The sequence below is a fragment of the Plantactinospora veratri genome, from assembly GCF_036421995.1.
GTDB lineage: Bacteria > Actinomycetota > Actinomycetes > Mycobacteriales > Micromonosporaceae > Plantactinospora > Plantactinospora veratri.
Genome location: NZ_JAZGQL010000005.1, coordinates 515,406 through 630,748, shown reverse-complemented (window position 1 = coordinate 630,748; position 115,343 = coordinate 515,406). Strand labels below are relative to the sequence as shown.

85 protein-coding genes and 2 pseudogenes (2 of these 87 cut by a window edge) are annotated in these 115,343 nt (G+C 71.5%); 59 read left to right on the top strand and 28 right to left on the bottom strand.

Annotated features, from left to right (window positions below):
• The 5 genes from V1634_RS09000 to V1634_RS08980 form a co-directional block, all read right to left on the bottom strand.
• Positions 1-598: the 5' portion of a carbohydrate ABC transporter permease gene (locus tag V1634_RS09000; protein WP_331207272.1), read on the bottom strand. Its footprint begins 335 nt before the window's first position; the window shows 598 of its 933 coding nt (coding positions 1-598); it begins with the start codon at positions 596-598; the stop codon falls past the left edge of the window.
• Positions 595-1,557, bottom strand: a complete 963-nt coding sequence (locus V1634_RS08995) for a carbohydrate ABC transporter permease (RefSeq protein WP_331207271.1) — start codon at positions 1,555-1,557, stop codon at positions 595-597. The genes V1634_RS09000 and V1634_RS08995 overlap by 4 nt, the downstream gene beginning before the upstream one ends.
• Positions 1,558-1,570: 13 nt before the next feature.
• Entirely contained in the window at positions 1,571-2,908 is a 1,338-nt protein-coding gene (locus V1634_RS08990) for an ABC transporter substrate-binding protein (RefSeq protein WP_331207270.1), read from the bottom strand.
• 192 nt (positions 2,909-3,100) lie between these two features.
• Entirely contained in the window at positions 3,101-4,003 is a 903-nt protein-coding gene (locus tag V1634_RS08985; RefSeq protein ID WP_331207269.1) for a hypothetical protein, read from the bottom strand.
• Between the two features lie 61 nt (positions 4,004-4,064).
• Positions 4,065-4,544, bottom strand: a complete 480-nt coding sequence (locus V1634_RS08980; protein WP_331207268.1) for a DUF6232 family protein — start codon at positions 4,542-4,544, stop codon at positions 4,065-4,067.
• Between the two features lie 144 nt (positions 4,545-4,688).
• Here V1634_RS08980 and V1634_RS08975 point away from each other — a divergent pair, with 144 nt between their 5' ends.
• Complete coding sequence (locus V1634_RS08975; RefSeq protein WP_331207267.1) at positions 4,689-5,462, top strand: enoyl-CoA hydratase-related protein; 774 nt, start codon at positions 4,689-4,691, stop codon at positions 5,460-5,462.
• A gap of 112 nt (positions 5,463-5,574) precedes the next feature.
• Positions 5,575-7,197 (top strand): acetolactate synthase, encoded by a 1,623-nt coding sequence (locus V1634_RS08970; protein WP_331207266.1) that lies wholly within the window; start codon positions 5,575-5,577, stop codon positions 7,195-7,197.
• 63 nt (positions 7,198-7,260) lie between these two features.
• On the opposite strand, the gene V1634_RS08965 is transcribed toward V1634_RS08970, so the two are convergent.
• The 4 genes from V1634_RS08965 to V1634_RS08950 all read right to left on the bottom strand — a co-directional run bounded on the left by V1634_RS08965 (position 7,261) and on the right by V1634_RS08950 (position 10,443).
• Entirely contained in the window at positions 7,261-9,084 is a 1,824-nt protein-coding gene (locus V1634_RS08965; RefSeq protein WP_331207265.1) for a hypothetical protein, read from the bottom strand.
• 187 nt (positions 9,085-9,271) lie between these two features.
• Positions 9,272-9,697, bottom strand: coding sequence for a PLD nuclease N-terminal domain-containing protein (locus V1634_RS08960; RefSeq protein ID WP_331207264.1), 426 nt, complete (start codon positions 9,695-9,697; stop codon positions 9,272-9,274).
• A 27-nt stretch (positions 9,698-9,724) separates the two neighbouring features.
• Positions 9,725-10,054 (bottom strand): DUF202 domain-containing protein, encoded by a 330-nt coding sequence (locus tag V1634_RS08955; RefSeq protein ID WP_331207263.1) that lies wholly within the window; start codon positions 10,052-10,054, stop codon positions 9,725-9,727.
• On the bottom strand, positions 10,051-10,443 hold the full coding sequence (locus V1634_RS08950; protein WP_331207262.1) for a YidH family protein: 393 nt from the start codon (positions 10,441-10,443) through the stop codon (positions 10,051-10,053). Before V1634_RS08950 ends, V1634_RS08955 begins: the two co-directional genes overlap by 4 nt.
• Before the next feature lie 42 nt (positions 10,444-10,485).
• Between V1634_RS08950 and V1634_RS08945 the strand changes: the two genes are divergently transcribed.
• The 14 genes and pseudogenes from V1634_RS08945 (at position 10,486) to V1634_RS08880 (ending at position 27,424) form a co-directional block, all read left to right on the top strand.
• Complete coding sequence (locus V1634_RS08945) at positions 10,486-11,307, top strand: GNAT family N-acetyltransferase (protein WP_331207261.1); 822 nt, start codon at positions 10,486-10,488, stop codon at positions 11,305-11,307.
• Positions 11,304-11,714, top strand: a complete 411-nt coding sequence (locus V1634_RS08940) for a hypothetical protein (protein ID WP_331207260.1) — start codon at positions 11,304-11,306, stop codon at positions 11,712-11,714. The genes V1634_RS08945 and V1634_RS08940 overlap by 4 nt, the downstream gene beginning before the upstream one ends.
• Before the next feature lie 252 nt (positions 11,715-11,966).
• Positions 11,967-12,746 (top strand): electron transfer flavoprotein subunit beta/FixA family protein, encoded by a 780-nt coding sequence (locus tag V1634_RS08935; protein ID WP_331207259.1) that lies wholly within the window; start codon positions 11,967-11,969, stop codon positions 12,744-12,746.
• Between the two features lie 28 nt (positions 12,747-12,774).
• Entirely contained in the window at positions 12,775-13,734 is a 960-nt protein-coding gene (locus V1634_RS08930) for an electron transfer flavoprotein subunit alpha/FixB family protein (protein ID WP_331207258.1), read from the top strand.
• Positions 13,735-13,936: 202 nt separating this feature from the next.
• Positions 13,937-15,115 (top strand): cysteine desulfurase family protein, encoded by a 1,179-nt coding sequence (locus V1634_RS08925; protein WP_331207257.1) that lies wholly within the window; start codon positions 13,937-13,939, stop codon positions 15,113-15,115.
• An 83-nt stretch (positions 15,116-15,198) separates the two neighbouring features.
• Positions 15,199-16,278, top strand: coding sequence for a tRNA 2-thiouridine(34) synthase MnmA (gene mnmA, locus V1634_RS08920; protein WP_331207256.1), 1,080 nt, complete (start codon positions 15,199-15,201; stop codon positions 16,276-16,278).
• A gap of 193 nt (positions 16,279-16,471) precedes the next feature.
• Positions 16,472-17,419: a uroporphyrinogen decarboxylase/cobalamine-independent methonine synthase family protein gene (locus tag V1634_RS08915; RefSeq protein WP_331207368.1), complete on the top strand. Its 948-nt coding sequence runs from the start codon at positions 16,472-16,474 to the stop codon at positions 17,417-17,419.
• Between the two features lie 35 nt (positions 17,420-17,454).
• Complete coding sequence (locus V1634_RS08910; protein ID WP_331207255.1) at positions 17,455-17,829, top strand: VOC family protein; 375 nt, start codon at positions 17,455-17,457, stop codon at positions 17,827-17,829.
• A gap of 144 nt (positions 17,830-17,973) precedes the next feature.
• Positions 17,974-18,996 carry an ADP-ribosylglycohydrolase family protein gene (locus V1634_RS08905; protein ID WP_331207254.1) on the top strand — a complete coding sequence of 341 codons (1,023 nt, stop codon included), beginning with the start codon at positions 17,974-17,976 and terminating at the stop codon, positions 18,994-18,996.
• A 113-nt stretch (positions 18,997-19,109) separates the two neighbouring features.
• A complete protein-coding gene (gene ligA, locus V1634_RS08900) occupies positions 19,110-21,239 on the top strand; it encodes an NAD-dependent DNA ligase LigA (protein ID WP_331207253.1) in 2,130 nt (709 codons plus the stop codon).
• A gap of 181 nt (positions 21,240-21,420) precedes the next feature.
• Positions 21,421-23,515: pseudogene (locus tag V1634_RS08895) on the top strand (putative bifunctional diguanylate cyclase/phosphodiesterase); the annotation flags it as partial.
• 422 nt (positions 23,516-23,937) lie between these two features.
• Positions 23,938-24,279, top strand: a complete 342-nt coding sequence (gatC, locus tag V1634_RS08890; RefSeq protein WP_101371937.1) for an Asp-tRNA(Asn)/Glu-tRNA(Gln) amidotransferase subunit GatC — start codon at positions 23,938-23,940, stop codon at positions 24,277-24,279.
• A gap of 5 nt (positions 24,280-24,284) precedes the next feature.
• Positions 24,285-25,760, top strand: a complete 1,476-nt coding sequence (gene gatA, locus V1634_RS08885; RefSeq protein ID WP_331207367.1) for an Asp-tRNA(Asn)/Glu-tRNA(Gln) amidotransferase subunit GatA — start codon at positions 24,285-24,287, stop codon at positions 25,758-25,760.
• A gap of 584 nt (positions 25,761-26,344) precedes the next feature.
• A complete protein-coding gene (locus V1634_RS08880) occupies positions 26,345-27,424 on the top strand; it encodes a trypsin-like serine peptidase (RefSeq protein WP_331207252.1) in 1,080 nt (359 codons plus the stop codon).
• A 57-nt stretch (positions 27,425-27,481) separates the two neighbouring features.
• Here the strand turns inward: V1634_RS08880 and V1634_RS08875 are convergent, their stop codons facing one another.
• The gene (locus tag V1634_RS08875; protein ID WP_331207251.1) at positions 27,482-27,739 is read right to left on the bottom strand and encodes a hypothetical protein; all 258 of its coding nucleotides are present in this window, start codon (positions 27,737-27,739) and stop codon (positions 27,482-27,484) included.
• 506 nt (positions 27,740-28,245) lie between these two features.
• On the opposite strand from V1634_RS08875, the gene V1634_RS08870 reads away from it, so the two are divergent.
• The 9 genes from V1634_RS08870 (at position 28,246) to gatB (ending at position 37,203) form a co-directional block, all read left to right on the top strand.
• On the top strand, positions 28,246-28,563 hold the full coding sequence (locus V1634_RS08870) for a hypothetical protein (protein ID WP_331207250.1): 318 nt from the start codon (positions 28,246-28,248) through the stop codon (positions 28,561-28,563).
• Positions 28,564-28,629: 66 nt separating this feature from the next.
• Positions 28,630-29,556 carry a WXG100 family type VII secretion target gene (locus V1634_RS08865; RefSeq protein ID WP_107258329.1) on the top strand — a complete coding sequence of 309 codons (927 nt, stop codon included), beginning with the start codon at positions 28,630-28,632 and terminating at the stop codon, positions 29,554-29,556.
• Between the two features lie 61 nt (positions 29,557-29,617).
• Positions 29,618-29,947 (top strand): YbaB/EbfC family nucleoid-associated protein, encoded by a 330-nt coding sequence (locus V1634_RS08860; RefSeq protein ID WP_159079474.1) that lies wholly within the window; start codon positions 29,618-29,620, stop codon positions 29,945-29,947.
• 3 nt (positions 29,948-29,950) lie between these two features.
• Positions 29,951-30,568, top strand: coding sequence for a hypothetical protein (locus V1634_RS08855; RefSeq protein WP_331207249.1), 618 nt, complete (start codon positions 29,951-29,953; stop codon positions 30,566-30,568).
• 8 nt (positions 30,569-30,576) lie between these two features.
• Positions 30,577-31,335, top strand: coding sequence for a DUF1129 domain-containing protein (locus tag V1634_RS08850; protein WP_331207248.1), 759 nt, complete (start codon positions 30,577-30,579; stop codon positions 31,333-31,335).
• A 183-nt stretch (positions 31,336-31,518) separates the two neighbouring features.
• Positions 31,519-32,787 carry a sensor histidine kinase gene (locus tag V1634_RS08845; protein ID WP_331207247.1) on the top strand — a complete coding sequence of 423 codons (1,269 nt, stop codon included), beginning with the start codon at positions 31,519-31,521 and terminating at the stop codon, positions 32,785-32,787.
• The gene (locus V1634_RS08840; protein ID WP_331207246.1) at positions 32,784-33,467 is read left to right on the top strand and encodes a response regulator transcription factor; all 684 of its coding nucleotides are present in this window, start codon (positions 32,784-32,786) and stop codon (positions 33,465-33,467) included. Before V1634_RS08845 ends, V1634_RS08840 begins: the two co-directional genes overlap by 4 nt.
• Before the next feature lie 131 nt (positions 33,468-33,598).
• On the top strand, positions 33,599-35,548 hold the full coding sequence (locus V1634_RS08835; protein WP_331207245.1) for an arabinofuranosyltransferase: 1,950 nt from the start codon (positions 33,599-33,601) through the stop codon (positions 35,546-35,548).
• A gap of 152 nt (positions 35,549-35,700) precedes the next feature.
• Positions 35,701-37,203, top strand: coding sequence for an Asp-tRNA(Asn)/Glu-tRNA(Gln) amidotransferase subunit GatB (gene gatB / locus V1634_RS08830; protein ID WP_331207244.1), 1,503 nt, complete (start codon positions 35,701-35,703; stop codon positions 37,201-37,203).
• A gap of 88 nt (positions 37,204-37,291) precedes the next feature.
• On the opposite strand, the gene V1634_RS08825 is transcribed toward gatB, so the two are convergent.
• The gene (locus V1634_RS08825) at positions 37,292-38,944 is read right to left on the bottom strand and encodes a metallophosphoesterase family protein (RefSeq protein ID WP_331207243.1); all 1,653 of its coding nucleotides are present in this window, start codon (positions 38,942-38,944) and stop codon (positions 37,292-37,294) included.
• 122 nt (positions 38,945-39,066) lie between these two features.
• Entirely contained in the window at positions 39,067-40,248 is a 1,182-nt protein-coding gene (locus tag V1634_RS08820; protein WP_331207242.1) for a PQQ-dependent sugar dehydrogenase, read from the bottom strand.
• A 319-nt stretch (positions 40,249-40,567) separates the two neighbouring features.
• Here V1634_RS08820 and V1634_RS08815 point away from each other — a divergent pair, with 319 nt between their 5' ends.
• Both V1634_RS08815 and V1634_RS08810 read left to right on the top strand, forming a co-directional pair.
• On the top strand, positions 40,568-42,193 hold the full coding sequence (locus tag V1634_RS08815) for a hypothetical protein (protein WP_331207241.1): 1,626 nt from the start codon (positions 40,568-40,570) through the stop codon (positions 42,191-42,193).
• A gap of 94 nt (positions 42,194-42,287) precedes the next feature.
• Entirely contained in the window at positions 42,288-43,214 is a 927-nt protein-coding gene (locus tag V1634_RS08810; protein ID WP_331207240.1) for a 2-hydroxyacid dehydrogenase, read from the top strand.
• 39 nt (positions 43,215-43,253) lie between these two features.
• Here V1634_RS08810 and V1634_RS08805 read toward each other — a convergent pair whose 3' ends face one another.
• Complete coding sequence (locus V1634_RS08805; RefSeq protein WP_331207239.1) at positions 43,254-43,652, bottom strand: PH domain-containing protein; 399 nt, start codon at positions 43,650-43,652, stop codon at positions 43,254-43,256.
• A gap of 375 nt (positions 43,653-44,027) precedes the next feature.
• Here V1634_RS08805 and V1634_RS08800 point away from each other — a divergent pair, with 375 nt between their 5' ends.
• Positions 44,028-46,673 (top strand): putative bifunctional diguanylate cyclase/phosphodiesterase, encoded by a 2,646-nt coding sequence (locus V1634_RS08800; protein ID WP_331207238.1) that lies wholly within the window; start codon positions 44,028-44,030, stop codon positions 46,671-46,673.
• A gap of 30 nt (positions 46,674-46,703) precedes the next feature.
• Here the strand turns inward: V1634_RS08800 and V1634_RS08795 are convergent, their stop codons facing one another.
• A complete protein-coding gene (locus V1634_RS08795; protein ID WP_331207237.1) occupies positions 46,704-47,972 on the bottom strand; it encodes a serine hydroxymethyltransferase in 1,269 nt (422 codons plus the stop codon).
• Positions 47,973-48,084: 112 nt separating this feature from the next.
• Positions 48,085-49,104, bottom strand: coding sequence for a LacI family DNA-binding transcriptional regulator (locus tag V1634_RS08790; RefSeq protein WP_331207236.1), 1,020 nt, complete (start codon positions 49,102-49,104; stop codon positions 48,085-48,087).
• Between the two features lie 507 nt (positions 49,105-49,611).
• Here V1634_RS08790 and V1634_RS08785 point away from each other — a divergent pair.
• Together V1634_RS08785 and V1634_RS08780 are read left to right on the top strand one after the other, a co-directional pair.
• The gene (locus tag V1634_RS08785; RefSeq protein WP_407951740.1) at positions 49,612-52,083 is read left to right on the top strand and encodes a glycoside hydrolase family 2 protein; all 2,472 of its coding nucleotides are present in this window, start codon (positions 49,612-49,614) and stop codon (positions 52,081-52,083) included.
• An 87-nt stretch (positions 52,084-52,170) separates the two neighbouring features.
• Positions 52,171-54,192, top strand: coding sequence for a cellulase family glycosylhydrolase (locus tag V1634_RS08780; protein WP_331207234.1), 2,022 nt, complete (start codon positions 52,171-52,173; stop codon positions 54,190-54,192).
• A gap of 152 nt (positions 54,193-54,344) precedes the next feature.
• On the opposite strand, the gene V1634_RS08775 is transcribed toward V1634_RS08780, so the two are convergent.
• Positions 54,345-54,818 (bottom strand): SUKH-4 family immunity protein, encoded by a 474-nt coding sequence (locus tag V1634_RS08775; protein ID WP_331207233.1) that lies wholly within the window; start codon positions 54,816-54,818, stop codon positions 54,345-54,347.
• A 149-nt stretch (positions 54,819-54,967) separates the two neighbouring features.
• Between V1634_RS08775 and V1634_RS08770 the strand changes: the two genes are divergently transcribed.
• The 4 genes from V1634_RS08770 (at position 54,968) to V1634_RS08755 (ending at position 65,124) form a co-directional block, all read left to right on the top strand.
• Positions 54,968-56,137, top strand: coding sequence for a hypothetical protein (locus tag V1634_RS08770; protein ID WP_331207232.1), 1,170 nt, complete (start codon positions 54,968-54,970; stop codon positions 56,135-56,137).
• Positions 56,138-56,186: 49 nt separating this feature from the next.
• Complete coding sequence (locus V1634_RS08765) at positions 56,187-57,299, top strand: serine/threonine-protein kinase (protein WP_331207231.1); 1,113 nt, start codon at positions 56,187-56,189, stop codon at positions 57,297-57,299.
• 86 nt (positions 57,300-57,385) lie between these two features.
• Positions 57,386-60,199 (top strand): helicase-related protein, encoded by a 2,814-nt coding sequence (locus V1634_RS08760; RefSeq protein WP_331207230.1) that lies wholly within the window; start codon positions 57,386-57,388, stop codon positions 60,197-60,199.
• On the top strand, positions 60,196-65,124 hold the full coding sequence (locus V1634_RS08755) for a DNA methyltransferase family protein (RefSeq protein WP_331207229.1): 4,929 nt from the start codon (positions 60,196-60,198) through the stop codon (positions 65,122-65,124). The genes V1634_RS08760 and V1634_RS08755 overlap by 4 nt, the downstream gene beginning before the upstream one ends.
• Before the next feature lie 20 nt (positions 65,125-65,144).
• On the opposite strand, the gene V1634_RS08750 is transcribed toward V1634_RS08755, so the two are convergent.
• Complete coding sequence (locus V1634_RS08750; protein WP_331207228.1) at positions 65,145-66,527, bottom strand: toll/interleukin-1 receptor domain-containing protein; 1,383 nt, start codon at positions 66,525-66,527, stop codon at positions 65,145-65,147.
• Positions 66,528-66,856: 329 nt separating this feature from the next.
• Positions 66,857-67,078 (bottom strand): winged helix-turn-helix domain-containing protein, encoded by a 222-nt coding sequence (locus V1634_RS08745; RefSeq protein WP_331207227.1) that lies wholly within the window; start codon positions 67,076-67,078, stop codon positions 66,857-66,859.
• Positions 67,079-67,437: 359 nt separating this feature from the next.
• Between V1634_RS08745 and V1634_RS08740 the strand changes: the two genes are divergently transcribed.
• Together V1634_RS08740 and V1634_RS08735 are read left to right on the top strand one after the other, a co-directional pair.
• On the top strand, positions 67,438-67,776 hold the full coding sequence (locus tag V1634_RS08740; protein ID WP_331207226.1) for a DivIVA domain-containing protein: 339 nt from the start codon (positions 67,438-67,440) through the stop codon (positions 67,774-67,776).
• A 111-nt stretch (positions 67,777-67,887) separates the two neighbouring features.
• Positions 67,888-69,999: a hypothetical protein gene (locus V1634_RS08735; protein ID WP_331207225.1), complete on the top strand. Its 2,112-nt coding sequence runs from the start codon at positions 67,888-67,890 to the stop codon at positions 69,997-69,999.
• Between the two features lie 49 nt (positions 70,000-70,048).
• On the opposite strand, the gene V1634_RS08730 is transcribed toward V1634_RS08735, so the two are convergent.
• Both V1634_RS08730 and V1634_RS08725 read right to left on the bottom strand, forming a co-directional pair.
• Positions 70,049-70,456 (bottom strand): hypothetical protein, encoded by a 408-nt coding sequence (locus tag V1634_RS08730; protein ID WP_331207224.1) that lies wholly within the window; start codon positions 70,454-70,456, stop codon positions 70,049-70,051.
• A gap of 49 nt (positions 70,457-70,505) precedes the next feature.
• Positions 70,506-71,129: a hypothetical protein gene (locus V1634_RS08725; RefSeq protein WP_331207223.1), complete on the bottom strand. Its 624-nt coding sequence runs from the start codon at positions 71,127-71,129 to the stop codon at positions 70,506-70,508.
• A 65-nt stretch (positions 71,130-71,194) separates the two neighbouring features.
• On the opposite strand from V1634_RS08725, the gene V1634_RS08720 reads away from it, so the two are divergent.
• Genes V1634_RS08720 through V1634_RS08705 form a run of 4 tightly spaced genes read left to right on the top strand, consistent with a single transcriptional unit; the run spans position 71,195 to position 73,155 of the window.
• The gene (locus tag V1634_RS08720; protein WP_331207222.1) at positions 71,195-71,548 is read left to right on the top strand and encodes a hypothetical protein; all 354 of its coding nucleotides are present in this window, start codon (positions 71,195-71,197) and stop codon (positions 71,546-71,548) included.
• A complete protein-coding gene (locus V1634_RS08715; protein WP_331207221.1) occupies positions 71,545-72,204 on the top strand; it encodes a WXG100 family type VII secretion target in 660 nt (219 codons plus the stop codon). The genes V1634_RS08720 and V1634_RS08715 overlap by 4 nt, the downstream gene beginning before the upstream one ends.
• A gap of 8 nt (positions 72,205-72,212) precedes the next feature.
• Complete coding sequence (locus tag V1634_RS08710; protein WP_331207220.1) at positions 72,213-72,596, top strand: YbaB/EbfC family nucleoid-associated protein; 384 nt, start codon at positions 72,213-72,215, stop codon at positions 72,594-72,596.
• Complete coding sequence (locus V1634_RS08705) at positions 72,589-73,155, top strand: hypothetical protein (RefSeq protein WP_331207219.1); 567 nt, start codon at positions 72,589-72,591, stop codon at positions 73,153-73,155. The genes V1634_RS08710 and V1634_RS08705 overlap by 8 nt, the downstream gene beginning before the upstream one ends.
• A 21-nt stretch (positions 73,156-73,176) precedes the next feature.
• Here V1634_RS08705 and V1634_RS08700 read toward each other — a convergent pair whose 3' ends face one another.
• Positions 73,177-74,571, bottom strand: a complete 1,395-nt coding sequence (locus V1634_RS08700; protein WP_331207218.1) for a restriction system modified-DNA reader domain-containing protein — start codon at positions 74,569-74,571, stop codon at positions 73,177-73,179.
• A gap of 273 nt (positions 74,572-74,844) precedes the next feature.
• Between V1634_RS08700 and V1634_RS08695 the strand changes: the two genes are divergently transcribed.
• The gene (locus V1634_RS08695; protein WP_331207217.1) at positions 74,845-81,306 is read left to right on the top strand and encodes a DEAD/DEAH box helicase; all 6,462 of its coding nucleotides are present in this window, start codon (positions 74,845-74,847) and stop codon (positions 81,304-81,306) included.
• Positions 81,306-83,579, top strand: a complete 2,274-nt coding sequence (locus V1634_RS08690; protein ID WP_331207216.1) for a UvrD-helicase domain-containing protein — start codon at positions 81,306-81,308, stop codon at positions 83,577-83,579. The genes V1634_RS08695 and V1634_RS08690 overlap by 1 nt, the downstream gene beginning before the upstream one ends.
• Positions 83,580-83,683: 104 nt before the next feature.
• Here the strand turns inward: V1634_RS08690 and V1634_RS08685 are convergent, their stop codons facing one another.
• Positions 83,684-87,010 carry an endo-1,4-beta-xylanase gene (locus V1634_RS08685; protein ID WP_331207215.1) on the bottom strand — a complete coding sequence of 1,109 codons (3,327 nt, stop codon included), beginning with the start codon at positions 87,008-87,010 and terminating at the stop codon, positions 83,684-83,686.
• Between the two features lie 416 nt (positions 87,011-87,426).
• Here V1634_RS08685 and V1634_RS08680 point away from each other — a divergent pair, with 416 nt between their 5' ends.
• Positions 87,427-87,897, top strand: a complete 471-nt coding sequence (locus tag V1634_RS08680) for a hemerythrin domain-containing protein (RefSeq protein ID WP_331207214.1) — start codon at positions 87,427-87,429, stop codon at positions 87,895-87,897.
• Between the two features lie 31 nt (positions 87,898-87,928).
• Here V1634_RS08680 and V1634_RS08675 read toward each other — a convergent pair whose 3' ends face one another.
• Positions 87,929-88,354 carry a hypothetical protein gene (locus V1634_RS08675; RefSeq protein WP_331207213.1) on the bottom strand — a complete coding sequence of 142 codons (426 nt, stop codon included), beginning with the start codon at positions 88,352-88,354 and terminating at the stop codon, positions 87,929-87,931.
• Positions 88,355-88,457: 103 nt separating this feature from the next.
• On the opposite strand from V1634_RS08675, the gene V1634_RS08670 reads away from it, so the two are divergent.
• The 3 genes and pseudogenes from V1634_RS08670 (at position 88,458) to gdhA (ending at position 90,632) form a co-directional block, all read left to right on the top strand.
• Entirely contained in the window at positions 88,458-88,691 is a 234-nt protein-coding gene (locus V1634_RS08670) for a hypothetical protein (RefSeq protein WP_331207371.1), read from the top strand.
• Positions 88,628-88,924 (top strand): annotated as a pseudogene (locus tag V1634_RS08665) (RidA family protein); the annotation flags it as partial. The gene V1634_RS08670 and the pseudogene V1634_RS08665, both read left to right, overlap by 64 nt.
• Before the next feature lie 361 nt (positions 88,925-89,285).
• Positions 89,286-90,632: an NADP-specific glutamate dehydrogenase gene (gdhA, locus tag V1634_RS08660; protein ID WP_331207212.1), complete on the top strand. Its 1,347-nt coding sequence runs from the start codon at positions 89,286-89,288 to the stop codon at positions 90,630-90,632.
• Between the two features lie 47 nt (positions 90,633-90,679).
• Here gdhA and V1634_RS08655 read toward each other — a convergent pair whose 3' ends face one another.
• Both V1634_RS08655 and V1634_RS08650 read right to left on the bottom strand, forming a co-directional pair.
• Positions 90,680-91,705 carry a DMT family transporter gene (locus V1634_RS08655; protein ID WP_331207211.1) on the bottom strand — a complete coding sequence of 342 codons (1,026 nt, stop codon included), beginning with the start codon at positions 91,703-91,705 and terminating at the stop codon, positions 90,680-90,682.
• Positions 91,706-91,715: 10 nt separating this feature from the next.
• Positions 91,716-92,339, bottom strand: a complete 624-nt coding sequence (locus tag V1634_RS08650) for a mycothiol-dependent nitroreductase Rv2466c family protein (protein ID WP_331207210.1) — start codon at positions 92,337-92,339, stop codon at positions 91,716-91,718.
• 108 nt (positions 92,340-92,447) lie between these two features.
• Here V1634_RS08650 and pdxR point away from each other — a divergent pair, with 108 nt between their 5' ends.
• Complete coding sequence (pdxR, locus tag V1634_RS08645; protein WP_331207209.1) at positions 92,448-93,947, top strand: MocR-like pyridoxine biosynthesis transcription factor PdxR; 1,500 nt, start codon at positions 92,448-92,450, stop codon at positions 93,945-93,947.
• 182 nt (positions 93,948-94,129) lie between these two features.
• Positions 94,130-96,472, top strand: a complete 2,343-nt coding sequence (locus V1634_RS08640) for a SulP family inorganic anion transporter (protein ID WP_331207208.1) — start codon at positions 94,130-94,132, stop codon at positions 96,470-96,472.
• A 122-nt stretch (positions 96,473-96,594) separates the two neighbouring features.
• Here V1634_RS08640 and V1634_RS08635 read toward each other — a convergent pair whose 3' ends face one another.
• Positions 96,595-99,630 (bottom strand): hypothetical protein, encoded by a 3,036-nt coding sequence (locus tag V1634_RS08635; RefSeq protein ID WP_331207207.1) that lies wholly within the window; start codon positions 99,628-99,630, stop codon positions 96,595-96,597.
• A gap of 216 nt (positions 99,631-99,846) precedes the next feature.
• Between V1634_RS08635 and nudC the strand changes: the two genes are divergently transcribed.
• Positions 99,847-100,770, top strand: coding sequence for an NAD(+) diphosphatase (nudC, locus tag V1634_RS08630; protein ID WP_331207205.1), 924 nt, complete (start codon positions 99,847-99,849; stop codon positions 100,768-100,770).
• 109 nt (positions 100,771-100,879) lie between these two features.
• Here nudC and V1634_RS08625 read toward each other — a convergent pair whose 3' ends face one another.
• The gene (locus tag V1634_RS08625) at positions 100,880-102,874 is read right to left on the bottom strand and encodes a M14 family metallopeptidase (protein WP_331207204.1); all 1,995 of its coding nucleotides are present in this window, start codon (positions 102,872-102,874) and stop codon (positions 100,880-100,882) included.
• A gap of 266 nt (positions 102,875-103,140) precedes the next feature.
• Between V1634_RS08625 and V1634_RS08620 the strand changes: the two genes are divergently transcribed.
• The 6 genes from V1634_RS08620 to V1634_RS08595 all read left to right on the top strand — a co-directional run bounded on the left by V1634_RS08620 (position 103,141) and on the right by V1634_RS08595 (position 107,605).
• On the top strand, positions 103,141-103,617 hold the full coding sequence (locus tag V1634_RS08620; RefSeq protein WP_331207203.1) for a hypothetical protein: 477 nt from the start codon (positions 103,141-103,143) through the stop codon (positions 103,615-103,617).
• Positions 103,618-103,825: 208 nt separating this feature from the next.
• A complete protein-coding gene (locus tag V1634_RS08615) occupies positions 103,826-104,617 on the top strand; it encodes a maleylpyruvate isomerase family mycothiol-dependent enzyme (protein ID WP_331207202.1) in 792 nt (263 codons plus the stop codon).
• A 133-nt stretch (positions 104,618-104,750) separates the two neighbouring features.
• Positions 104,751-105,221, top strand: a complete 471-nt coding sequence (locus V1634_RS08610) for a hypothetical protein (RefSeq protein ID WP_331207201.1) — start codon at positions 104,751-104,753, stop codon at positions 105,219-105,221.
• On the top strand, positions 105,214-106,137 hold the full coding sequence (locus V1634_RS08605; protein ID WP_331207200.1) for an alpha/beta fold hydrolase: 924 nt from the start codon (positions 105,214-105,216) through the stop codon (positions 106,135-106,137). Before V1634_RS08610 ends, V1634_RS08605 begins: the two co-directional genes overlap by 8 nt.
• Before the next feature lie 74 nt (positions 106,138-106,211).
• On the top strand, positions 106,212-106,580 hold the full coding sequence (locus tag V1634_RS08600) for a GntR family transcriptional regulator (RefSeq protein ID WP_101370230.1): 369 nt from the start codon (positions 106,212-106,214) through the stop codon (positions 106,578-106,580).
• A complete protein-coding gene (locus V1634_RS08595; protein WP_331207199.1) occupies positions 106,577-107,605 on the top strand; it encodes a hypothetical protein in 1,029 nt (342 codons plus the stop codon). The genes V1634_RS08600 and V1634_RS08595 overlap by 4 nt, the downstream gene beginning before the upstream one ends.
• A 55-nt stretch (positions 107,606-107,660) precedes the next feature.
• Here the strand turns inward: V1634_RS08595 and ilvD are convergent, their stop codons facing one another.
• A complete protein-coding gene (gene ilvD / locus V1634_RS08590) occupies positions 107,661-109,508 on the bottom strand; it encodes a dihydroxy-acid dehydratase (protein ID WP_331207198.1) in 1,848 nt (615 codons plus the stop codon).
• Positions 109,509-109,798: 290 nt separating this feature from the next.
• On the opposite strand from ilvD, the gene V1634_RS08585 reads away from it, so the two are divergent.
• The 4 genes from V1634_RS08585 to ilvC all read left to right on the top strand — a co-directional run.
• Positions 109,799-112,117: a putative bifunctional diguanylate cyclase/phosphodiesterase gene (locus V1634_RS08585; RefSeq protein WP_331207366.1), complete on the top strand. Its 2,319-nt coding sequence runs from the start codon at positions 109,799-109,801 to the stop codon at positions 112,115-112,117.
• A gap of 251 nt (positions 112,118-112,368) precedes the next feature.
• Positions 112,369-114,303, top strand: coding sequence for an acetolactate synthase large subunit (locus V1634_RS08580; RefSeq protein WP_331207197.1), 1,935 nt, complete (start codon positions 112,369-112,371; stop codon positions 114,301-114,303).
• 10 nt (positions 114,304-114,313) lie between these two features.
• Positions 114,314-114,829 carry an acetolactate synthase small subunit gene (ilvN, locus tag V1634_RS08575; protein WP_101370234.1) on the top strand — a complete coding sequence of 172 codons (516 nt, stop codon included), beginning with the start codon at positions 114,314-114,316 and terminating at the stop codon, positions 114,827-114,829.
• Positions 114,830-114,898: 69 nt separating this feature from the next.
• Positions 114,899-115,343: the beginning of a ketol-acid reductoisomerase gene (ilvC, locus tag V1634_RS08570; protein WP_331207196.1), read on the top strand. It continues 569 nt past the right edge of the window; only the first 445 of its 1,014 coding nucleotides appear in the window; the start codon lies at positions 114,899-114,901; its stop codon lies beyond the right edge, outside the window.

Below are 115,343 nucleotides of genomic sequence, written 5' to 3'. Positions count from 1 at the left end.
GCGGGATGGTGTCCATGTAGTTGCTCAGCACGAAGACGCAGAACCCGGTCTGGAACGCGACGTGGATCGCGATGATCCCCCAGTACGAGTCGTAGACCAGCTCCGACGGCCAGCTCATCCACCACGGCAGCGGCAGCTTGGTGTACATCAGGTAGAGCGGGGTCAGCACCACCTGTTGCGGCAGCAGGTTGCCGGCGGTGAAGAGGATCAACAGCAGCCGCCCGCCGGGCAGCCGGCGCCGCGAGTTCAGGAACGCCACGAACGAGGCGAAGAAGAGCGTCAACACCACCGCCGGTACGGCCACCAGCAGCGTGTTCAGGAAGTGCCGGGGCAGGTTGCCGCCCTGCCACGCCTGCACGTAGTAGTCGAGGTTCAGCGTCTTCGGCAGCGAGAAGTACCCCTCGGCGGCGGTCTCGGCGTACGGGCGCAGCGAGGCGTAGAGCGGCAGCAGCAGCGGCACGAGCCAGCCGAGCGCCATCGCCCAGAGGAAGACCCGGACCACCACCCGCCACGGGCTCACCGGCCGTTTCCGGCGCGGGCCGCCAGTCGGCGTCGGCCGGCGCCCGGCAGCGGCCCGTTTCCCGACACCGACGCTCATGCCTCGTCCTCCCGCCGGAAGACCTGCACCAGGTAGACCGCGATGAAGCCGGTGGAGATCAGCAGCAGGATCACCGCGATCGCCGACCCGTACCCGATCCGGCTGGCCTCCCCGACGATGTTGTCGGTGACCAGCACCGAGAGCAGTTCCAGGCCGTTGCGTCCCCGGTTGATCGCGTAGACGATGTCGAACGCGCGCAGCGCCTCGATGACGGTGATGACCAGCACGATCACGTTGACCGGGCGGAGCGTCGGGAAGACCACCCGGAAGAAGGTCTGCGGCTCGTTCGCCCCGTCGATCGCCGCCGCCTCCTTCAGGGCGGGGTCGACGGCCTTCAGCCCGGCCAGGTAGAGCAGCATGACGTACCCGACGTGCCGCCAGCCGACCAGCAGTAGCACCGACCAGAGGTTGATCGACGGGTCGCCGAGCCAGTCGACCGGGTTGTCGGTGCGGCCCAGGATCGCGTTCGCCGCCCCGTAGTCGCGGGAGAAGATGAGCTGGGCCAGGAAGCCGACCACCGCCAGCGAGAGCACCACCGGCAGATAGAAGGCGGTCTGGTAGAAGCGGGTGAACCGCATCTCCCGGTCCAGCAACACGGCCAGGAAGAGCCCGAACGGGGTGGCGACCAGGCCGAGGAAGGCGAGCCAGAGCAGGTTGTGCCAGACCGCCGGCCAGAACGGCGGATAGTTGCTGACGATGTTGACGTAGTTGTCCAGCCCGACCGGCCGGATCTCGCCCAGCCCGTCCCAGGAGGTGAACGACAGCCCGATCGAGGCCAGTGCCGGCCCCCAGATCAGCACCAGGTCGAGCAGCAGCGGCAGGCCGAGCAGCAGCCCGATCACCGCGATGTCGCGCGGGCTGAACCGGCCGATCCGGCGCCGCCGACGCCGGGCCGGTTTTCCGGGTACGTCCGCCGCCCGCCCAGCCTCGACCGGCGGTGCCGTCGGAGTCGGTGTCACCGGCGACCGCCGCTCAGGAGGTGAAGATGCTCTTCTTCTGCGACTCGATCCGCCTACACAGCCCGTCGACGTCGTCCGGCTTGTTCAGGAAGCTCTGCAGGGACGGGATCATCACCGTGGAGGCGAAGTCCGGCCGGGTGTCCCGGTCGAGGAACTGGGAGATCTGTTTCGCCCCGCCGACCAGCTCGACGGCCTTGCGCTGCAACGCGCTGTACCCGCTGGTGTCGGCGCCGTTGTGCGTGGCGACGTTGTTCGGGTCGCTCTTCAGGTACGCGTTCTGCGCCTTGGTGCTGGCCAGATAGCGGAGCAGCTCCTTCGCCCCGTCGACGTTCTTCACCTTGCTGGAGATCATGAAGCCGTCGATCGGCGCCTCGACCGCGTCCTGGCCGTGCGCCTCGACGATCTGCGGGAACGGGAAGAAGTCCATGTCGGCGGCGACCTCACCCTGGAACTGCTGGCCGACGAACATGCCGAGCAGGTACATCCCGGTCTGCTTCTGGCCCAGCGACTGCGCCGCCTCCTGCCAGGTGCGCCCGTTCGCCCCCGGCTGGCAGTACGGCAGCAGCTCCCGCCAGAGCGTGAAGACCTGCTTGACCCGACCGTCCTCCCAGGACTCCTTGCCGGCCATCAGGCTGACGTGGAAGTCGTACCCGTTGGTGCGCATGTTGATGTAGTCGAAGGTGCCCATCGCCGGCCAGCCGTCCTTGTCGGCCATGGCGATCGGGATCAGCCCGTCCGAGCGCATCTTCGTGGCCAGCGCCTTGAGGTCGTCCCAGGTCTTCGGGACCTGGTACCCCCGCTCCTGGAAGACGCTCTTCCGGTAGAACATCGCCCACGGGTAGTAGTAGAACGGCACGAAGTACTGCTTGCCGTCGGTACCGGTGGAGGCCTGCTTCATCGCGGCCGAGAAGTCGCCGCCGATCGACTGCCAGATGTCGGAGATGTCGGTGGCCAGTCCCTGGGCGGCGAAGTACTGCATCCGGAACCCGGAGAACCAACTGAAGACGTCGTCCGGCGTCGCCTGGAGATAGCGGGTGATGTTCTCCTGGAAGGTGTTGTGGTCGACGGTATTGATCTTAACGTCGAGGCCGGAGCCGGCGAGTACCTCGGCGATCGCCTTCTTCGGTACCTCGTCGGAGTAGTTCGAGCCGAACGTCACCGTTCCGCCGCCGCTGCCGCCCTCGGTCGGCTTCTCGCAGCCGGCCAGCCCCGCCGGCAGGGCCAGCGCACCGGCCGCGACGGCGGCGCCGCCGAGCAGACGCCGCCGGTCGAGCATGCCGCCCGGTGCGGAGCCGGAGGCGGGACGGGGAGTCGCGGGCGGAACGGACGGGCCGGACGGGAAAATCGCCATCGTGTCTCCTCGCGCCGCTGCGGGTGGGGTCCGACCACCGATTCGCAGCAGCCGATCCGCGCACGAAACCTGCCGGCAACAGTAGGAGGGTTGGCGGAAGAGGGTCAAGGACTTAGATCAATTGATGCCCGATCGACCGGCGCGTGGAACCTGAGAGCGACCGGCGAGCTGTCGTCGCCGGTCGCCGCCGGCCTACCCGCCGAGGACGTCGGCGACCGCGGTGGCGTTGACGGCGCGGCGGAGCCAGGTGTCGAGCTGGGCCAGGTCGGTGCAGCCGAGGATCTGCTCGCGGGCCTCGTCGGGTACGTCGACGCCACGCCCTTCGAGCACCGTCAGGATTGCCCGGGCCTCCCCTCGGGCCTCTCCTCGGGCCTCGCCGCGGGCCTCGCCCTGCTTTTCGTATCGGGCGGCAAGCTCACGCAGCAGATCGCTGCGAAATTCGTAGTCCGCGGTGGTGGTCATGAAGGCCTCCCAACGAGTCCGGACCGCCGCCGGCAGTCCGGCGAGTACGACGTCATAATACAAGATTGCCGTTTTCGGGCCGACCGAGCGAAGCGCCTCCATCAGCGCCGGAAAGGTGGCTTCCACCTGGGCGTCCCGGCCGTGACAGATGGCCGAGAGGACGGCCAGCGCCGGGTTGGTCCGGGCCAGGTCCACGTCCACGACCAGCGGCACGTCGTTCGGGGTGAAGATGAGCGGTCGCAGCGACAGGCTCAACCCGTCGAACTCGAACAGCCCCCGGTAGCGGCGGGCGGTCCGGAGGTCCGGGCAGTAGACCAGCAACGCCGTATCGACGTCCAACTCGGCTTCGAGTTGGGCGACGTAGAGCTTCCAGGTGCGTCGCTTCGTGGCATCCCAGCGACGTTGGATCTCCAGTACGGCCGCCAGCAGTGGCCGGTCGGCCGGGTCGCAGAAGAGCAGCATGCCGTCGGCGTGGTACGTGCGCGGTACCAGCACCCGTACGTCCGTGGCGTGCGTCCGGGCGTGGTGGTAGTCGGGAACCTTCACGTTGAACACGTGCGTCAGCAACCAGGCCACCAGGCTCGGGTCGAGCTTGGCCAGGGCGACCGGAGACTCGTGCTCGGCAGTCGGCATGGCGGGTACGTTAGGAGAGCGGTACGACACTTGCGGTGACGGCGCCGTCGGTGTCTCCGGGTCAGCGGTTGCGGCTCGGAGTGGCGGCCGCGGCCTGCTCGACGGCCCGTTCCAGGGCCCGGTAGACCTGGCCGAACCGCAGCGCGTCGCCGGTGCTGAGCAACCGGACCGGCAGCCCGCGCCACTGTGCCCAGATCTCCAGCCGGTGCGCGCCCCGGGCGTAGCTGCGGTCGACGTGCTCCAGCAGATAGTCCGCGATCGGAGCGGCGGCCAGCCCGACCAGGACGGAGGCCCCGACGATCGCGACAGTGGCGGTGAGCGAGGTGTGCAGGCGTACCGCGATCACGATGCCGATGGCGGCGGCGACCAGCGGGCCGGCGAGCCCGGCCAGCAGCGCGCCCCGGCCGGCGAGGGTGCCCCAGGAGCGGGCGCCCCGGACGTGCCAGACCCGGGCGACCTCGGCCAGCGGATATGCCCGGCCGTCGACGCGGATCGCCTCCGAGGTGATCCGTATCGTGCGGTCGTCGTAGTAGGTGGTCATCGCCGTTCCGCTCGGTGAGTCCGACGTGCTCAGCGTATCCGGAAACGTTACCCAGCAGGTCCCGCCCCGAATCCACACCGACCTGCCGGGGCTGGCCGAACGCCCGTTAGGGTGAGCCTCGCGACTTCGACGTGGAGGTGGGCTGTGGGCGACTTGGTCCGGGTGGACATCAACGAGGGCATCGGCACGATCCGGCTGGACCGCCCGCCGATGAACGCGCTGAACACGCAGGTGCAGGAGGAGTTGCGCGCCGCCGCCGGCACGGTCTCCGCCGATCCGGACGTCCGCGCGGTCATCGTGTACGGCGGGGAGAAGGTCTTCGCGGCCGGCGCGGACATCAAGGAGATGGCCGACATGTCGTACGTCGACATGGCGGAGCGGGCCGCCGATCTCTCCAGCGCGCTCGGTGCACTGGCCCGGATCCCGAAGCCGGTGGTCGCGGCGATCACCGGGTACGCCCTCGGGGGCGGCTGCGAACTCGCGCTGGCCTGTGACTGGCGGGTGGTCGCCGAGGACGCGAAACTCGGTCAGCCGGAGATCAAGCTCGGCATCATCCCCGGTGCGGGTGGCACCCAGCGGCTGGCCCGGCTGGTCGGCCCGGCCCGGGCCAAGGACCTGATCATGTCCGGTCGGATGGTCGACGCCGCCGAGGCGCTCCGGATCGGCCTCGCCGACCGGGTGGCCCCGGCCGATCGGGTGTACGCCGAGGCGGTGGCGCTGGTCCGGCCGTACCTGACCGGCCCGGCCCAGGCGCTGCGGGCGGCCAAGCAGGCGGTGGACGGCGGACTGGAGATGGATCTCGGCTCCGGGCTGGCCTGGGAGAGCCAGCTCTTCGCCGCGCTCTTCGCCACCGACGACCGCCGGGAGGGGATGGCTGCCTTCGTCGAGAAGCGCCGCCCCAACTTCACCGGCCGCTGACCCGGGCCCGGACGGATAGGCGAGTGTCTTTCACGTTCTTTCCGACCGACCGGTAACCTCGCAGGAACCCCGGCGGGACGGGCGGCAGGCACGGCGGACGACAGGAGCGGCGATGACGGAACGGATCGAAGGACACGGCGGCGACCTGGCCCTCGCGGCCCTGCGGGCGTACGGCGTGCGGGAGATGTTCACCCTCTCCGGCGGCCACGTCTTCCCGCTGTACGACGCGGCGCACCGTACCGACTTTCCGATCTACGACGTCCGGCACGAGCAGTCGGCCGTCTTCGCCGCCGAGGCGGTCGCCAAGTTGCAGCGCCGGCCGGGACTGGCCGTACTCACCGCCGGTCCCGGCGTCACCAACGGGATCTCCGGGCTGACCAGTGCGTTCTTCAACGCCTCCCCGGTACTGGTGCTCGGCGGCCGGGCGCCGGCCTTCCGCTGGGGCTCGGGCAGCCTCCAGGAGATCGACCACGTCCCGCTGGTCGCCCCGGTGACCAAGCACGCCGGCACGGTCTGGTCGACCGACGACGTGCCCGGTGCGGTCGCCGAGGCGCTGACCACCGCGCTGACCCCGCACCGGGGCCCGGTCTTCCTGGACCTGCCGCTTGAGGTGATCTTCTCCACCGGTGACGTGGCGGCGCCGACCGGACCGGTGATCGCGCCCGTCGAACCGGACCCGGAGGAGGTGGCGAAGGCCGCCCGGATGATCGCCGAGGCGGAACGGCCGGTGATCATCGCCGGCTCCGACGTCTACGCCGGGGACGCCGTCGAGGCGCTGCGGGCCGCCGCCGAGGCACTCCGGGTACCCGTCTTCACCAACGGGATGGGTCGGGGCGCGCTGCCGCCCGGCCACCCGCTCAGCTTCGCCAAGGCCCGCCGGGCCGCGCTCGGCGGCGCCGACCTGGTCGTGGTGGTCGGCACCCCGCTCGACTTCCGACTCGGCTTCGGCGACTTCGGCGACGCCGAGGTGGTGCACGTGGTCGACGCGCCGAGCCAGCGGGCCGGACACGTCGAGCCGGCCGTCAGCCCGGCCGGTGACCTGCGGCTGGTCCTGACCGCCTTCGCCGACCACCCCGGTGACCGGGCCGACCACGAGTCGTGGATCGACGGGCTGCGTACCGCCGAGGAGGCCGCCCGGGCCAGGGACGCGGCGGCGATGGCGGCCGAGACCGACCCGATCAAGCCGGCCCGGGTCTACGGCGAACTGCGCCGGGTACTCGCCCCGGACGCGGTCACCATCGGCGACGGCGGCGACTTCGTCTCGTACGCCGGGCGCTACCTGGAGCCCGCCCAGCCCGGCACCTGGCTCGACCCCGGCCCGTACGGCTGCCTCGGCACCGGCATGGGCTACGCGATGGGGGCCAGGGTCAGCCACCCGGACCGGCAGATCTGCGTGCTGATGGGCGACGGCGCGGCCGGCTTCTCGCTGATGGACGTCGAGTCGCTGGTCCGGCAGAAGCTCCCCGTGGTGATCGTGGTCGGCAACAACGGCATCTGGGGCCTGGAGAAGCACCCGATGCGCGGCATGTACGGCTACGACGTCGCCGCCGACCTCCAGCCCGAGCTGCGCTACGACCAGGTGGTGACCGCGCTCGGCGGTGCGGGCGAGACGGTGGCGAAGGCGGCGGACCTGGGGCCGGCGCTGGAGCGTGCCTTCGACGCCCGCGTGCCGTACCTGGTCAACGTGCTGACCGACCCGGCCGACGCCTACCCGCGCTCCTCCAACCTCGCCTGACCCCGGCCGGCCACCCACCTCGGCCCGGTCACCCGCCGGTCCCGGCAGAGCCGTCCCGGCGGGTCAGCGGGGTCGGTCGGCGGGGGCGATCCACCATTCGGCCGGGCCGATCGGCGGAGCCCGGAACTCGGACTCGTCCACCACCACGTCGACCTGGCGCGCCGGGTCGGAGTGCTCGGTCGGTGCGGCGATGCCGGGTCCGGCGACCACGGTCAGGTCGGTGACCCGCAGCGGCGGCTCCGCGCCCGCCCTGCCCGACCCGCCGCTCCACCAGGCCCGGTGCGCGTCCCGCCCGCCCGGCCCCGCCGACCCGGGACTGCGGGCCGCGAGCAGCGGCAGCAGCAGCACGCCGAGGACGAACGGTGCGGCCATGTAGCGGGCGGCCTGCGCGTTGTTGACGACGAGTACCGAGAGCTGGTTGCCGAGGCTCAACGTGGCCAGGGCCAGCAACGCGCGGTCCCGCCGGCGCCAGGCGAGCAGCCCGACCGTCAGGTACGCCAGGTAGGCCCAGGTGGCGCCGCGCCACAGCAACCACTCGGGCTGGCCGACCCGGCTGGCGAGCACGTCCGCCGCCTCGCTGACCGGTTCGCCGAGCGGCCGACTGTACGCGACGGCCAGCACCTCCGGTCGCTGGAACCTCGGATCCCGTTCGAGGTAGATCGGCAGTGCCCAGGCGGTCGGGTTGGCCCGCAACCCGCCGGCCGGGGTGGGACGCCAGGCGATGGAGCCCCGACACGTCCGGGCGGCGAGCACCGTCTGCGGCGACCGGCGTACCAGCCGCCACCAGGCCGACAGCAGTTCGTCGTGGTGCGCCGCGGCGGCCCGGCGGTCGAAGTCGGGGTGGTAGACGGTGGAGTCGACGGTGTAGCAGTCCGCCGACTGGCGCCAGTGTGCCAGCGGCGCCACCTTGGTCAGCAGGGCCAGGTCGGCGGCCGGAAAGTCGGCCGGCTGCTCGGCGTACCCGATCGCCAGGTCGGCGAGGAACGCCTCGTAGGCCACGATGGACTCGCTGTCGCGTACCCCGAGGGCGGGCAGCAGGGTCCAGTTCGTCAGCAGGGCGACCGTGGCGGCCACCACCCCGGCGAGCAGCACCCGCAGCGCCAACCCGCGCAGCAACAGCGCCAGCAGCACGGTGACGATCGCCGCCACCACGAAGCCGTTCTGCCGGAACAGGCAGCTCAGGGTCAGCTCGGCGACGAGGGCGCCGAGCAGGCCCCAGGACGTCCGCCGGGTCTCTCCGGCCGGACGTCCCGCCGCCCACGGTGCCGGTGCGGCGTGCCGGACGACGGTACCGACCGCGTTCCGGCCGGCCGCCGGACCGGGACGGTTCGACTGCGCCGGGGTACCGGTGCCGCCGGGCCGGCGTACGGCGAGCAACCGGGCCACCGTACCGAGCAGGAAGACGTGGCAGACGACGTACGGCACGTCCTTCCAGACGCAGACCGCGAAGGTGCCGACCGGAGGCAGCGCGACGACCAGTACCGCGGCGCTGGCCCACGCCCAGGCCGGGCCCCCGATCCGGCGCAGTCCGGTGACCGCGTACGCCAGGCCGGCGGCCAGCGCGGCGGTCTGGGCCAGGGTCAGCGCGCCGATTCCGCCGGTGAGTCGCACCGACAGCCAGACCAGTGCGGTGTAGCTGACCGGGTGGTGGGTGTTCCAGTTGCCGGTGGTGGCCTGCCAGACGTGGTCGAGCGAGTCCGGGCTGAACAGGCCGGGATAGCGGGCGGCCCACCAGAACAGGAGTACCGCCTGGGCCAGCCCGAAGGTCAGCACGCCGAGCCTGGTCGGCGAGTCCCCGAGCCACCCCGCCCGGTCGGGCCGGTGGTCGTCGGGCTCCGGCGACCCGTCCGCCGGCCATGCCGGCCCGGTCACCACCCCGTGTGCCATGCCTATCGTCCTTCGCCCCGGGCGCGGCCGCGCCAATCAGCGGTGCGAGGGGTGGTGGGCACCGATCTCGGCCATGCTACGGCGGGGCAGGGGCACGGGTCCCCGGAACGGCCGACTCCGTCACCCGGCGCCGACCAGGCGTGTCAGCCCGTTGTCGACGCCGAGCGGCCGGTCTCGGCCGGCCCGGTCAGACGTCCGGCTTGTCCTCTTCGCGGGGCGGCTCGCCGTCCCGTCGGCGCAGTTCCTCCTCCCGGCGCCGCAGGTCCCGCTCCCAGTTGTCGAAGAGTTCGCGGTCCCGCTTCGACCGCTCGTCGTCCAGGGAACGCAGGAACTCCGGGTCGTCGTCCGGGGCGAGCGGTGGCCGGCGGTCCCGGCCACCGGCCGGACGCCCGCCGGCCGGACGCCCACCGGCACCCGGTCGTTCGGTGCGAACCGGTCGGCCGGCGACGAACCAGGCGATCGATCCGACCAGCGGGAAGAACAAGATAATCAGGACCCAGGCGAACCGGGGGAGTGCGCGGATCTCGTCCTCCTCGGCCGACAGGCAGCTGATCAGAGCGACGACGGTCAGGATGAGCTGTCCGATGGCGAGGAGCGCGTAGAGGCGGACCATCTGGCCATGATGACGTACCGGTCGGCGTCAGTGCACCGACGCCAGCACCAGCAGCAGGCCGAGTACGGCGAAACCGGCGGTGATCAGGGCGGTCACCGGTAGCGCCCGACCGGGGCGGAGCCGCCGGCCGGCGATCCGGGGAAAGGTCACCAGCAGTACGCCGAGCCAGCCCAGCCCGGCCAGGGCGGTGACCAGCGCCCCGACCGTACCGTTCGACAGGGCCAACCGGGCGGCGAGCACCGCCACCACCCCGACCGCGAGTACGGTGCGCCGCCATGCCAGCCGGGTCCGCTCGGCGGCCAGCCCGGCGTCCGGCCCCGGTGGCGGGTGCCCGGGGCCGCCCAGTCGCGGGCTCACGGGTCCCGGCCGCCCTGCACCAGCACCGCCACCACGAGCAGTACGGCGCCGAGCCCGACCAGCAGGGCGAGTACGGCGGGGAACCGGGAGGCGGGAAGCTCGTCGCCGAGCCGGATCGCCCGCTCGGTACGCGCCCAGTGGTCCACCGCGCGGACCGCCACCGCGCCGCCGAGCAGCAGCAGTGCCACGGCGAGCGCCTCGCGCAGGTGCGGTACCGGCATCGGGGGGAGGAACTGCGCGACGGCGAGTCCACCGGCGATCAGCGCCAGCCCGGTACGCAGCCAGGCCAGGAAGGTGCGTTCGTTGGCCAGCGAGAAGCGGTAGTCCGGCGTCTCGCCGACCTCCCGCAGCTCGCGCGGGTCGAACCACCGCCGGACCGCCTGGTACACGTTCGGAGATTATCGGGTGGACATCGCCCGTAGCCTGGGCGGGTGAGTGACCTCGACGCCGAGTTGCTGCGGACGGCCTACGACAACCAGTTGCGGGCCCGCCCGCCGGAGCCGGTGCCGCCGGGAGTGACGGTGGACCGGGACGGTCCGCTGCTGCGGATCCAGGGGCTGGACCGGGGCGGCTTCGTGACGTACCGGGATCTGGCGGGCCTGACCGGGGCGGCGCTGGACGAGCTGATCGTGCGGCAGCGGAACTTCTTCGGCGGGCTGGGCCAGCCGGTGGAGTGGAAGCTGCACGGCCACGACCTGCCGGCCGACCTGCCGGACCGGTTGGCGGCCGCCGGTTTCGTGCCGGAGGAGCGGGAGACCGTGGTGATCGGCCCGGTCGCGTCGCTGGCGGCGACGCTGCCGGTGCCGCCCGAAGGGGTACGCCTGCGTGAGGTGACCGAGCGCGCGGACCTGGACCGGATCGCGGAGCTGAAGAGGCGGGTCTGGGGTGGCGACGACGACGGGAGCTGGCTGGCCGACGGGTTGGCGCGGGAGCTGGCCGCCGGTGCGGAGCTGGACCAGCCGCCGCTGACCATCGTGGTGGCCGAGACCGACGACGAGCTGGTGAGCGCCGCCTGGGTGCGGTTCGTCTCCGGCACCCGGTTCGCCACCCTGTGGGGTGGGGCGACCCTGCCGCACTGGCGCCGCCGGGGCATCTACCGGTCGCTGCTGGCCCACCGGGCCCGGCTGGCCGACGCCCGGGGGTTCAGCCTGTTGCAGGTGGACGCCTCGGAGGAGAGCCGGCCGATTCTCCAGCGGCTCGGCTTCGTCCCGGTCACCACCACCACGCCGTACGTCTACACTCCGAATCCGTGACGCAACCGCTGACCGAGGAGGAGCGGGCGACCCTGAAGGGGGCCGCGTTCGGTGCGGTCTACCTGGTGTCGAGCGCCGAACCGGGCGCCTTCTCCATGATCAAGGAGAGCCTGGCCGCGTCGAACGCCTTCGCCGGCACCACCGGGCTGGTCCGGGAGCTGCTCACCACCGGCGCGCTGCCCCGACTGCCCGGCGGGTCGCCGGCCGAGGTGCCGGCGGTGGTGCTGCCCGCGCTGCGCCGCTCGGTGGAGATCCTCCGGTCGAAGGCGCCCGACGAGGTGGCCAGTTACCGCTCGGCGGTGTTGCGGGCCACCGAGGAGGTTGCCCGGGCGCACGAGGGGATCAGCCCGGGTGAGGCGGCGGCGATGGCCACCGTGCGGGAGGCGCTGGAAGACGCGGCCGGTTGAGCCGGGTCGCCCGGCGGGGGCCGTCGGTCGGTCGGGCGGGCGACGGTGAGCCGGCTCACTCCGGACCGGCCGGAGCCCTATGCTACTTGCGGGTAACATTAGCCGTAAGTAACGCCACACCTTCTCCCGTACCGGCCCGTCGGTCTTCGGTTGACCGATCGTTAAGGAACGCGGGAGGCTGCTCCCGAGCAACCCGGCGGGATCGCCACGATCAGCGGGGATCGGCATTCACAGGAGGGTCGTCGAAGCGCGATGAACATCGTCGTACTCGTCAAGCAGGTGCCCGACTCGGGCGCGGACCGCAACCTGCGCAGTGACGACAACACCGTCGACCGGGGGTCGGCAAACAACGTCATCAACGAGATGGACGAGTACGCCATCGAGGAGGCGTTGCGGATCAAGGAGGCGCAGGGCGGCGAGGTGACCGTGCTGACCATGGGCCCGGAGAAGGCCGCCGAGTCGATCCGCAAGGCGCTGTCGATGGGACCGGACAAGGCCGTGCACGTGCTCGACGACGCCCTGCACGGCTCCTGCGCGGTGGCCACCTCCAAGGTGCTCGCCGCCGCCCTCGGCCAGCTCGACGCCGACCTGGTGCTCTGCGGCGCCGAGTCCACCGACGGCCGGGTGCAGGTCATGCCGCACATGCTCGCCGAGCGGCTCGGCATCGCCGCGCTGACCGGCGCCCGCAAGCTGACCGTGGAGGGCGGCAACCTCACGGTGGAGCGGCAGACCGAGGAGGGCTACGAGGTGGTCGCCGCCGCGACCCCGGCCGTCGTCTCGGTCTGGGACACCATCAACGAGCCGCGCTACCCCTCCTTCAAGGGCATCATGGCGGCCAAGAAGAAGCCGGTGCAGACGCTCTCCCTGGCCGACCTGGGCATCGCCACCGACGAGGTCGGGTTCGCCGGCGCCACCAGCACGGTGCTCGAACACAGCCGCCGCCCCGAGCGGTCCGGCGGCGAGCGGGTCACCGACGACGGCACCGGCGGCACCCGGCTGGTCGAGTTCCTCGCCGCCGAGAAGTTCGTCTGAGCGCGACCGGGAATCAGGAGGAGAAGTCATGACCGAGGTTCTCGTCGTCGTCGAGGCGACCCGCGAGTTCGGCGTCAAGAAGGTCACGCTCGAACTGCTCACCCTCGCCCGCGAACTGGGTACGCCGGCAGCGGTGGTGCTCGGCGGACCCGGCGCCGCCGCCGCGCTCGGCGACCGGCTGGGCGAGTACGGCGCGGAGAAGATCTACGCGGCCGAGCACGAGGAGATCGACGGCCACCTGGTGGCGCCGAAGGCGACCGTACTGGCCGAGCTGGTCCGCCGGGTACAGCCGGCCGCCGTGCTGCTCGCCTCCAGCCAGGAGGGGAAGGAAATCGCCGCCCGGCTCGCGGTCAAGCTGGACAACGGCATCCTCACCGACGTGGTCGGACTCGCCGCCGACGGCACCGCCACCCAGGTCGCCTTCGCCGGCTCGACCGTCGTCACCTCGAAGGTCACCCGCGGCCTGCCGCTGGTGACCCTGCGGCCGAACTCGGTCACCCCGAGCCCGGCCGCCGCCACACCCACCGTCGAGCAGCTCGACGTCACGCTCGGCGAGACCGACAAGCTCGCCCGGGTGGTCGAGCGGGTGGCCGAGCAGAAGGGCAGCCGACCGGAGCTGACCGAGGCGTCGGTGGTGGTCTCCGGCGGTCGCGGCGTCGGCAACGCCGACAACTTCAAGCTGGTCGAGGAGCTGGCCGACCTGCTCGGCGGCGCGGTGGGCGCCTCCCGGGCCGCCGTCGACTCCGGCTTCTATCCGCACCAGTTCCAGGTGGGGCAGACCGGTAAGACCGTCTCGCCGCAGCTCTACGTGGCGCTCGGCATCTCCGGCGCGATCCAGCACCGGGCCGGCATGCAGACCTCGAAGACGATCGTCGCGGTGAACAAGGACGCCGAGGCGCCGATCTTCGAGCTGGCCGACTTCGGGGTGGTCGGCGACCTGTTCAAGGTCGTACCGCAGGCAGCCGACGAGATCCGCAAGCGGCGATAGCCGGCGTACGCCCTCGGCGGGTCACCCACCCGGCGACGGCGGTGTGACGTGCGATACCCGGTCGGGCGCCCCCAGGGCACCCGGCCGGGTTTCCTCGCTGCCCAGGGGTGTGATCCGCCCTCGGGGCGGTGCCGCCGGGCCGCTGGGGCACGGCCGGGCGGCCGGGTGGGCCGGCCGGAACCTGGCACTAGGCTGGACGTTGATGACTTACCTTGATCACGCGGCCACCACTCCGATGCTCGAAGAGGCGTTGGAGGCGTACGTCGCGACCGCTCGCGAGGTCGGCAACCCGTCGTCACTGCACGCCGCCGGCCGGGTGGCCCGGCGCCGGGTGGAGGAGTCCCGCGAGCGGGTCGCCGCCGCCCTGGGCGCCCGGCCCTCCGAGGTGGTCTTCACCGGTGGCGGGACCGAGAGCGACAACCTCGCGGTCAAGGGCATCTTCTGGGCACGCCGGGCGGCCGACCCGGGGCGGATCCGGGTGGTGGCCAGCGCGGTGGAGCACCACGCGGTGCTGGACTCGGTCGAGTGGCTGGCCGCCCGCGAGGGTGCGACCGCGAGCTGGCTGCCGGTCGACCAGACCGGTCGACTCGACCCCGACCGGCTGGCGGCGGAACTCGACGCGCACGCCGACGAGGTGGCCGTGGTCACCGCCATGTGGGCGAACAACGAGGTGGGCAGTGTCCAGCCGGTCGCCGCGCTCGCCGAGGTGGCCGCCGCGTACGGCATCCCGTTCCACACCGACGCGGTGCAGGCGGTCGGCCAGGTACCGGTCGACTTCGCCGCCAGCGGGGTGGCCGCGCTGACCGTCACCGGGCACAAGCTCGGCGGGCCGGTCGGGGTGGGCGCGCTGCTGCTCGGCCGGGACGTCGGCTGCACACCGGTGCTGCACGGCGGCGGGCAGGAGCGGGACGTCCGCTCCGGCACCCTGGACGCGGCCGGGATCGTCGCCTTCGCGGTGGCGGTCGAGGCGGCGGTCAAGGCCCAGCAGGAGTACGCGACGCGGGTCGCCGCGCTCCGCGACGACCTGGTGGCCCGGGTCCGGCAGGCGGTGCCGGAGGCGCTCTACAACGGCGACCCGACCGAGCGGCTGCCCGGAAACGCCCACTTCTCCTTCCCCGGCTGCGAGGGGGACGCCCTGCTCATGCTCCTGGACGCGCAGGGGATCGCCTGCTCGACCGGGTCGGCCTGCTCGGCCGGGGTGGCGCAGCCCTCGCACGTGCTGCTGGCGATGGGTGCCGACGACGACCGGGCCCGGTCGTCACTGCGCTTCTCGCTCGGGCACACCTCGACCGCCGGAGACGTCGACGCGCTGGTCGCCGCGCTGCCCGGCGTGGTCGAGCGGGCCCGCCGGGCCGGCGCGGTCAAGTCGGCCCGGAGCTGACCCCCCAGGTGTGTTAGGAAGGGCCCCCGCACCTGCAAAAGGCGATATGAAGGGGCCCTTCCTCACCGGCTAGGCTCGGCAGGGTGAGGGTACTGGCAGCGATGTCCGGCGGGGTCGACTCGGCGGTCGCCGCCGCGCGGGCGGTGGAGGCCGGACACGACGTCACCGGCGTACACCTGGCGCTGGCGCGCAATCCGCAGACGTACCGGACCGGTGCCCGGGGCTGCTGCACCCTGGAGGACTCCCGGGACGCCCGGCGGGCGGCGGACGTGCTCGGCATCCCGTTCTACGTCTGGGACCTGGCCGACCGGTTCCATGAGGACGTGGTGGAGACCTTCGTCGCGGAGTACGCGGCGGGGCGTACCCCGAACCCCTGCCTCCGCTGCAACGAGAAGATCAAGTTCGCTGCCGTACTGGACCGGGCGGTGGCACTCGGCTTCGACGCGGTGGTCACCGGGCACCACGCCCGGCTCGGCCCGGACGGGCTGCTCCGGCGCAGCGTCGACCTCGGCAAGGACCAGTCGTACGTGCTGGCGGTGCTGACCCGGGAGCAGCTCGACCGGTCGATCTTCCCGCTCGGCGACTCGACCAAGGCACAGGTACGCGCCGAGGCGGCCGACCGGGGCCTGGCGGTCGCCGACAAGCCCGACTCGCACGACATCTGCTTCATCGCCGACGGCGACACCCGGGGCTTCCTCGCCGACCGGCTGGGCGAGGCGCCCGGCGAGATCGTCGACGCCCGTACCGGTGCGGTGGTCGGCGCGCACAGCGGCGCGTACGCCTACACGGTGGGGCAGCGCAAGGGGCTGGCGCTCGGGGTGCCGGCCCCGGACGGGAAACCCCGGTACGTGCTCTCGATCACCCCGAAGACCAACACCGTGACGGTGGGCCCGGCCGAGGCGCTGGAGGTTTCCACGGTGGCCGGCGAGCGTCCCGTCTGGACCGGCGGGCCGGTGCCGACCGACGCGTTCGACTGCGAGGTGCAGTTGCGGGCGCACGGCCAGGTGGTGCCGGCCACCGTCCGGCTCGACGGGGCGGGGCTCCGCGCCGAGCTGCGCGAGCCGGTCCGGGGGGTGGCGGCCGGGCAGGCGATCGTGGCGTACCGGCCCGATCCGGGCGGCGATGTCGTGCTCGGCTCCGCCACCATCAGCGCCGCCGCCTGAGAACGTCGCTCCGGTGCCGGATGGACCGGCGGTGCCGGAATAGGTCGCTCCGGTGCCGGACGGACCGGTGGCGCCGGGATAACCTGCCGACGTGACCGATCAACAGCAGGTGCCCGACCAACCGGCGGACTCGACGGCGGCGACCGGACCGGCGTGGCCGTGGCCGGCCGGGGCGGCATCCGGCATCGGGTCGATGCCCGGCACCGACATCGCCGAGGCCCAGCGGATCGTGCTCGGCGAGCTTTCCGTGCCGTACCTGCCCGAACTGCCCGGCAGGGGACCCGGTGCCGACCTGGTCGGCCGAAGCGCCGGGCTGCTGGTGGACCTGCCGGTCGAGCTGTACGCCGCCCGCTGGCGGATCGCCGGGCGTCCGGGGCGGGACCTGCGTCGCGCCCTCGACCTGCTGGAACGTGACCTGGACCAGATGACCGAACAGGCCGGCGAGTTCACCGGCACCTTCAAGGTGCAGGCGGCCGGCCCGCTCACCCTGGCCGCCAACATCGAGCGGCCGGTCGGCGGCTGGATGCTCCGGGACCCCGGGGCCGTCCGGGACCTGACCGAGTCGCTCGCCGACGGGTTGCGCGGGTACGTGGCGCAGGTCCGCCGCCGGCTGCCCCGGGCCACCGTACTGCTGCAACTGGACGAGCCGGCGCTGCCCGCCGTACTGGCCGGGCGGATCCCGACCGAGAGCGGACTGGGGGTGTACCGGCCGGTCGAGTCGGGGACGGCGACCGGGCTGCTCCGTACCGTGGTGTCGGCGGTCGACGCGCCGGTGGTGCTGCACTGCTGCGCCCGGGACGTACCGCTGGACCTGGTCCGGGCGGCCGGCGCGGCGGCGGTCGCGCTGGACCTGGCCCTGGTGGACCGGCTCGACCCGGTCGGCGAGGCGATCGACGCCGGACTCGGCCTCTTCGCGGGGGCGGCACCGGCGCTGCCGCCGCCGGGCGGGCGCGGGCCGTCGTCGGCCGAGGTCGCCGATCGGGTACGCCAGCTCTGGGACCGGCTCGGCTTCTCCCGCGCCCGGCTCGCGGAGCAGGTGGTGGTGACCCCCGCCTGCGGGCTGGCCGGCGCGACCGGCGAGTACGCCCGGACGCTGCTCACCGCCTGCCGGGACGCGGGTCGACGACTGGCCGAGGAGTAGGTTTTCCTGTCACATCCGACGGGCAGGATGGGCGCATGATCGGTCAACTGCGTTCCGTGGTCATCGACTGTCCTGATCCCCGTGCCCTGGCCGGCTTCTATTCGGAGCTGCTCGGGTTGCCGGTCGACGATCGGGGGGCCGACGACGATGACGGCTGGGTCGTGCTCGGCGGCGAGCCCGGGCAGCACCCCCGGCTCGCCTTCCAGAAGGCGGTCAACCTGCGGGAGCCGCGCTGGCCCGACCCGCACCGCCCCCAGCAGTTCCACCTGGACGTCACCGTCGACGACATCGAGACGGCCGAGGCCAAGGCGCTGGCCCTCGGTGCGACCCGGTTGCCCGGCTCGGGCCAGGGCTGGCGGGTCTACGCCGATCCCGCCGGCCACCCGTTCTGCCTCTGCTGGGACGACTGAGCCAACTGACCGGCTCTGCTGAGCCGACTGAGCCAACTGACCGGCTCTGCTGAGCCGACTGAGCCAACTGACCGGGCTCTGCTGAGCCGACTGAGCCGACCAACCGGGTGGCGGCGCCGGAACGACTCCGGGAGGATGGCCGCCATGCCTGATCCGGTCACCGCCTCGCCAGATCTCGCCCGCGCCTCCGGCTCTCTGTTCGGGCTGGCCTACGGCGACGCGCTTGGCGCGCCGACCGAGTTCCTGCCGGTCGCCGAGATCCACCGGCGGTACGGCCCGGCCGGCCCTCGCGAGCTGGTCGGCCAGCCGGCCCGGGTCACCGACGACACCCAGATGGGGCTGGCGGTCGGCTGGGCGTTGCACGACGCAGGTCCGGCGGTCACCCCCGAGCTGCTGGAGCCGCTGCTCCGGCAGCGCTTCGTGGCCTGGGCGCAGAGCCCGGAGAACAATCGCGCCCCCGGGGCGACCTGCCTGCGCGCCTGCGGCGGGTTGGCCGACGGGCTGCGCTGGCAGGCGGCGACGGTGGCCGACTCGAAGGGCTGCGGCGCCAACATGCGGGTCACCCCGGTCGGGCTGGTCCCCGGCTACGACCTGGAGACGCTGGCCGGAGTCGCCCAGTTGCAGGCCGGGCTGACCCACGGCCACCCGACCGGACTCGCCGCGAGCGAGCTGACCGCGTACGCGGTACGGGTGTTGCGGGACGGTGCGGCCCTGGCCGAGCTGCCCGGCCTGTTGCGGGACCGGGCCGTACGCCAGCGCACCGTCTACCGGGCGGAGTGGCTCGGCGACCTGTGGCAGCGGCCCGCCGTCGACGACCCGGTCACCTTCATCGCCCGGGGCTGGGACGAGTGCCTCGGGGTGCTCGACGCGCTGGACGCGGCGTTGGCGTCGCCGGACTACGGCACCGACGCGTGTGCGGCCACCGGTGCGGGCTGGATCGCCGAGGAGGCGCTCGCCACCGCCCTGTACTGCGCGATCCGGCACTCCGACGACCCGGTGTCGGCGCTGGCCCGGGGCGCCACCACCTCCGGCGACTCGGACTCGATCGCCTGCCTGGCCGGTGCCTTCGTCGGCGCGGCGTACGGGATGGCGGCCTGGCCCACCGACTGGCCCGACCGGATCGAGTACGCCGACCAGCTTGCCGCCCTCGGCGCCACCTGGGACTGACCCCCCGCCACCCGCCACCGGTTAGGAGGGGGCCCTTCTACTACCGAAAGCGATAACGGGGGGCCCTTCCTTGCAGGGCGGTTAGGTTTGCGGTGAGGTCGGAGGAGGTCGAGGTGTCCGAGGAAGCGATCCCGCAGCAGGTCGGGCCGGAGCAGGAGGCGGCGGCCGGTGAGGAGCCGACCGCCGGGGCACGGGACCGGCACGCCGAGCTGAGCACCGAGATCACCGACCACCAGTACCGGTACTACGTGCTCGACGCGCCGATCGTCTCGGACGCCGAGTTCGACGCGCTGCTGCGTGAGCTGGAGGCGCTGGAGGAGCGCTATCCGGCGCTGCGTACCCCGGAGTCGCCGACCCAGCGGGTCGGCGGCACGTTCTCCACGCTCTTCACCCCGGTGCCGCACATCGAGCGGATGATGTCGCTGGACAACGCCTTCACCCCGGAACAGTTGGCGGGGTGGGTGGAGCGGATCGAGCGGGATGCCGGCGGTCCGGTGGATTACCTCTGCGAGCTGAAGGTCGACGGGCTGGCGATCAACCTCACCTACGAGAAGGGTCGACTGGTCCGGGCCGCGACGAGGGGCGACACCCGGATCGGCGAGGACGTCACCGCGAACGTACGGACCCTGAAGGAGGTGCCGGAGCGGCTGACCGACGGCACCGAACCCGTCCCCGAGCTGCTGGAGGTGCGGGGCGAGATCTACTTCCCGGTGGCCGCCTTCGCCGACCTGAACGCGGGGCTGGTGGAGCAGGGGAAGCCGCCGTTCGCCAACCCGCGCAACGCGGCGGCGGGCAGCCTGCGGCAGAAGGATCCCCGGATCACGGCGAGCCGGCCGCTGCGGCTGGTGGTGCACGGCCTGGGGGCGCGGCAGGGGTTCGCCCCGGCCGCCCAGTCCGAGGCGTACGCGGCGCTGCGCGGCTGGGGGCTGCCGACCAGTGACCGGTGGCGGGTGGTGTCGGATCTGGCCGGCATCACCGACTACATCGGGTACTACGCCGAGCACCGGCACGACGTCGAGCACGAGATCGACGGGGTGGTGGTCAAGGTCGACCCGGTGGCCATCCAGGGCCGGCTCGGCTCGACCAGCCGGGCGCCCCGCTGGGCGATCGCCTTCAAATATCCGCCGGAGGAGGTCACCACCGAGCTGCTCGACATCGAGGTGAACGTCGGCCGGACGGGCCGGGTGACCCCGTTCGCCGAGTTGCGGCCGGTGAAGGTGGCCGGCTCGACGGTGGCCCGGGCCACTTTGCACAACGCGCACGAGGTGGAACGCAAGGGTGTGCTGATCGGCGACACGGTGGTGGTCCGCAAGGCCGGTGACGTGATCCCGGAGGTGCTCGGGCCGATCGTGGAGCTGCGCCCGCCGGACGCCCGCCGGTTCGAGATGCCGACCCGCTGTCCGGCCTGCGGTACCGCGCTGGCGCCGTCCCGGACCGGTGACGTCGACATCCGCTGCCCGAACGCGCGTACCTGCCCGGCGCAGTTGCGCGAGCGGATCTTCTATCTGGCCAGCCGGGAGGCGCTGGACATCGAGGTGCTCGGCTTCAAGGCGGTCGGCGCGCTGCTGGACGCGGGGGTGATCACCGACGAGGGCGACCTCTTCTGTCTTGACGAGGAGCGGCTGGCCCGGGTGCCGTTCTTCGTGAAGAAGGACGGCACGCTGGGGCGCAACGCGCAGAAGCTGCTGGAGAGCCTCGCCGCCGCGAAGGACCGGCCGCTGGCCCGGGTGCTGGTGGCGCTCTCCGTCCGGCACGTGGGTCCGACCGCCGCCGAGGCGCTGGCCCGGGAGTTCGGCTCGGTCGCGGCGATCGAGGCGGCCGGCGAGCCGGAACTGTCGGCGGTGGACGGTGTGGGGCCGACGATCGCGGTCAGCCTGCGGGAGTGGTTCGAGGTGGACTGGCACCGCGAGGTGCTGCGCAAGTGGGCCGAGGCGGGCGTACGGATGGCCGAGGAGCGGGTCGAGGAGGGTCCGCGCCCGCTGGAGGGGTTGACCGTGGTGGTGACCGGGACGTTGTCCGGGTACACCCGGGACCGGGCGGCCGAGGAGTTGCGGCTCCGGGGGGCCAAGGTGAGCGGCTCCGTCTCGAAGAAGACCGACTTCGTGGTGGTCGGTGACAACCCGGGCTCGAAGGCGGAGAAGGCGGCCGCGCTGAAGGTGCCTATGCTCGACAAGGCCGGTTTCGCGGCGCTGCTCACGGAGGGTCCGGAAGCCGCAGGTAGGCTCGTACTCAGTGACGATTAGTAATGGGTCGATCAGCTCTCAGTAACAGAACTACTTGGGCAAGATGCGCCGTATTTCAAGTTAGTCACGACTAGGCCCGATTCGCGTCTGTCGTCTCCCGCCCGGCGCGGGTCAGGGCGTTTCATGGGAGGCACGTCGCGCGGCAACCGCCGCGCCCAGACCGAGAGGTTCGGGAGGTCACATGGAGGCCGCCGTGCTGCGGAACTCCGTCCCTCCAGATCGGACGGCGCCGTTCTTCGGTTTCGTCTGGGCTGTCGTCGGCCTGGCCGTCGGGGTCTCCGCCGTGTCGCTGCTCGCCCTCCCCGGCGAGCTGCCCCGGCTGCCGCTGGCGTTCTGGCTGATGGCGGCCCTCGCGGTCACCTTCGACGCCCGCCCGTTCAGCCCGCACGCCGAGCGGCGCAGCATGTCGGTCTTCCCGTCGATCTGCTTCACCTTCGCCGCCGCACTGGAGTGGGGGCCGGGGCCGGCCATCGCGGTGCAGGCCGCCGCCGTGCTGGTCTCCGGCTGGCGGATGCGGTACGCGCCCTGGCGCACGATCTTCAACATCGCCCAGTACGCCTGCGCGCTCGTCGCCGCCGACGCCGTCGTCCGGCTGGTACCCGGTGACGGGTTCGGCGGGACCGGCCGGCTCCGGCCGCTCGACGTACTCGTCGCGGTCGGCGCGGCGGGCGCCTGGCTGACCGTCAACCACGGACTGGTCGCCACCGCTGTCCGGCTGCGCTTCGGCGGCCGGTGGTGGACCCGGATCCGGCAGGGGCTCGGCTTCGAGCTGCTCGCCACCGGGTCGCTGCTGCTGCTCGCCCCCGTGCTGGTCGCCGCCGCCCGGACCAGCCCGGCGCTGGTGCCGATGATGGTGCTGCCGCTCTACGCGGTCTCCCGGATGGCCCGGCTCTCCGCCGAGCGGGAGCAGCTCGCCCGGCAGGACCCGCTGACCGGGCTGGCCAACCGGGAGGCGCTGCGGGTCGAGGTGACCGAGCAGCTCGCGGTGCACGCCGAGCCGGCCGGCAAGCAGGCCCCCGGGGGCCAGCTCGCGCTGCTCCTGCTCGACCTGGACCGCTTCAAGCACGTCAACGACGCCCTCGGGCACGCCGTCGGGGACCGGCTGCTGGTCGAGGTCGCCGCCCGGCTGACCACGGCCGTACCTCCGCCGGACGTGATCGCCCGGCTCGGCGGGGACGAGTTCGCCATCCTCGCGACCCGGCTCGACGGGGTGGCGGACGCCCGGCGGGTCGCCGACCGGGTGGTCGGGGAGCTGACCGACCCGGTACCGCTCGACGGGCTGCCGCTGGACGTCGGCGGCTCGATCGGGATCGCGCTCTACCCGGAGCACGGCGCCGACTTCGAAACCCTGATGCGCCACGCCGACGTGGCGATGTACGACGCGAAGCACCGGGGCGACCCGGTGGCGGTCTACGCCGCCGAGTCCGACCACAACTCGGCGGAGCGGCTGAGTCTCCTGGCCGACCTGCGCCGGGTGCTGGAGACCTCGGCCGACGACGCCGGCGAGATCACCCTCTACTACCAGCCGCAGATCGCGATCGCCTCCGGCGAGGTGGTCGGGGTGGAGGCGCTGCTGCGCTGGCGGCACCCCCGGCGCGGGATGGTCGACCCGGAGGAGCTGATCCGGGTCGCCGAGCAGAGCGCGGTGATGCGGCTGCTGACCCGCCGGGTCGTCGACGACGTGGTGGAGCAGCTCGCGAAGTGGTCCGCCGCCGGGCTGGAGCTGCGGGCGGCGGTCAACGTCAGCGTCCGCGACCTGCACACCGGGGAGATCGCCGACCAGATCGCGGAGCGGCTCGCCCGGTACGGCGTACCGCCGTCGCGGATCCAGTTGGAGATGACCGAGGGCGCGCTGATGGCCGACCCGCGCCGGGTGCTGGCCACCATCACCCGGCTGGACCGGATCGGGGTGGCGATCTCGATGGACGACTTCGGCACCGGCTACTCCTCGATGCAGCACCTGCGCCGGCTGCCGCTGGCCGAGGTGAAGGTCGACCGGTCCTTCGTACTCGGGATGGTCGCCGACTCCGACGACGCGGCGATCGTCCGGTCGGTGATCGAGCTGGCCGGTGCCCTCGGGTTGCGGGTCGTCGCCGAGGGGGTGGAGGACGAGCGCACCTGGCGGCTGCTGCACGAGGCCGGCTGTGAGGTCGCGCAGGGCTGGTTCTTCGCCCGGCCGATGCCGGCGGAGGAGCTGGTCACCTGGCTCTCGCGGTACCGGCCGATCAGCCCCGCCACCCGGGGCGGAGCCGGCGGCCCGGGCCCGGCCGGCGCGGAGCGGACCGGCTCCGGCGCCCGGACCGGGCGGGACGACGGCCGGGCGGCACAGCTCGGCGAGCGGACGGTGCGCAACGGCGACGGGGCGGCGCAGCTCGGCGAGCGGCCCGGGCAGCCCGACCAGCCGGCCGGGCCGACGACCGAGCGGGATGTGCTGGCCGCGCCGGTCGATCCGGCCAGGCCGGTGCCGGCGAGCGGCGGACCGGCGAAGGCGGAGGCGGCGGCCCGGCTCCATCCGAGCGTGGAGTGACCCGGCGGTCGCGGGCGGGCAGTCGGGGGCGGCCCGGGGCCCGGGGGAGTCGGGGGCGGTGGCGCTCCGGGTGCCAAATAGACTCGCTGAGGTCGCGGCGCGCGTGCCACGCTGCGCCGGGAAAGTCGACGGCGGAAGCCGCGTAGACGTCAAGGCATGAAGGGGGCACCGATGTCCGCCATCTCCCGCGAGGAGGTCGCGCACCTGGCGCGACTGTCGCGGCTCGCCGTCACCGAGGAGGAGCTGGACACCTTCGCCGGCCAGCTCGACGTGATCCTCCAGGCCGTCGCGCGGGTCGGTGAGGTGGCCGCCGCGGACATCCCGCCCACCTCGCACTCCGTGCCGCTGACCAACGTGCTGCGCGACGACGTGGTGGTGCCCGGGCTGACCCGGGCGGAGGCGCTCTCCGGAGCGCCGGACAGCGAGGAGGACCGGTTCCGGGTGCCCCGCATCCTGGACGAGGACGAGCCGCCCAGCCCCCGTGGTGAGGGCCCGGCGGAAGGGAACGCGTGACCACCATGGCTGACCTGACCAGGATGACCGCGACCGAGGTCGCGGCCCTCATCGCCACCGGCGAGGCGTCGGCGGTCGAGGTGACCCGGGCGCACCTGGACCGGATCGCCGCGGTCGACGACCGGGTGCACGCGTTCCTGCACGTCGACACCGACGGTGCGCTGGAGGCGGCCCGCGCGGTCGACGCGAAGCGGGCCGCCGGGGAGGAGCTGGGCCCGCTGGCCGGGGTGCCGGTGGCGGTCAAGGACGTGCTCACCACCAAGGGCGTACCGACCACGGTCGGATCGAAGATCCTCCAGGGCTGGCACCCGCCGTACGACTCGACGATCGTGCGCCGGCTCCGCGAGGCCGGCACGGTGATGCTGGGCAAGACCAACATGGACGAGTTCGCGATGGGCTCCTCCACGGAATACTCGGCGTACGGGCCGACGGGGAACCCGTGGGACCTGGGCCGGATCCCGGGCGGCTCCGGCGGCGGCAGCTCGGCCGCGCTGGCCGCGTACGAGGCGCCGCTGGCGATCGGTTCGGACACCGGTGGCTCGATCCGGCAGCCGGGTGCGGTGACCGGCACCGTCGGGGCGAAGCCGACCTACGGCGGCACGTCGCGATACGGCCTGGTCGCCTTCTCCTCGTCGCTGGACACCCCCGGCCCGTGTGCGCGTACGGTGCTGGACGCCGCGCTGCTGCACGAGGTGATCGGCGGGCACGACCCGCGCGACTCCACCTCGATCCCGGCGCCGGTGCCGGACGTGGTCGCCGCCGCCCGGGCCGGTGCCTCCGGCGACCTGACCGGAGTCAGGCTGGGCCTGGTCACCGAGTTCTCCGGCGAGGGTGCCGAGCCGGGTGTGATGGCCGCGTTCCGGGACGCCGTCGACGCGCTGACAAAGCTCGGTGCCGAGGTCGTCGAGGTCTCCTGCCCGCACTTCCAGTACGCGCTGCCGGCCTACTACCTGATCGCGCCGAGCGAGTGCTCCTCGAACCTGGCCCGGTTCGACGGGGTGCGGTTCGGGCTGCGGGTCGGTGACGACGGCGTGCGCTCGCTGGAGGAGGTCATGTCGCTGACCCGGGACGCCGGCTTCGGCCCCGAGGTCAAGCGGCGGATCATGCTCGGCACGTACGCGCTCTCGTCCGGCTACTACGACGCCTACTACGGGCAGGCGCAGAAGGTGCGTACCCTGATCACCCGCGACTTCACCGCCGCGTTCGAGCAGGTCGACGTGCTGATCTCGCCGACGACGCCGTTCGTGGCGTTCCCGTTCGGCTCGCGGACGGCGGACCCCTACCAGATGTATCTGGCCGACCTCTTCACCATCCCGACCAACCTCTACGGCGGGCCGGGCATCTCGGTGCCGTGCGGGCTGTCGGAGGGGCTGCCGGTGGGCTTGCAGATCATGGCGCCGACGATGGCGGACGACCGGATGTACCGGGTCGGCGCCGCGCTGGAGTCGGTGATCGGCACCCTCACCCCGCCGGAGCTCTGAGCCGGGGTCCCGTCCGGTGCGGGACGACTCGGTGTGTCAGGGGAGCGGCTACCTTATTGCCAACTTTTGGCAATAAGGTCGGGTCGAACCGGCCGTCCCACGACGGGGAGACACCTCCCGGGGGACGTCCGCGCCGGTCGAGGTCCCCGGCGGCTTCCGGGTCGACGCCGGCCTGCCGGGCCACCGGGTACGCCACGTGCTGCACACCCACGACGCCGCGCTGCTCGGCCGGCTCGGCCGGGAGCTGACCGCCCCCGGCAACTGGATCAAGGCGAGTGCCGATCCGGCCGCCGGGGAGTTCGGCATCGTCGACCAGGCTGGAACGTCCACTCCGACGTCCCCGGGGCGTACCGCCCGGAGGTCCACCCCGGAGCGCGGCTGCCGGGGCACCCGCGCTCCTGACCGGGGCGGTCCGGGATGCTGGCCGACGGCGGCCAGCCGCGGTTCCGGGACCGCCGCGGTGTCCAGTCCTGTCCAACCAGGTCCAGGATGCCCGGCGCCGTCTCCGGACATCGACGACTCTCTGCTCAGTAGCGGCGCCGGCGGGGGTCCGGCGCAGATGCCTACCGAGGAGGAGCCAGTCCATGAGAGTCCTACCCAAGAGGGCCAACTGGGCAACATCCGTGGCCGTCACCCTGATGCTGGCGGCGCCCGCTCTGGCGCTGAGCCAGCCGGCGGGTGCCGCACCCGCACCGGGCCTGGACCCGGGCGCCACCGCCGAGGCGTGGGCGGCCGGCCGGGCCGCGTACGGGCCGGGCGCCACCGAGCACCAGGCGATCGAGGCGTACTGGACGCCGGAGCGGATGCGGGCCGCGCAGCCCGTCGAGGAGTCACCCGCCTACCGGCAGGCGGTCAAGCGGTACGTCGACAGTGGACAGGCCACCCGGCAGGCGGTCGACCGGGGCAGCCGGCTGACGATCCCGCCGGCCGCCGGTGAGCTGGGTACCCCGGAGAGCGGTCCGGTGCCGGCGGCACTCAACCCGAACTTCGCCTCCAACCACCCGACGGCGCGTACCAGTGGCAAGGTCTTCTTCACCCTGCCCACCGGCAACTTCGTCTGCTCCGGGACGGTGGTCAACTCCGAGGGTCAGGACACGGTCTGGACCGCCGGGCACTGCACCCACCCGGGCGGTCCGGGCGGCGCGCTGGCCACCAACTGGGCCTTCGTACCGGCCTTCGACGACGATCTCGCCAATCCCCGGCCGTTCGGCACCTGGACGGCCTCCCGGCTCGTCCCGGCGCCGGGCTGGACCGCCAGCTCCAACTTCGCCGAGGACATGGCGGTGGCGATCATGAACACCCTGAACGGCCAGCACATCGTCGCCCGGCTCGGCGGCCAGGGCCTGGACGTCAACCGGGGCCTGAACGTCCCGATCAACGCCTTCGGCTATCCGCAGGAGGCGCCCTTCGACGGGGGGAACCTGCTGCGCTGCTCCGGTAACTCGCAGCCGGAGTCGGCGGGTGCCACCCAGACCATCCGGATCCCCTGCGACATGACCCGGGGCTCCAGCGGCGGCGGCTGGCTGCTCAACTGGGACGGCAACTTCGGCTTCCTGTACGGCGTCAACAGCCGGATCGACCGGATCGTCAACCCGACGATCATGATCTCGCCGTTCTTCGACAACACCGCGCTCAACCTCTACAACCAGACCCGCAACCTCTGATCCCGGTACCGGTCGGAGCCCGTCCGGGGCGGTCATCCCGCCCCGGACGGGCCGCCGTCATCGGGCCGTCATCGGCTGCCGCTGGGTCCGGCCGAGGAACTCCCGGAGGTGGCCGGCGATCTCGTCGACGCGGGTCTCCAACGCGAAGTGACCGGTGTCGAGCAGGTGGATCTCGGCGTCCGGCAGGGTCCCGCACCCGGGAAGTTCCTGGTCGGTGAGGAGCCGGGCGCACTGGCGTACCCGGCCGGGGCACCGCCAGGTGCGGTCGGCGAAGCGTACGACCTGGGAGTGCCCGTGCACCTGGCCGAACGGCACGAACCCGCCGCCGCCGTGGTATCCCAGCCACGGCTCGTGCAGCTCCGAGCCCCCGCCTCGGCCAAGAACGGACCGGCCGCCCGGTTTACCCCGAACTCTCCGCCCCGGAAGATCAGGGGCGCCGTGCGGTCGTCCAGCAGCTGGGCCGCGAGCGCGGCGCTCGGCGGCTCACCCAGCTCCCGCCAGGCGCCGACCGTCAACCCGGCGTGGCAGACCAGCAGGTCCTCGGCGTCGGCGGTGCGGATCGCGGCCGCCTCCCGCAGTCGGCCCGCCGCCCACTCGGTCGGGGGACCCACTCGCGGCGAGCGTAGCTCGGCGGCGGGTCGTCCGACCGGCGAGCACGCCCACAGTGGACGGTGTTCCGGCATCATCTCCGGCGGATTCGACCACGCCGGGTGCCGGCTCGACATCGGGGCGTACCGGCCGCTCGGAACCGCCCAAATTGTTTCCCCGATCCGCCCCGGCCGGGCCGATGCCACCGAAGTGATCTATTAGGGTGCCTTGTCATGACTGGCGGTTCAGGTGACGGGTTCACGGTAGACCCGACAGCGCTGGAGAGCTTCTCCAAGACCAGCTACGCCCGCGCGGACGACTTCGACGAGATCCGTGGCCGGCTCCGGGACGGCGCCGTGGGGCGCTCCTCCTTCGGCATCATGCCCGCCTCGTTCACCCTCTACGAGCAGTACGAGTCGTGTCTCGACGAGTGCCTCCAGGCCCTGGCGGACGGAGCCGAGGTGATGGAGGTGATCGCCGACGCGGTCACCGCCGAGCGGGACTCGTACCTGAACAGCGACGCCGCCGCGCAGGCCCGGTTCGGCGGCTGACCCGGCACCCGCCGCGCCGAGACGACCGGCGCGGCACACCGAAGACCACGAAGGGGGGAGGGCGCAGTGTCGACCGTCGCGCTCGAACGCAGCAAGACCTATTTCGAGCAGTTCGTCGGCTCCGTACCGGAGCCGCTCCAGGGCTTCACCCGGACGGTGCTGTCACCGTTCGAGCAGCTCCTGGAACAGGTGGCCGGCGATCCCGACGACCTGATGCGGGGCGCGGAGCGCTGCCTCGCCGCGTCGAACGACGTGCTCGCGATCGCGGCCCAGCAGCAGACCGACCGGGCCCAGCTCCAGCCGCCGGCCTGGGGCGGCAGCGCCCAGGAGGCGTTCCAGACCGGGCTGACCAACGTCGAGCAGACCATCCGGCAGCTCGCCGAGGGCCTGAACGCGGCCAAGGAGGTGCTCGTCGAGGCGGCGAACGCGGCCGTCGACGCGTTCAACCTGCTCTGCGAGCTGATCTTCGAGTTCCTGACCGCCTTCCTGATCGAGGCGATCATCGCCGCCGCGGCGGCGTTCCTCAGCTTCGGCGCCTCGATCGCCGCCTTCGTCGTACGCTGGCTGGCCCGGCTGGCGATGACGCTGGGCCGGGGCGCCCGGATCGTCAGCAAGCTGGTCCGGATCCTGCAGAAGCTCGCCACCAAGCTGGACGATGTCAAGACGCTGCTGACCCAGTACCGCAAGCGGGTGATGGAGCTGCGCAAACTGAAGAAGGAATACGCTATCTGGAAGCAGCAGGGCCGTACCGCGCAGGGGCGGGCGATCCTGGCGGAGCACAGCCTCAAGGTCGGCGTACCCCGCTTCGTCTTCAACCAGGTCTCGCCGGTCAACCTGAGCGGCAAGGGCGGTGCGGTGCTGGACACCGCCGTCGGCATGCACGACATCTCGGACGGGCAGAAGGATCGCAACTACGCGACCGACGGCACCTACCGGGAGGACATCGGCCCGTACACCAAGAGCGTGCAGAATCTGATCGACTCGGTGGGCTGACCGGCCGGCGGGCGGAGCGGTCACCCACGCACCGAAGCGGACGAGGGCAGGAGAGGACGACGTGGCGGAATATCCCGCGCTGGATCGGCTGGAGCAGCTCGCGAACAGCCTGGACGGTCTGCAATCGCAGATGAGCCGGCGGATCGAGGAGCTACAGGCGCAGCCGGTCGAACTGGAGAGCGAGAGCGGCGCCGTACGGGTGGCGGTCGACCACGGCGGCCGGGTCGACCGGGTCGACATCACCTCCCGCGGCATGCGATACAGCCCGGACCAGCTCGGCGCGGAGATCACCGGCACGATCCGGCGGGCGCAGCGGGAGGCGACCCGGCGGTTGCAGGACTCCATGCGGGAGGTGCTGGGCAACGCCGCCGACGACTACCCGCTGGGCTGAGCCGTGCCCACCGACTACCGCCACCTCTACACCGAGGCGGTCACCAGCAAGCTCGAACCGGGCGAGCCGATCGTGGCGCTCAGCGAGGCGAAGCGTCCGCACGGGCTGGCGCCGGACCCGCCGCCCCGACCGCCGGACCCCGCCCCGGGCGACGGTGCGGCGGTCGCCGGCATGGGGTTGGCGAACGTGGCGCTCAGCGGCCTTGAGGCGATCGACAACATCGGCGGCGGAGGTCCCACCGACTGGCTGATCCGGCTCCTCTTCGGCCGTGCCGCACGGGGCCGGCTCGACTCGGTCGCCGCCGGCTACGTCCGGGCGGTGCCGACCGACGTCAAGCTGCTGGCGGTGGTCACCGACCGGCGGCTGGTGGTGTTCGCGGTCACCCCCGGCAACGAGGTGCGGGCGTTCGGGGAGCCGCCCCCGCCGGTGGCGGCGGAGAGGCTGAAGCTCCTCTGGTCGGTGCCCCGGACCGAGGTGAGCGGCGCGCGCCGACGCCGGCACCGGCTGCACGGCGCCCGGCTCCGGGTGACCTTCCGGGACGGCTCCTGGCTGGAGTTGACCGGCCCGATCTGCATGGGCCGGCAGCGGGCCGGCGAACTGCGCGACGCCCTGGCCGGCTGAGCCCGACGATGCCGGGGGATTCCGCGCCGGAGAACTGGCGTACGACGTTCGCGGCCGAGGCGCGGCGGCGCGGGGTACCCGGCGCGGAGATCCGCGCGGCGCTGGCCGAGGTCGACGCGTACTGCGCCGAGCCGGGGGCGGACCCGGCCGATCCGGCGGTCGATCCGGCCGAGGCGTTCGGCGAGCCGGCCGAGTACGCGGCGGCGCTCGCGCACGGCCTCCGCTCGGCGGGACCTCCCCCGCACGGGCGGCGGTCACCCTGGCTGGGCGGCTTCGTCGCCGCCAGCACCCTGGTCGGGGTGATGGCACTGCTCGCCGGGGTGGAGGCGCTGACCGGGTACGGAACCGCCGAACTCACCGTCGGCCAGTTCGGTTCGGCCCTCGCCGGGGTGGCCGGGACAGTCCTCGCCGTCGCCCTGCTGTTCCGGCCCGGGCAGGCGTACCGGCCGGCTCCGGACTGGCGGTTCGGCCTGGTCGGGGCCGCCGCGATCGCCTGCACGACGGTACCGGTGCTGGTCTGGCAGCAGGTGGCGGTACGGGTCCCCGGCTGGCTGCCGCTCGGGGCCGGCGTACTGCTGCTGGTGGCCGCCTGGTGGCCACTCGCCTCCGGACGGCTCTCCGCCGGACCGCCGCCCGGGGCGACCCCGGGCACCGCAGCGGAGCGCCCGGACCGGCGTACCCGGTTCGTCCGCTGGAGTCTCCCGGTCGCGCTGCTCTGCGTGCTGGTCGTCGCCGTCCTGCTCGGCGGTGGCGGCGGCACCCCCTGAGCACACCCGCACGGCAACCGCACCGGGGCAGTGACTCGTACTCCGTCCGGTGTACGTGGTGCTCCAGGCAAGCAGTCCCAGGTGTCGGCCGTGGGCTGACGCGCCGCCGGCCCCTCCCTGCCTAGCGTCGGTGTCGTCGACCTCACGCGGTGTGAGGCAGGCTTACCGGAGGAGGAGGCCAGGATGACGACGACGGTTCCACGACCACCGGACCCGGTCGGGTCGGTGCTCGGAGACGACCAGCAGGTGCCGGTCCGGGACGAGGACCCGGCCGGCGGCCCCGCCATGCGGCGGCGGCCGGTCTGGAACACCCTGGGCCTGGTCGCCCTGACCCTGTTCGGGGTACCGGTCGGCACCGCCGTCGCCGGTGCGCCGATCACCTACGAGGGCACCCTGCCACTGGCCACCTGGCTGGCGCTGTTCCTGCTGCTGCGCCGCCGCTGGCCGGTGGTGGCCCTGCTGGCCAGCCTGGCGGCCGTCAGCGGGTTCCGGACCGCCGAGCTGACCGGTGCCGGCTGGGTCTGGCCGGCGTCGGTGATCTTCTTCCTGCTGGCCGCCGACGACACGCCCCGGCGGCACGGCCTGCGCTGGGCGGTCGGGGCCGGGCTGTTCCAACTGACCTTCGCGGTCAACTGGCAGTGGACGGTCGAGGGCCAGCAGGTGCAGCGGGCGATCGGCGAGGTCGGCGGGGAGGCACTCGGCCTGGCCCTGACCATCGCGGTCGCGGTCGCGTTCCGGAACTGGCTGCGCTGGCGCGCCGAACTCGCCGCCGGACTGGCCCACGCCGAGCAGGAGCGGCGGTTGGAGGCGGACCGCCGGGCCGCGGAGGAGCGGTTGCAGATCGCCCGCGAGCTGCACGACGTGGTCGCACACACGCTGACCGTGGTGGGGGTGCAGTTGCGGGTGGTGGACGAGGCGTTGGACGACTCCACCGACGAGGCGCGGGCCGCGCTGCGTACCGCCCAGGAGGTCCGGGCCAAGGCGGTGGCCGACCTGCGGTCGCTGATCGACGTGCTGCGGGCGCCGGGCGACCGGCCGGACGCGGGCGCCGTGCCGGCCCCGCAGGCCGACCTGGACGGCCTGGCCGACCTCACCGCCCGCACCCGGGCCAGCGGCCTGGAGGTCGCCGTCGACGTCACCGGCGATCCCGGCACGGTCGCCGCGCCGGTGGCGCTGGCCTGTTACCGGGTGATCCAGGAGGCCCTGACCAACACGGTGAAGCACGCGGGTGCGCGCCGGGCCACCGTGCGGTTGGCGATCACCACCGATTCGGTACGCCTGGAGGTGCGCGACGACGGCCGCGGCCCCGGCCCGGCGGCGGTGCCGGGACACGGCATCAACGGGATGCGGGAGCGGGTCACCGCCCTCGGCGGTACCTTCACCGCCGCAGCGGCCGACGGCGGCGGGTACGCGGTCCGCGCCACGATCCCTGTGGCAGGCTTCCGGCCGTGACGATCAGGGTGCTGCTCGCCGACGACCAGTCCCTGGTGCGGGCCGGATTCCGCAGCCTGCTGCGCCGGGGCCGGGAGATCGAGGTGGTGGGCGAGGCGGGCAGCGGCGACGAGGCGGTGCGGCTGGCCCGTACCCTGCGCCCGGACGTGGTGCTGATGGACATCCGGATGCCGGGGCTGGACGGTCTCGCCGCCACCGAGCGGATCGTGACCGACCCGGCGATGTCCGGCTGCCGGGTCATCATCCTGACCACCTTCGAGACGGACGAATACGTCTTCGCCGCCCTGCGGGCCGGCGCCAGCGGATTCCTCACCAAGGAGATCGAGCCGGCCCAGCTCCGCCAGGCGGTCGGGATCGTCGCCGACGGCGAGGCGCTGCTCTCGCCGAGCGTCACCCGCCGGGTCATCGAACAGTTCGCACACCGGCCGGTGGCGGCCACCGACACCGAGGCGCGGCTGTCGGTGCTCACCGAACGGGAGCGCGAGGTGCTCCGGCTGGTCGCCACCGGGCTGTCCAACGAGCAGATCGCCGGGCGTCTCTTCATCAGCCCGCTGACGGCCAAGACCCACATCACCCGGGCGATCGCCAAGCTCGGCGTCCGGGACCGGGTGCAGTTGGTGATCGTGGCCTACGAGACCGGCCTGGTCCGACCCGGCACCCCGGCCGATCCGCCGGGCTGAGCCGGGCGACCGGACGGCGGACCGGGGCGGCCGTTCGACCGGCGGACACCGGTGGAACGGCGGAGCGGTACCGGGCCGGATTCGGCTAGCCTGCACCCGGTTCTGTCCTCATAGGAGACGAGCGGGGATACGTGGAGCACGGGGTTGCCGATCAGGATCAGCGTGCCCGTCCACCGGAGCCGCCGGCGACCGGACCGGAACCTCCCGGAGCCGGTCCGGCCGGAGCCGGTTCCGCCACCACGTTCGTCCGGCGCGGCCTGTCGGCACTCCGCCCACTGCTCTTCGCCGGTGCCGCCGGACTGGTGGTACTGGCGATCCACGCCCTGGCGGTGCGGGCCGGGGTCAGCCCCCGTTCCGGCCGTACCGAGTACGGCCTGCACACCGCCGCGCTCCTCGTCGCCGCCCTCGCCGTCCTCGCCGTCTGGTGGGCCCGGCGCCGGGGCCAGACCTGGGATGCCGACCTGCTGCCGGCGCTCTTCGGCGGCCTCGCCGCGCTGACGCTGCTCACCGCGCTGCACGGCACCCCGTTCGACGCCAACGGCCTACAGGGCGACCAGACGTTCCGGACCGCCATCGTCACCCGGTTCGCCGACTCGTGGCGGCTCGCCGACTACACCTACCGGGACCTGCCCGCCTACTACGCGCCCGGCTTCTTCTGGCTGCTCGGCCGGGCCGCCGACCTGGCCGGGGTGGCGCCGTGGAAGATGCTCAAGTACGGCCTGGTCGCGGCGGGCTTCCTCACCCCGCTCCTCTCGTACCTGTGCTGGCGCCGCCTGGTGCCGCTGCGGGTCGCGGCGCTGATCTCCGCCGTACCGCTCGTCGCGCCCGAGCTGTACGAGTCGTACGGCTGGCTGGTGCTGGTCGCGATCGTGCCGTGGTGGCTGGAGGCGGTGCACGGGCTCACCCGGCCCGGGTTACGGCCCCGGCACCCGGTCCTGCTCGGCCTGATCGGCGCGCTGCTCTTCTGCGTCTACTACTACTATTTCTTCCTCTTCGTCATTGTCTTCGCCCTGTTCCTGGCGGTGCAGTGGTGGCGTGCCGAGTTCAGCTGGCGGGTCGCCGGGCGGGGTCTCGGGGTGTTGGGCATCGCGGCGGCCGGTGCCGCGCCGTACTGGGCGCCGCTGGCCTGGAACTTCCTGACCGCCGAGCGGTTCGAGTCGCTGAACAACCGGTGGATCACGCTGAACTCCGGCGACCTGGCCCTGCCGATGCTCTCGCCCTCGGTGCTCGGCGCGCTCTGCCTCTTCGGCCTCGGCTTCCTGGTGGTGACGCTCCGGGAGGCGCTGTCCCGGTCCCTGCTGATCGTCCTCGTCTCGCTCTACGTCTGGCACGCGCTGGGCTGGCTCCTCGCCGCCGTCGACATGCCGCTGATGTCGTTCCGGATGAAGGCCCTGGTCCCGGTGGTGCTGCTGGCCGGGGCGGCGATGGGGCTGGTCCGGCTGACCCGGTACGCCATGGACCGGCTGCCGGCCGCGACCGTCTCCACCGGGCAGCTCTACCGGGTGGTGGCCCTCGGCGGTGTGCTGCTCGCGGTCTTCGCCACGGACCGGTTCGTCACCACCGTGGTCGACGACGACCGGATCAGGGTGGCGCACAACGAGACGTTCCCGGACGGCCGGCTGCCCGGCTTCCACGACGAGGAGGCGAAGCCGAAACTGCCGGCGGCGGAGGCGGTGCACGCGGTGATCTCCGAGCGGTACCGGGGTTCCGGGCATCCGGTCGTGCTCTCGGACCGGGCGAACCTCTTCGCCTTCTACCCCTATTACGGGTTCGTGCAGTGGACGGCGAACTACTCCCACCCGACCGCCCGCTACCACGAGCGGCTCGACTTCCTGGACGAGGTGGCCCGGGCGGGCGGCCCGGCCGAGTTCGCCGGCCGGACGGCCGACAACCCGTACGACCGGATCGACGTCCTGGTGCTGCGGGTCGAGAAGGACAATCTGATCTTCCACAGTTCCGACGACGCCTTCCCGTTCGGCACCCGCGGCCGGACGGTCCGGATACCGGTCCGGCTGATCGGCGCGGAGCACTTCGCCAGCACGACCATCGACGGGTACCTGGTGGCGGTGCGCCGGCCCTGATCCGCCCGGTGCGGCGCTGCGCCGGGCGCCGGCTGCTCGGCGGGGCCGGCGGTGAAACCCGGGCGAGCCCGGGTCGGGGCAACGATTAGGCTTGCAGGGTTCTGTCCGGATGCCGCCGGGGGGCCGGCTGCCGCCCGAGAGCTGGAGTCTTGATGAGCACGACCGTCCTGCCCTCGTACGACGACGTCGTCGAGCGCTATGCCCCGGTGATCGGCCTGGAGACCCACGTCGAGCTGGGCACGAAGACCAAGATGTTCTGCGGCTGTCCGACCGACTTCGGTGGCGAGCCGAACACCCGGGTCTGCCCGGTCTGCCTCGGGCTGCCCGGCTCGCTGCCGGTGGCGAACAAGGCCGCGATCGAGGCGACCATCCGGATCGGCCTCGCGCTGAACTGCTCGATCGCGCCGTGGAGCCGGTTCGCCCGGAAGAACTACTTCTACCCGGACATGCCGAAGAACTACCAGATCAGCCAGTACGACGAGCCGCTCTGCGTGGACGGCTGGCTCGACGTCGAGGTCGACGGGGAAATGGTCCGGATCGGCATCGAGCGGGTGCACCTGGAGGAGGACACCGGCAAGACGCTGCACGTCGGCGGTGCCACCGGGCGGATCCACGGCGCGACCGAGTCGCTGGTCGACTACAACCGGGCCGGCATCCCGCTGGTCGAGATCGTCACCAAGCCGATTCCGGGTACCGGCGCCAAGGCCCCGATCGTGGCCCGGGCGTACGTCACCGAGCTGCGGGACGTGATCCGCTCGCTGGGCGTCTCCGACGTCCGGATGGAGGAGGGCTCACTGCGCTGCGACGTGAACACGTCGCTGTCGCCGGCCGGCTCCGCCGAGTGGGGCACCCGGACCGAGACCAAGAACGTCAACTCGCTGCGTTCGGTCGAGCGGGCGGTCCGCTCGGAGATGCTGCGCCAGGCGGCCGTACTCGACAGCGGTGGTCGGATCGTGCAGGAGACCCGGCACTTCCACGAGGACACCGGCGACACCACGCCGGGCCGGTCCAAGGAGACCGCCACCGACTACCGCTACTTCCCCGAGCCGGACCTGGTGCCGCTGGCCCCGGACCCGGCCTGGGTCGCCGAGCTGAAGGCGGGCCTTCCGGAGCTGCCCCGGGTGCACCGGCGGCGGTTGCAGCAGGAGTGGGGGCTGAACGACCACGACATGCAGTCGGTGCTGAACGCCGGAGCGGTCGAACTGATCGAGCAGACCGTGGCCGCCGGCACCACCCCGGCCGGTGCCCGGAAGTGGTGGCTCGGCGAGCTGTCCCGGCGGGCCAACGAGGCCGGCGTCGAGCTGGCCGCCGTCGGCGCCACCCCGGCCCAGGTGGCGGAGCTGCAGAAGCTGGTCGACGCGGGGAAGCTCAACGACAAGCTGGCCCGTACCGTGCTGGAGGGCGTGGTGGCCGGTGAGGGCTCGCCGAGCGAGATCATGGCGGCCCGTGGCCTGGAGGTGGTCTCCGACACCGGGGCGTTGACGGCCGCCGTGGACGAGGCGATCGCGGCCAACCCGGAGATCGCGGCCAAGGTGCGGGACGGCAAGGTGGCCGCGGCCGGCGCCCTGGTCGGGGCCGTCATGAAGAGCACCCGGGGTGCGGACGCCAAGACCGTCCGCTCGCTGATCCTGTCCCGCCTCGGCGTCGAGGGCTGAGGTGTGAGGAAGGGCCCCCGCTACAACAGAAAACGATAAGCGGGGGCCCTTCCTTACCCCACATCCGGCGCTCGCAGCGCCCGGCGGGTCAGCCGGTGGGGGTGGGGTCGGGTGGCGGGGCGCCGGCCGGCGGGACCGGGCTGGCCGGGGTTGGCGTACCGGGGGTCGGCGTACCGGGGGTCGGGGTGGCGGGCACCGGTGGCTCCGGCTCCTTCACGACGTGCCGTTCCAGGTTGACCTGCGCCTCGCCGGTGCCGCCGAGCAGGATGTCGTCGTACGCCTGGAGCGCCCGCTGCTCGTTGAAATAGAGCACGGACATCGCCAGTGGTGTCGGCTTGTCGCCCTCCAGGCCGCGCAGCCCCGCCCCGCCGGTGGAACCCTGCACCTGTAGCTGGGTCGGCATCGCGTCCGGCACCTGTGGCAGCTCCCGCACCTCCCGGTGGTGGGTGTGCCCGGCCAGCACCAGCGGTACGACGCCGGAGAGCGCGTCGGCCGACGCCGGGTCGTGCACCAGGGCGATGTCGACCGGCCTGTTGTAGGCCCGGATGGTCGCGGCGAGCTGCTCACCGGCGCCGGCCACCTGGTCGACCGTCTGCGGCAGGGCGCCCGAGCCGGCCGGCGAGGTCTCCTTGTCCGGGGTGAACCGGGGGTCCCCGATGCCGGCGATGGTCAACCCGGCGACGGGCACGATGGCGTTGTCCAGCACGATCGCGTTCCGTTGCCGGCTGACGGCCGCGGCGGTGGCCGGCGAGTCGTGGTTGCCGCGGATGAAGACGTACGGGACCTTCAGCAGGCCGATGGAGCCGACGAAGGACGCCTCCGGCTCACTGCCCCAGTCGGTCATGTCCCCGGTGTCGATCACCACGTCGATCTTGAACTGCTCGACGACCGTCCGGACCACCTGCCAGGCGGTCGGGTTCAGGTGCAGGTCCGAGACGTGCAGCACGCGTACGGTGCCCTGTGCCTGCTCGAAGACCGGCAGGGTCGAGACCGTGGTGTAGAGCTGGCTGACGTTGCCGACCATCCGCTGGAGCTGGTCGGCGTACCGGCCGTAGTCGTTGGCGATCCGCCGGGCGTCGCCGACGATCGCCGGGGCGTTGACCAGCAAACCCTCGTAGCGGGGTTCCTCGATCGAGTCCGGCCGGAAGGTCAGCGCGGCGATGCCCAGGCTGCCGCCGGTGACCACCATCGCCAGCCCGCCGGCCCAGGCCACCCGGCGGGTACGCCGGAAGACCAGCGCCGCCAGGATCATGGTGGCCAGTACGGAGACCGCGACGGTGCGTACCCCGACCCGGATCACCCCGTTGGTCACGTCGCTGACCGCCGTCTGGCTGGCCCGGCTGATGTTGGCCGGATCGTCGATCAGTGCCTCGGTGCGGCGCTGGTCGAGCGAGCCGAGCCGGACGGAGAGGTGTGCGGGGCCGGCATGGCTGCTGAGCTGGAGCGCGCCGAGCGGCGGGATGGTGACGGTGGTGCCGCCCTCGACCGAGGGCGTGATCGCCATCTCCGCCCGGAAGGGCCCGATGTCGGTCTGCATCCGCCCACCGAGCAGGGTGCCGACCACGATCCCGACCAGCGTGACGCCGATGATCGACAGGGCCAGTCCGGCCCGACGGCTCGGTTTCGAGGTCAGGACGGCGCGGCAGCCCCGTACGGCGGTACGCGACCAGCCCAGCACACGGCGAGCCGCCGGAGGCGTCCTGCCCCCGGCGGCTCGGGTGTCATTCCTCCGCCTGTCCATGCTCCATCATCACCTGCCCAAAGCGACATCTTCGAAACCCGCCGCAGGTGCCGCGCCATTTCCACCGCGGGTATGAGCCAACTCACCAGCCCTCCGCCCGGTCCGGCTCGCCGCCGGAAGCGTCAGCTCCGGCCGGCGGTACCGCCGGAGAAGACCAGCCGGAAGATCCGGTCGTCCTCGGGGGCGGGGTCGCGCTTGCCGTCGTGGTTGGAGGTGGAGATCCACAACGAGCCGTCCGGTGCGGCGACCGCGGTGCGGAGCCGGCCGTACTCGCCGACGAGCAGCGGGCGGGGCTGGCCCAACACGGTGCCGTTCCCGGTGAGTTCCACCAACCAGAGCCGCTCGCCCCGCAGACAGGCGGCCACGAAGACCCGGTCGATCATCGCCGCCCCGGAACAGGACGCCTCGGCGGTGGTCCAGGTGACCAGCGGATCGGTGTACTTCTCGGCATCGGCGCCGCTGCCGCCCCGCCCCTCGACCTCGGGCCAGCCGTAGTTCTTGCCCGGCGTGATCAGGTTGATCTCGTCCCACTGGTTCTGCCCGAACTCGGTGGCGTAGAGCCGTTTGTCGGCATCCCAGGCGATGCCCTGCACGTTGCGGTGCCCGTACGACCAGACCAGCGAGTTCGGGAAGGGGTTGCCCGGGGCCGGCTTGCCGGCGGGGGTCATCCGGAGGATCTTGCCGCCGAGGCTCCTGAGGTCCTGGGAGAGGCCGCGTTCCGAGGCGTCCCCGGTGGTGGCGTAGAGGAATCCGTCCGGACCGAAGCCGAGACGCCCGCCGTTGTGGATGCCGGAGAGCGGGATGCCGGTGACGATCGGCGTCGGCTCGCCCCCGAGGGTCAGCTTGGCGATCCGGTTGTCCTCGGCGGTCGAGTAGTAGACGAAGACCGACTTGTCCCGCTGGTAGGCCGGGGAGACGGCGATTCCGAGCAGGCCGCCCTCGCCGGCCGCGTCGACCTCGTCGAGCGTCTGCACGGTGCTGACCTTGAGGCCGTTCGTGTCGGACTCCGGCCCGACCTTCAGGATCTTGGCGGTGTCCCGTTCGGTCACCAGCGCGCCGCCGTCGGGCAGGAACGCGATCCCCCACGGGATCTGCAACCTGCTGGCCAGTACCGTGGCCGCGACCTGCTGCCCGGCCCCGTTCTGGCTGGGCGAGACGGAGGGGGTGGGGAACTTCGGCGGTTCGCCGGCCGGGTCCGGTTCCGGCTCGCCGAAGGCACAACCACTCGTGACGAGCACGGCCGCCGCACAGAGCGCGACCGCCGCGCGCCGACGGCTGAGTCTGGGGTACGGGCGAGCGCTCACCCGGACCAGCGTAGTCCGATCCCACCGTGTGCCGTCGGTTCGCTCGATCATTCCACCGGTCTTCCGGAGTCGTCGCTGCTCGCCGGCGCCGGCCGGCGTGGTCGCCGCCGGCGGGTCGTCCCGGCCGGACGCCGGGTTCGGCGGCCGTCAGCGGGACGAGTCGTGCCGTCCGGGAAGGGTTCCCGGGAGGGCACGAGGAGTCCCGGTAGGGCACGAGGACGAATGGTGCCGAGGAGGGGCACGAGGACGAAGGGTGCCGAGGAGGAGTCGGGCATGTCACCGGGCGGTTCGCCGGTCCGGCCGTGCGAGACTCCCCGGCATGGCGCTCGCCACCTCGCCGGAACTGACCGGGTCGCCACCCCGCTCCGCCCGGTGGCGACCCACTCCGGGGCACGTCGCCGCCGCATTCGGCGTACTCGGGGTCGGCTACCGGCTGGCGCTGCTGCTCGCCGAGGTGCCGCCCGGCAACAGCGACGAGGCGGTCACCGGGCTGGTGGCGCGGCACGTGGCGCAGGGGCGGGAGTTCCCGCTCTTCTTCTACGGCCAGTACTACATGGGGGCCCTTGAGTCCTATCTCGCCGCGCCGCTCTTCGCGGTACTCGGCTCCTCCACCCTGGTACTGCGGCTGCCCAACCTGCTGCTCTACGCCGCCTTCCTGGCGCTGATGTGGCAGCTCACCCGCCGGCTCCACACCCCGTGGCTGGCGGCGGCCACCGTCGGCCTGCTCGCCCTCGGCTCGGACCGGATCGTGAAGAACCAGCTCATCGCGGGTGGCGGCTATCCGGAGATGAACCCGGCCGGCGCGCTGCTGGTACTGCTGGCGGTCAACCTGGGCCTCGGCGTCGTCCGCCGGCCCGCTGCGTCGTACGCGGGTTTCGGGCTGGTCGCCGGACTCACCCTCTGGGACGACTGGCTGATCCTGCCGTACGTCGGCGCGGCAGCCGCGGTACTGCTCGGGTTCCGGTGGCGGGCGCTGGCCGGCCGGGCCGGGCTGGCGTTCGGCGCCGGGCTGGCGGTCGGACTCGTCCCGATCGTGGCGCACAACCTGACCGCCGCGCCCGCGGACCGCTCGCTGGCCGTCTACGCCGCACTCGGCGGCGGCGCCGGTTCCTGGCCGGAGCGGCTCTACGGCGGTGTCCTGTTCGGACTGCCGATGGGCACCGGGCTCTGCCCACCCGGCCGGTGCGGGACCTGGCAGTTGGGCTGGGGAGTCATCTATCCGGTGTTGCTGGCCGTCGCCGCCGGGCTGGCCTGGCGGGCGCTGCGCCGGGCCACCGACCGGGCGGACCGGGTCCGGCAGGCCGGCCGGCTCGCCCTGCTCGGCGCTGCGGCGCTGACCCTGCTGGCGTACGCCGGCAGCGGTGCCGCCGCGAGGACGCCGGTGGAGAGCGCCCGCTACCTCTCGGTACTGCTGATCTCGACTCCGGCCGTGCTCTGGCCGCTCTGGTCGGTGCTGGCCCGGCCGCCCGGCACCGTCCCGGGCCGGCCCCGGAGGGTGGCGGTCGTCCGGCTGGCGGCGGCGGCTCCGCTCGCCGGGCTCACCGCCAGCATGCTGCTGGCCAGCGCCGCCCTGGTCGCGGCCAGCCCTGAGCTGGCCCGGAAGGCCGCACAGCGCCGGGACCTGGTCGCCGGGCTCGACCGGCTGGGCGTACACCGGGTCTACACCGACTACTGGACCTGCTACGACATCATCTTCCTCAGCCGGGAACGGATCGTCTGCGGCGTGCTCGGCGCCGACCTGCGGCCCGGCTGGGACCGCCACCCCCGCTACCCGGAACTCGTCGCCGAGGCGGACCGGCCGGCGTTCGTGCTCGCCGAGCGGTCCGCGCTGGACAACGCGGTCCGGGCAAACCTGCGCGAGGGCGGCCTGCCGGTCACCGTCACCACCGTGGCCGGACACCACGTCTACCAGCCCGCCGGGCCGGTCGGCCTGCCGCTGCGCTGAGCCGGCGCGACGACCCGGCCGCCGGGCGCCGGCAGGCCGCGGCCCGCGAGGGCGACCGTCGGTACCCGGCCGCCGAGGACTATCGTCGGCGTCCGTGAAGGTGTGGATTCCCCATCCCGAAGGTCTGGAACTGCTTGGCGAGATCCCCGACGGCGTCACCGTGGAGATCGCCCCGGCGCCGGACCGGCTCCCCTCGGATCCGGCCGGAGTCCGGTTCTGGGTGCCGCCGTTCCTCGCCCAGGCCGCTGCGGTGCCGATCGCGGCCAAGCTGCCCGACCTGCGGGTGGTGCAGTTGCTCTCGGCGGGGGCGGACACCTGGGCCGGCCGGCTGCCCGAGCACGTCACCCTCTGCGACGCGCGGGGCGTACACGACTCGTCCACCGCCGAGTGGGTGGTCACGGCGATCCTGTCGTACCTGCGGTCGTTTCCGTTCTTCGCCCGCGCCCAGGCCCGCCACGAGTGGTCGTACGACCAGGTCAACCCCACCGACGAGCTGGCCGGCAAGCGGGTACTCATCGTCGGCGCGGGTTCGATCGGGGCGGCCACCCGGGCCCGGCTGGCGCCGTTCGAGGTGAGCCTGACCATGGTCGCCCGGACCGCCCGCCCCGCCGAGGGGGTGTACGGCGTCGACGACCTGCCGGCCCTGCTGCCCGAGGCGGACGTGGTGGTGCTGCTGGTGCCGCTCACCGAGGCCACCCGTGGGCTGGTCGACGCCGGGTTCCTCGCCGCGATGCCGGACGGTGCCCTGCTGGTCAACGCCGCCCGTGGACCGGTGGTCGACACCGACGCCCTGGTCGCCGAGCTGACGAGCGGCCGGATCTCGGCGGCGCTGGACGTCACCGAGCCCGAGCCGCTGCCGTCCGGGCACCCGCTCTGGGACCTGCCCAACGTGCTGCTCACCCCGCACGTCGGCGGCTCGGTACGCGGGCTGCTGCCCCGTGGCTACCGGCTGGCCGGCGAGCAGTTGCGCCGGTTCGTGGCCGGAACTCCGCTGATCAACGAGGTGGTCGACGGCTACTGAGCCGGAAGCTCCGAGGCCGGCGGGAAGGCCGGCCGGGAGTCAGCCGGCGGGCTGGTCCGGGGCGGGGCGGGGCTCGCCGAGCGGCCGCCCGCTGGCGGCGACCAGGCCGGGCAGGTCCGTGGCCCGGACCGCGGGCAGCGCCGTCGTCCGGCCGTCCCGGAGCCGTACCACCGCCTGGCCGCGCGGGTCCGACGCCAGCTCCACGATCTCCGACCAGGCGATGCTGCGCTGGCCGAGCAGTGCCCGGATCCGTACCCCGGCACGGTCGGCGTCGGTGCCGGCCCGCCAGGCCCAGACGCCGACCGCGATCGGCACGAGCAGCAGCGGGGTCAGATACCAGCGGGCGCTGGCCAGCGGAAGGGCGCCGAGGAACGCGATGAGCGCGGCCACCCAGATTGCCTGGCTGTGCCGGAAGCGGAGTGTGCCGGTCTTACCCACCCGGCGATTTTCGCACCCCGGCCCGCCGGGTCGGGCGTGGGCCTCGGCCGGCCGGGCCGAGTGGGGTCGGCCGGGTGGCCGGCACCGCTGGCCGAGCCGGGGTGGAGCGGGCTTGACCGGCTGAGGGAAGATTTCCCGAGCAACCCGGAGTGGGAGACCCCTACCATTGATCCTCTTCAACCTGGGCAGCCCGGCGTACCCGCCCCGGCCGACAACCGCGACCGGGACGGACCGCAAGGGAAGGTCGAAAAGGGTTCGATACGTAACCATGCCCCCTGCCGATCGTTGGGGGTTGATAGGACTGGTTTCGGCCGTTCGGTCGGACCGGACCTGACCTGCACCACGTCCGTGCCCCCTCTGCGAAGGCATCCCGCCATGTTCGTGGCGCACATCGCGGACGGCCGAGCCCGCCGGCTCGTCGTCCGGGTCACCGAGAGCGGTGCCCCAGTTCTCGCCGTAGGCGCCCTGCTCGCCGCTCACGTCGGCGCGCTGCCGCCCTACGCCACCGTCGCCGCAGCCGTGGGCATGGTCGCCGCCGTCGCCGCCGCCCGGCTGGTCCGGCTGGCGATCCGACTGCACCGGGGCAGCACGGGCTTCGGCCCGTGCCGGGGCGCCGGATTCCTCGGCTTCGGCCTGGTCGCCAGCGCGCTCTCCGCGTTCGCCCTCTTCCTGACGCCGCCCGGCGCCCGGTCGACGGTGGCACTCGGCGGGCTGGTGGTGGCGTTCGCCCTCTACCTGCTCGGCATGATGATGCTGCCCGGCGCCGCGAGCACGGTCCCGGTACGGCTGCGTCGTGCCTTCGACGGGCTGAGCCTCGGCATCAGTCTCGCCTTCTCCGCCTGGGTGATCCCGCCCCGCGAACTGCCGCCGCTCGCCATGGTCGCGGCGCTCTTCGCCGTCGTCGGCCTGCCGGTGGTCACCATCACCACACTGCGGGCGTACGAGCACCGGCGCTCCGCCGCACTCTGCGGGATCGGCGCCGGACTCGCGCTCTTCGGGCACTCGCTGATCGCGGCGCTGATCGCCTACGGCGCGCCGGTGACCGCGCTGCCGCTGGTCGCCATCTCGCTGGTCGCCGGCCCGGCGCTGATCGCCGCCGGTGCCCGGCGGGCCAATCCGGTGGCCCAGCCGAACGGCGCGCCGACCGAGCCGCAGACCACCCTGACCGCCTATCCGCTGCTGACGATCCCGGCGATCCTGGCGACGCTCTCCGCACTCTGGCACCTGGCCACCGTCGGCCACTTCGACTCCACCTCGATCCTGCTGGGCCTGGCCGTGATCCCGACCCTGGTGGTCCGGGAGGTGCTGGTGATGCTGGACATCCGCCGGTACGCCAAGCGGCTGGTCGAGCAGGAGGCGCACTTCCGTTCGCTGGTCTCCGGGGCCAACGACCTGACGATGATCGTCGGCGAGGATCTGCTCATCCGCTGGCAGTCGCCGGCGGCGGCCCGGCTCTTCGGGCTCTCCGACGCCGACGTGCGGGGCCGGGCGTTTCCCAACCTGATGCATCCGGACGACGCCGCCGACGTCACCCAGGTGCTCACCGACGTGCTCGCCGGCCGTGACGTGCCGACCGGCCGCCCGCAACTGGTCACCGCCCGGCTGCTGGACGGGCACGGGGCCTGGCGGGACACCGAGTCCACCGTCAGCGACCAGCGGGCCGTGCCCGAGGTGGCCGCCCTGGTGGTGCACGTCCGGGACGTCAGCGAACGGCAGCGGCTGGAGCGCAAGCTCAACGAGTTGGCCTTCACCGACGAACTCACCGGGCTGGCCAACCGCCGGGAACTGATGCGGACCATCGTGACCCAGCGGGCGGTGCCGGGGCACACCGGCGCGCTGCTGGTGATCGACCTGCACGGCATGTCCGGGATCAACGACTCGCACGGGCGGCAGATGGGTGACGCCGTACTCGCCGAGGCGGGCCGGCGGCTCAAGACCGGGGTCGGTGCCGCCGACGTGGTGGCCCGGCTGGGCGGTGACGAGTTCGCGGTGGTGACGGTGGACCGGCCGGTGCTGGCGTACGCGATGGGGACCCGGCTGCTGACCGCGTTGACCGCTCCGTACCCGATGCCCGGCGCGGTGCTGCACCTCGGCGCCAGCATCGGCCTGGCCGACCTCTCCGGCGGGGACGGTGTCGACGACGTACTCCGCCGGGCGGACCTGGCCCGGCTGCGGGCCCGGCAGCTCGGCCGCAACCGCGTCGAGTGGTACGACGACGAACTGGAGGAGCAGTTCACCCGGCGGCTCGACCTGGAGCGCGAGTTGCCGGGTGCGGTGCAGCGGGGCGAGCTGGACCTGGTCTACCAGCCGGTACTCGACCTCGACGACCAGCAGCCGGTCGGGACCGAGGCGCTGCTGCGCTGGCGGAACCCGGCGCTCGGCACGGTGCTGCCGGCCGAACTCCTGCCGGTGGCCGAGGACCTGATGCTGGTCGAGGAGCTGGGCCGTTGGGTGCTGGACACCGCCTGCCGGCAGTTGGCCGCCTGGTCGCAGCGGCCCCGACGGCTCTGGATGTCGGTCAACATCTCGTCCCGGGAGCTGACCGCCCCCGAGTTCGTCCGCTGGGTGAGCACCTCGCTGGCCGAGCACAGGATCGAGCCGGACCGGCTGGTGCTGGAGATCGCGGAACCCCGGGGCGGGGTGGACGTGCCGGCGGTGGTGACCCAGCTCGCCGGGTTGCGGGCGCTGGGGGTACGGACCGCGTTGGACGACTTCGGCAGCGGGCAGGCGTCGCTGGCGCAGCTTCGCCGGCTGCCGGTCGACTTCCTCAAGGTCGACCGGACCCTGGTCACCGAGGGCGGCACCCGGGAGGGCGAGAGCAAGCCCTTCATCGACGTACTGGTCAGTCTCGGCAAGAGGTTCGGGTTGGAGATCATCGCCGAGGGCTTGGAGTCGCCGGGGCAGGTCGAGCAGGCCCGCAGGGCGGGCTGCAAGCTCGGCCAGGGGTACGCACTGTCCCGACCCGCTCCGGCTGAGCGGGTCGAGGCGTACCTGGAGGAGTTTCCGAGCCCGTCCCGCTGACGGGCCGACCGGTCAGCGGCGACCGACCGGTCAGCCGGCCGCGTAACCCGGCATCGGGTACGCCGCCAGCAGGTCGCGTACCTCACCGGCGATCCGGTCGAGGGCGGCCTCGTCGTCCTTGATCGCCGCGCTGACCGCCTCGTCCATCCAGGCCGCCACCTGCGGCATCTGCTCCTCGGTCAGGCCCCGGGTAGTGAGCGCCGGGGTGCCGAGCCGGATGCCGGAGGGGTCGAACGGCTTGCGCGGGTCGTACGGCACGGTGTTGTAGTTGAGTTCGATGCCGGCCCGGTCCAGCGCCTGCGCGGCCGGCTTGCCGGCGATGCCCTTGCCGGTCAGGTCGGCGAGGATCAGGTGGTTGTCGGTGCCGCCGGAGGAGAGGGTGAAGCCCCGCTCGACCAGCGCCGCCGCCAGTGCTTTGGCGTTGGCGACGACCTGGTGGGCGTACCGGCGGAACTCCTCGGTGCCGGCCTCCCGCAACGCGACCGCGATGCCGGCGGTGGTGTGGTTGTGCGGGCCGCCCTGGAGGCCGGGGAAGACGGCCTTGTCCACGGCGGCGGCGTGCTCGGCGGTCGTCATGATCATCGCGCCGCGCGGGCCGCGCAGGGTCTTGTGCGTGGTGGTGGTGATCACGTCGGCGTGCCCGACCGGTGACGGGTGGGCGCCACCGGCGACCAGCCCGGCGATGTGCGCGATGTCGGCGACCAGCACCGCACCGACCTCGCGGGCGATCTCGGCGAAGCCGGCGAAGTCGATGGTGCGCGGCACGGCGGTGCCCCCGCAGAAGATCAGCTTGGGGCGCTCCCGCCGGGCCAGGTCGCGGACCTCGTCGAGGTCGATCCGGCCGGTCTCCGCGGACACGCCGTAGCGGACCGGGTTGAACCACTTGCCGGTGGCCGAGACCGACCAGCCGTGCGTCAGGTGGCCGCCCATCGGCAGTGCCATCCCGAGCACGGTGTCGCCGGGGGAGAGGAACGCCAGGTAGACGGCGAGGTTGGCCGGGGAGCCGGAGTACGGCTGCACGTTGGCGTGCGCGACCCCGAAGAGTTCCCGGGCCCGGGTCACCGCGAGCGTCTCGATCGGGTCGATGAACTGCTGACCCTCGTAGTAGCGGCGACCGGGATAGCCCTCGGAGTATTTGTTGGTCAGCACCGTGCCGCTGGCCTCGAGTACGGCGGTCGAGACGTAGTTCTCGGAGGCGATCATCCGCAGCTTGTCGTGCTGCCGGGTCGCCTCGGACTCGATCAGCGTCGCCAACTCCGGGTCGGCGGCGGTCAGGCTGGGAATCGGTGGTACGTGCACGGTGGTCGTCCTCCTGGCTTGGCTCCGCCTCGCCGCCGATGCTATCGGTTGCCCGGCCGTCGCCCGCAGCCGATGCCCCGCGCCCGGAGTCGATGCCCCGTGCCCGGTGGTCTCAGGGCTGCCGGGGCGGTGCGGTGCTGCCGCGCGGGATGAGGTGCGCGGTCTCGTCCTGGAAGTCGCCGAGCGGCTGCCCGGCGATGGCGGCGAGGAGCCGGCCGGCGGCGTGCGCCCCGTACGCCGGGATGTCCCGGTGCAGCGCGGTCAGCGACGGGTGGACGAGCTGGCAGAGCGGCGAGTCGTCCCAGGCGACGATGGAGACGTCGGTCGGCACGGTCAGCCCCATCTCCTGGGCCACCGAGAGCCCGGCGATCGCCATCACGTCGTTGTCGTACACGATGGCGGTCGGCCGGTCGGCGGAGCTGAGCAGGCGTCGGGTGGCCCGCGCGCCCTCCTCGCCGCTGTAGTCGGACGAGACGGTGACGGTGCGGTCCAGCCCGAGCCGGCGGCAGGCGGTGCCGAACGTCTCGGTGCGGATCTCGGTGTGCAGCAGCCCGGGCAGGCCGCCGACCCGGGCGATCTGGCGGTGGCCGAGCGCGACGAGGTATTCGAGCACCTCGGTCAGGGCCACCGACTCGTCCGACCAGACGTAGTCCGGCCCGCCGCGCTCGCCCGGCCCACCGATCACCACCGCCGGCAGGCCCAGCTCGGCCAGCACCGGCAGCCGGCGGTCGTCGATCCGCAGGTCGCAGACGAGTACGCCGTCCACCCGCCGCTCGCCCCACCAGCGCCGGTAGACGGCGATCTCGGCCTCCGGGCTCGCCACCACCTGGAGGGTCAGCGCGTACGACCGGGCGGAGAGTTCCGCCTCGACACCACTGATCAGCTCCATGAAGAACGGCTCGATGCCGAGGATGCGGGCAGGCCGGCAGAGCGCCAGCCCGACGGCGTTCGCGGTGGCCCCGGAGAGCGCCCGGGCGGCGCTGTTCGGGTTGAAGCCGATCTCCTGGGCGATCGCGAGAATGCGTTGCCGGGTGGCGTCCGAGACGCCGGGCTGCCCGTTCAGGGCGTAGGAGACGGCGCCCTTGGAAACTCCGGCCCGGCGGGCCACATCCGCGATCGTCGGCCGCTTCACCCGGCGCTCCTTCGTCTGCGCCGGCCCGAATTCGCTAGCCGGGCCGGTCGGGTCACCCACGCGCTGCCTCGTGCTGCCGCACGGGCGCGGCAGAGCCCGCGCGGACCACGGGAGTGAACTTTTCCGGTTAAGCATAGCGATCTGGCAATCTTGCCGACAGTGCCGGCCGGCCTGCCGGGCCTGCGGATACCGTCCGGATATTTCGAGGTCGAGAACGGCGGCGAAGGCTCGACCCGGACCGTTCGGTCATCGATTGTCGGCCATTCCTGGCCGAATTGCGGACCGTTGACAGGGCGGAGGGGCGCCCGTACGGTGACGTTACTTATCCGGTTCAGTCGACATCTCTCGATGTCTTGAGCGTGCCTCCCGGTGCGGCGACGGTGCCCTCCACCAGGGACGGCGCGCCGAGGTCGTGGTCGGTCAACCGTGTCGCCGCCGACCTGAGGAAAGTCGCCGCCGACCTGAGGAGAACGGTCGGAGTCGCGACCTGAGGAAGACGAGGTGCCCGTGACGTCCTGGCAGAGCCTGCACGACGGTTGGTCGCTGACCGCGATCGGCAACCCGGACGTTCCGGAGGCGGTCGCGTCCGCGCCGGTCCCGGCCACCGTGCCCGGCTGCGTGCACACCGACCTGCTCGCCGCCGGACTGATCCCGGACCCCTATCTCGACGAGCACGAACTCACGCTCGGCTGGATCGGCCGCACCGACTGGTGCTACCAGACCACCTTCCGGTGGGACGGCGGCGAGGACGCCGACCGGGTCGAACTGGTCTGCGCCGGCCTCGACACGGTGGCGACGGTCACCCTCAACGACGTCGAGCTGGGCCGCACCGCCAACATGCACCGGAGCTACTCCTTCGACGTCCGGGCGCTGCTGCGCAGCGGCGACAACGTGCTGCGGGTGCGGTTCGACTCGGCGTACCGGTATGCCGAGGCGGAGCAGCGGCGACTCGGCGCCCGGCCGAGGGCGTACCCGACGCCGTTCAACTTCATCCGCAAGATGGCCTGCAACTTTGGTTGGGACTGGGGCCCGGAGCTGGTCACCGCCGGGATCTGGCAGGAGATCGGGCTGCGGAGCTGGCGGACCGCGCGGCTGGCCGAGGTCCGCCCACAGGTCACTGTCGTCGGCACCGAGGGCCGGGTCGCGGTACGTGTCGACGTCGACCGGGCCGACGACGGCGCCGCCACCGAGCCGCTCACCGTCCGGGCCGCCCTGGCCGGCGAGGTCGCCGAGACGGTGCTCGCACCCGGGCAGCGCAGCGCCGAGCTGACCCTCGCCGTCGCCGACCCCGAACTGTGGTGGCCCCGGGGGTACGGCGCGCAGCCGCGCTACCCGCTGGCCGTCACCCTGCACGCCGGTGACCGGGAGCTGGACGGCTGGCAGCGGAAGGTCGGCTTCCGCTCGGTACGTCTCGACACCGCCGCCGACGAGCACGGCTCGGCGTTCACCGTCGTCGTCAACGACCTGCCGGTCTTCGCCCGGGGCGTGAACTGGATCCCGGACGACTGCTTCCCGCACCGGGTGACCCGGCAGCGCTACGCCGAACGCCTCCGCCAGGCCTGTGACGCGAACGTCAACTTCCTGCGGATCTGGGGCGGCGGCCGGTACGAGTCCGAGGACTTCTACGACCTCGCCGACGAGCTGGGCCTGCTGGTCGGGCAGGACTTCCTCTTCTCCTGCGCCGCCTATCCGGAGGAGGAGCCGTTCCGCACCGAGGTACGCGCCGAGGCGGCCGAGCAGATCGTCCGGCTGGCCAGCCATCCCAGCCTGGTGCTCTGGTTCGGTAACAACGAGAACATCTGGGGCTGGCACGACTGGGGCTGGCAGCAGGAGCTGGCCGACCGCACCTGGGGTGCCGGCTACTACTTCGAGCTGCTGCCCGGCCTGCTGGCCGAACTGGACCCGAGCCGGCCGTACTGGCCGGGCAGCCCGTGGTCGGGACGGCCGGAGATCCACCCGAACGACCCGGCGCACGGCAGCATGCACATCTGGACGGTCTGGAACCAACTCGACTACACGCACTACCGGGACTACCTGCCCCGGTTCGTCGCCGAGTTCGGCTGGCAGGGCCCGGCCAGTCACGCCACGCTGCGCCGGGCCATCTCCGATCCGCGGGGGCTGGCCGAGGACTCGGCCGCGATGGCGCACCGGCAGAAGGCCGGCGACGGCCGGCTCAAGCTGGCCCGGGGACTGGCGGCGCACCTGCCGGCGCCGCGCGACTTCGACGACTGGCACTACCTGACCCAGCTCAACCAGGCCCGGGCGATCAGTGTCGGGGTGGAGCACCTGCGGTCGTACCGGCCGGTCTGCATGGGCAGCGTCGTCTGGCAGCTCAACGACTGCTGGCCGGTCACCTCCTGGGCCGCCGTCGACGGCGACGGCCGGCGCAAACCCCTCTGGTACGCGCTGCGCCGCGCCTACGCCGATCGGCTGCTCACCATCCAGCCGAGGCAGGGCGGGCTGGCCCTGGTCGCGGTCAACGACGGCGGCGCACCGTGGACCGGTCGGGTGGACGTGACCCGGCTGACCCTGGCCGGCGAGCCGAGGGGCAAGTCGTCGGTCGAGTTGTCCGTCCCGCCGTACTCGGAACTCACCTGGCCGCTGCCGGCGGACGTCGCCGGTCCGGACGACCCGCGCGCCGAGCTGCTGGTCGCCGATCCCGGCGAGGACGGCGAGCGGACCTTCTGGTTCTTCGCCGAGGATCACGAGCTGGCCTATCCGGCGGCCGAGTACGACGCCACGGTCGAACCGGCGCCGGAGGGCGTACGGGTCCGGGTGACCGCCCGGACGATCCTGCGCGACCTGCTGCTCGCCCCGGACCGGCTCGACCCGGCGGCGGAGGTCGACGAGGCGCTGGTCACGCTGCTGCCGGGGGAGTCGACCACCTTCACCGTACGGTCCGCGGCGCCGCTGGACCCGGCGGCGCTGACCGCCCCTCCGGTGCTCCGCTGCGTCAACGACATGGTGGCGCGGCGGTGATCCGTCGCTCCGGCTCGTCGCACTGATCCATACCCCCGATCCGCACCCCTGTCCCGGACACCGCTCCCGGAAGGATCACCACCGCCCATGAAGCGCCATGTCCCGCTGCTGCTGGGGCTGGTCGGGCTGCTGCTCGCGGCCGCACCGGCACCCGCCTCCGCCGCCCCGCCCGGCTCGCCCGACTCCGCCGGCTCCGGCCGGTCCAGCGCCTCCAGCCGGTCCGCCGGGTTCGTCGTCCGCCACGGCGACCAGCTCATGCTCGACGGCAAGCGGTTCCGGTTCGCCGGGACCAACAACTACTACCTGATGTACAAGTCCCGGACGATGGTCGACGACGTCTTCGCCGACGCGAAGGCGGCCGGGTTCACCGTGCTGCGGCACTGGGGCTTCCTCGACATCGGCACTCCCGGCGGGACCGACTCGGTCGCCGGGCCGGCCGACGGCGTCTACTTCCAGTACTGGGACGGCGCGAAGCCGGCGTACAACGACGGGCCGGACGGGCTGGAACGCCTCGACTACGTCCTCTACGCCGCCCGGCAGGCCGGGATCAAACTGGTGATCCCCCTGACCAACAACTGGCGCGACTTCGGCGGCATGGACCAGTACGTCCGCTGGCGCGGTGGGCAGTACCACGACGAGTTCTACACCGACCCGGTGATCAGGGGCTGGTACAAGGACTGGATCTCGCACGTGCTCAACCGGACCAACACGCTGACCGGGGTGGCGTACAAGGACGATCCGACGGTGATGACCTGGGAGCTGGGCAACGAGCCGAGGTGCAAGGGCTCCGGCGTCTACCCGATGTCACCGACCTGCACCCCGGCGGTGTTGACCGCCTGGGCCGACGAGATGACCCGGCACGTGAAGTCGGTCGACCGCCGGCACCTGGCCAGCGTCGGTGACGAGGGCTTCTACTGCGACGATCCGGCCAGCTCGGACTGGACCGTCAACTGTGGCGAGGGCGTCGACTCGGTGGCGCTGACCCGGCTGCCGGCGGTGGACGTGGTCTCGTACCACCTCTATCCCGACCACTGGGGCAAGGACGCGGCCTGGGGAGTCGAGTGGATCAAACGGCACAACCGGGACGCCCGGCGGCTCGGCAAGCCGGTGATGCTCGGCGAGTTCGGCTACCTCGACAAGGCGACCCGGAACCCGGTCTACCAACGGTGGACGGACGCCTTCATCGCCAGCGGCGGCACCGGCTTCCTCTACTGGATCCTCTCCGGCGTCCAGGACGACGGCACGCCCTATCCGGACTACGACGGTTACACCGTCTACTGCCCGAGCCCGGTGTGCAGCACGCTCTCCAACGCCGGTGACGAACTCGTCCGGGGGCAGCGCTCCCGACCGCCGGTCGCCGACGTCGACGCCGCCGTCACCGAGTCGGGTACGCCGGTCACCCTGACCCCCGCGGCGAACGACATCGCGTACCGGACGACGGTGCGGCCGGCCAGCATCGACCTCGATCCGGCCACCGCCGGACAACAGCGCTCGGTGAGCGTCGCCGGGGGCGTCTTCGCGCTCGACGCGGCCAGCGGGACTGTCACGTTCACCCCGGCGGAAGGCTTCCAGGGCCGGGCGGTCGCCTCGTACACCATCCGCGACCAGGCCGGCCGTACGTCGAACCCGGCCGACCTGACCGTGACGGTGAAGCCGGCTCCCGGTGATCCGATCCTGATCGCCTCCTGGGAGACCGGGGTCGAGGGTTGGGCGCCCGGCAACTGGCAGACCGACGCCGGGACCGTCGCCCCGACCACCGACTTCCACACCCACGGCTCGGCCGGGCTGCGGGTCGCGGCGACCGGTGGCGGCTGGTTCGGGGTGACCCTGCCCAACCCGGTGGACCTGTCCGCCAAGGCGACCCTGCGCTACGACCTGCGGGTCGACCCGACGATCGGCACGTCGACGTCGATCGCGCTACAGACCGGTCCGGAGTACGCCTGGTGCCAGTCCACCTTCGGCTGGCTGTCGCAGGGCACCGAGACGACGGTGACGGTCGACCTGCTCACCGAGATGTCCTGTGACGCGGCGGCACTGGCCGACGTACGCGGGATCCTGATCTGGGTCAGCCCGGGAACCCACGACCTGGACCACCTCCGCGCCGAATGAGCCGGGTTGGCCGGTTGCGGTCGGACGTCCGCCCGCAACCGGCCTCGGTGGAGGACTGGCGCTGGACGCCGATCCCGCGGTGCTGGGACCGCTGTGACCGTCCGACCTAGCTGATGCAGGCGCAGCCAGGTTCCCGATAATCGGGGGAAGAGTCAGAGGTCCGATTGGTCGGCGTAGTTACCGGCAGCGATGTCCCATGAGAGGCAGTCCCAGTAGTTGTCCCCGATCATCGCCGGCGCATCCCACTTCGCGATGACCCACTGCATCTCGTTCTTGGCATCTTCCCAGCCGTCGGGGTCGCCACCGACGATCGCGGGCACAAGATCGGCGACCAGGCGTAGCGAGCGGCCGTACAGCTCGAGCGACGAGTTCACGAACGTGAGCGACCGGTGGTGGTCGATGACCTGTACGGCACCCGTGTCCAGGTCGAGACAGAATTCGCCGCCCCATGCGTCGGTGCCGTAGCCGAATCGCAACATGCCATCCCGGAGGCTCAAGTTCGGGCCGGGCAGAAACAGGTCGACACCGTCGAGTCGTAGCGATTCCGGCAGGTCGGCCGCAGCCAGTCGCTTCCGCAACTCAGGCGACAGTGACCCCCACCCGTCGAGTTCTTCCAGCACGGACATGGCGGTCAACCTATCGAGGGTCAGCCGGCAGCGCGGGGATCAACTCGGCCAGGACGGCCCCCGGCCGATCCGGTAGAGAGCCATACCGTTTCACCTTTGATCGCGTCGAGTTACCCTAAAGACACTTAGAGTTGTCGATAGGGGTCGACGTGGCGCCCGATCAGACTCAACCGCTCCGTTCTCCGTTCCGGACCATCGAGGGGCTCGGCCGCACGCTGCTGGCGCAGTGCGGAATCGCCGACATCGACGACGTCAGAAGAGTCGTGAACCGCCCCGGCACCGGCCTCGTCGTCACCGCCTACCAGGGCAACCTTGCCGGGATCTACCACTGGGCGCGTTACCTCGTGGAGAAGGGCTACGACCGTCCGCTCCTGCTGGACGCCAACCGGTACGGCGGGAACGGGCGACTGCCCGCCGCCACCCCGTTCAACCCGGACTGGCTGGCACGGCAGCGGGACCTGGGACTGCCGGTGCTCACCGACTCGGGCTACGTGGGGCCGGACGACCTCGACGGGCTCGTCGCGATCCTGGGCCGGACGGCGATGATCGACGACGCGATCGCACTGCTGCCACTGCACCTGTCCTGGCTCAGGATGCCAGGCGCCCGGGACGCCCTGCTGCGGCAGGTGCGCGCGTTCGCCGTGCCGATCGCGCTCGTCGTCGAGCACCAGGCCGACCCGTTCGGCGTACGGGGCGTCGTTGACGGGCTGATCGAACTGTTGAACTGCGAGGTGCCGCTGCTCGTACTGCGCTGCGACATCTCCGCGTTGGGCGCGCTCTGCTGCGGCGCGGTTGCGGCGGCGGTCGGCACCCGCGCCGCCCTGCGTCACCTCTATCCCATGGTCCCGACGCAGTCGCGTCGTCGTCGGTCACCGCCAGCGCCGTCCGTCGTCGTGTCCGGCTGCCTGTCGTACAAGCGGCTCAGCACGGTGGCCCGGACGAAGCGACAGCACCCGGACAGCAACCTGTGGTGGTGTGGCTGTTCGACCTGCGAGGGCAGGGACCTGGACTGGATACTGCACCGTCCTGAGTGGATGCGCGAGAAGCTGTCCTTCCAGCACTCGCTCGACGCCGTCCTGGAACTGCGCGAACAGCTCGTCGGGCCGGATCCCCGGCAGGACCCGTTGACCTGGCGGGCCCGGTGCGCCAATGCCGCGTACCGGCGTCGGGAGGTGGGCTGGGAGCCGTTACCCGCCCTCGACCGCTGGCAAGAGGCGATCGGGCTACCCCCATCGGATGATCCGTCGCCCCCGCCATACCGTCCGGGTCGGAGCATTCCGCCGCAACGGGGGAGTGATCGGACGACAACGCCAGAGTGATCGCCGGTAATGTGCTGAGGGCCATCGTGTTGGGGAGGCGATCCGGCGCGTGACAGTGCCACCCACGTTGCAGCAGCTCGGCGACTACCGGCTCATCCGTCCACTGGGATCGGGAGGCATGGGAGACGTCTACTTCGGTGTGTCGCCGACGGCGGACCGGGTCGCGGTCAAAGTCATTCGACGGCACCTGCTTACCGATCCGACGGTGCGGCAGCGGTTCGCCGCCGAGGTGGAGAGCCTGCAACTCGTCTGGGGTTCACGGGTCGCCCGCCTTGAGGCCGCCGATCCGCTCGGTGATCCCGCCTGGTTGGCGGTCGAGTACGTGCCCGGCTCGACCCTGATGCAGCACGTCGAGCAGCGCGGTCCACTGTCGATGCCGCTGGTGGCGATGGCAGGGGCGATGCTGGCCGACGGGCTGGACCGGGTGCACCAGGCCGGCCTGGTGCACCGGGACCTGAAGCCACACAACATCATCCTGGGTCGGGACGGGCCGGTACTGATCGACTTCGGGCTGGCGGTGCTCACCGAGCGGGGCGACTACCTGACCGATCCCGGCGGGCTGGTCGGCACACCCGACTACATGTCCCCGGAGCGGATCCAGGGCGAGCGGAACATGGCCGCCGGCCCGGACATCTACGGCCTCGCCGCCACGCTGGTGTTCGCGCTCACCGGGCACAAACTCTATTCCGCCGGGAACGGACTGCACGGACTGCTGCTCCAGATCACCGACCCGGACGTGCTGCCGAATCTGTCCGGCGTCCCGGCCGAGGCGGTACCGGTGCTCGGCGCGATGCTCGCGCACGATCCGACCGCCCGGCCCAGCCTGGCCGCCGTACGGACCCGGCTGCTCGCGATCGCGACCGCTGGCGGGGTACCGGTCATCGAGATGCGTCGCCGGGTGGGCGAGCTGACCTTCGACGGCAGCACCGAGATCGTGGTGCCGCCGGAGTTCGCCGATCCATCGACGGATCCCGAGGACACCCGGCCGGACAGTGCCGGCAGCCCGGACGACGACGGGCCGGACACCGCAGTGGATACGGATCCGCCGGTACGGCTGCCGACCACGCTGGTCGACCCCGATCCGCCGGACAGGCCACGCGCCGAGGTCGGCTGGCTGATCGACAAGCTGCGTCAGCAGTACGCCCGACGCGCCACCCTCTGACCCCGTTCGCCGCCCGCCACCGCTCTGCTCGACGCCACCCTGCTCGACACAACAGAACATCCCCTCCCGCGAAGGACGCCCAGCCCATGACGCCTCCGCCCCCGCCCGCGGCCATCCAGTTCGCGCCCGGATCGCGCATCCTCGTCCGAGACGAGGAATGGCTGGTCCGGACCGCCAAACCGGCCCGGGACGGCACGATGGTCAAGGCCGTCGGAGTTTCCGAGTTCGTCCAGGACGTCGAGGCGACGTTCTTCACCGAGCTGGACGACGTCCGGGCGATGCGGCCGGAGGAGACCGTTCTGGTCCAGGACACGTCGTCGCGGTTCCGGAAGAGCCGGCTGTTCCTGGAGGCGGTGCTCCGGCGTACCCCGTTGCCGCAGTCGGAGCGCGGCCTGGCGCTGGCCGACCGGTTCCTGCTGGACCCGCTGACCTACCAGCAGCGGCCGGCCGAGCTGGCGCTCTCCGGGCTGCGCCCCCGGATCCTGCTCGCCGATGTCGTCGGGCTCGGCAAGACCCTGGAGATCGGGCTGATCCTGGCCGAGCTGATCCGGCGGGGACGCGGTGACCGGATCCTGGTGGTCTCGCCGCAGCAGGTGCTGGAGCAGTTCCAGCGCGAGTTGTGGACCCGGTTCGCCATCCCGCTGGTCCGGCTCGACTCGACCGGCATCCAGCGGATCCAGCAGGAGATCCCAGCCGGGCGGAACCCGTTCACCTACTTCAAGCGGGCGATCATCTCGGTCGACACCCTCAAGGACGCCGGCCAGTTCGGTCACCACCTCGACGCGATCGAGTGGGACGCGGTGGTGATCGACGAGTCGCACAACCTGATCAACAAAGGCACCCAGCGCAATGAGCTGGCCCGCCGGCTGGCCGCCAAGACCGACGCGTTGCTGCTGGCCAGCGCCACCCCGCACAACGGGGACAAGAGGTCGTTCGCCGAACTGATCTCGTTGCTGGACCCGGCCGCGATCACCGACCCCGACGACTACACCGCCGAGGACATCGCGCATCTCTACCTGCGCCGGACGAAGATCAGCCCGGAGGTACGGGACCAGATCGGCAACCGCTGGGCCGACCGTGGGCCGTCCCGGGCCCTGCACTGCCCGGCCTCCGACGCCGAGGAGCGGATCTTCGCCGAGCTGACCGAGGTGTGGCTGGCCGGCGAGTGGACCGACGCGCCGCTGCGCGGACAGGACCGGCTGTTCCCGTACACCCTGTTGAAGTCCTTTCTCTCCTCGCACGTCGCGCTCGCCGCGACGGTGGCGAACCGGTCGAAGAAGGCGACCGGCCGGGAGCGGGCGGCGTTGGACCGGCTCGCGGAGCTGACGGCGGAGATGTCCGACGACGACTCCAGCAAGCTGGACCGGCTGGTGGCGGAGCTGCGGGACAAGATCGGGGTCGGGCCGGGCAGCTCGGTCCGGGCGGTGGTCTTCTCCGAGCGGGTGCCGACGCTGAAGTGGCTGGCCGAGGTGGTGCCGCGCCGACTCGGCCTCAAACCCTCGGCGGTACGCACCCTGCACGGCGGGCTGACCGACGCCGAGGAGCAGCAGGTGTTGCAGGAGTTCGAGCTGGCCGGAAGCGCCGTCCGGCTGCTCTTCACCGGCGACGTCGCCTCGGAGGGGGTGAACCTGCACCAGCAGTGCCACCACCTGGTGCACTACGACATCCCGTGGAGCCTGATCCGGATCGAGCAGCGCAACGGCCGGATCGACCGGTACGGCCAGCGGCACGAGCCGCAGTTCCGGGCGCTGATCCTCACCTCGAACGTGGCGGACGCCAAGGACGACCGGACGGTGGCGGAGAAGCTCCTCGACCGGGAGGAGGCGGCACACCGCAGCCTCGGCAGCGTGGAGGCGATGACTGGCCTCTACGACGCCAAGCTGGAGGAGGACCGGCTGGTCCGGGACCTGCTGGAGGGCAAGACGGTCGACGAGTCGTACGCCGCCGGTGCGTCCGAGGTCGACGTGCTCGCCGACCTGATGGCCTCGGTGGGTGAGGCGCCGGTCGGTGCGGAACCGAAGCGGGTGCAGGTGCCGAGGCTCTTCGCCGCGACCAGCGACTTCGTCGACACCGCGCTGGCCGAGCTGTACGACGACCGGCCCGACGACCGGATCGGGTTGCGCCGGGAGGACGAGCTGATGTCGTTCCTCGCCCCGGCCGACCTGGTGCAGCGGCTCGGTGACCTGCCCCGGTCCTATCTGCGGGCGCACGCCGAGGGCGAGGACCTGCGGTTGAAGGTGACCTTCGACCGGCGCCTCGCGCAGCGGAAACTGGACGAGGCCCGGGAGTCGACGAAACCGGCCTGGCCGGAGATCGCTTTCCTCAGCGACGTACATCCGATGGTGGAGTGGTTGGTCGACAAGGTGCTGGCCCGGCTCGGCCGGCAGCAGGCGCTGGTGCTGACGGCAGCCGTACCCGATCCGGTCTTCCTGGTCCAGGGCGTCTACTGCAACCGGCTCGGCCAGCCGACGGTGGTGGAGTGGATGGCGGTCTCCGGGCTGCCGGACGCGCCCCGGGTCGGCCCGATGGTCGACGCGCTGACGGACGCGAAGGTCGGGCCGCAGTTGGCGAACCCGGGCCGGCGGATTCCACTGGACCGGCTTCAGGCGCTGGTGCCGGCGGCGGTCGAGGCGGCCCGGGTCGACCTGGCGGCCCGGCGGGCCGAGTGGGACGCCGAGATCGCCGCCCCGCTGCGGGAGCACCGCCGCAAGCTGGAGCGCTTCGAACAGGAGAGCCTGTTCGGCGAGCTGGCACCCGGGCAGCGGGAGCGACGCCGGCAGCGGGTGTCCCGCACCGTACGGGAGCAGACCGACCTGGTCACCCGGTTGGAAACCGTCGGCGAGCCGCTGCTGCGGGTGCTCGCCGTCCTCGTCGACGACACCTCGGAGGGTGTGGCATGAGTTTCGAGTCGCTGACCAACCGGGGTGAGTACCTCTCCGCGCACTACCTGGCCGAGGTGCTGCCGACCACCCTCAAGGGCGGCCTGGTCAAGCGCTGGTCGGAGGAGGAGCGGGGTGGCCGGCTGACGCCGAGGGCCGGGCTGCGGGGCTTCCGGCGGGACTACTTCGACCGGAAGATCGAGCTGGCCGACCCGGAGCTGTTCGACCCGGAACGGCTGCGGAAGCTGCACTTCGAGCTGCTGAAGGTGCTCGGCTTCGGCGACCCGCAGGCGGGCACCATCACCGTGGAGCGGGCCGGGCAGGAGCAGGAGATCCCGGTCGCGCACGCCGAGCTGGGCACCGGCCCCGGGATCGTGGCGGTGGAGTGCGGCTGGGCGGTGGACACCGATGCGGCGCAGGATCCGACCGAGGCGGGCCGGCTGCTCAGCCCGGTCGAGCTGGCCGGCGGTGAGCGACTGGAGACCGGGGCGAAGCTCGCCTCGTGGCTCTTCGCGGCCGAGCAGCCACCGAGATATGTGCTGATCATGAGCGGTGGGGTGATCACCCTCGCCGACCGGAGCGTCTGGGGCGAGGGCCGCTATCTGGCGGTCAGCCTCGACGTGGCGTACGGCCGGAACGACGAACGGGAGCTGGACGTCGTCGCGGCGCTTTTCGGCGCGGACTCGCTGCGCCCGCCCGCCGAGGGCGGCAGCGAGCCGCTGGCCGACCTGGTCGCCGGCTCCCGGCAGCACGCGGTCGGGGTCAGCGGCGAGTTGCGCGAGGGGCTGCGTACCTCGGTCGAGCTGATCGCCAACGAGGTGCTGGACCGGATCCGCGAGGCTGGCTATCGGCCGGAGCAGGTCGCCGACCTGGACGAGCTGGCCCGCGACCTGCGCCGGGAGGCGCTGCGCTACCTCTACCGGATTCTCTTCCTGCTCTACGCCGAGGCCCGCCCCGAACTGGGGGTGCTGCCGGTCAACGATCCCGAGTACGTCTCCGGCTACAGTCTGGCCCGGCTCGGTGACCTGATCTCGCGGCGGCTGCCACCCTCGGCCGAGGAGGGTTTCCACCTCTACGAGTCGCTGGACCTGCTCTGCCGAATGGTCAACGAGGGCCACCGGCCGCGTGGCGCGGGCGAGGAGGTCGGGGAGCAGACGAGTGAGGACGTGGGGCTGCGGTTCGAGCCGATGCGCTCGGACCTGTTCCTGCCGGAGGCGATCCGGCTGATCGGCCGGCAGATCCCGCAGCCGGGCGGCGACGAGGACGACGACTCGGACGACTTCGACGGCCCGGACGCGCCGAAGCTGGACACCCGGCTGCGCAACCGCACCCTCTACCAGGTGCTGCGCCGACTGATGATCACCAAGGGCGGCAAGCGGAAGCGTGGCGGTTTCATCTCGTACGCCCAGTTGGGGATCAACCAGCTCGGCGCGGTCTACGAGGGGCTGATGTCGTACACCGGATTCGTCGCCACCGAGCGGCTGTACGAGGTGGCGAAGCACGGCGACCCGAAGGACGGCTCGTGGATGATCCCCGAGTCGAAGGTGGACGACTACGACGACGAAGTCTTCGTGCTGAAGGAGAACCCGGTCACCGGGGCGAAAAGCCGGATCCCGTACGAGCCGGGCTCGTTCGTCTACCGGCTCGCCGGGCGGGACCGGCAGACAAGCGCTTCCTACTACACCCCACAATCGTTGACCGAGGTCACCGTCCAGCTCGCGCTGAAATACCGGATCGAGGAAGCTGGCGACGGGCTGCGCGCCCGGGACCTGCTGGACTGGACGATCTGCGAGCCGGCGCTCGGCTCCGGCGCCTTCCTCAACGAGGCGATCAACCAGGTCGCCGCCGAATACCTGCGGCGGCGCCAGGAGGAGCTGGAGACCGCGCTCGAACCGGAGGACTATCACCTGGAGTTGCAGCGGGTGAAGGCGTACATTGCGCTGCACAACTGCTATGGCGTCGACCTGAACCGGACCGCGGTCGAGCTGGCCGAGGTGTCGCTGTGGCTGAACGTGATGCATGTTGGGTTGCAGGCACCGTGGTTCGGGCTGCACCTCAAGCGGGGCAACTCGCTGATCGGGGGTGGACGGCGGCTCTACCGGCCGGAACAGCTCGCCGACAAGTCGTGGCTGAACACGGCTCCGGAGGACCGGCCGTTCCGGGACGGGGCGATCGAGCCGGGCACCATCCACCACTTCCTGCTTCCGGCCGACGGGTGGGGCGCGGTCGCGGGGGAGAAGGAGGCCCGCGAGCTGGCGCCGGCCGAGACCGAAAAGCTCAAGAAATGGCGTACGGCGATGAAGCGCGTGCCGTCGGCCAAGGGGACGAAGAAGCAGCCGTCGCAGGTGGCGCGCTTGCAGGGGCTGGCTCGACGGGTTGAGTACCTGTGGAAGCTGGTGCAGGACCGACTGGCCATCTCTGAACGGGAGATCCGCCGGGACATCAAGGTCTGGGGCGCCGACGACCTGCCCGAGGTAACCGAGGCGGTGGCCAGGGAAAAGATTCTGGCCGACCTGACCGCGCACGGCACGCCGTACTGGCGGCTGAAGACCCTGATGGACGTCTGGTGTGCGCTCTGGTTCTGGCCGCTGGACAAGGTCGGCCTGCTCGATGGCTCCGACTCGGCGGCGTACCCGGCTACGCCGGTCGAGGTCACCCATGTTCGCGAGGAGCCGGCCTACGACGAACCGGCGGTCTACGAGGTTGCGGACATCTTCGGCCAGGTGGAGTCGCAGCAGTTGAAGATGCCTGTTCGGTCGATCGGCACACGCCGGGTGACGGTTGCCGAGCAGCTCCGTCAGCAGGTGGCGTTGGCCAGCCTGGACGACTGGCTGACCTTCGCCGAGGCGCTTGTCGGCCGACGTGACATGGACGAGGACACCGAGCGGTTCTGGGGCCGGAAATTCGACAGTCTGACTGAGATGGACGACTTCGAGGGCAGCCTCGACGGTCTGGTCGGGGTCGACTCGCCCTGGACTCTCGCCGAGCGCTTTCCCTGGCTGCTCGCCGCCGAACGGATCGCAGACCAGCAGGGCTTCTTTCACTGGGAACTGACCTTCGCCCAGGCGTTCGGCAAGGGCGGCTTCGACCTTCAGGTCGGCAACCCGCCATGGGTGCGGCCTAGGTGGCTGGAGAGCCTTGTTCTTGCTGAACGGGATCCCTGGTTTGCTCTCGTGGACAAGGTTGTGCCGTCGTTTTGGCAAACCCGAAGAAGTGCGCTTGCGCTGGCCAACGATCCCTTCTACCTAAACGAACTAATCGCGACGTTTGGAACAGTAGCATTTCTGACCTCTCCCGTTGCATATCAGCTTCTGGCTGGAACGCAGCCGGACTACTATCGAGCGTTCATGTGCCGAGTGTGGTCTAACCTTAGCCCGTCAGGGATCGGCGCTCTCATCCATCCAGATTCCCATTTTGGCGGAGTCAAGGAAGGTCGACTCCGATCGGTTGCCTATCACCACCTTCGCCTCCATGCCCACTTTCAAAACATGCGCCTTTTGTTTCCCGAGGTGGACTGGAACAAGCAGTTTGGCATTCATCTCTACGGGCGTGATCGGGGGACTGTTTCGTTCAAGCATTTGAGTTGGCTCTATGCGACCGAAACCCTCGCGGAATCGCTGGAGCATAGCGGGGATGGAGACCTTCCAGGGATGAAGTATGAGGGGTCCTGGGATTTGCGCCCGCATCTTGGGCGGGTGCTGACAGTGACTGTCGAGACTCTTGCTATTTGGAAATCTTTTCTCGGCTCAGACGCACCACTTGAGATGACGCAGCTTATATATCCCGTGACGGTTGCCGAACAGAAAGCTATCTTTGCGCTTGGCAAAGTCGAACGACGCGTCGTAGATGCCGCGCCAATGATCAGCTCCGGGCTTCATGAAAAGGGTGCCAAGGATGTCGGGTTGATACGCTGGGACACCTCGGACCCTGGTGACTGGGGCGAAGTTGTCCTGCAAGGACCGCACTTGAACGTTGCCAACCCACTTTCAAAGCATCCGAATATCCCTTGTAAAAGCAACAAGGATTACGAGGCATTCTATCTGCCTGCTATGAGTTCAACTGCGGTCCCACGAACCAACTACCGGCGTGCGACGGATATCGCGACATACGACGGCGCAAAAAGCTTGTGGAGGTCTGCCAGTTATACCTCGTATTTCCGAATTGCCTGGCGAGAAATGGTGCCCTTGAGCACCGAGCGAAGCTTGTTTGCTGCGTTGATACCTCCAGGACCCACGCACGTCCATGGAGTTCGCTCGATGGCGTTCGGGTCCAACCGGGAGACCGCCCTTAATGCTGGGTTTTGGGCCTCTCTACCCCTGGACTACCTGCTGCGAATTTCCGGAAGGGGCCATCTGGACGTATCAGAGGCGAATGCCATGCCCATTCCTGACCCGGATCATCCCCTTGCTGCGGCCCTATTGCTTCGGGTGCTGCGACTGAACTGTCTTACTTCTGCTTACGCTCCGCTATGGAGCGAACTATTCAGCCCAGTTTGGCAGCAGGAGCGTTGGGCTATGGAGTGGGAATCCCTGCCGGAGGCTCAGGATCTTGGAAATGTGGCTCCGATTTGGGAACGCGGCACACCGCTGAGGACAGAGCGTGCCCGACGGGCGGCGCTTGTGGAAATAGACGCTCTGGTTGCGGTTTTCCTCGGAATTCAACTCGACGAGCTGCTCTCGATGTATCGCGCGCGTTTCTCGGTCCTAGCGGGCTATGAATCGGCGATGTGGTTCGATTCTACGGGGCGACGGATTACACGTGATTACTACGCCCGAGGGGTGGGGCAACGGCAGGGTTCGTACGAGCATCTGATGGCGCATCTTGAGGACCCGGACCGCAATCCGGTGCCTGATGGGTACGAGCTTCCGTTCTACCGGGCAGATCGCGAGAGGGAGTACGAGCAGGCGCACACAAAGTTTGCTCGGCGGCTCGCGGCACAAACTTAAGGATTTGATAGGGGGAGAAGTTAACTCTCTTTTCTCTGAATTCGTAGCACGACGGGCTTCGAGTTGTCCACCGAGATCGTGGCGTCGTACTCGCCGCCTTCCTGCTGAGACGTGTGACCAATGAGGAAGGCGTTGTATTCAACCGTCAATGTGTAGTTCCCCACGACATGGATTAGGCCGGAAGGTGGGTCGAATGTGGCTTGTGCGTTGATGGTCGGATTACCCTTGAGGGTCCAAATGGCCCTGTCGCTCGTAACGGGAGCCTTGCCGGTCGGGCATTCAGGCGGCATGGGGGAAGATTTCACTGAGGCGCAGCGTTCAAAGGCGGTTCGCACAAGCGCGCGCAGTGCATCCTCTGACAAATTCGGGTTCCGCTTCGCGGTAGATGGCTTAGGGGAGTCGTCGAACCTGCCGATCTCGATGACCTTTGCGCGACTGTCAGCCCATTCCACTCTAGCCCAATAATGCACAACTCTAAGTTTGAGCCTGGGCTGTCCTCGCATCTCCTTGTAGGATACCGTCATTACGGCCGTGCCTAAGACATGAAATCGTCCCTCTTCTCCGTTGTAACGAATAAGGGCTCCGTCTTTTGGGTCGCCGTGAAGGCGCCATTGCACGTCCTCGACATCGCTTGTTATCTTGTCATCCACGGATTGTGGGCAGTGCACGGGGCTGAGAGCTTTGACCTGACTGCATGCCTGGAGGGTGGCGATTGTGGTGTTGAGAACTGCCTCGTCATTTGCGCCTGCGGGGCGGATGCCGTTTTCAACAGGAAATGACGATTTTACTTCAGGCGTATCCTTCAGGACGCCAGAGCAGCAAGATACTGCTAATGCGGCAGTTAGTGCTAGCGCTAAAAGGATGGCTCTGGGGCTAGCGGGTCGCTGGGGCGCCGAAGCTCCTGCTACCGGATCGTCACGCGGCCCGGGAAATGGTGCGCGGGACTGGTCCATACTGCCCGATGGCGGCTGGTCGCCGGGAAAGACAGCCGAGGTCGGTCGCGGCCGGTTGCGGTCTACACCGGTCAGGAGCCGGTCGCGGGCCTCTGGCTCGCGTGCCCCGACGAGGTCCACCCACACTCGAGTTGCCAACAATCCGGGCGGCTTACAATCTCGTACTCGTACTGGCACCAGCAGCCCTAGCTCTCCACTGGGATCCTTAGCGAACGCCGCCCGCCACTCTGCCTCGCTGAACGCCGAGCCGAAGTAGTCAGGGGAAAGCACCGCAACCGTCCGCTGCGCTGACTTGGCTGCCTTGTGCATCTCGTGCAGGAAATCAGTGCCCGGGGTGAAGTCCCAAGCTTGTAGCACCGTGGAGTAGCCGGCAGCTTCCAACTCAACGGCGATCCACTGCGCCCAGGGATCATCCACACTCGTGTAGCTGATGAAGAAGTCAGACCCCATACCCTCGCCAAATCGCTAAACTAGACGTCCCACTCTTAGCCTTTGTCTATGCCAACCGAGTATCATGCCGATGATCCATTGATCGATCAATACCGCATGTAGTCGGATGATAGACAGTCAAATATGGCACGGCAGCCATCCATTACTGCCAAAAAGTTCGAAAATGTCAAAGTCAGACTCCGGCGGGTGACTCAAGGTCAACTTAGGCCGCCTGCTTGCTGGGGGGCGCTGATCGCACTCTTTGCTCTACTGCTCGGCGAGCGAGCCAACCTCGACCAGGAAGCTGTCACTGGCCTCGTCGTCGGCTCGTCAAGAGATCGTGGCAATCCCTACTTCGGCTCGGTCACGAAGACGCCCTTGCCCTGGTGACCTTCCAGGAGCCCCTCCGCTTGCAGGATTAGCAAGGCTGAGCGGACGGGTTCGGCGGACACGTTGTAGATCGCGATCAGCTCGCGGAGCGACGGCAGCTTGTCGCCGGGCTTGTACTCGCCCGACGCGATCTTGTCGCGGATGTCCTGTGCGATGCGCTGGCGATCTGAGATACGGGGCATGGCAACTTCCTGGTAGGCCCCTGCATCTTCTCATGATCGCTAACGAAGCCTCAAGACTTCGCCTGCTTTGCATGCTTAGGTCTTGTCCTCACATGCTTTGCATTGTAAGTTGCCTCTGCGGGACGCCTGGCGACGGAAAGCCTGGTAGGCAACCGGCCCTCCGGTTGGGCATCCCTGCTGGCACGGCTAGCGATCTCTCCCTGCTGGCCGTGCCAGCCCTGAGTCACGCCCTGCTGCCGTACGTGTTGCCGCGCCTGCGGCGGTGGGGCGGGGTGGCCCCGGCCTGGGGTAGGGCAAGCCGAAGGTCAGGCCGGGGCCACCCGTCCACGTCCTGTTCTCCGAGAGGCTGGTGAGAGGTCATGCGTGCTCTGCTCCGTTGGTTGTTCCGGCGAGAGGGGAGGGAGGGGCTGTCGCTGCAGCGGCTCGGCTCGGCGTACCCGTACCCGTACCGGTCGGCGGCGTACCGGCCGTTGTTGCCGTCGCAGGTGCGGCTGCGCCGGTTCACCCCGGTCGGCTTCGGTCGGCGGGGAGTCGACCCGGACGAGGTGACCCAGTTTCTGGAGCAGGTCGCCGTCGACCTGGCCAGGGCGTACGCCGAATTGGCCGGTGTCCGGGAGCAGAACGCCCGGATCAAGGACGCGTTGCGGCGGTGGCAGTCCCGGCAGGTGTCGACGGCGCACGGGTTGGCGCGGCGCTGATGGCCGGGCCTCCGGTGGTGCAGTGCCGGTCGTGTGACGGCCTCTCCTTCACCCTCGACCCGTGCCGCTGCACCTACGGCGGCAACCGCCTCCTGATCGACGAAAGCATCAGTGACAGCGAGGCGGACCGGCGGGCGGCGGGGGGAGGCGTACCAGGACTGCCTGGAGTGCAAGGGGGTCGGCACGGTCGGCCGGTCCTGCCACGACTGCGGGCAGACCGGGCGGCGCCGCGCCCAACTCGTCCTCACGATGGCGAACCTGGACACCGGGGCGGTGGCGTCGGCGAACGTCGTACCCGGGGTGGTGGAACCGGCGCCGTGGCCCGGCGACGGCGGTGGAAGCTGGCATCTGCCGCTCGCCCCGCTGCTGCGCGACCTGGCCGCCGCCGTCGGTGTCGGCGCCGGCTCGTGGACGGATGTCCGCCAGCCCGGTGATCCGGACGGCCCGCTCGTCTTCCTGCCCCGCGCCTGGCGGCCGGAGCACTCGGCATCGGTCCGGGAGGTGCTGGAGGCCGAGGCCATCGCCGGGGAGAGCAACGACGCGTGGCGGCTCTACCTCGGCCGGTCAACGGTCGCACCGCCCCGGAACGCGCCGGCCGAGCTGGGCCGTCTCTGCCGGTTGGCCGATCTGCTCTGCGTCGACCTGGTGGTCGAGGCCCGCCGCCTGATCGCCACCGCCGGGCTGACCTGGGCGATCCGGTTCGAGGTGCCGGGTGGGCCGGTGCCGTCCGAGGCCCGGGGCTACGCCGACGACCTGACCACCTCGATCAGCACCACGACAATCCTCGACGCCTGCGACGGCCTGGAGGAGCGCGGCCTGACCGCCCCCGCCCACCACCTGACCATCGGGCAGCCACCACCCGACCCACCCACGATCGACCTGGACCAGCTCGAACGGCGGGTCCTCGCCGACTGTCTCGACCTTGCTGCCGGCAGCCCGACCGCCGGGGCGCAGGCGGTCTGGCGGGACGGCCGCTGGTGGCACACCAGCCTGCGTACCGCCGGGACCACGGAAACGCTCACCGAGTGGTCGACCGGGCAGATCTACAGCCGGCGTGCGACGAAGCTGCGCCGGGAATGGCAGCCGCCGGCACCGTCGTGGCAGGACTCGCCCATCCCGTACGTCGACTGCCCCGACTGCGACCCGCACAGTCGACTCCGGCGCTGCGACTGCCGACTCGGCACCGACCGGGCCGACTCCGAGTGCCCGAAGTGTGCCGGCTCCGGCCGCAGCCCGTCACTGCTGCGCTGCTACACCTGCCGGGGCACCCGTCGACTCCACTCCGAGGCGGCTATCACGATCACCGACCTCGCCGGCCGGGTCGTACACCTCAGTTGGCGCGGCGACGCGTCCGGCTGGCGTACCGGTGAATTCGCCTGGCAGGACGAGCCCGCCGGCCACCGCGCCGACCCTGCCGGATCCAGCGGCGGCGACGGCCGGGCCGGGCCGGCGGGGGAGGAGAGCTGGCGGACCGGCCGGCAGGTGCCGGCACCGCACGTGGCAACCCACCCCGGCGGCAAGCCGCTGCACCAGCTTCCCGACCACTTTCGGCTCGCCGGCTGGGCCGACCATTTCGGGGTACGCCCGGAGGACCTGGTCGAACTCGACGGCGCCGGCAGCCTCGACCACAGTCTCCGGGACGGCACCGTCACCCTGCACCGCCCCGACGCCGACCCGCTCACCGAATACCTGCGCTGGGCCGCCCGGGGCCGACCCGGCGGCCGGCTCTTCGTCCTCGCCCGCCGACCCGACGTGCCGCCCCTGGCCGACCTGGTCCGGCTCGTCCTCGGGCTGCGCCTGACGGTCACGATCACCCTCACCGACCACATCCGCAATGCCGGCGACCTCCGCCTCATCCAGGGCGAGAGCTGGGACGTCACCGTCAACGTCCCCGGCCGACTGCCGGCCCCGGCCAACCCGCCCACCCGGTCCACCCCGGAGGCCGCGACCGCGCACTGCCTCGAATATCTCGAACTCGCCATCGCCGGCAACGTCCCCGCCAACCCCGACCAGCCGATCCCGGTGCCACAGACCCCGACCCCGATCGCGGTCGACGACCCCGTACCCCTGCTGCGCCGGCTCGCCCGCCACCACCCCGGGCAACCCGTCGCCGTCCACTACGACGGCCCGACCTGCCAGGTGTGGCTCCGCGAGCACGACGACGTACGTCAGCTCGCCACCGCCCCGACCCTTCCCGCCGCCATCGGCGCCCTCGGCCTCTGACCGACCACCTACGTCGCGGTGGGGTGAAGGGCCGCCGTTATCCGCGAAGCTAGACGGGCGGCGGTGCCGGAGCCTGTAGTGCCTCGCGGGGCGGCCTGGGCGCCGCCTCGGTCTTGCCCGTGATGAAGAGCGCGGTGATGGGCACGGAGCCGACCAGCAGGATCACCATGCCCTGCACCGGTGCCTGCTGGTTGAGGAACTCCACGGCCACCCGGGCGATGAGGACGAGCGCGCCGAACCCCAACAGAACCCGGACGAGTCGCAACCACCAGTTCGCCCACTGCCGTCGTCGCGCGGACCGTTCCTGGCTGTGCCGATGATCCATGTCGCAGCGGACGAGTTCCATCAGGGCGTCCATCGCCTTTGCCGGATCAGGGTGCTGCTTGGAGATCCGTTCCCAGGCCTGTTCGGTCTGGAACCAGGACGCGCCGTCGGGCGCGCGCACCTGCTCTGTCACCCGGCCGGGTCCTTTCCGAGGCCATGGAGGGGAAGGCGCATCGATCGGGTCAGCGTGCCCGACGCTGTCGAGGTGGCGCTGTCTGGGCCGTGCAGGCCGGCGCATGGCGGTCGATCGAGGTGAGTGTCTCGCCAAGGAGCTGTCCCACCCGCTCGACGCTTTGACTCACGCGCTCCACGGACTGATCGCGCGTGATGTTTACCGGTGCAGGGCGCGGGAGTTGAAGGTCAAGTGCCCGCACGAGAAAGCCACACGCCCTGCTGACGAACTGTGTTACGGCCTTGAAGGCGCTGAGAAACAACAGAATGGGATATGTCAGCAGAATCAGGCCCGTGCCGAAGACCTGACTGGGGCGTGCCCGTTCCAGCCGTACGTCAATGGAGCCGCTGATCACCGGAAGCTGCAACTCGACCACTGTCGACCGTTCGGCGGACCGGGGGCGTTGATCGATTTGCGGGTGCTCGTCGGTGAAGTCGATATACCAGGACGGTAGTGCGGCGGTGATCGCCACATGCCTGCCCATCCGGTATTCCACGCTGCCTCCGATCGATTGGAGGCGCCAGAGTACCGCACGAAAATGATCCACTTCGACATCCGAGAAGTGTCCGATGTTCGCCATCTGTACGACCAGGCCCAGGTCAGACTCGCTGGCGGCAAGCCGGCTGAGGCGCATGGAAAGACTTGATCAATAGATTGACTGCTATCGTCGGGCGCGGGATAGCGGGGAGGAATCTGGCGATGGTGAACCCGGATGGATTCGGTACCGACACGGACGTCCTACGCAACTACGCGAACCATCTCGATCAGGTTGCGGATGATCTCAAGCCGTTACAGGAGAGGTTTGCCATCGGAGGTCCAGCGACGATCCCGATCGACGCGTTCAGTAGCCGTACCGGATGGCTTCATCTGATGGCCGAGGAGCTTCGCGCCTTCCGGGACGCCTACACGGACGCGCAGTCCGGGACGGAGTGGCGGTTGCGCCGGATCCGGGACGCCGTCAGCGAGGCCGGTCGCCTGCTCCGCGAGGCGGCTGACGAGTACGACCGCAGCGACCGGGGAGCTGCCGGCCGGACCGGGGCGGCTGGCCGATGACCCTGGCACTGCCGGAGGCGGCACACGTCCTCAGCGGGGTCGCCCGACTCGTCGGCGTCGACGATCCGATCCAGATGCTCAAGGAGTTCCAGCAGTTCGTCGACACGGACGAACTCCGACGCGCGGCCACCGAGGTCTGGGGCACCAGCCCCACCTCCTCGCCGACCTCAGCGGCGCTGGACGGCCACGCCGAGCGGCTGGTGGACGAGTTCCTGCGTACCGTCGAAGACCGTTGGCAGGGCACCGCCAGCGAGGCGTACGAGCGTTACCTCGGCGAGGTCAGGGCGGCGCTGCACCAGGAGGCCGACAGCATCCCGATCGTCGGCGGCGCCCTCGTGATGGTGGCGGACGGGATCGAACTCACCTGGCTGGAGATGGTCGGTGCGGTGCTGACGGCCGTCGGCCTCATCCTGAGCGTGGTGAGCCTGGTCGGAGCCGGCAACATCATCGTGTCGTTGCTCGGGCTGATCGGCGGGCTCGCGTCCGGAGTCATCACCTACCTGTCCATGGCGAGGCCGCGCGTCGAACTGCTGGCGAAGCACGAGAGCACGCTCGACGGCAAGGGCCGGCACTCCAACTCTCCCGTCGACGCGCTGCCCAGCATCGACGGTCGCGCATGGGGGTGGACCCCGAAGACCGCGGATCCCAACACCTAGGAGCAGTTGTGCGTGAGGACCTTGCCGCCCGACTCGACGAGATGGTGAGCAGCTTCGAGGCGACCCGGGCCCGCATTCTGGCGGCCGGCGATGCCGTTTCGCGGCTTCGGGTGACGCGACAGAGCGACGATCGGTTGGTCGAGGTCACCATCGGCCCCGATCGGGAGGTGGTCGACCTCCACATCGCCGACTCGGCCCTCCGCCGGGGCGACGGTCGGGCCATCGCCCAGACGGTCCTGTCGCTGATCGCCGAGGCACAGGCCGAGTTCAGCCGGACCGCCCAGGCGGAATACCAACGGATCACCGGTCTCAGCATCGACCCCGCTGCCCTGGACGGCCGGGACGGCCCGGCCGTGCTCAGCCGGCTCTCCCGCGAGTTGTTCGGTGGCTGACGACCGGGTCTTCCGGAGCGCGCCGAGCATCCCGGACGAAGGCCAGCCGTTCGCCCTGCGTCGCAGGGCGCTGGTGTGGGTGCTGGCACTGCAACCCGTCGTGTGGCTGGGCATCCTGTCGCCGCTCTGCATCCCGGCCGTCAGTCCGTCCGGGGTGCCGTGGACGCTGCTGGTGCTGGTACTGCCCTTCCTGATCGTGGTGCTCTTCGCCATCCTGCGCGTCATGTCCAAGGTGACCGGGATCTGGCTCGCCGCCGACCCCGGTGGGGTCTGGGTGCGGGCGCGGAGTCGTACCGGTACGGACGCCTTCGCGATCCGGGTGCCGTGGGACCACGTCGAGTCGATTTTCGCGATCCAGACCAGCCGCACGGGCATCTCCGGCGGACCCTGGACCCTGGTGGTCCGGGTGAAGGATCTGCCCGCCACGCTACGTCCACCCGACCAGCAGGGGGCTGACCGCGCGACGTTCACGGTGAGCACCTGGCTCTCGAACTACTCGGCGCGGGAAGCCATCGACGTGCTCGCCCGGCTCGCTGCTGGACGCGCCCCGGTCGGGTGAGCGCCCCAGAGACAGCGCTCGTCACTTGTTGAAGGTGCGGATCAGGTCCAGAAAGTGCCGGAGCTTGTGCACGTCGGCGGCCTTCACCGGGTCCGGGTTGAAGTGCATCACTCTGTTGCGAATCTGTCGAATCTCGTCGAGTCGCTTGACGAAGACGGTCCGGTCGAGAGGCCACCCGAGCGCCTGCCAGCACTCGGCGTTGCTTATGACGAGCTGGTACTGGCCCATGGTCATGTGGTCGAACCCTTTGAGGTTCTTCTTGCCCCCGCAGGCCTGCTGGGCCGCCTCCAGGTCAAAGGTGTTCTGGATCAGGCGACGAAGCTCCTGGTCGATCTCACCGATCAGCAGGAATGGCGTGGCGGTCTCGTCGTACTTGTGTACGACATCGGCTGCCGTGATGATCCCGGTAATCTCTCCGTCGAAGTCCCGGACGAAGACGAAATCCTCCCGCCACAGCACGTCTATCACGTCGAGCAGCCGGACGTCGTAGTCGAACACCTTTGCTGCGGTGATCATGCCGCTCAAGGTCGCGCCTGGGTCGGCGTGCTGGGCCTGGGCGATCGACTTCCAACTCACCGCACCGTGTAGTTCGTCGGGAGTGTTGAGAACGGCGAGCTGGGAGAAGTCGTTCAGTCGCATGATGGTGATGGCCTCCTGCAAGGAGGCCGAGGGTGATACGGAGACCAAGGGCTCGTCGTTGGAGAGCAGGTTGCCCAGGGTCAGACCGATGTCTGCCGACGCTTCGTCGGTCAACTCGGCTTGGAGCGTTCCGCCGTCGTCGCCGAGAAGGACGCCGCTGCGACTCGTGTCACCGGGAGCCGGCAGAGTCACAAGCGTGACGGTGCGGTCGAGATTGACCGCCCGGAAGTCCGGTGCGGTGGCAAGACCGTGATTGGCCAGGTCGGCGTCGATCTGCTGGCTGGTGTCGCGGTCCCGTTCCTCGAAGCCCCAGAGCCGGATGAGTTCTCGTACGGTCAGGCTCACCGGATCGCCCATCCCGGCCCGCCGGGAAGCCTCGTTCAGCATCTCGAACCGTCGGCGCGCACCCTCCCGATCGACCGGGCTCTCGGATTCGTCTGCCTCCGACGGATCGTCAGCCACGGATTGCAGCAGCCGTCGCCGTAGTTCGTGCAGGAACGGACCGTCCGTGTCGATGCGCCAGGCGTACCACCCGTGGACAGCCTTGGCGGAGTTGACCGCAGTGGCGGCCCCGGACGGGGTAGTGAATTCGCGGCCGTCGGAGAGCCTGATCCGTCCCCGGTTGGTGACGACGGCCTTGTGTAACAGGTCGGAGTGCGGAGGTCGGTAGGACAGGACCTGGTCCGGGTTCAGCATGCCGGCGTCGAGCAGGTCGGAGACCCGGACCCTGCGGCCGTTGATCAGCGGATGCCTACGGCGGGACGACTCGTCTGCCATTCCGGTGTGCTCCAGGGTGAGTCACGACAAAGCGGTTCACTGGCGGCACCGGCGCAAAAAGACCGCCGAGAGCGACCACATGCTAGCAGCGAGCGATGGTCGCCTCCAGGGGATCGGATGCCGGCTGGCGTTGCGCAGTCGAGTTCGGAACAAGCGGCGAAGGGTGGCGGCACCATTGGTGCGCAGAGATCGTCGTTCGGCCGTCCACGGTAGACACAATCACGACAGATCACGCTAGACATAGACGAGTAGCATGCCTGCGGTGAGTTGCTCATGAAGCCCACGATCGCCGCCGACACCCTTCGCAGGACGCTCACCCAGTACCTCACCACCACCTTCGGGTTGACCGACGAGCCCGTCCGGCGCGGGTTGGAGGCCTTCCTCACCCACCCGGATCAGGGCATCTTCCGGGGTCCGTACCTGAGGATCAGGACCCCGTTCCGCCCGGCGTCGGACGACTGGCGGGCCGCACTGGACTGGGCGCCAGCCGGGTTCACGCCCTATCTGCACCAGGCGAAGGCGTTCCGGCGACTGTCCACACTGGGCAAGGATGCGGAACCGACGCTGATCACCACCGGCACCGGCTCCGGCAAGACCGAGGCGTTCCTGATCCCACTGCTGGACCACTGCCGGCGGGCCAAACGGCAGCGCGGTCCGGGCGTCAAGGCGATCCTGCTGTACCCGATGAACGCGCTCGCCACCGACCAGACCAAGCGACTCAACGAGCTGCTCGTCGAGAATGCCGCACTGCACCAGGTCACCGCCGGTCTCTACATCGGCGACGTGGCCGCCGTCGAATACCCGAGGGTGCTCACCAAGCGGTCCGAGATGCGGCGTACCCCGCCGGACATCCTGATCACGAACTACAAGATGCTCGACCTGCTGCTGCAACGCGCCGACGACCTGCCGCTCTGGGAGGGCGCCCAGCCGGCGTACGTCGTACTGGACGAGTTTCATACCTACGACGGCGCCCAGGGCACCGACGTGGCGATCCTGCTGCGCCGGCTCGCCGCCGCGCTCGGCGTCTCCACCGGCGACCGGCCACTCGGACCGATCTGCCCGGTGGCCACCTCCGCGACCCTGGGCGAAGGCCGGGGCCGGGACGGCCGGACCGCGATCCGCGAGGTCGCCGAGCAGGTCTTCGGGGTGCCGTTCGAGCCGGACTCGCTGATCGGCGAGGACCGTTACGAGCCGGCCGAGTTCATCGCCGAACAGGACTTCAGCCTGCCGCTGCCCGACCCGGAGACCCTCGCCGCGCTCGACGGGCGCGACACCGAACGGCTTACCGACCAGGTCGCCGAGCTGGTCCTCGGCGAGGTGCCCGCCGACCCGGCCGGCCTCGGTGCACTGCTGCGCAAGCACCCGCTGACCAAGGCGGTACTCGACTCGCTCGGCCCCGATCCGCGCACCTTCGACGAGGTCATCGAGGTGCTGCCGCGGAAGAACGCGACGGGCTGGGGCAGCGCGATGAAGACCCGGCCCGAGGTCACCGCGCAGGCGATCGCCAGGTTCGTCGGCCTGCTGGCCCGCGCCGAGAATCCGGACGCGCCGGGCCGCCCGCTGCTCAACATCGAGACCCATCTGTGGGTACGCGCGGTCTCCCGCCTGCTGCGCGGCGTCGGCCCGGAAACCACCTTCGGCTGGTACGGCGAGCCGGAGCGCGACGCCGACCCGTTCGCCCCGGAGATCGACCAGGTGGTGGCGGACAGCCGGTACGAGCGGCTGCCCGCCGTCTACTGCCGGCACTGCGGGCGCTCCGGCTGGGCGGCGCTCTCCCCAGAGAAGGACCCGCAGGAGCTGGAGACCGATCCGGACAAGATCTACCGGGGCTCGGTCGGCCGGGACAAGCGCCGGATCCGGGCGTTCATCGCGGCCACCGCCGACGAGATCCAGCACCGCGACCGGGGTCTGCTGGTCCTGGAGTACGGCCGCCGGGTCCGCCCGTTCGACCCCGGCCGGGACCGGACCGGACAGCTCGGCGACGAGTCGACGGTCGTCCTCGGCGACCTGCTCGCACTCGACGCGGCCGAGAAGGACCGCTGCCCCTCCTGCGAACTCGACCACGGCATCCGCTACCTCGGTGCCGGCCTGGCCACCCTCGCCTCGGTGGCGATCACCCAACTCTTCACCGGCGGCGAACTGGCCGGCGCCGAACGGAAGACGCTGCTCTTCAACGACTCCGTCCAGGATGCCGCGCACCGCGCCGGTTTCGTCGCCAACCGCTCGTACGCGTTCTCGCTGCGCGCACTGCTGGCCCGCCAGCTCGAACCCAACAGGCCGGTCGGACTGGACGAACTGATCGTCGACATGATCGGTGCCGCCGTCGAGCCGGAGATCCTCTCCACCGTCGTCCCGCCCGACCTGCACGACCAGCCCGGCGTGGACAGCCTGCTGGCCGGGGACAACCTGCGGGACCGCAAGGCGTGGACGCTCGTCGGCGAACGGCTTGCCTTCGCCGCCATCCTGGAGACCGGGCTGCGGGCCCGGCAGGGTCGGACCCTGGAGCTGACCCGTACCGTCGCGGTCGAGGTCGGGCTCGACGAGCCGGCCGCGGCGGCGGCGCTGTGCCGGGACGTACACCTGACCGGACCCGGCGCCGACGGCGGCCCACTGCCCGACGACGCCCGCTACCTCGCCTTCCTGCGCGGCCTGTTGGAACGGCTGCGCACCCGGGGCGCGGTCTACCACGAGTGGCTGGTGCCCTACCTGCGGCGCGGCGGCGCCCGCTGGCAGATCTGGGGCGGCCGGCCGGAGGGGATGCCGGCCTTTCCGCGCGGGCTCTCCGGGCCGGCCTTCCTGCTCGCCAGCCCCAAATCGCGATCCGAATTCGACGCGGTCACCGCCAAGGGCAACTGGTACCAGGACTGGACCAGCCGGTGCCTCGGCCTCGACGCGTCCGGCGCCGCCAGGTATCTGGACCGGCTGATGCCGGCGCTGGCCGCCGCCGGAATCGTCGCGGCCGGGAACACCGAGGACGGCAACCGGGCATACGGGCTGCTGCCCGGCCACCTTCGGGTGACCCTGCTCGGCGACGCCGCCGCGATCGCGGCCGGGGTCGGCTGCGACACCTGCCACTGGCAGCAGACCGAACACCCGGACCGGGTCGCCGACTGGACCGGGCAGCCGTGCCGGCAGTACCGCTGCGGTGGGAGGCTGCGTCCCGTCCTGGACGACACCGCGCCGGACGACTACTACCGGCGGCTCTATCTGGAGAGCCCGGCGTTCCGGGTGGTCACCGGCGAACACACCGGCATGCTCACCCGGGCCCAGCGGGAAACCGTCGAGGAACGGTTCCGCACCGGCGACCGGTACACCGACCCGAACGTGCTCTCCTGCACCCCGACGCTGGAGATGGGCATCGACATCGGCGCCCTCTCCGCGGTGGTGCTGGCGTCGCTGCCAACCGGGCCGGCGAACTACGTCCAGCGGGCCGGTCGGGCCGGCCGGAAGAGCGGCAACGCCCTCGTACTCACCCTGGTCGGCCGCTCCGAACGGGACCGCTACTACCTCACCGAGCCGCGCGACATGATCGCCGGCCAGATCGTGCCGCCCGGCTGTTTCCTCTCCGCCGTCGAGATCCTCCGCCGGCAATATCTCGCGCACCTGATCGACCTCGCCGCCCGGGGCCGGCTGCCGGGCGTACTGCCGCTGCCCCGGCGCGCCCACCTGCTGTTCGGCACCACCGGCTGGCTCGGCACCCTTGCCGACGCCGGCCAACGGGACGGTGCCCGGCTGGTCGCGGGATTCCTCGGTCTCTTCGGCGACAAGGTCTCGGACGTCGCCGCCACACAGCTCCGACACTTCGCCGACGCCGGGCTGACCGACCGGGTGAAGCGGGCCGACGCGGCCTGGGAGGACCGCCGGGGCGACCTGCAACGGCGGCTGGCCGGCATCGACACCGTCGCCGGCACACTGGTGAAAAGCGATCCCGACCACGCCCGCGAGCTGAAGATGCTGAGGTCGGAGGCGCGGGAGGTGCGCAAGCTGCTCCACCGGATCGCCGGCGCCGCCGCGCACGGCACCCTGGTCGAGTTCGGCCTGCTGCCCAACTACGCCCTGATCGACAACCGCACGCTGCTGGACGCCACCCTCACCTGGGAGGAGAAGATGCCGGACGGCAGCCGGCGGTTCCACACCGAGCTGCGCGAGTACGACCGTCCGGCCCGGCAGGCCCTGGTCGAGATCGCGCCCGGCAACGCCTACTACGTACGCGGCTACAAGCACGAGATCTCCGGGCTGGACCTCGGCCCGGCGAGCCGGCCGGCGTACGAGCGGTGGCGGATCTGCGCCCGGTGCGGGTACGCCCGCACCCACCTGGCGCAGGAGGACACCAGTGGATGCCCGCGCTGCGGCGACGACGGGCTGGCCGACCAGAGCCGGGTCTTCAACGTGTTGCAACCGACCCGGGTACTCACCCGGGACCGGCGTGACGACGCCCGGATCCGCGACGACAGCGACGACCGGGAGCGCCGCTTCTACGTCACCCCGATCACCGTCGACGTCGACCCGGGCCGGATCGACTCCTCCTGGCGACACACCGGAGACACCTTCGGAGTCGACTACACCCGGCACGCCACCATCCGGCACTTCAACCTCGGCGCCCAGCGGTACGACCGGGCCAGCGAACTCTTCGCCGGCGACGAGGTGCGGATCAACCCGTTCCACACCTGCGACTCCTGTGGGGGTACGACGATCGACGGCCAGCCCACGGTGAGCCAGGAGGTTGCCGCGCACCTGGCCGGGTCGGCGGTGGCGAAGGAGGCCGAACACCACCGGCCCTGGTGCCCGCACCGCCGGTCGCCGGGCACCGCCAACCACATCCCGCTGATCCTCGCCCACGAACTGCGGACCGAGGCGCTGCGCATCCTGATCCCGGCGGTCACCGCGCTGGTGGAGGAGCGGGTCGTCTCGTTCGCCGCCGCCGTCCGGCTCGGCATCGCCGCCGAGTACGGCGGCGACCCGGCCCACCTGCGGGTGCTGTCGGCGACCATGCCGGACGCACAGAGCGGCGGCACCCGCAACTACGTGGTCGTCTACGACACCCAGCCGCAGGGCACCGGCTACCTGCACCGACTCGCCGATCCGGACCAGTTCCGGCAGATCCTTGCGCGGGCTCGTCAAATTATCGGCAGCTGTGTCTGCCAGCACGAGGGCCGAACGGCCTGCCACCGGTGCCTGCTGCGCTACGCCCGCAACAGCGAGTTCAACCTGATGAACCGGCGCGAGGCGCTGGGGATGCTGAGCCGGCTGCTCGACACCTGGGCGGTGCTGCCGGGCACCCGCACCAACGACATCTCGCTGATCCACCAGGTGGAGAGCGAGCTGGAGATGCGGTTCCTGAACAAGCTGCTGGCCTGGGCCGCCGAGCCCGGCTCCGGCGTACGCCTCGAAAGGCGTACCGACCACGACGGCGCCCGGGTGGCGGACCTGCGGTTCACCGCCCCGAACGGGGTCGACGTCACGCACTGGCAGATGAAACTGCAGAACACCATCCGAGGCACCCGACCGGACGTGCACTTCCGGAGGCTCGACGCGCCGGCCCCGGAGATCGCGGTCTACCTCGACGGGTTCAAGTACCACGCGTCGCCGGAGTACAACCGGCTCGCCGACGACGCCGAGAAGCGCAACCGGCTCCGAGCCCACGACTTCTATGTTTTCGCCATCACCTGGGACGACGTCGACGGCTGGCGCGACAACGCGGACGGCACGAGCGCGACCACCTGGGAACCGTACGGCGGACTGGCGAAGAAACGGGCCCGGGACCTCTACCGGCAGTCCGTACCCGACGCCGACCCCGCCGACCTGGAGCGGTACGTCTGGACGAACCCGGTCGACCTGCTCCTGCGGTTTCTGGCCGAGCCCGACCCGGACCGGTGGCGGCGTCGCGCCGAAGCGGCCCTGGCCGGCCTGCTCGTACAGGCCACCGAGAAGCCGAGCTCGGCCGACTCCAGCGGCATCGGCGAACGGATCCTCGCCGGTGTGCGTGGCGAGCCCCTGCCGCCGGCCAGGCCGGGCCGGATCACCCTGGTCCGGTCGGTGGATTCCGCCGACTGCCCGGTCACCGTCGTCGTCGACGGCCGGTCCGCCGACCGGGTCTGGTCGGCGTTGGCCGTCGTCGACGACCGGCCGGAGACCGTGAACGCCGGAAGCGACGAGCGGCGCGAGCGGCACCGTCGCCGCTGGGCCGGCTGGCTGGCCTGGGCGAACATCGTCCAGTTCCTCGCGGTCGGCGGCGGCGACGGTGCCCAGCTCGCCCGGACTGCCCTGGGCGACTTCGATCCGGCCTCGATGGCGGTCTCCGAAGGCACCGGCCTGCGGCTCACCCAGCGGCCGAAGCCAATCGACGCGGAGACGACCACCTGGCTCGGCCTCTCCCCGGAGGCGCCCTCGCCGGACGACGACGTCGCCGGCACCGATTCGCCCTGGGCGGAGGTGCTGCACTATCTGAACCGCGACGAGTCCGGCCTCGAATCGCTGGTGCAGTCGCTCATCCGGCGCGATCTGCCGGTGCCGGTCGTGGGCTATGAACTCGGGGAGCAGGGCTGGCAGGCCGAACTTGCCTGGCCGGACCAACGGGTCGCGGTGGTGCTCGTCGGCGCCGACGACGACCCCGAGGTCCACGACCGGGACGGTGCCTACGCCGATGCGGGCTGGCGTGCCCGGACCGCGCGGGAGTGGTCCGCGGACGAGTTGACCGATCAGCTTCGGACGAGGAGTGGGGGAGGACGTCAGTGATGGCCAAGGCCGCGACGTTGCGGATGCTGGACCGGGCCGACAAGGAGGTCATGAAGCTCTCCCGGGCGGAGATCGGGGCCGTCTACGAGTTCATGCACAAGTTCCGGCACAACCCGGGTAGTCCAGGGCTTCGGCTGAAGCAGCTCTCCGGCAGCTCCCGGCTCTTCTCGGCGCGGATCAACCAGGATCACCGCGCACTGCTGCTGCACATCGTCGACCAGGACTATCTGCTCGTCGCGGTCCGGCATCGTAAGGACGTCTACGAGAATTTGGACCGGTACTCGTACCGGATCAACCGGGTGACCGGCGGAATCGAGGTGATCGACCTCGAGCCGGTGGGGGACAGCATCGTCGGTCGGGTGGTGTCGCCCGACTCGTCGGTGGCGGTGCCGGAGGTCACCCCGGCCAGCGGCGACGAGCTGCCCACTCCCGCCCCCGGGGCGGCCGACCCGGTCGTGGAGCCGGACCCGTTGTTCAGGCGGTTCACCGACGCGCAACTCGTCGAACTGGGGGTCGCCGAACCGCTGCTGCCGCAGATTCGCGATCTGACGAGCGAGACCGGGCTGTTGGAGCTGGCCGAGCGGGCTCCCCAGCTCACCGCCGACGTGCTGCTGTCGCTGCACGACGGCAGGTCCTTCGAGCACGTGCTCACCCACATCACCGAGCCGGTACGGGCCGGCGAGGTGGTCGACCCGGACGACTACCGACGGGCGGTGGAACGACCGGCCACACAGGTCTCCTCCGACGACGAAGCGTTGCAGGCGATGCTCGCCGAGTCGTTCGACCGCTGGCAGATCTTCCTGCACCCCACCCAGCGCAAACTGGTCGAGAAGCAGTACAAGGGTCCCACCCGGGTGGGTGGCGGCCCGGGCACCGGCAAGACGATCGTGGCACTGCACCGGGTCGCCCACCTGGTCCGGAAGCTTCCGCCAGGGGCGGACAAGCCGGTCCTGCTCACCACCTTCAACCGGAATCTCGCGGCCGACCTACGAACGCGGCTGATCGCGCTCGGTGGGCAGGAACTGGTGTCCCGAGTGGACATCGTCAACATCGACCGACTGGCCAGCCGAGTCGTCGCCGAGGCGAAGGCCGGCGTGGGCAAGCGGATCGTCGATGACAACACCGTCCCCGAGCTCTGGCAGCAGTACCTGCTCGAAACCGGAGAATCCGTCTGGGACGCCGAGTTCCTGGCCGCCGAATGGACCCAGGTGATCCTCGGCCAGGTGCTCGGCTCCCGCACCGACTACTTCGCCGCGCGTCGCCCCGGTCGGGGCCGGTCGCTCACCCGGGCCGAACGCGACCAGATCTGGCAGCTCACCGAGCGGTTCACCAAGTGGCTGGACGACCAGGGCAGGTGGACCTGGCGTCAGGTGGCCGAACGGGCGGCCCGGCTTGAGATGGACCGGGCCGCGCGCAGTGCGGGCCTGCCGCCGGCGGATTCCGGCGGATTCCTGCGGCACCGCTACCGGCACATCGTGGTGGACGAGGCGCAGGACCTCAGTGCCGCGCACTGGAAGATGCTGCGCGCCATGGTCGCGTCCGGACCGGACGACCTGTTCCTGGCCGGCGACACCCATCAGCGCATCTACGACAACCATGTCACGCTGGGCAGCCTCGGTGTCAACATCCGTGGCCGGTCCGCCCGGCTGACCCTGAGTTACCGCACCACCCGGCAGATCCTCGCCGCGGCCCTGGAGATCATGAGCGGCGAGACCTACGACGATCTCGACGGCGGCACAGAGGATCTCGCCGGTTACCGGTCGCTGCTCCGGGGCGGGGCGCCAACATTCCGGGGCGCCGGATCGTGGCACCAGGAGCGCGAGCTGGTCGTCGGGCAGTTGGCGGCGTGGGGTAATCCGGCCGACGGCTCGGTGGCGATCGCCGTGCCCACCCGGGAGCTGGCCGGCGAGGTCGCCGCGCGGCTGGAGACCGACGGGATATCCGCGGTCGAGATCGGGCCCGACGGTCCGAAGCGACCCGATGGCGTGCACATCGGCACGATGCACCGGTTCAAGGGACTCGAGTATCAGCGGATCATCATCGCCGGAGTCAGCGACGGATTGGTTCCCAGGCAGATGATCAGCCGACACCAGAGCACTGATCCGAAGCGTTACCAGCGGGAGCGTCAACGCGATCGGTCACTGCTCTTCGTCGCCGCCACGCGGGCACGTGACGAGTTGGCCGTCTTCTGGCACGGTAGGCCGAGTCCGTTCCTTGCCAGCCGTCTGGTGCAGCCACCGACGGCCCGACCGCGCCAGGTCGGTGGCGGGTAGCAGGGGAAAGCAGTGGGAAGAGCAAGCCCCTCCTGCCGCGATGTGCGGAGGAGGGGCCCGCTTCCCACCGGCCGCCGCATCCGGCGGTCCGGTTCACGCCGGGATCACCGGTTGGCGCAGTAGCCCACGCTGAAGGTGCTGGCGCCCGGCTTCAGGGTCTTGTTCCAGGCTTCGCCGTGGATCCGGTAGCTGCCGTCACCCTGGATCTGCCGGGCGAAGTTCCAGGCCGTGTAGATCTGGCCGCCGAGCGCGACATAGCCGTACCAGTCGACGGGCTTGTCGGTCTTGTTCGTGGCGACGATGGTCGCGCAGTAGCCGCCGCCGTCGTCCGAGTTCCACTGGGTGAAGTTCTTGACCACGATGTCGACGTTGCCGTCGGCCGGGCCGACCAACCGACCCACTCCCCAGCGCGAGGTGGTCTGGTAACCGGTGCCCAACTGGTCGGCCCAGTTCCGGATCGCGGTACGGGTGCCGCCGGTGGCGTCGTTGACCTGGAAGTCCAGGCCGTGGAACGTGCCGAGGCCGCCGTACTCCAGGAGGCTGATCGCCGCCTCGACGGTGTACCCGGTGTCGGTGCGGACCGCCGCGCTGGTCAGCCGGCTTCGCTGGAACGCCTCGTCACCGGTGCCGAACGAGACGCCGTTCTCCGCGTTGATCCGGATCTGGGTGTCGTCGTAACGGTAGGGACCGTTCTTGAAGTTGCCCCCGTCGACGTAGATCTCCACGGAGTCCCGGGTCCAGGGGTCGGAGCCGGAGACGTCCACGACCGGGTCGGCGACCTCGGCGAGCACGTAGAGCGTCTGGTCCCGCCACAGGGTACGGACCGTGGCGATCGCGCCGTCCGCGCCCGAGACCGCCTTCGCGGTGGTGACCGCGCGGGCGTCGGCCCAGGCGGTGTCCACCGCGCCGTCGACCACCGGCGCCGTACGGGCCTGGGTGACCTCCAGGTACGACAGCTCCTCGACCAGGCCCAGGGTGCCCAGCGCGCCCGGGGCGTTCCAGGCGGCCGTGCGACCGTCGTTGCCGACCCGGACGTCCAGGGTGAGCGTGTCGCCCTCGACCACATCGGTCAGCGGCAGGTGGGCGACGACGTCGTAGCCACCGCTGCGCTCCTTCGCCACGGCGGGCACGTTGCCGCTGCCGTCCCGGGCCACCGTGTACGTCTGGTCACCCAGCACGAAGCTGACCTGGTCGCCGGCCGAGGCGGCGGCGTCGGAGACTGCGACGAAGGCCGTCAGATGGTCCGGAGCCCAGCGAAGCTGGAACTTTGCCAGGTCCTCCACCGGGTGCAGCGGAAGCTTGCTCCAGGTCAGGTCGGAGGTGGCGGTGCCGGAGAGGGCGACGTCGCCGGCGAAGACGTTCGCCGTGCGCAGCCGGGCCGGAAGCTCACCGTCCACCGCGCCGTAATACGCGGGCTTGGCCCGGAGGTTGTCGTCGAAGACGAGCGGGGCACCGTTGCCGACCCGCCAGGACCGGCCGTCGGTGAGACCCCAGACGGTGACCACGAACAGCTCGTCCGCGTACGCCCGGAAGATCCGGAATGCGTCCCGGAAGTAGTAACCCTGCTCGATCAGGTTCGCACTCGTCACCGGGGTACCGGTGGTGACGTCGAATTCGGTGACGGCCTGGATCACCGGCAGGTCCTCGAACGCGGCCAGCGCGGCCCCGAGGTTGGCGGTCGGGGTGGACAGGGACACGTGGAACTGGTGGCCCACCCCGTCGACCGGTACCCCACGCGAGATCAGCCGCTGCACCAGCGCCTTGTACCGCCCCTGCTTGCCGCTCTGCTCCGTGTTGTAGTCGTTGATGAACAGCGTGACCGGGTCGGCGTCGGCGACCGCGTGGACGTCGTTGAACGCCTCGTCCGCGTACCGGAACGCGAGGTCGATGTATTCCTCGCCCAGGATCCGGTACCACTCGCTGCGGCGCAGGCCGTCGCTGAACTCGCCGCTGTCGGCGACGACCTCGTTGACGACGTCGAAGGCCCGTAGTGGGTTGGTGGCGGAGCCGAACGGACCGTATCGGTCGCGCAGCGACTCGGCGACGGCGAAGACGTGCGTGCGCAGCCGGTCGCGGAGGACCTGCTGGTGGGCCGCTGACGTGCTGAGCGGGGCGCCGGCCTCGTCCTGGAAGAACCAGGCCGGAGTCTGGCTGTGCCAGACGAGTACGTGACCGTAGACGCCGAGGTTGTTGGCCCGGGCGAAGTCCATCAACGCGATCGCCTGGTCGTGCGGGCGGAAGTTGCGCTCCGCGTCGTACCACGCCTCCGGCTTCATGTGGTTCTCCGGCGTGATGTTGTTGAAGTGCCGGGTCAGCAGTTGGGCGGCGGCGCCCACCGTCTCGCGGCTGTCGATCGCGACGCCCATCGGGAAGTCGGTGGTCTCGTGGATCGGCGTGAGGTCCTCGATGACCGGCGGCTCCGGCACGCGTACCACGACGTCGTCGACGAGGAAGTCGCTGGTGTTTCCGGTCTCGCCGTCCTGCCACCGGGACTCGAAGTAGAGCAGTGCGCTGTCGGCCGCCGGCATCGTGAAGCTCGCGGTCACCTCGGTCCAGCCGGTGTTCGTGATCCCGTCGAACTGGGCGAGCGTGCTGAACGACTGGCTGCCGCCGCTCGTGCTGGCGAGGCTGAGCCAGATCTGGTCGGTCGGCTGTCCCTCGGCGAACCGCAGCCACGCGCGGAACTCGTAGGTCACGCCGGTCTCGAAGAGGGTGCTCACGTCGCGACCGATGCCGGCGCCCTGGTTCACCCGGTTGCTGACCAGGGCCGCGGCCTGGCCGCCGCGCGCGACGTCGGTCAGCCCGACCGTCGGGGCGCCCGGTCCGCTGTCCCGCGGCCCCCAACCGTCGAGCCCGTCCTCGAAGTCGGTGTCGATCACGACAGTGCCGGGTTCCGGCCCGCCCTCCGGGGTGGTGATGCTGATGTCGTCCAGGAGGTACGGAGTGGTGCCCTCGGCCTCGACGTAGAGAGTGGCCGCGGCCAGGCCCGTCGGCATGGTGTAGCTGCCGCCGATCCGTACCCAGGTCTCCGCGGTGGTGGGGACGTTGTCGCCGACCCAGGTGTAGGTGTTGTCACCCCCGCCGGCCGGGGAGGACTCCATGGTGAAGTGGACGCCCGCCGACCCGGTCGTACCGGCCGGAAGTTTCGCCCATGCGCTGATAACGTACGTCGCGCCGGGCTCGAATCTCGCGGCCGCGTCGATCGCCGTACCCTGCCAGTTCGCGGTACGGTCGGTGACCGAAAGGCTATTCGCGCTCTCGTGCCCCTCCGCCGCTATCCCGAGTGTGACGGCTCCGCGCGGCCCCCACGGAGCGTAGGAACCCGACTCGAAATCGTTGGCCAGGACGACCCGGTCCGCAGCCTGGGCGGGGGCGGCGAGCGCGACCGACCCGGCCATGCTGAGCAGTAATGATGTGACAAAAGCGGTCATTTTTCGAGATGGTTTTGCCGGTCTACGTCCGATGCGCATCAGGGGCTCCCTACCCGGGCGGGACGACGCGATGGCGATATCTTCGAATCGCTCTCGCGAATCCAGTCGCGCGAATGTTAGCCGCGTGACGCGGGCTAGTCGAGATGCCCTGTCCGACCGGGCACTGACTCTCCACCGGACGGTCAACGGGCCGAAAGTTTCGGTGATTCGGATGCCGATGTTTCGGAGCCAGGCCGTGGTCGACGGGTGACCCGTCCGGTCGCCGGACGGTGGCGTACCCGAACGGCGGCTCGGTCCGGGCAGGCTTCGTGGTAGTTTCGCTGCCAGCGTCGCGTGCCGGTGGCAGACCGTGTCAGGCATGGAGGCGCCGGACCGAAGGGAACACGACGTGTCAGTCGTCCCTTCGCCCTCCACCTGTGGGTGAGGGCGACAACACCAGGCTGGTGGCCTGGAGTCGAGAGCTACGCCGCGTCCATGGAAGGCTCCGCGAGGCGCTGCGCGTCACCCGGCAGGCCGTGGCCGACGGCGAACCGGCGGAGCCGGCGACCAGAGACCTGTTGCTGTTCTGCCACGGGTTCTGCACCGCGTTGACGGCGCACCACGAGGGCGAGGACCGGGACCTGTTCCCGGCGATCGCCGAGCAGCATCCCGAGTTGCGGGAGACGCTGCGCTATCTGCGGCAGGACCACTCGATGATCGGGTACCTGCTGACCGGCCTCCAGGCCGCCGTGGCTCGGGGCGCTTCGCCGTCGGAGCTGGAGCGCCATCTGGAGGGCGTGGCGGCGATCATGGAGTCCCATTTCCGGTACGAGGAACGCCAGCTTCTGGCGGTGCTGGAGACGCTGGCGCTGGACGCGGATCCCGATGCCGTGCTGGGACCGCTGTGACCGTACGCCAGCGTCGTCAGCGGTACAGCGGCTAGTCGTCGTCGACCTGGGTGAAGGTGACGGTGTCGGGGCGGTAGCCAGGGAAGCTGAGGGTGATGACGAGGACGTTGTCGACCGTGTCCGCGTCCTGCACGCTCCCCAGCCCGTATCCCTGCCAGTTGCTCCAGTTCGTCGGGGTGAACTGGAGCATCACCGGCTGGCTGATCCACCCGCCGCTGCCCCGCATCGTCATCTGGAGAAAGGCCGCCTCGGCCGGCCGGTGACTCAGGCGTACCCGGAACCCGGCGCCGGTGCCCTCCGGGACCAAGGTCGAGGCGGGCTCGGCGATCACCCGCGGAAAGTCGTCATCGAGGGTGATCGCGGCCTGCGCCGGTCCGGCGGGGGCGACCATCGCGACGGCGGCGAGCGCGAGCGCGCCGGCCGCACCGGACAGGCGGCGTACGGAGATGACGGGCATCGGAGACCTTTCTGGCAGGAGTGGACGTCACGGTGGCACCGCCGGAGCCAACGACGACGCTGATCTGCGTGCCTACCCCGCGCGAAGCCATTGAAATACTTACATGTTCTGCGCTTGGCGGGAACGTCGGCGGTTGCGCCTGCTGCTCGGTGGCGAGCCCGGCGGTACGCCGGTGCGGGACCTGATCGACCTGCCGGCCCAGTTGGCGACCCGGCACGACCACGCGGCGCTGATCGGGCCGACGGTGATCGGGCCGCTGGTGCTCTGGTCCCGGCTGCCGACGGGGCCACGGTGGGGGTGGGCGACTACGCCGCTCAGGTCGAACAGTGCTACCTGAACGTCGCCACCGCCCTGGCCGCGGTCGACGCTTCCTTCGACAACGTGGCAAAGCTGACCGTTTACGTCGTCGACTGGACTGCCGACAAGATGCCGCTGCTGGTGGAGGGGATCAACCGGGCAGCGGCGAAGCTGGGAACCGTCCCGGTCCCGCCGTTGACGGGATTGGGCGTCAGCGCGCTCGCCGGCCCCGATCTCCTGGTGGAAGTCGAGGCCATCGCGGTCGTCAACTGAACGCACGGTGATACGGCGGCCGGACCGACCTGGGCGGGCGGGCGCGACGACGCACGCCAGCCTACGACCGCCCCCACCCTCCCCGCCCCCACCGGCGCCCCCGCCAACCCGCCAACGCCGACGACGATGAGCAGCGGAAATCTCACACTTGACCATGCCGAGCGCGGTCAGGGGCAGCGGCGGTGAGAAGATCCCGTCCCTGCCGGCGGTTCCCACTCACAAGGTGGAATCAGCCGTACCCCGACATGTCGCTACCCACAGCGACATTATGAGTTTGACGTGGCCGCCGCGGTGTGGGCGATCCGAGGGTCGCCTAGGCGCCGCCGTGAACCGGCCACGGGTGCAACGCCGAGGAGCATACGTGTCGGTACAGGACAAGCTGGAGTCGATCTTCACGTCGGTGGTGCGGCGCAACCCTGGTGAGAGCGAGTTCCACCAGTCGGTGCGGGAGGTGCTCGACAGCGTCGTGCCGGCCCTGACCAGGCACCCCGAGTACGCCGAAGCGAAGATCATCGAGCGGATCTGCGAGCCGGAGCGGCAGATCATCTTCCGGGTGCCGTGGGAGGACGATCGCGGCGAGGTCCACATCAACCGTGGCTTCCGGGTGGAGTTCAACAGCGCGCTGGGCCCGTACAAGGGAGGTCTCCGCTTCCACCCGTCGGTCTATCTGGGGATCGTGAAGTTTCTCGGGTTCGAACAACTGTTCAAGAACGCGTTGACCGGGATGCCGATCGGCGGCGGCAAGGGCGGGTCGGACTTCGACCCCAAAGGCCGCTCCGATCGGGAGGTGATGCGGTTCTGTCAATCGTTCATGACCGAGCTGTACCGGCACATCGGCGAGTACACGGACGTACCGGCCGGCGACATCGGGGTCGGCGGCCGGGAGATCGGCTACCTGTTCGGGCAGTACAAGCGGATCACCAACCGGTACGAGTCCGGGGTGCTGACCGGCAAGGGCCTCAGTTACGGCGGTGCCCAGGTGCGCCGGGAGGCCACCGGCTACGGGGCGGTGTTCTTCGCCGAGGAGATGCTCCGGGTCGACGGCGGCGACAGCTTCGACGGAAAACGGGTGGTGGTCTCCGGCTCGGGCAACGTGGCGATCTACGCGATCGAGAAGGTGCACCAGCTCGGCGGCACCGTGGTGGCATGCTCGGACTCCTCCGGCTACATCCACGACGAAAAGGGCATCAACGTCGAGGTGCTCAAGCAGGTCAAGGAGGTCCGCCGGGCACGGATCGACGAGTACGTCGAGGCCCGGCCGCACGCCACCTTCGTCGCCGGTCGCCCGGTCTGGGAGGTGCCCTGCCAGGTGGCGATCCCCTCCGCGACGCAGAACGAACTCACCGCCGCCGACGCGCTCACCCTGATCGCGGGTGGCTGCACCATCGTGGTCGAGGGGGCCAACATGCCCACCACGCCGGAGGCGGTGCGAGCCTTCGCCAAGGCCGGGGTGCGGTTCGCGCCCGGTAAGGCGGCCAACGCCGGTGGAGTCGCGGCCAGCGCGCTGGAGATGCAGCAGAACGCCAGTCGCGACTCGTGGACCTTCGCCCACTCCGAGCAGCGACTGCGGGAGATCATGGGAACCATCCACGACCGCTGCTACACCACCGCCGAGGAGTACGGCATGCCGGGCAATTACGTCGCTGGAGCCAACATCGACGCCTTCCTGCTCGTCGCCGATGCGATGCTCGCCCACGGGCTCATCTGAGCCTCCGCGTCGTCGATTCAGCGGGGTACACCCGAGCACATCGAGCATCACCGGTCCGGCAGCGTGCTCCGGTCCGTCCTCGTAGCCGTAGCCGTAGCCGTCGTCGCGGCAGCCGGCCGGGGTGGCTCGGGCGCTGCCGCCGGCGTGGGCGGCGTGGGCGCTGCCGGCGTGGGCGTTGGGCGGGCAGCGTCCGGTGCGGCGTCCGGTGCACTGGTCGGTGCGGTGGCGTCGCGTCGGGTCGCCAGCACCGAGCCGCCGAGGATCAGCGTGAACGCGGCGACGACCGGGACGGTGAGCGGCTCGTCGAGCAGCAGTACTCCGGCGACGACCGCCACTGCCGGGTTCACGTACGTGAAGACCAGCGCCCGGCTGACGCCGACCTCGCGGATCAGCGCGGCGAAGATCACGAACGCCGCCGCCGTGCAGACCAAGGCCAACCCGGCTAGGGCAGCCAGCACCCGGCCGGTGGGCAACGTCGCCGGCCAGCTCAACACTGCCGGTGGGGCGTACACCAGTGCGGCTCCGCCGAGGCAGACGGCGGACAGCGGCAACACCGGTACGTCGGCCAGCCGCCGAGCCAGGATCAGTGGTGCGATCCCGTAGCAGAGGGCGGCGAGCAGCACCTCGACGATCGAGCGCACGTCTCCGCCGCGCAGGCCGGGCGCGGCCAGCACCGCCACCCCGGCGAGTCCGACCCCCAGACCCGCCCAGCGCCGCCCACCGAGCCGCTCGACGTCACCGGCCAGCCGCCCGGCCAGCACGGCGACGATCGGCGACGCGGCGATCAGCAGCCCGGTCATCGAGCTGCTGATCTGCCGTTCGGCGTCGGTGAGCAGCCACCACGGGACGATGATCTCCAGCGTCGCGAAGGCGGCCAGCGGGCGCCAGTGCCGGTGCAGTCCCCGGGCACCGCGCACGGCCAGCGGCAGCAGCACGGCGGCGCCCACGGCCGTCCGGACGAAGACCAGCACCGGCACCGGGATGCCGCCCTCCACGGCTACCTTGATCAACAGATACGGAATGCCCCAGATCACGCCCATCAGGGCGAAGAGCAGCCAACCCCGCCTGGTCACCGCACCCTCCTCAGTGGAATTCCGGATCCCGGGTGCGGGTCCGCTTCAGTTCGAAGAAGCCGTCGGTTCCGGCGACCAGCAGCACACCGTCCCAGAGTCGGCCGGCCGCCGCGCCGCGCGGGATCGGCGTCACCACCGGCCCGAAGAACGCGATCCGCCGGCCGTCGGGCCCGGGTACGTGGATCACCGGCGTACCGACCTCCTCCCCGACCGGCTCCATCCCAGCCAGGTGGCTACGCCGGAGTTCCTCGTCGTACTCCGTCGAGTCGGCGGCGTCGGCGAGGGCGAGCCCGAGGCCCAGCTCGGTGAGCGCGGCGACGTACAGGTCCCGGCCGATCGGCAGCCGGTCGTGGTGGTGCCGGGTGCCGAGGGAGGTGTAGAGCGGACCGAGCACCTCCGCTCCGTACTCCCGCTCGGCGGCGACGGCCACCCGGACCGGCCCCCAGCCGACCTCGAAGAGGTCCCGGTACCGCTGCGGCAGGTCCGTCCGGCCCTCGTTGAGGACCGACAGGCTCATCACGTGGAACCGCACCTCGATCTCCCGCACCTGCTGGACCTCCAGCAGCCAGCGGGAGGTGATCCAGGCCCACGGGCAGATCGGATCGAACCACATGTCGACGGAGGTCGGCGTCATCGAGATCCCTTCGGAGAGGTCGCCGTGCTGCCCGTGACGTTAGGTGGCATATTGGCCGTGCAGAAGCTCCAATTCCCGACAAGCTGATTGGGCCAATGGAGGCGGAACGTGGAGGTCCACGTACGGCTGGACGGCCGTGACGACCTGACCACTCAGATCTACCGACAGTTACGGGAGGCTGTGCTCGACGCGCGACTGCGGCCTGGGGAGCGGCTGCCGCCCACCCGCCAGCTGGCGGAGCGGCTCGGTGTCGCCCGCAACACCGTGGCGGCGGCGTACGACCGGCTCACCGCAGAGGGCTTCCTGGTCGGCCGGGTCGGCTCCGGGACGTACGTCGCGCCTCGCCGGCTGATCGGCGAGGCGCGAGGGGGGGGGGGGGGGGGGGGGGGGGGGGGGGTGGGCCCGCCGGGGGCGGGGGGGGGGGCGGCCCCCCCCCGACCCCGGACCGCCCCGATCGGCCGAGACGTCCGGCCCCGTCCGGTCTGGGACTCCGTCCCGGAGACGCCCCGACACCCCGCTCCGAGGTACGACTTCCGGGTCGGCGCCCCCGACCCGGCGCTGTTCCCGCTCCAGACCTGGCGGCGGCTCGTCGCCCGGCAACTCCGGGCCGCGACCGTCCGGTACCCGGCCTACACCGAACCGGCCGGGCATCCCGGGCTGCGCGCGGCCCTGGCCCGGCACGTCGGCATATCCCGATCGGTGCGGGCCGGCGCCGACGACATCCTGGTCACCCAGGGCGCGCAGCAGGCGCTCGACCTGATCGGTCGGGTCCTGATCGAGCCGGGCGACCGGGTGGCGGTGGAGGAGCCGGGCTATCCGCCGGCACGCCGCCTGTTCCGCACCCTCGGCGCCCGGGTGACCGGAGTGCCGGTCGACGCGGAGGGACTCGTCGTCGCCGCGCTGCCGGCCGACAGCCGGCTGGTCTACGTCACCCCGTCCCACCAGTTCCCGCTCGGCGTACCGATGTCGCTGGCCCGGCGTACCGCCCTGCTCGACTGGGCGGAGCGGCACGGCGCGGTGGTGATCGAGGACGACTACGACAGCGAGTACCGGTTCGCCGGCCGCCCGCTGGAACCGTTGCAGAGCCTGGACCGGCACGGCCGGGTGGTCTACGTCGGGTCGTTCTCCAAGACCCTGCTGCCGATGCTGCGGGTCGGCTTCCTGGTCGCGCCGGCCTCGCTGCGGCCCGCGCTGCGCACCGCGCGGCAGCTCACCGACTGGCACGGCGACCTGACCACCCAGGGCGCGCTGGCCGAATTCATCGACGAGGGCCTACTGGCCCGGCACATCCGCCGGACCAGCCGGGAGTACGGGGCACGCCGTGAACGGATCCTGGCCGCCCTGGCCGCGCACCTCGCCGGGTGGCTGCACCCGGTGCCCTCGGCCGCCGGGCTCCACCTCGCCGTCCGGCCCGACCCGCACCGGACCGGGGACCTGGCCGCAGCGGCGGCGCGGGCCCGCGAGAGCGGGGTCGCGGTGGAGAACCTGGCCGGCTACTACGCCGAGCGCCCCGCGCAACCCGGCCTGGTCATCGGGTACGGCGGCATCGCGCTGACCGACATCGACGAGGGAATCCGCCGCCTCGCCGCCGGCTTCGTCCAGCGATAGGGGCTGTGGACCAAGGTGATAAATCGTCGCTATAGGGATTGCTACTGACTTAACGCTACGATTCATGCGGACAGCGACGTTCCCCCTCCACCGCCCGACCAGCGCACCCGGAATCGGACGCGAGCCGGCCCGGCAACAATCCCTCCGCTGTCACCGCGGCCGGCGGAGCCGGAGGAGGCACCATGTCGCCCACCTCGATCGGCCTGGCCGACGCAGCTCACCGACTCCACCGCTGGTTCCGCCACGACGCGCGGTACGACCTGCCGTCCTCGCTCGTGGTCTTCCTGGTCGCGGTGCCGCTGTCGCTGGGCATCGCGGCGGCCTCCAACGCCCCGGTGGCCGCCGGCCTGATCGCGGCCGTGGTCGGCGGGGTCGTCGCCGGGCTGCTCGGCGGCTCGGCGCTCCAGGTCACCGGCCCGGCGGCCGGGCTGACCGTGGTCGTCGCCGAGTTGGTGAGCCGGTTCGGCTGGACGGCCACCTGCGCGATCACCGCCGCCGCCGGCCTGTTGCAGGTCGCGTTCGGGCTGTGCCGGATCGCCCGGACCGCGCTCGCCCTCTCGCCCGCGATCGTGCACGGAATGCTCGCCGGGATCGGCGTCACGATCGTGCTCGGGCAACTGCACGTACTCCTCGGTGGTGAACCCGGCACCACGCCGGTGCGGAACCTGATCGACCTGCCCGCCCAACTGGCGACCCGGCACGACCATGCGGCCCTGATCGGACTCACCGTGATCGGACTACTGGTGCTCTGGCCCCGGCTGCCGGCACCGGTACGCCGGATTCCCGGCCCGCTCGTCGCCGTCACCCTGGCCACCCTCGCCGCGCTCGTCTGGAACGACGTCGACCTGGCCCGGGTGGAGATGCCGGGGTCGCTGTTGGCCGCCGTACACCTGCCGGCGCTGCCGGAGGGGGACTGGCTGGCCGTCGCCGCCGCGGTACTGACCGTCGCCGTGATCGCCAGCGTGGAGAGCCTGCTCTCCGCCACCGCCGTCGACCGGCTCGCCGCCGACCGGGCCGCCCGGGACGACCGCCGGAGCACTCCGACCAACCTGGACCGGGAGATGATCGGCCAGGGCCTGGCGAACGGCGTCTCCGGACTGCTCGGCGGGCTTCCCGTCACCGGTGTCATCGTGCGCAGCTCCACCAACGTCAACGCGGGCGCCCGGACCCGGGCCTCGGCCGTACTGCACGGGGTGTGGGTCCTGCTCTTCGCGGTCCTGCTCGTCGTACTCGTCGAGCGGATCCCGTTGGCCGCGCTCGCCGGCCTGCTCGTCGTGGTCGGCCTGCAACTGGTGAAGATCTCCGACATCCGGCGGGTACGCCGGCACCGTGAACTCGCCGTCTACGTCGTCACCGCCCTCGGCGTGGTGGTCCTCAACCTGCTGGAGGGGGTACTGGCCGGACTCGTCCTGGCGATCGTGCTGATCCTGCGCCGGGTGGTCTGGGCCCGGGTGCACGCCGAGCGGGTACGCGGCGGTCCGGCGGGTCGCGAACACTGGTCCGTGCACGTGGAGGGGACGCTCAGCTTCCTCGCCATCCCACGGCTCTCCGTCGTCCTCGGGCGGGTGCCGCCGGGCAGCACCGTCGACCTGGAACTGGTCACCGACTTCGTGGACCATGCGGCCTCCGACCACCTCGACTGGTGGGTACGCCAGCACGAGACCACCGGCGGGCGGGTACGCCTCGACGAGGTCGGTCCGGCGGCCCTGCGCGGCGACCAGCCCCGGCCGTCCCGGCGGATCCACGCCCTGGTGCCGCCGCGCTGGTTCTCGCCCTGGTCGAGTTGGCAGGCCCGGCACCCGGACGGGGCGGGTGAGCCGAACCACACCGGACAGGTGGCCGGAGCGGCGCAGGCCGCGCTCCGGCCGCTGCACGTCGGGGTACGCGAATACCACCGCCGCTCGGCCGCCCGGCTGCGGCCGTTCCTCACCGAACTGGACGGTCGGCACAGGCCGTACAGTGCGTTCCTGACCTGCGCCGACGCCCTGATAGTGCCGAATGTGATCACCAGCAGCGGGCCGGGTGACCTCTTCACGGTGCGCAATCTCGGCAACCTCGTCCCCGCCGACCACCTGGCGGAGTGCTCGGTTACCGCCGCCGTCTCGTACGCCGTCGAGGTGCTCTCCGTACCGGCGCTGCTGGTCTGCGGGCACTCCGGCTGCGGGGCGATGCAGGGCCTGCTCGGTGGGCGCGACGAGGAGGAGAGCCACGTCGGGCGGTGGTTGCGGTGGGGGCGGCCGAGCCTGGCGGCGTGGCGGGCCGGCCACCCGGTCGGGTTGGCCGCCGCCGGAGACGGTCGCGCCGAGGTCGACCAGTTGGCGATGGTGAACGTCGCCCGCCAGGTAGCGGTGCTCCGGGAGTTCCTCGCCGCCCGTGGCGTGGAACCCGGGAAGGTGTCGGTGCAGGGGCTCTTCTTCGACATTCCGACCGGCCTGCTGCTGGTCCTCGACGAGCAACGGCAGCGGTTCACCGGGCCGCCGGAGCAGGAGTTGGAGATCAACGGCGCCAATTTCGTCCGGCCCTAGCCAGCTCCCGCTGTTCCGGCTGTTTCCGCTGTTCCGGCTGCTCGGCTGTTCCGGCCGCTGAAGGCTTGGACTGCTCAGGGGTTCGGCAATGTAGTGCCACGACGGGGTCTCGTGACAAGAGGTCACCCCTGCTGCGGGCCGTTGGCCCGGGACCAGAGCGCGGCCCAGCCGCCGCCGGCTAGCCACGACGAGGGCAGCAGCAGCCCGTGCCCCGCGATCCGTTCCCAGAACCCGTCGGGTACGGCACCCAGTTCGACGGCGTCGGGCCAGCTCGACTGCCAGCTCTCGTCCCGGAGCGACGACTGCGGGAAGCCGGGCACCCGTACCCGGCGGCGCGGCACCACGACGGTGACGCGCTCGGCGGAGAACCGGACCGTGGCGGACCCGGGATCGGGCCCTCCGGTGCGCAGACCACTCCAGGAGGTCACCGCGAGCGCGGCAGCCCGGAGCAGCCCGGCGTGCGGCCGGGACCGTACCCCGTCGGCCAACTCGGGACAGTCCTGCCGGAGCAGGGTGCCCAGGGCGACGCGCACGCGCAACGCGACCAGATCGGCGGTGCGGGCGACCGCGACGTGCCCGACCCGGGCCACCGGCCGGAGCGAGCCGGGCAGCGGCGCGTCCCGCAGCAGCGGAGCCAGCCGGTCCGGTGCGGGCAGCGACGGCGGAGTCGCTCGACGCGGCAACCCCGGCGCCACGGAACCGACGGTGACGGTCCTCCCTCCGGTCGACCCGACCGAGACGACCGCGACGGTGGACGGCGCCAGGGTCTGCACCGCACGGGCCAGCGGCCGGTCTCCGCTCGCCCGCCACAGCGCGACCGGGCCGGGCCCGGCCCGGTCGGCCAGGGCGAGCCGGCAGGCCTGGAGCACCGCCCCGGGCGTGGCCCGACGCAGTGCGGTGAGTGCGTCGTGCGGGTCGGCCGGCGGCGTCGCCGGTGCGCCGGCCAGTCGCGTCGCGAGCAGCGCAAGCACCTCGGCGGCCCGAAGGATGTCCGGTTGGCCGAGCGTGTCGGCCGCCGCCTCGTCGAGGCGGCGGCCGAGGTCGCGCAGCACCCGTACGGCGGAGGCGGGCCGCCGGCCGGTCCGGGGCGCCGCCGCGCCGGTCCCGTCGTGCCGGGCGGCACGGCGCGGCTGCGGGACGGTCGGCTCGGGAAGAGCGAGGTCGGCCAGCCAGGCGCTGGTCCGGTGCCGCAGTCTCGGATCGGGATCCTGGTTGAACCGGGCGCGGATCTCTTCGAGTCGCCAACCCCGGGCGCTGGGCCGAAGCTCGGCGTTGACCAGGATGCGGCCGTCCGGTGCGCGGAGCGCGACCAGCACGCTCCGGCCCCTGGTCGCGTCCTCGACGTACTGCGGGCTGGCGATGCAGTTGCCCATGTAGTCGGACCAGTCCGCCAACTGCCGGGCGGTCCGGGCCAGCTCGATCCGCGCATCGGTGCCGGGCAGCACCGTACCGTCGAAGCGTTCGACCGGCGGCGGGACGGTGAAGGCGCCGGTCAGCGCGGCCGCGATGGTGGCCTGGTCGCTCAGCCCGGCGACGAGTTCCGGCCAGCTCCGGCAGCGGGGCGGAAGCTGCCCTCCGAGGTCCACCAGTTGCGCGGCACCGGCGACGGCGAGCGGGATCGACTGCGGTCGGGGTACCAGCGGTTCGTCCGGGGCCGGCGGGTCGGTGTCGGGGACCGGGACGTGCGGCCGCGGGGTGATCACGGCCGCCGGATGACCGTTCAGCTCGGCGAGCGCGTCGGCGAGTTCGGCGTACCAGAGCAGGTCGCCGATCATCTCGACCTCGGCCGTCGTGCGGTCCGGTGCGGCGCGCAGCCGCTCGGCCAGCGGCGGGGTCGGTTCCGACGGAAGGATCGGCTGCTGGTCCCAGTCGGCGGGCCGATCCGGCGAGAGGTAGCCGACCCGGCGCCGCCAGACGTCCAGCGGGCTGCCGGCCCAGGCGGCGAGGGGTGCGCGCGCCGAGGCGGAGTCCAGCCCGGCGGTCGAGGTGACGAACTGCGCCACGACGTCCAGCATGATCCGGCCGTAGTCCCGGGCCCGGGCCAGCCGTTGGCCCAGGTAGGACGCCCAGCGCGGATCGGGCGGTTCGCCGGGCGCGGTCCGGGCGAGGATGTCCCGCAGGTACGACCCGGGCCGAGCCGGCAGCCCGGTCAGCCCCGATATCCGCCGCGCCGACCTCGATGCCTCGGGCGGGGACAGCTCGGCGACGGCCGCCTCGATCTCGTGCCGGTGTGCGGTCAGTGCCGCGTCCAGACCACGGTCGACCGCGCTCACCGCGACCCGGGCCAGCACCGTCGCCGCCATGGCGTCCCGGAGCACCCGGTCGGCGCGGGTCAGCCAGTAACCGGGCGACGGCTGCCACAATGCGGCCCGGAGGATCGTCGGCTCGCCCCACAGTTCGGTACGCAACCGCTCGGTCAGTTCGTCCTCCTCGTACCGCCGGTAGCGGACGGTGAGTTCGGCGGTGCGGTCCTGCCGGCCCTGCGACGCGCGCAGCCGTTCTCGCCGCACCTGCTGGGCACCGTGCGCGCAGACCCGCTGCCAGAGGTCGGTCAGCAGGGCGAGGCGGCGTGGCCGGGGCACCTCCCGGAGCACCCGGGTCAGGTGCCCACCCACCACCGAGGGCAGCCCGCCCGGGAACGGATCGACCCCGTCTGGCGCCCGCAGTTCGAGTATCCGGACGAGCTGTTCCGGTCCGAGTACGTCGCTCGCCGCGACCGCGAACCGCAGCACCGGCCACCGGCCCTCGTCGAGTACGGCCTGCGCGGCGGCGCCGAGCGGCTTCGTCGCGTCCGGGCCGAACAGTGCGACGAGTACGGCCCGCCGGTCGCCGAGCCGCCCGCCCAGCGCCGGCACCAGCAGGGCGGACAGTACGGCGTCCCGGCGGTCTCCGGCGGCGCCCTCGGTGCGGGCCGACCGGAACCCGTCACCGAGGTCGACGCCGGCACCAGCGGCCAGCACGCCGCCGACGGTGACCAGCCGGCCGAGTTCCGCGACCGCCCGCTCGGCAGCCTCCGGGGCGGCCGAACGGGGCCCCGACACGACCGGGCTGCCCGGGGCGAGTTCCGGGGACGGCGCGACAGCCCGGCCGCGCGGTCCGGCGGCCCAGACCCGGGTGTCCGGCCCTGGCACCACCCCACCCGACAGCCGCAATGTCACGAATTCATGATCCTCCTGCTGTCCAATCCATTTGCCGAGCCCGGAGTTCGGGGCGACCCGCCAGAGGTGCCCGCGCCGCGTCGGCTGCCGGACGAGGTCTGCCCGGGTTCGCGGGACCGCCAGCACCCGGGCGTACCATGCGGTGGTGTCGTCGATCAGATCCCACTTCCCGCAGGTCGGATCCGCTCCACCCGCCGGCCGGCCCGGTGGCGCCGGATGCTGAGCACGGGCGTCCTCACGGCGTACGCGGGCGGAGCGCTGGATCGGGCGGGTGGGCTGCGGCGGGACGCCGACGGGCTGCGCCGGCTCTTCGGAAGTGAGCGGGCCGAGGTGGTGCCGCTCTGGCGGGACCGCTGTCTGGTGGCGCGGGACGCGGTGCTGCGGTTGGTCGGCGACGGCAGGCGCGGGTTGCCGGACGGGCTCGGCGAACCGGTCTTCCTCGGTCTCGACGACGGTCGACCGGTGTTCGCCGTCGACCTCAGCGATCTGTCCGAGGAGGAGGCGCTTGCCGCGGTCGGCGCCGACCGGACGATGGACGTACGCCGGCTGGTGCACCGGCTCGATCCGGCCGAGGCTGCCGTGCTCGGGTATGCCCGCGGGCTCTGCCACTGGCACCGCAACCAGCGGTTCTGCGGCACCTGTGGCAGCCCGGCCCGGTCGGTGCAGGGCGGTGCGGCCCGGCAGTGCACGGGCTGCGACCAGGTTCTCTTCCCCCGGATCAGCCCAGCGGTGATCATGCTGGTGGAGCTGCCCGGCCCGCCGGCCCGCTGCCTGCTGGCCCGGCACGCCGGTGCTGACGAGGACTCCTTCGCGCTGCTCGCCGGCTTCCTGGAGGTCGGTGAGAGCCTGGAGGACGCGGTACGCCGGGAGGTGGCCGAGGAGGCCGGGCTGGCCGTCGACTCGGTACGGTACTTCGGCTCGCAGCCGTGGCCGTTCCCGTCCGGTCTGATGGTGGGCTTCTTCGCTACCGCCTCCTCGGAGGTGACCAGCGTGGACGGCGAGGAGCTGCTGGAGACCCGCTGGTTCAGCCGGGCGGAGCTGCGGGACCGGCGGGCGGCGCGCGGCCGGCTCGGCAACCCGGACTCGATCGACCGGCTGCTGCTGGAGACCTGGCTCGACGCCGCCCCGGACCCCGCGTAACGCCCGGTCTTCGCTCGGCTCCGGACCGTCCGCTGCCCCGGAGACGGATGTCCCCGCCCCGCCATGGTGGCGCACGGGGCGGGGACGACGAGGGATGCTCCTACGGTTGTCAGCGCAGCCGTGCCGGCGCGGAGTCGAGCCCGCCCCGGACGCTGACCGCCCGTACCGTGACCGACTCGGCCTCGGCCTTGCTGACCCGCAGTGTCACCCGCTGCTTCTTCCCGCCGTCCAGGAAGAACTGCGGAGCCTCGCCGACCAGTTGGGCGCCCTGCACCTGCACGGTGTCCGGAGCCACGATCTTGACTTCCTTCGCCTGCTCCAGCGCGGTCGGGATCCGGCCGGTGTTGGTGACGGTGGCGGTGATCTCGTGGGTCGCCCCGTCGCTCTGCCCGGCCCGGAGCTTGCGTACGCCGACCTGCGAGAGCGCCACCTGCGGCAGCGACTCGGTCAGGTAGATGTTGAACCGGGCCTGGTTCGCCGCCCACTGGCCGATCAGGTCGGGCGAGGGGTTCTGGGCCCAGAACTTCGGGTTGATCCCACCGACCTCGACGGCACCGAGCCTCGGATGCTGGATCTCCGTCCAGGGCAGGAAGCAGTTGGTACGCCGGTTCTCCACGCACCACCGCGACCGCTCCCAGTCGGCGAACCGCTCGTCTTTGTCGTAGTCGACGAAGTCGCCGCCGTTCCAGATCTCGTCGCCGTACCAGACGGCGCCGTACTGGAAGTAGCCGAAGTCGGGGCCGTGTCCGAAGAGCGCCTCCGGGTCGCCGCCGTTGCGGGTGGCGTAGTCGATGTAGACGCTGCCGGAGTAGCGGTAGCCGGTGAAGCCGACTCCGGCCCGGTCGAAGTGCTCGTAGAGCTTGCGGTCGCCGGTGTACATGCACTCGACCGGGTCGCAGGTCGAGGGGCCGCGCAGGTGCATCGGTACCCGGGTGTCCATGCTGTTCACCGCGCCGATGTTGGTGTGCGACATCAGCCAGGTGTAGACGTGCCGGGTCTCCGGCTCCGACAGCGGGTACTCGCCGGCGCCGGTCTGGGTGAGGTTCCGGCCGGTCTCGTCGTAGCCGGGCATGACGTGCCAGTTGTACGGGTAGTTCCGGTGCAGGTCGAGGCCGCCGACGCCGTCCTCGTTGTCCCGGCCGTCGCCGTCGTTGTCGACGCCCTCGGAGAACATCAGGTAGTCACCGTTGCCGGCACCGACGTTGCGCATCACGACCTTGGCCGGGTCGCGGTCGTCGACGACGTGGGTGCCCTTGCCGGCACCGACGTGCTGGCGCAGCTGCCCCAGGTAGCCGTCGCCGTTGAGGTCCTCGCCGGGGTCCTCGTCGAGCCTGCCGTCGGCGTCGTTGTCGGTCGGCCGGACCGAGGACCGGTTGGTCTGCGCGGTGTAGAGGTAGAGGTTGTGCCCGTCCGGGTTGTTCACCGGCCGGATGTAGACGGTCCTGGTGTCCAGGATCCGGTCCACCTGCCGGTCCCGGCCGGCCCGGCTGATCAGGTGGTGTGCCAGCCAGAGCGAACTCTCGGCCGAGGAGACCTCGCCGGAGTGCCGGTTGCCCTCGAAGAACGCCGCCGGCTTGTCGGTGTCCTTGCCGGTGGACTTGTCGGTGATGGTGAGCTGGTAGATCGGCTCGCCGCCGAAGCTCTCGCCGACGATGTGGAGGTCGACGATGTCCGGCCGCTGGTGTGCCCACTTCTTCAGCCACCACTGGATTTCGATCCCGGTGTGGAAGTGGTCGAAGTCCATCTGGCCCGGTTTCTTCGGCTGGACCTGCGGATACCGTACGACGTCGAAGGTGCTCTCCCCGTCGCGTTCGCCGGCGATGGTGATGGTCGGGGTGGTCGGGGTGACGCTGCCGGGGAACGGGCCGGGGTCCGCCGCCGGCTGCAACCCGATCGTGTACGTCGGAGCGGCGGAGAGTTCGGCGTCGTCGAGCGCGGCCGGATCGCCGGTGCCCCACAGGGGCGTACTGGCCAGCACGACGGCGGCGCCCGCCAGCAGGGTCACCAGCTTCGAGGTCGGCCGCCGGGCGGGTCGGGGTACCGGCGGGGCCGGCTGGCCGGGATCGGGTCGGTCGGGTGCGGAGCGGGTGATCTCGGAGCCCACGGTAGATCTCCTGTCGTCACTTCGGTGACCGCCTGCCGGGTCGGCAGGGTGGCCACTTTCCGTGTCGGGGGCGCCACCCAACGTGTACTCACTTGTGATCATGCTAATCGAGGCGTGTGCCGGTGTAAATATCCGGTGCTGGTGGCGGGAGTGGACGGTTTCCCCCGGCCCGCGACCGCCGTGGCGGGGCCGTGATAAATGCCCGGCCATCGTTTCGGCACTCTTGCTACGCTCCCCGCCGTTGCTCACGATCACGGGGGTTCCTGATGAATGTTCGATCTGTTCGCACCGGCCTCGTCGCCCTCTCTTTGGCGACCGTCGCCGTACTCGGCGCCGGCTGCCAGCCGGACGAGCCGACCACCGAGGCGGCCGGTACGCCGACCGCAGGCCCGAGCACGGCCGCACCGAGCCCGACCGCCGCGCCGAACACCAAGGAGGTCTGCGAGGCGGTCACCAACATCTTCCTGGACGGCAGCGTCAAGATCGCCGACGACTCGGTGAAGGCGATCGAGAAGCAGTTGAGCGTGGCGCAGCAGGAGAAGCAGCTCCAGACCACGCTGACCGGGCTCGCCGGCCAGTTGGAGGCCGAGGCCGCCAAGGCGACCGACCCGAAGGTCAAGGCGCTGGTCGAGGGAATCGTCGCCGACATCGAGTCCGGCGCGAAGTCCGGTGACCCGGTGAAGTTCCTCCAGGGCGAGTTCGTGCAGGTGGGCACGAGGATCGACAGGGAGTGCATCGGCTGACACCCGGGCGCCGGTGGCGGCGGCACGGGAAGCTGCCGGTGGCGGCGGCACGGAGTTGACGGTGGAGGCTCGCCGGCTCGCGGGTCGCCCGCCACCGCCGCGCGGCGGCCGGAGGGTCGGCGCCCGGTCGGGGCCAGCGGGCATGATGGGCGGGTGTCGCGCCGGCCGATCCGGAGCCGGCGACGTACGACCCGGGAGACAGGAAGACATGGCCACTACTGCCGACACAACCATCGCCGCCCTCCGCTCGGGCCACGACGAACTCGCGGCGCTGGTCCGCGACCTCGGCCCGACCGACCTGACCCGGCCGTCCGGGGCCAGCGAGTGGCAGGTGTCGCAGGTGCTCAGCCACCTCGGCAGCGGCGCCGAGATCAACGAGGCCACTCTCGACGTGGCGCTGGGCGGTCGCCCCGCGCTGGAGGCGGACTTCAACAAGCAGGTCTGGGCCCGGTGGGACGCGATGACCCCGATCGAGCACGCCGAGGGCTTCCTGGAGGCCAACCGCCGGCTCGTCGAGCGGTACGAGTCGCTGGACGCGGACACCCGGTCCAGCGTACGGATCGACCTCGGTTTCCTGCCCGAGCCGGTGGACCTGGGGACGGCGGCCGGGATGCGGCTGAGCGAGTTCGCCCTGCACGAGTGGGACGTGGAGGTCGCCTTCAACCGGTACGCGACGGTGGCGCCGGAGGCGGTGCCGCTGGTGCTCGACCGGCTCGACGGCCTGCTCGGCTGGATCGGCCGGCCGGACGCGGTCGGCGACCGGCCGGTGGAGCTGGCGCTGCGGCTGACCGACCCGGACCGGGTCCTGGGGCTGCGGCTGACCGACCGGGTCGAGCTGGTGGAGCGGCCGGAGCAGCCGGCCGGCGAGATCACCGGGCCGGCCGAGGCGTTCCTGCGGCTGGCCGCCGGCCGGCTGGCGCCCGAGCACACCCCCGACACGCTGACCGTGACCGGCCCGCTCGGCCTGGACGACCTGCGCCGGGTCTTTCCCGGCTACTGACCGACTCCACTCGCCCGAGCTGACCGGCAACGCCCGCCGGGCCGACCGGCGCCGCCCGCCCGCCCGGTCGCCGTCAACTGCTTGACAGTGCTCGTCAAGTACTTGACACTGGACGTCAAGTGAGGAGGGTGGCATGCCGCCGACCCGTGACGAACTCGTCGAGCAGCTTCTCCGGACGATGGACGTCCGGCTGCTCGATCCCCTGGAGATCCTGCTCGACGGGGACGACGCGGTCGACGCGCTGCGTACGGTGGTGCGGGTCCGGGCCGAGGCCTGGGCGCACCGGCTGGTCGACGGCGACGACCGGGAGGCGGTCGGCACCGCGATGCGGATCGTCTCGACGCTCTATCCCGGCGACGGCCCGTTCGAGCCCCCGCTCGACTGGTGGCGCAGCCCGCTGGGCCAGGTCGTCGCGCGGCGGGTCGGGCACCCCACCGCCGACTCGGTGACGTACGCGGTGGCCGGGGCGATGCTCGGGATCACCCGGCAGGGGGTCCACGACCTGGTCAACCGGGGCAAGCTGGTCCGTCATCCGGAAGGTGGTGTGCTGCCCTCCTCCGTCCGCGACCGGCTACTGGAGGAAGGGCGGCCCCGCCGTGTCTGACGTACCCCACAACCCCGATATTTCCATCGACTCCGGCCCGGTGCCGATCGTCGCCCGGGACTTCGGCGGCTCCGGCGCCCCGATGCTGCTGCTGCACGGCGCGGGCGGCAACCTGGTCACCATGACCGCGCTGGCCGAGGCGCTGCGACCGGCGCACCGGGTGGTCGCGGTCGACCTGCGCGGCCACGGCCGCTCCGGCGACGGCCCGTGGAAGTGGGACGAGGTGCTCGACGACCTCGGCGCCGTCGCCGACGAGCTGGAGCTGACCCGCCCGGCGGTGGTCGGCATGTCGCTGGGCGGCATGCTCGCCAGCCTCTGGGCGGCCCGTCACCCGGACTGCCCGGGCGCGGTCAGCCTGGACGGCAATCCCACCCCGAGCCGGCCGGAGGACCTCGCCGGCCTCGACCCGGACCGGGTGGCGACCGAACTCGCCCGGCTCCGCGAGGTCTTCGCCGGGATGTCCGCCGCGCTGGCCCGACCGCTGGACGCCGAGCAGGTCGCGGCGGCGCTCGCCGGGCAGCGGGACACGGCCCGGCGGTACGGCTCCGCCGAGGAGGTCTGGGTGGAGGCGTTCCGGCGCAACCTGGTGCCGGCGGCGGACGGGACGAGCCGGCTGCGCCCCGATCCGGAGCTGACCGAGGAACTGCGGCTGGCCATGGAGTCGCTGGACCTCGTACCCGCCTACCGTGCCGTCCGCTGCCCGCTGCTGCTGGTACTGGCCACCGTGGACATGCCGGAACAGCGGCCCTTCCACGACCTCTACGCCGCACACCGGCGTCGGGTCCTGGAGCGGCTGGCGACAGTCCGGGACAACCCGTGGCTGGAGGTGGTACCGCTGGACGGCGCCAGCCACGCCATGGTGGCCGAACGCCCGCGCCAACTGGCCGACCTGGTCACGGAGTTCCTCTCCCGCTAGGAGCCTGGGTGCGGATGCCCGGATCGGCGCGACGGGCTTGCGAATAGTGCTCGTTGTTCTAGTAGAATGCGAACATGTTGTTTCGGGTGTCACCGGGAAGCGGCGTACCGCTGGCCGAGCAGATCGCCGGCAGCGTGCGCCGGGCACTGGCCGACGGAGCGATCGGCCGGGGAGACCGGCTGCCGGCCGCCCGGGAACTCGCCGGCACGCTCGACGTGAACATGCACACCGTGCTCCGGGCGTACGCGGCACTGCGCGAGGAGGGGCTGATCGAGCTTCGCCGGGGCCGGGGCGCGGTGGTGACCGGGGAGGTCCCGCACGAACGGGCCCGGGTGATCGAGTCGGTACGGGAGTTGGTGACGGTTGCCCGCCGGGCCGGCGTCGGTCTCGACGAGGCCGTCGCACTGGTGCGGCAGCAGTATTCGAGAGAGGTGAGCGCATGAGGAGTGCCCGGTGGACGATCGGCAGCGGACTGCTGCCGGCGGCCCTGATCGGCGGCGCGGTGGCGGTGACCCTCGCCTGGCGCAGCCGCCTCCCGGAGAGCCTGCCCAACTCCGGCGGTGTCGGTGACCGGCCGATGGTCAGCACCATCGGCGTCGACACCCTGGCCGGGGTGTTGCTCGGCGCCGCGCTCACCGTCTGGCTGGCCGGGCTGCTGGTCTTCGCGCTGGCCCGCCAACTCCCCGGCACCGGGCGGCACTGGCTCCGGCTCGGCGCCCAGGTCGCGGTGAACGGCACCGCCGCGGCGGCCGGCACGGTGCTGCTGATGGCGCTGGCCGCCGCGCTGGACGCGCCGACGGCCGCCGACGTACACCTCTCCTGGGGTTACTTCGCCGCGATGATGGGGCTGCCGATGGTAGCGGCGGCGGTCGCCGGGCTGCTGGCGTACCTGCTGGCCGGCGCGGCACCCCCGGCGTCACCCGGCGCCGGGACGCCGACACCGACCCGGGCGGCGGCCGGGCCCGACGTCCCGGAGCCGGCGGTCGGGCCGGTGCTGGCGGCCGGTGCCGACGAGCGGCTGCTCTGGTGGGAGTTCCGGGCGCTCCGCCCGGTGCTCTGGACGACCGGGGCGCTGGCCCTGACCGGGGTGCTGATGGTCGCCGTCCTGGTGCCACTGGTCGGCGTCGTCGGCTGGGCGGGTGCCGCGCCGACGGTGTCGGCCCTGGCGATGCTGCCGTTCACCCGCTACCGACTGGTCATCGACGGCGAGGCGGTCCGGGTGGCGGTCGGCCCGCTGCGCCGAAGGGTGCCGATCTCGGCCATCGCCGCCGCCGAGCCGGACCACCTGGCGGTGGAGGACTGGCTGCTCCGCTCGTTCCTGCGCGGCTCCACCGCCGCCGAGGTGCCGCTGCTGCCCGGTCCGGCGCTGGCGCTCCGGCTGACCGACGGGAGCCGCCAGCTGGTCACCTGCCGGGACGTGCCGACCGCGGTGGCGATGGTGAACACCCTGCGGGCCCGCCTGAGCTGACCGGAGCGCCGGGCGTGGCGTCATGCGTCGGAAGACCCCACGCCCGGCGTCGCGCTCACTCCGGGACGCGTCGGTAGGCGCCGTCGCTGGCCGAGGTCGCCATCGAGGCGTACGCGCGCAGCGCGGCGGAGACCGGCCGCTCCCGGTCCACCGGCGTGTACGGCCGCTCCCGCTTCTCCTGCGCGATCCGGCGCGCCTGGAGCACCTCGGGTGCCACCGCCAGTTCCACGCTCCGGTTGGGGATGTCGATGACGATTTCGTCACCGGGCTCGACCAGCGCGATCAGCCCGCCGCCGGCCGCCTCCGGGGAAACGTGTCCGATGGAGAGCCCGGAGGTGCCGCCGGAGAACCGGCCGTCGGTGATCAGCGCGCACTCCCGGCCGAGACCGCGTCCCTTCAGGAACGAGGTGGGGTAGAGCATCTCCTGCATCCCCGGCCCGCCCTTCGGACCCTCGTAGCGGATCACCACCACGTCACCGGCGACGACCTGCTTGCCGAGGATCGCCTCGACAGCCGCCTCCTGCGACTCGTAGACCTTGGCCGGGCCCCGGAAGGTGAGGCACTCGGCCGGCACCCCGGCGGTCTTCACCACCGCGCCGTCCGGAGCCAGGTTGCCGTGCAGGATCGCCAGCCCGCCGTCGGCGGTGTAGGCGTGTTCCCGGTCTCGGATGCAGCCCTCAGCGGCGTCGGTGTCAAGGGTGGACCAGCGGTTGCTGGTGGAGAACGGCTCGGTGGTGCGTACCCCGCCGGGGGCGGCGTGGAACAGCTCGATCGCCTCCGGGCTGGCCTTGCCACCCCGGACGTCCCAGTCGGCCAGCCAGCCGTCCAGGTCGGCCGAGTGCACCGCGTGCACGTCCCGGCGGAGCAGTCCGGCCCGGTCCAGCTCGCCGAGGATCGCCGGGATGCCGCCGGCCCGGTGCACGTCCTCCATGTGGTATTTCGGCGAGTTGGGGGCGACCTTGGCGAGGCAGGGCACCCGGCGGGAGATCTCGTCGATGTCGGCGACGCCGAAGTCGAGTTCCGCCTCGCGGGCGGCGGCCAGCAGGTGCAGCACCGTGTTGGTGGAGCCGCCCATCGCCACGTCCAGCGCGACCGCGTTCTCGAACGCGGCCCGGGAGGCGATCGACCGGGGCAGCACCGAGGCGTCGTCGTCGGCGTACCACCGGTTGGCGATCTCCACGACGACCCGGCCGGCCTCCTCGAAGAGCGCCTTGCGGGCGGCGTGGGTGGCCAGCACCGACCCGTTGCCGGGCAGCGCCAGCCCGATCGCCTCGGTGAGGCAGTTCATCGAGTTGGCGGTGAACATGCCGGAGCAGGAGCCGCAGGTGGGGCAGGCGGAGCGTTCGATCGCGCCGAGCTGGTCGTCGGTGACCGCGTCGTTGGACGAGGCGATCATCGCGTCGATCAGATCGATCTTGTCGTGCACGATTCCCTCGATCGCCACCGTCTTGCCGGCCTCCATCGGGCCGCCGGAGACGAAGACGGTCGGGATGTTCAGCCGGAGCGCGGCGAGCAGCATGCCCGGGGTGATCTTGTCGCAGTTGGAGATGCAGACCAGGGCGTCCGCGCAGTGCGCGTTGACCATGTATTCGACCGCGTCGGCGATCAGTTCCCGGCTCGGCAGCGAGTAGAGCATGCCGCCGTGCCCCATCGCGATGCCGTCGTCGACGGCGATGGTGTTGAACTCCCGCCCGACGCCGCCGGCCTCGGCCACCGAATCCGCGACCAGGCCGCCGAGGTCCTTGAGGTGCACGTGCCCGGGTACGAACTGGGTGAAGCTGTTCGCGATGGCGACGATCGGCTTGCCGAAGTCGTCGTCGGTCATCCCGGTGGCCCGCCACAGCGCGCGGGCGCCGGCCATCGTCCGGCCATGTGTGGAGGTCTTCGACCGCAGGTCAGGCATCCGACCAGTGTGGCACTCCCGGCAGCCCCCTGCCGCCCCCCAACCCCACCGAGCCCACCCACCGAGACGCGAAGCGTGTAAGGAAGGGCCCCCGCTACAACAGAAAACGATAAGCGGGGGCCCTTCCTTACAGCCATGCCCGAATGGGCGGTCTGTGCCTCTGATCGAGGAACCGGCGCGGGCTCCCCCATGGAGCGCGGTCGATCCGGCAGAGTGAACCCGTGCAACTCGCCTCCGGTGCGCCGGCCCTCGCCGTGGCGACCGGCCTCGCCTCCTGCTGCGGGCCGGTCATGCTGGCGCTGTCGGCACACCGGCACACCGGTGCGCGCCGGATCGGGCACTGGCTGCTTGCCGTCGGCGGCGCGCTCGCGGCGGCCAGCGCCGCACTGGGGCTCTTCGCGCTGGTCACCATGGCCGAGCACTGGCAGCACGAGCAGGCCCAGCGGACCGGTCTGGCCACGCTGATCGCGGCCGGGATGGCGGGCAGCGGGGCGCTGCTCTGCGCCGGCCTGCTCCGGTTGCCCGGCGTGGCCGAGACGCCCGGCGCGGCGCTCCGGCTGGTGCTGGACGGGTTGGTGATCGGGGCGGCGCTGTGGTTCGTCGGCTGGGTGCTGCTCGCCGAACCGACCCGGGTGCTCGGCGAACGCACCCCGAGCGGCTGCCTGGCCCACGGGGGGCCCCCCGACCCGGGGGGGGGGGGGGGGGGGGGCACGGGGGCCGGGGGCGCCGGGGCCGGGGCGCCCCGGCGCGGGCTGTTGCTGGCCGGCGCCGGCGTGAACCTGGTGACCGGCTCCGGGCTGGCCATCTCCGCCGGGATCTGCCAGGCCGGCCCGACGGTCGCGCTGGTCGGGGCGGTGCTGCTGCCGTTCGGCCTGCTGTTGGTCGCCCTGGCCGGCCGGGCACCCGAGCTGGCCGGCGGGCCGGACGGCGACGTCATCCGGCGCGGCACCTACGCCGTGCTGCCGATGGTGGCGATGGCCGTCTCCGCCGTCTACCACCTGCTGGTCGGCGGCGACTTCACGATCTACGCGGTGGTGGCCGGCATCGTCGAGGGGTTCGGCCTGGTCGCCCGGCAATACCTCGCCCTGGCCGACGTACGCGCCTATGCCGGTCGGCTCGCCGAGCGGGAGGCGCACTTCCGGGAGCTGGCGCACACCGATCCGCTGACCGGGCTGGCCAACCGCCGGGGGCTGCTCCGGGCGGTGCAGCAGCAGGCCGACTCGGAGACCCCCTGGGTGCTGCTCGGGCTCGACCTGGACGGCTTCAAGAACGTCAACGACATGCGGGGGCACGACGTCGGCGACGCGGTGCTGGTCGAGGTGGGCCGGCGGCTGAAGAGCAACCTGCGCCCCGGCGACCTGGCCGCGCGGCTCGGCGGCGACGAGTTCGCCGTACTGATGCGGGCCCGTCCCGCCGAGGCGCAGCGGATCGCGCAGCGGCTGCTCGGGGTGGTCGGCTCGGCGTACCGGCACGAGGCCGGGTCGGTCTTCCTGTCGGTCAGCATCGGGGTGGCGGACAGCGCCGACGCCGCCGACGTGGAGACCCTGCTGCGCAACGCCGACCTGGCCCTGCGGTACGCCAAGCAGCGCGGCAAGAACCGCGTCGAGCGGTACGACGTGGCCTACGACAACCTGCTGCGCCGGCGCACGACGCTGGAGCACGAGCTGCGTGGCGCGATCGAGCGCGACGAGCTGCACCTGGCGTTCCAGCCGGTGGTGTCGGTCCCGTCGGTGCGGCCGGTCGGCGCGGAGGCGCTGCTGCGTTGGCACCATCCCGAGCTGGGCAATGTCGGGCCGGACGAGTTCATTCCGCTCGCCGAGGAGTGCGGGATGATCGCCAAACTCGGCGCCTGGGTGCTGCACCGGGCCTGCCACCAGCTCTCCCTCTGGCTCGCCGCCGGGCACGACGTCTGGGTCTCGGTCAACGTTTCGCCCCGCGAGCTGCACGCCCCGGAGTACGTCGTCCAGGTCACCGAGGCGCTGCGCGCGCACCGGGTGCCGCCGCAGCGGCTGGTGCTGGAGGTGACCGAGCACGCCGTGGCGACCGACCTGGACGAGCTGATCCGCCGGCTCCGGGCGCTGCGGCTGACCGGGGTACGCATCGCGCTGGACGACTTCGGCGCCGGATACTCCTCCCTCGGCCAGCTCCGCCGGCTGCCGATCGACATCCTCAAGATCGACCACAGCCTGGTGGCCGGGCCGGAGCCGATCCGGCCGCCGCAGGGCCGGGCCTTCGCCCCGATGGTGGACGTGGTGATGCGGCTCGGCCACCAGCTCGGGCTGGAGGTGATCGCCGAGGGGGTGACCAACCCGACGGAGCTCGCCGCCGTGGTCGAGGCCGGCTGCCGGTTCGGGCAGGGCCAGCTCTTCGGCTGGGGGGTGCCGGCCGAGCACCTGGAGGCGATGCTGGAGGCGGCCAGCCCGCCCGAGGGGAGCGGGTCGAAGCCCCGGCAGAAGGGCGACGCCGGCAAGTCCACCCCCCGTACGGCCGGCAACGGCCGGAGCGCACCCCGGCAGCGCAGGCCCAGCGACGGGCCGGTGGACCCGAAAACCGACACTGCCCAGAATGCGGGATCAGTTGACTCATCGCGTGAGATGCGTCAGGCTTAGCCGCATGTCTGCGACCAGGTCCTTCCGAGTACTTATCTGAGCGCACTCTCGACTCCCGAGAGTGCGCAGGCCCCGTGCATCAGCACGAGGGCCGTTTTTATTGGCCACGCATCCCGCGCCCGCAGTGTGCTCGCCCCGGTTGGCGTACCACTCCTGCCGGTTTGGGTGGATCGGCCGCCGGCCGAGGCGGCCCGCCCGCACCGCCGTACATCTCGAAAGATCACTGCTCCGAGCCGAAGGCCTGAATAGCCATGACGAGACCCACACCCGAGACCCTGGCCAACAGCGCGCGGCGCCACCGGTCCGCCGCCGAGGGGGGCAACGACCCCGCCGACCAGTTTCCCCGCCGACTCCGTCCGGGCGCCCAGCCGGCCGGCGACCAGTCCGGTCCGCTCGCCGAGCCGAGCCGGGGGGCGGCCGGCGGGCAGGTGGTAGCACCGGTCCAGGTCTCCGGGGCCGGTTCGCTGGTGAAGTCGCTGGAGGCGCTCGGCGTCGAGGTCGCGTTCGGTATCCCGGGTGGGGCGATCCTGCCGGCGTACGACCCGCTCTACGACTCGTCGGTGCGGCACATCCTGGTCCGGCACGAGCAGGGCGCCGGGCACGCCGCCACCGGGTACGCGCAGGCCACCGGCCGGGTCGGCGTCTGCATCGCCACCTCGGGGCCGGGCGCGACGAACCTGGTCACGCCGATCGCGGACGCGTACATGGACTCGGTGCCGATGGTGGCGATCACCGGCCAGGTGGCCCGGCCGGCGATCGGCACGGACGCCTTCCAGGAGGCGGACATCCAGGGCATCACCCTGCCGATCACCAAGCACAACTTCCTGGTGCAGACCGCCGAGGAGATCCCGCGGATCCTGGCCGAGGCGTTCCACCTGGCCGCCACCGGCCGGCCCGGCCCGGTGCTGGTCGACATCCCCAAGGACGTCCTCCAGGCGCAGACCACCTTCGCCTGGCCGCCCGTCCTGGACCTGCCCGGCTACCGGCCGACCCTGCACCCGCACGGCAAGCAGATCCGCGAGGCGGCCCGGCTGATGACCACGGCGCGCCGCCCGGTGCTCTACGTCGGCGGCGGCGTGCTCAAGGCCGGCGCCACCGAGGGGCTGCGCAAGCTGGCCGAGCTGACCGGCATCCCGGTGCTGACGACGCTGATGGCCCGGGGCGCCTTCCCGGACTCGCACCCGCAGCACCTCGGCATGCCGGGCATGCACGGTACGGTCGCCGCGGTCTACGCCCTACAGAAGTCGGACCTGATCGTGGCGCTGGGGGCCCGGTTCGACGACCGGGTGACCGGCAAGCTGGACTCGTTCGCCCCGGGGGCGGCGATCGTGCACGCCGACATCGACCCGGCGGAGATCGGCAAGAACCGCGCCGCCGACGTGCCGATCGTCGGGGACGCGAAGTACGTCATCGACGAGCTGATCGAGGCGGTCCGGGCCGCCACCGCCGGGCAGACCGCGGCAATCGACCGGACCGAGTGGTGGGCGCAGCTGGACGACCTGCGCGACCGCTACCCGCTCGGCTACGACGAGCCGACCGACGGCACCCTGGCCCCGCAGTACGTGATCGAGCGGCTGGGCGCGATCGCCGGGCCGGAGGCGATCTACGTGGCCGGGGTCGGCCAGCACCAGATGTGGGCGGCGCAGTTCGTCTCGTACGAGAAGCCGTACACCTGGCTCAACTCCGGCGGCCTGGGCACCATGGGGTACGCGGTGCCGGCCGCGATGGGTGCCAAGGTCGGCAAGCCGGACACGACGGTCTGGGGGATCGACGGCGATGGCTGCTTCCAGATGACCAACCAGGAGCTGGCGACCTGCGCCCTGGAGGGGATCCCGGTCAAGATCGCCGTGATCAACAACGGCAATCTGGGGATGGTCCGGCAGTGGCAGACGCTCTTCTACGGCGAGCGTTACTCCAACACCGAGCTGGGCACCCACAAGCACCGCATCCCGGACTTCGTCAAGCTGGCCGAGGCGCTGGGCTGCGTCGGGCTGCGTTGCGAGAGCAAGGCCGACGTGGACAAGACCATCAAGGCCGCGATGGAGATCAACGACGCGCCGGTGGTGGTCGACTTCGTGGTCGGCAAGGACGCCATGGTCTGGCCGATGGTGGCCGCCGGCACCAGCAACGACGAGATCATGTTCGCCCGTGGGGTCCGCCCCGCCTTCGACGACGACGAGCTGTGAGGCCGGAAAGATGAGCAAGCACACGCTGTCCGTGCTGGTGGAGAACAAGCCCGGTGTCCTGGCCCGGGTGAGCGGGCTCTTCTCCCGCCGGGGCTTCAACATCGACTCGCTGGCGGTCGGTGAGACGGAGAACCCGGACGTCTCCCGGATCACCATTGTGGTCAACGCCGAGACCTCGCCGCTGGAGCAGGTCACCAAGCAGCTCAACAAGCTGGTCAACGTACTCAAGATCGTGGAGCTGGATCCGGGCGTCTCGGTGGCCCGGGAACTGGTCCTGGTCAAGGTCCGGGCCGACCGCTCGCAGCGGGCCCAGGTGCTGGAGACGGTGAACCTGTTCCGGGCCAGGGTGGTGGACGTCGCGCCGGACACCCTCACGATCGAGGCGACCGGCACCGCTGACAAGCTGGACGCGCTGCTGCGCGATCTCGAACCGTTCGGAATCAAGGAAATGGTGCAGTCGGGTCTGGTGGCGATCGGGCGGGGCTCCCGTTCGATCACCACCGGTTCGGCGCTGCGGGCCGCCTGAGCACGGCGACCCCGGATAACGATTGGCAACGGCGGGCCCGGCCGGGTCGCGCCGCAGGAGAGGAAAGTCATGTCCGTTGAGGTGTTCTACGACGACGACGCCGACCTGGGGCTCATCCAGAGCAAGAAGGTCGCGGTGCTCGGGTACGGCAGCCAGGGCCACGCCCACGCGCTGTCGCTGCGCGACTCGGGCGTCGACGTGGTGATCGGTCTGCCGGAGGGTTCGAAGAGCCGGGCCAAGGCGCAGGAGCAGGGCCTTCGGGTGCTGACTCCGGCCGAGGCGTCGGCCGAGGCCGACGTGATCATGGTGTTGGCGCCGGACACCGCGCAGCGGTCGCTCTACGCCGACGCCATCGCGCCGCACCTGAGCGCCGGCAAGGCGCTGTTCTTCGGCCACGGCCTGAACATCCGGTACGGCTTCATCACGCCGCCGGCCGACGTCGACGTGGCGATGGTCGCCCCGAAGGGCCCGGGTCACCTGGTCCGCCGGCAGTACGTCGACGGCAAGGGCGTGC

Coding starts and splice junctions, on each gene's coding strand:
- V1634_RS08990 (WP_331207270.1), bottom strand. CDS start 2,908: ATGGCGATTTTCCCGTCCGGCCCGTCCGTTCCGCCCGCGACTCCCCGT.
- V1634_RS08985 (WP_331207269.1), bottom strand. CDS start 4,003: ATGCCGACTGCCGAGCACGAGTCTCCGGTCGCCCTGGCCAAGCTCGAC.
- V1634_RS08980 (WP_331207268.1), bottom strand. CDS start 4,544: ATGACCACCTACTACGACGACCGCACGATACGGATCACCTCGGAGGCG.
- V1634_RS08970 (WP_331207266.1), top strand. CDS start 5,575: ATGACGGAACGGATCGAAGGACACGGCGGCGACCTGGCCCTCGCGGCC.
- V1634_RS08965 (WP_331207265.1), bottom strand. CDS start 9,084: ATGGCACACGGGGTGGTGACCGGGCCGGCATGGCCGGCGGACGGGTCG.
- V1634_RS08960 (WP_331207264.1), bottom strand. CDS start 9,697: ATGGTCCGCCTCTACGCGCTCCTCGCCATCGGACAGCTCATCCTGACC.
- V1634_RS08935 (WP_331207259.1), top strand. CDS start 11,967: ATGAACATCGTCGTACTCGTCAAGCAGGTGCCCGACTCGGGCGCGGAC.
- V1634_RS08930 (WP_331207258.1), top strand. CDS start 12,775: ATGACCGAGGTTCTCGTCGTCGTCGAGGCGACCCGCGAGTTCGGCGTC.
- V1634_RS08925 (WP_331207257.1), top strand. CDS start 13,937: ATGACTTACCTTGATCACGCGGCCACCACTCCGATGCTCGAAGAGGCG.
- V1634_RS08915 (WP_331207368.1), top strand. CDS start 16,472: ATGCCCGGCACCGACATCGCCGAGGCCCAGCGGATCGTGCTCGGCGAG.
- V1634_RS08910 (WP_331207255.1), top strand. CDS start 17,455: ATGATCGGTCAACTGCGTTCCGTGGTCATCGACTGTCCTGATCCCCGT.
- V1634_RS08905 (WP_331207254.1), top strand. CDS start 17,974: ATGCCTGATCCGGTCACCGCCTCGCCAGATCTCGCCCGCGCCTCCGGC.
- gatC (WP_101371937.1), top strand. CDS start 23,938: ATGTCCGCCATCTCCCGCGAGGAGGTCGCGCACCTGGCGCGACTGTCG.
- gatA (WP_331207367.1), top strand. CDS start 24,285: ATGGCTGACCTGACCAGGATGACCGCGACCGAGGTCGCGGCCCTCATC.
- V1634_RS08880 (WP_331207252.1), top strand. CDS start 26,345: ATGAGAGTCCTACCCAAGAGGGCCAACTGGGCAACATCCGTGGCCGTC.
- V1634_RS08870 (WP_331207250.1), top strand. CDS start 28,246: ATGACTGGCGGTTCAGGTGACGGGTTCACGGTAGACCCGACAGCGCTG.
- V1634_RS08850 (WP_331207248.1), top strand. CDS start 30,577: ATGCCGGGGGATTCCGCGCCGGAGAACTGGCGTACGACGTTCGCGGCC.
- V1634_RS08845 (WP_331207247.1), top strand. CDS start 31,519: ATGACGACGACGGTTCCACGACCACCGGACCCGGTCGGGTCGGTGCTC.
- gatB (WP_331207244.1), top strand. CDS start 35,701: ATGAGCACGACCGTCCTGCCCTCGTACGACGACGTCGTCGAGCGCTAT.
- V1634_RS08825 (WP_331207243.1), bottom strand. CDS start 38,944: ATGGACAGGCGGAGGAATGACACCCGAGCCGCCGGGGGCAGGACGCCT.
- V1634_RS08815 (WP_331207241.1), top strand. CDS start 40,568: ATGGCGCTCGCCACCTCGCCGGAACTGACCGGGTCGCCACCCCGCTCC.
- V1634_RS08800 (WP_331207238.1), top strand. CDS start 44,028: ATGTTCGTGGCGCACATCGCGGACGGCCGAGCCCGCCGGCTCGTCGTC.
- V1634_RS08780 (WP_331207234.1), top strand. CDS start 52,171: ATGAAGCGCCATGTCCCGCTGCTGCTGGGGCTGGTCGGGCTGCTGCTC.
- V1634_RS08775 (WP_331207233.1), bottom strand. CDS start 54,818: ATGTCCGTGCTGGAAGAACTCGACGGGTGGGGGTCACTGTCGCCTGAG.
- V1634_RS08760 (WP_331207230.1), top strand. CDS start 57,386: ATGACGCCTCCGCCCCCGCCCGCGGCCATCCAGTTCGCGCCCGGATCG.
- V1634_RS08755 (WP_331207229.1), top strand. CDS start 60,196: ATGAGTTTCGAGTCGCTGACCAACCGGGGTGAGTACCTCTCCGCGCAC.
- V1634_RS08750 (WP_331207228.1), bottom strand. CDS start 66,527: ATGGGGTCTGACTTCTTCATCAGCTACACGAGTGTGGATGATCCCTGG.
- V1634_RS08745 (WP_331207227.1), bottom strand. CDS start 67,078: ATGCCCCGTATCTCAGATCGCCAGCGCATCGCACAGGACATCCGCGAC.
- V1634_RS08740 (WP_331207226.1), top strand. CDS start 67,438: ATGCGTGCTCTGCTCCGTTGGTTGTTCCGGCGAGAGGGGAGGGAGGGG.
- V1634_RS08725 (WP_331207223.1), bottom strand. CDS start 71,129: ATGCGCCTCAGCCGGCTTGCCGCCAGCGAGTCTGACCTGGGCCTGGTC.
- V1634_RS08720 (WP_331207222.1), top strand. CDS start 71,195: ATGGTGAACCCGGATGGATTCGGTACCGACACGGACGTCCTACGCAAC.
- V1634_RS08715 (WP_331207221.1), top strand. CDS start 71,545: ATGACCCTGGCACTGCCGGAGGCGGCACACGTCCTCAGCGGGGTCGCC.
- V1634_RS08700 (WP_331207218.1), bottom strand. CDS start 74,571: ATGGCAGACGAGTCGTCCCGCCGTAGGCATCCGCTGATCAACGGCCGC.
- V1634_RS08695 (WP_331207217.1), top strand. CDS start 74,845: ATGAAGCCCACGATCGCCGCCGACACCCTTCGCAGGACGCTCACCCAG.
- V1634_RS08690 (WP_331207216.1), top strand. CDS start 81,306: ATGGCCAAGGCCGCGACGTTGCGGATGCTGGACCGGGCCGACAAGGAG.
- V1634_RS08685 (WP_331207215.1), bottom strand. CDS start 87,010: ATGACCGCTTTTGTCACATCATTACTGCTCAGCATGGCCGGGTCGGTC.
- V1634_RS08675 (WP_331207213.1), bottom strand. CDS start 88,354: ATGCCCGTCATCTCCGTACGCCGCCTGTCCGGTGCGGCCGGCGCGCTC.
- V1634_RS08670 (WP_331207371.1), top strand. CDS start 88,458: ATGTTCTGCGCTTGGCGGGAACGTCGGCGGTTGCGCCTGCTGCTCGGT.
- V1634_RS08650 (WP_331207210.1), bottom strand. CDS start 92,339: ATGACGCCGACCTCCGTCGACATGTGGTTCGATCCGATCTGCCCGTGG.
- V1634_RS08640 (WP_331207208.1), top strand. CDS start 94,130: ATGTCGCCCACCTCGATCGGCCTGGCCGACGCAGCTCACCGACTCCAC.
- nudC (WP_331207205.1), top strand. CDS start 99,847: ATGCTGAGCACGGGCGTCCTCACGGCGTACGCGGGCGGAGCGCTGGAT.
- V1634_RS08620 (WP_331207203.1), top strand. CDS start 103,141: ATGAATGTTCGATCTGTTCGCACCGGCCTCGTCGCCCTCTCTTTGGCG.
- V1634_RS08615 (WP_331207202.1), top strand. CDS start 103,826: ATGGCCACTACTGCCGACACAACCATCGCCGCCCTCCGCTCGGGCCAC.
- V1634_RS08610 (WP_331207201.1), top strand. CDS start 104,751: ATGCCGCCGACCCGTGACGAACTCGTCGAGCAGCTTCTCCGGACGATG.
- V1634_RS08600 (WP_101370230.1), top strand. CDS start 106,212: ATGTTGTTTCGGGTGTCACCGGGAAGCGGCGTACCGCTGGCCGAGCAG.
- V1634_RS08595 (WP_331207199.1), top strand. CDS start 106,577: ATGAGGAGTGCCCGGTGGACGATCGGCAGCGGACTGCTGCCGGCGGCC.
- ilvD (WP_331207198.1), bottom strand. CDS start 109,508: ATGCCTGACCTGCGGTCGAAGACCTCCACACATGGCCGGACGATGGCC.
- V1634_RS08585 (WP_331207366.1), top strand. CDS start 109,799: ATGCTGGCGCTGTCGGCACACCGGCACACCGGTGCGCGCCGGATCGGG.
- V1634_RS08580 (WP_331207197.1), top strand. CDS start 112,369: ATGACGAGACCCACACCCGAGACCCTGGCCAACAGCGCGCGGCGCCAC.
- ilvN (WP_101370234.1), top strand. CDS start 114,314: ATGAGCAAGCACACGCTGTCCGTGCTGGTGGAGAACAAGCCCGGTGTC.